The 115,343-nt window shown below is 37.8% G+C and carries 108 protein-coding genes, 1 tRNA gene, 6 pseudogenes and 2 other annotated features (2 of these 117 cut by a window edge); of the genes and pseudogenes, 37 read left to right on the forward strand and 78 right to left on the reverse strand.

All coding sequences use genetic code 11. The annotated features are described in order from the left end of the window. Both PYW32_RS12070 and PYW32_RS12075 read right to left on the reverse strand, forming a co-directional pair. Positions 1-2,446: the 5' portion of a YhgE/Pip domain-containing protein gene (locus PYW32_RS12070; RefSeq protein WP_245558505.1), read on the reverse strand. The gene continues 284 nt to the left of window position 1, outside the view; the window shows 2,446 of its 2,730 coding nt (coding positions 1-2,446); it begins with the start codon at positions 2,444-2,446; its stop codon lies off the left edge, out of view. Positions 2,447-2,592: 146 nt separating this feature from the next. Next, on the reverse strand, positions 2,593-2,910 hold the full coding sequence (locus tag PYW32_RS12075) for a hypothetical protein (protein WP_016174028.1): 318 nt from the start codon (positions 2,908-2,910) through the stop codon (positions 2,593-2,595). Between the two features lie 138 nt (positions 2,911-3,048). On the opposite strand from PYW32_RS12075, the gene PYW32_RS12080 reads away from it, so the two are divergent. Together PYW32_RS12080 and PYW32_RS12085 are read left to right on the forward strand one after the other, a co-directional pair. Continuing rightward, positions 3,049-3,840 carry an ABC transporter ATP-binding protein gene (locus PYW32_RS12080; protein WP_016174027.1) on the forward strand — a complete coding sequence of 264 codons (792 nt, stop codon included), beginning with the start codon at positions 3,049-3,051 and terminating at the stop codon, positions 3,838-3,840. A 9-nt stretch (positions 3,841-3,849) separates the two neighbouring features. Further along, entirely contained in the window at positions 3,850-4,140 is a 291-nt protein-coding gene (locus PYW32_RS12085) for a chorismate mutase (RefSeq protein WP_016174026.1), read from the forward strand. Between the two features lie 68 nt (positions 4,141-4,208). Here PYW32_RS12085 and proC read toward each other — a convergent pair whose 3' ends face one another. Genes proC through PYW32_RS12105 form a run of 4 tightly spaced genes read right to left on the reverse strand, consistent with a single transcriptional unit; the run spans position 4,209 to position 5,683 of the window. After that, positions 4,209-4,931 carry a pyrroline-5-carboxylate reductase gene (gene proC, locus PYW32_RS12090; protein WP_338070865.1) on the reverse strand — a complete coding sequence of 241 codons (723 nt, stop codon included), beginning with the start codon at positions 4,929-4,931 and terminating at the stop codon, positions 4,209-4,211. After that, complete coding sequence (locus PYW32_RS12095) at positions 4,868-5,002, reverse strand: pyrroline-5-carboxylate reductase family protein (protein ID WP_016174024.1); 135 nt, start codon at positions 5,000-5,002, stop codon at positions 4,868-4,870. The genes proC and PYW32_RS12095 overlap by 64 nt, the downstream gene beginning before the upstream one ends. A 12-nt stretch (positions 5,003-5,014) precedes the next feature. Continuing rightward, on the reverse strand, positions 5,015-5,293 hold the full coding sequence (locus tag PYW32_RS12100; RefSeq protein WP_016174023.1) for a hypothetical protein: 279 nt from the start codon (positions 5,291-5,293) through the stop codon (positions 5,015-5,017). 12 nt (positions 5,294-5,305) lie between these two features. Beyond that, positions 5,306-5,683, reverse strand: coding sequence for a type II toxin-antitoxin system PemK/MazF family toxin (locus PYW32_RS12105; RefSeq protein WP_016174022.1), 378 nt, complete (start codon positions 5,681-5,683; stop codon positions 5,306-5,308). Positions 5,684-5,997: 314 nt separating this feature from the next. Between PYW32_RS12105 and PYW32_RS12110 the strand changes: the two genes are divergently transcribed. Beyond that, positions 5,998-7,182 carry an IS110 family RNA-guided transposase gene (locus PYW32_RS12110; protein ID WP_016174021.1) on the forward strand — a complete coding sequence of 395 codons (1,185 nt, stop codon included), beginning with the start codon at positions 5,998-6,000 and terminating at the stop codon, positions 7,180-7,182. A gap of 105 nt (positions 7,183-7,287) precedes the next feature. Here PYW32_RS12110 and alr read toward each other — a convergent pair whose 3' ends face one another. The 11 genes and pseudogenes from alr to PYW32_RS12165 form a co-directional block, all read right to left on the reverse strand. After that, positions 7,288-8,394 carry an alanine racemase gene (gene alr, locus PYW32_RS12115; protein ID WP_016174020.1) on the reverse strand — a complete coding sequence of 369 codons (1,107 nt, stop codon included), beginning with the start codon at positions 8,392-8,394 and terminating at the stop codon, positions 7,288-7,290. Between the two features lie 15 nt (positions 8,395-8,409). Further along, a complete protein-coding gene (gene acpS, locus PYW32_RS12120) occupies positions 8,410-8,763 on the reverse strand; it encodes a holo-ACP synthase (protein ID WP_016174019.1) in 354 nt (117 codons plus the stop codon). Positions 8,764-8,945: 182 nt separating this feature from the next. Further along, the gene (cshA, locus tag PYW32_RS12125) at positions 8,946-10,520 is read right to left on the reverse strand and encodes a degradosome RNA helicase CshA (protein WP_016174018.1); all 1,575 of its coding nucleotides are present in this window, start codon (positions 10,518-10,520) and stop codon (positions 8,946-8,948) included. A 391-nt stretch (positions 10,521-10,911) separates the two neighbouring features. Then, positions 10,912-12,243 carry a UDP-N-acetylmuramoyl-tripeptide--D-alanyl-D-alanine ligase gene (locus PYW32_RS12130; RefSeq protein WP_016174017.1) on the reverse strand — a complete coding sequence of 444 codons (1,332 nt, stop codon included), beginning with the start codon at positions 12,241-12,243 and terminating at the stop codon, positions 10,912-10,914. Positions 12,244-12,304: 61 nt separating this feature from the next. Then, complete coding sequence (locus tag PYW32_RS12135; RefSeq protein ID WP_016174016.1) at positions 12,305-13,378, reverse strand: D-alanine--D-alanine ligase; 1,074 nt, start codon at positions 13,376-13,378, stop codon at positions 12,305-12,307. A 140-nt stretch (positions 13,379-13,518) separates the two neighbouring features. Next, positions 13,519-13,968, reverse strand: a complete 450-nt coding sequence (locus PYW32_RS12140; protein ID WP_016174015.1) for a YaiI/YqxD family protein — start codon at positions 13,966-13,968, stop codon at positions 13,519-13,521. Between the two features lie 316 nt (positions 13,969-14,284). Next, positions 14,285-14,743, reverse strand: a pseudogene (locus PYW32_RS12145) (PLP-dependent aminotransferase family protein); the annotation flags it as partial. Next, a pseudogene (locus tag PYW32_RS12150) lies at positions 14,727-15,550 on the reverse strand (amidohydrolase family protein); the annotation flags it as partial. The pseudogenes PYW32_RS12145 and PYW32_RS12150, both read right to left, overlap by 17 nt. Positions 15,551-15,891: 341 nt before the next feature. After that, complete coding sequence (gene udk, locus PYW32_RS12155; RefSeq protein ID WP_016174011.1) at positions 15,892-16,518, reverse strand: uridine kinase; 627 nt, start codon at positions 16,516-16,518, stop codon at positions 15,892-15,894. 77 nt (positions 16,519-16,595) lie between these two features. Beyond that, positions 16,596-17,279: a YjjG family noncanonical pyrimidine nucleotidase gene (locus PYW32_RS12160; protein WP_016174010.1), complete on the reverse strand. Its 684-nt coding sequence runs from the start codon at positions 17,277-17,279 to the stop codon at positions 16,596-16,598. Positions 17,280-17,291: 12 nt separating this feature from the next. Next, the gene (locus tag PYW32_RS12165; protein ID WP_016174009.1) at positions 17,292-18,002 is read right to left on the reverse strand and encodes a pseudouridine synthase; all 711 of its coding nucleotides are present in this window, start codon (positions 18,000-18,002) and stop codon (positions 17,292-17,294) included. A gap of 304 nt (positions 18,003-18,306) precedes the next feature. Here PYW32_RS12165 and PYW32_RS12170 point away from each other — a divergent pair, with 304 nt between their 5' ends. Then, entirely contained in the window at positions 18,307-18,918 is a 612-nt protein-coding gene (locus tag PYW32_RS12170) for a 50S ribosomal protein L25/general stress protein Ctc (RefSeq protein WP_016174008.1), read from the forward strand. A 41-nt stretch (positions 18,919-18,959) separates the two neighbouring features. Here PYW32_RS12170 and PYW32_RS12175 read toward each other — a convergent pair whose 3' ends face one another. From PYW32_RS12175 to PYW32_RS12190, 4 genes are all read right to left on the reverse strand, one after another. Further along, positions 18,960-19,298, reverse strand: a complete 339-nt coding sequence (locus PYW32_RS12175) for a glycine cleavage system H family protein (protein WP_016174007.1) — start codon at positions 19,296-19,298, stop codon at positions 18,960-18,962. A gap of 1 nt (position 19,299) precedes the next feature. Then, positions 19,300-19,653: an arsenate reductase family protein gene (locus tag PYW32_RS12180; protein WP_016174006.1), complete on the reverse strand. Its 354-nt coding sequence runs from the start codon at positions 19,651-19,653 to the stop codon at positions 19,300-19,302. Next, positions 19,654-20,874, reverse strand: a complete 1,221-nt coding sequence (locus tag PYW32_RS12185; RefSeq protein WP_016174005.1) for an FtsW/RodA/SpoVE family cell cycle protein — start codon at positions 20,872-20,874, stop codon at positions 19,654-19,656. Between the two features lie 240 nt (positions 20,875-21,114). Next, a tRNA-Thr gene (locus PYW32_RS12190) sits at positions 21,115-21,187 on the reverse strand. Between the two features lie 126 nt (positions 21,188-21,313). Here PYW32_RS12190 and PYW32_RS12195 point away from each other — a divergent pair. After that, complete coding sequence (locus PYW32_RS12195) at positions 21,314-21,550, forward strand: hypothetical protein (protein ID WP_016174004.1); 237 nt, start codon at positions 21,314-21,316, stop codon at positions 21,548-21,550. A gap of 72 nt (positions 21,551-21,622) precedes the next feature. Here PYW32_RS12195 and upp read toward each other — a convergent pair whose 3' ends face one another. The 6 genes from upp to PYW32_RS12225 form a co-directional block, all read right to left on the reverse strand. After that, entirely contained in the window at positions 21,623-22,252 is a 630-nt protein-coding gene (upp, locus tag PYW32_RS12200; RefSeq protein WP_016174003.1) for a uracil phosphoribosyltransferase, read from the reverse strand. A 248-nt stretch (positions 22,253-22,500) separates the two neighbouring features. After that, positions 22,501-23,742, reverse strand: a complete 1,242-nt coding sequence (gene glyA, locus PYW32_RS12205) for a serine hydroxymethyltransferase (protein ID WP_035009993.1) — start codon at positions 23,740-23,742, stop codon at positions 22,501-22,503. 181 nt (positions 23,743-23,923) lie between these two features. Further along, positions 23,924-24,943: an L-threonylcarbamoyladenylate synthase gene (locus PYW32_RS12210; protein ID WP_016174001.1), complete on the reverse strand. Its 1,020-nt coding sequence runs from the start codon at positions 24,941-24,943 to the stop codon at positions 23,924-23,926. A gap of 197 nt (positions 24,944-25,140) precedes the next feature. Continuing rightward, positions 25,141-25,971, reverse strand: coding sequence for a peptide chain release factor N(5)-glutamine methyltransferase (gene prmC, locus PYW32_RS12215; protein WP_016174000.1), 831 nt, complete (start codon positions 25,969-25,971; stop codon positions 25,141-25,143). Beyond that, complete coding sequence (prfA, locus tag PYW32_RS12220; RefSeq protein WP_016173999.1) at positions 25,964-27,037, reverse strand: peptide chain release factor 1; 1,074 nt, start codon at positions 27,035-27,037, stop codon at positions 25,964-25,966. The genes prmC and prfA overlap by 8 nt, the downstream gene beginning before the upstream one ends. Positions 27,038-27,055: 18 nt before the next feature. Beyond that, on the reverse strand, positions 27,056-27,625 hold the full coding sequence (locus PYW32_RS12225) for a thymidine kinase (protein WP_016173998.1): 570 nt from the start codon (positions 27,623-27,625) through the stop codon (positions 27,056-27,058). 258 nt (positions 27,626-27,883) lie between these two features. Between PYW32_RS12225 and PYW32_RS12230 the strand changes: the two genes are divergently transcribed. Beyond that, positions 27,884-29,032, forward strand: a complete 1,149-nt coding sequence (locus PYW32_RS12230) for a hypothetical protein (RefSeq protein ID WP_016173997.1) — start codon at positions 27,884-27,886, stop codon at positions 29,030-29,032. A 158-nt stretch (positions 29,033-29,190) separates the two neighbouring features. On the opposite strand, the gene PYW32_RS12235 is transcribed toward PYW32_RS12230, so the two are convergent. From PYW32_RS12235 to PYW32_RS12255, 5 genes are all read right to left on the reverse strand, one after another. Then, the gene (locus tag PYW32_RS12235; RefSeq protein WP_016173996.1) at positions 29,191-29,646 is read right to left on the reverse strand and encodes an ASCH domain-containing protein; all 456 of its coding nucleotides are present in this window, start codon (positions 29,644-29,646) and stop codon (positions 29,191-29,193) included. Between the two features lie 60 nt (positions 29,647-29,706). Next, the gene (locus PYW32_RS12240) at positions 29,707-30,429 is read right to left on the reverse strand and encodes a TraX family protein (protein WP_338070866.1); all 723 of its coding nucleotides are present in this window, start codon (positions 30,427-30,429) and stop codon (positions 29,707-29,709) included. A gap of 143 nt (positions 30,430-30,572) precedes the next feature. Beyond that, positions 30,573-32,054: a CHAP domain-containing protein gene (locus tag PYW32_RS12245; RefSeq protein WP_016173994.1), complete on the reverse strand. Its 1,482-nt coding sequence runs from the start codon at positions 32,052-32,054 to the stop codon at positions 30,573-30,575. 254 nt (positions 32,055-32,308) lie between these two features. Next, the gene (gene recQ, locus PYW32_RS12250) at positions 32,309-34,063 is read right to left on the reverse strand and encodes a DNA helicase RecQ (RefSeq protein WP_016173993.1); all 1,755 of its coding nucleotides are present in this window, start codon (positions 34,061-34,063) and stop codon (positions 32,309-32,311) included. Between the two features lie 33 nt (positions 34,064-34,096). Then, entirely contained in the window at positions 34,097-34,990 is an 894-nt protein-coding gene (locus PYW32_RS12255) for a helix-turn-helix transcriptional regulator (protein ID WP_016173992.1), read from the reverse strand. 77 nt (positions 34,991-35,067) lie between these two features. Between PYW32_RS12255 and PYW32_RS12260 the strand changes: the two genes are divergently transcribed. Beyond that, positions 35,068-35,526, forward strand: a complete 459-nt coding sequence (locus tag PYW32_RS12260) for a VOC family protein (protein WP_016173991.1) — start codon at positions 35,068-35,070, stop codon at positions 35,524-35,526. Positions 35,527-35,562: 36 nt separating this feature from the next. Here the strand turns inward: PYW32_RS12260 and PYW32_RS12265 are convergent, their stop codons facing one another. The 8 genes from PYW32_RS12265 to lepB all read right to left on the reverse strand — a co-directional run bounded on the left by PYW32_RS12265 (position 35,563) and on the right by lepB (position 43,303). Next, complete coding sequence (locus tag PYW32_RS12265) at positions 35,563-35,955, reverse strand: OsmC family protein (protein WP_016173990.1); 393 nt, start codon at positions 35,953-35,955, stop codon at positions 35,563-35,565. After that, the gene (locus PYW32_RS12270) at positions 35,952-36,842 is read right to left on the reverse strand and encodes an ATP-binding cassette domain-containing protein (RefSeq protein WP_016173989.1); all 891 of its coding nucleotides are present in this window, start codon (positions 36,840-36,842) and stop codon (positions 35,952-35,954) included. Before PYW32_RS12270 ends, PYW32_RS12265 begins: the two co-directional genes overlap by 4 nt. Continuing rightward, positions 36,839-37,717, reverse strand: a complete 879-nt coding sequence (locus PYW32_RS12275) for an ABC transporter ATP-binding protein (RefSeq protein WP_016173988.1) — start codon at positions 37,715-37,717, stop codon at positions 36,839-36,841. The genes PYW32_RS12270 and PYW32_RS12275 overlap by 4 nt, the downstream gene beginning before the upstream one ends. Positions 37,718-37,721: 4 nt before the next feature. Next, the gene (locus PYW32_RS12280; RefSeq protein WP_016173987.1) at positions 37,722-38,552 is read right to left on the reverse strand and encodes an ABC transporter permease; all 831 of its coding nucleotides are present in this window, start codon (positions 38,550-38,552) and stop codon (positions 37,722-37,724) included. Continuing rightward, the gene (locus PYW32_RS12285; protein WP_016173986.1) at positions 38,552-39,511 is read right to left on the reverse strand and encodes an ABC transporter permease; all 960 of its coding nucleotides are present in this window, start codon (positions 39,509-39,511) and stop codon (positions 38,552-38,554) included. The genes PYW32_RS12280 and PYW32_RS12285 overlap by 1 nt, the downstream gene beginning before the upstream one ends. Positions 39,512-39,711: 200 nt before the next feature. Continuing rightward, the gene (locus PYW32_RS12290) at positions 39,712-41,295 is read right to left on the reverse strand and encodes an ABC transporter substrate-binding protein (protein WP_016173985.1); all 1,584 of its coding nucleotides are present in this window, start codon (positions 41,293-41,295) and stop codon (positions 39,712-39,714) included. 254 nt (positions 41,296-41,549) lie between these two features. Beyond that, on the reverse strand, positions 41,550-42,395 hold the full coding sequence (locus tag PYW32_RS12295) for a MetQ/NlpA family ABC transporter substrate-binding protein (RefSeq protein WP_016173984.1): 846 nt from the start codon (positions 42,393-42,395) through the stop codon (positions 41,550-41,552). A gap of 335 nt (positions 42,396-42,730) precedes the next feature. Then, the gene (gene lepB / locus PYW32_RS12300; RefSeq protein ID WP_016173983.1) at positions 42,731-43,303 is read right to left on the reverse strand and encodes a signal peptidase I; all 573 of its coding nucleotides are present in this window, start codon (positions 43,301-43,303) and stop codon (positions 42,731-42,733) included. 200 nt (positions 43,304-43,503) lie between these two features. On the opposite strand from lepB, the gene PYW32_RS12305 reads away from it, so the two are divergent. Continuing rightward, positions 43,504-44,910, forward strand: a complete 1,407-nt coding sequence (locus PYW32_RS12305; RefSeq protein ID WP_016173982.1) for a TrkH family potassium uptake protein — start codon at positions 43,504-43,506, stop codon at positions 44,908-44,910. A 54-nt stretch (positions 44,911-44,964) separates the two neighbouring features. On the opposite strand, the gene PYW32_RS12310 is transcribed toward PYW32_RS12305, so the two are convergent. Next, positions 44,965-45,339, reverse strand: a complete 375-nt coding sequence (locus tag PYW32_RS12310; RefSeq protein WP_016173981.1) for an MmcQ/YjbR family DNA-binding protein — start codon at positions 45,337-45,339, stop codon at positions 44,965-44,967. A gap of 165 nt (positions 45,340-45,504) precedes the next feature. Between PYW32_RS12310 and PYW32_RS12315 the strand changes: the two genes are divergently transcribed. The 3 genes and pseudogenes from PYW32_RS12315 to PYW32_RS12325 all read left to right on the forward strand — a co-directional run bounded on the left by PYW32_RS12315 (position 45,505) and on the right by PYW32_RS12325 (position 49,275). After that, positions 45,505-46,854, forward strand: a complete 1,350-nt coding sequence (locus tag PYW32_RS12315) for a Mur ligase family protein (RefSeq protein ID WP_016173980.1) — start codon at positions 45,505-45,507, stop codon at positions 46,852-46,854. Beyond that, positions 46,847-47,509 carry a type 1 glutamine amidotransferase gene (locus tag PYW32_RS12320; protein ID WP_016173979.1) on the forward strand — a complete coding sequence of 221 codons (663 nt, stop codon included), beginning with the start codon at positions 46,847-46,849 and terminating at the stop codon, positions 47,507-47,509. Before PYW32_RS12315 ends, PYW32_RS12320 begins: the two co-directional genes overlap by 8 nt. Positions 47,510-47,956: 447 nt before the next feature. Next, a pseudogene (locus tag PYW32_RS12325) lies at positions 47,957-49,275 on the forward strand (IS1380 family transposase). A gap of 415 nt (positions 49,276-49,690) precedes the next feature. Here the strand turns inward: PYW32_RS12325 and PYW32_RS12330 are convergent. Beyond that, positions 49,691-49,840: pseudogene (locus PYW32_RS12330) on the reverse strand (family 1 glycosylhydrolase); the annotation flags it as partial. Between the two features lie 272 nt (positions 49,841-50,112). Between PYW32_RS12330 and PYW32_RS12335 the strand changes: the two are divergent. Then, positions 50,113-50,892 carry a DeoR/GlpR family DNA-binding transcription regulator gene (locus PYW32_RS12335; protein ID WP_016173977.1) on the forward strand — a complete coding sequence of 260 codons (780 nt, stop codon included), beginning with the start codon at positions 50,113-50,115 and terminating at the stop codon, positions 50,890-50,892. Positions 50,893-50,894: 2 nt separating this feature from the next. Continuing rightward, entirely contained in the window at positions 50,895-51,581 is a 687-nt protein-coding gene (locus PYW32_RS12340) for an HAD family hydrolase (RefSeq protein ID WP_211210785.1), read from the forward strand. Positions 51,582-51,859: 278 nt separating this feature from the next. Here PYW32_RS12340 and lacG read toward each other — a convergent pair whose 3' ends face one another. From lacG to PYW32_RS12355, 3 genes are read right to left on the reverse strand one after another with little or no spacing between them, the layout of a single operon-like run. Next, positions 51,860-53,263, reverse strand: a complete 1,404-nt coding sequence (gene lacG, locus PYW32_RS12345; protein WP_016173975.1) for a 6-phospho-beta-galactosidase — start codon at positions 53,261-53,263, stop codon at positions 51,860-51,862. Between the two features lie 15 nt (positions 53,264-53,278). Further along, on the reverse strand, positions 53,279-54,994 hold the full coding sequence (locus PYW32_RS12350; protein WP_211210784.1) for a lactose-specific PTS transporter subunit EIIC: 1,716 nt from the start codon (positions 54,992-54,994) through the stop codon (positions 53,279-53,281). Positions 54,995-54,999: 5 nt separating this feature from the next. Next, positions 55,000-55,317 carry a PTS lactose/cellobiose transporter subunit IIA gene (locus PYW32_RS12355; RefSeq protein ID WP_016173973.1) on the reverse strand — a complete coding sequence of 106 codons (318 nt, stop codon included), beginning with the start codon at positions 55,315-55,317 and terminating at the stop codon, positions 55,000-55,002. Between the two features lie 539 nt (positions 55,318-55,856). Between PYW32_RS12355 and PYW32_RS12360 the strand changes: the two are divergent. The 6 genes and pseudogenes from PYW32_RS12360 to PYW32_RS12385 all read left to right on the forward strand — a co-directional run. Then, positions 55,857-57,398: pseudogene (locus PYW32_RS12360) on the forward strand (IS1182 family transposase); the annotation flags it as partial. 260 nt (positions 57,399-57,658) lie between these two features. Next, complete coding sequence (locus PYW32_RS12365; RefSeq protein ID WP_016173971.1) at positions 57,659-59,254, forward strand: alpha-glucoside-specific PTS transporter subunit IIBC; 1,596 nt, start codon at positions 57,659-57,661, stop codon at positions 59,252-59,254. A 16-nt stretch (positions 59,255-59,270) separates the two neighbouring features. Continuing rightward, entirely contained in the window at positions 59,271-60,602 is a 1,332-nt protein-coding gene (locus PYW32_RS12370) for a 6-phospho-alpha-glucosidase (protein WP_016173970.1), read from the forward strand. 66 nt (positions 60,603-60,668) lie between these two features. Continuing rightward, a complete protein-coding gene (locus PYW32_RS12375) occupies positions 60,669-61,433 on the forward strand; it encodes a MurR/RpiR family transcriptional regulator (RefSeq protein WP_016173969.1) in 765 nt (254 codons plus the stop codon). Between the two features lie 2 nt (positions 61,434-61,435). Next, on the forward strand, positions 61,436-61,891 hold the full coding sequence (locus tag PYW32_RS12380; protein ID WP_016173968.1) for a hypothetical protein: 456 nt from the start codon (positions 61,436-61,438) through the stop codon (positions 61,889-61,891). 3 nt (positions 61,892-61,894) lie between these two features. Continuing rightward, complete coding sequence (locus PYW32_RS12385) at positions 61,895-62,359, forward strand: PTS sugar transporter subunit IIA (protein ID WP_016173967.1); 465 nt, start codon at positions 61,895-61,897, stop codon at positions 62,357-62,359. A 35-nt stretch (positions 62,360-62,394) separates the two neighbouring features. Here the strand turns inward: PYW32_RS12385 and PYW32_RS12390 are convergent, their stop codons facing one another. Next, on the reverse strand, positions 62,395-63,204 hold the full coding sequence (locus tag PYW32_RS12390) for an endonuclease/exonuclease/phosphatase family protein (RefSeq protein WP_016173966.1): 810 nt from the start codon (positions 63,202-63,204) through the stop codon (positions 62,395-62,397). 251 nt (positions 63,205-63,455) lie between these two features. Between PYW32_RS12390 and PYW32_RS12395 the strand changes: the two genes are divergently transcribed. Next, entirely contained in the window at positions 63,456-65,726 is a 2,271-nt protein-coding gene (locus tag PYW32_RS12395; RefSeq protein ID WP_016173965.1) for a glycoside hydrolase family 65 protein, read from the forward strand. 105 nt (positions 65,727-65,831) lie between these two features. Further along, positions 65,832-66,842, forward strand: coding sequence for a LacI family DNA-binding transcriptional regulator (locus PYW32_RS12400; protein WP_016173964.1), 1,011 nt, complete (start codon positions 65,832-65,834; stop codon positions 66,840-66,842). 53 nt (positions 66,843-66,895) lie between these two features. Here PYW32_RS12400 and manA read toward each other — a convergent pair whose 3' ends face one another. From manA to PYW32_RS12425, 5 genes are all read right to left on the reverse strand, one after another. Next, positions 66,896-67,846 carry a mannose-6-phosphate isomerase, class I gene (gene manA / locus PYW32_RS12405; protein ID WP_016173963.1) on the reverse strand — a complete coding sequence of 317 codons (951 nt, stop codon included), beginning with the start codon at positions 67,844-67,846 and terminating at the stop codon, positions 66,896-66,898. 34 nt (positions 67,847-67,880) lie between these two features. Next, entirely contained in the window at positions 67,881-68,873 is a 993-nt protein-coding gene (locus PYW32_RS12410) for a serine hydrolase domain-containing protein (RefSeq protein ID WP_016173962.1), read from the reverse strand. Positions 68,874-68,913: 40 nt separating this feature from the next. Next, complete coding sequence (locus tag PYW32_RS12415; protein ID WP_016173961.1) at positions 68,914-69,420, reverse strand: P-loop NTPase family protein; 507 nt, start codon at positions 69,418-69,420, stop codon at positions 68,914-68,916. Positions 69,421-69,494: 74 nt separating this feature from the next. Beyond that, on the reverse strand, positions 69,495-70,292 hold the full coding sequence (locus PYW32_RS12420) for a VOC family protein (protein WP_016173960.1): 798 nt from the start codon (positions 70,290-70,292) through the stop codon (positions 69,495-69,497). A gap of 103 nt (positions 70,293-70,395) precedes the next feature. Next, positions 70,396-71,331, reverse strand: coding sequence for an ROK family protein (locus tag PYW32_RS12425; RefSeq protein WP_016173959.1), 936 nt, complete (start codon positions 71,329-71,331; stop codon positions 70,396-70,398). 143 nt (positions 71,332-71,474) lie between these two features. On the opposite strand from PYW32_RS12425, the gene PYW32_RS12430 reads away from it, so the two are divergent. From PYW32_RS12430 to PYW32_RS12440, 3 genes are all read left to right on the forward strand, one after another. Then, on the forward strand, positions 71,475-71,906 hold the full coding sequence (locus PYW32_RS12430; protein WP_338070867.1) for an HIT family protein: 432 nt from the start codon (positions 71,475-71,477) through the stop codon (positions 71,904-71,906). Beyond that, positions 71,907-72,260: a YtxH domain-containing protein gene (locus PYW32_RS12435; RefSeq protein ID WP_016173957.1), complete on the forward strand. Its 354-nt coding sequence runs from the start codon at positions 71,907-71,909 to the stop codon at positions 72,258-72,260. Between the two features lie 125 nt (positions 72,261-72,385). Continuing rightward, positions 72,386-73,357 carry a peptidylprolyl isomerase gene (locus PYW32_RS12440; protein ID WP_016173956.1) on the forward strand — a complete coding sequence of 324 codons (972 nt, stop codon included), beginning with the start codon at positions 72,386-72,388 and terminating at the stop codon, positions 73,355-73,357. 45 nt (positions 73,358-73,402) lie between these two features. Here PYW32_RS12440 and PYW32_RS12445 read toward each other — a convergent pair whose 3' ends face one another. The 3 genes from PYW32_RS12445 to PYW32_RS12455 are packed head-to-tail and all read right to left on the reverse strand — an operon-like array spanning position 73,403 to position 78,238. Further along, entirely contained in the window at positions 73,403-74,347 is a 945-nt protein-coding gene (locus tag PYW32_RS12445) for a 3'-5' exoribonuclease YhaM family protein (protein ID WP_016173955.1), read from the reverse strand. Positions 74,348-74,387: 40 nt separating this feature from the next. Further along, on the reverse strand, positions 74,388-77,054 hold the full coding sequence (locus tag PYW32_RS12450; RefSeq protein WP_016173954.1) for an ATP-binding protein: 2,667 nt from the start codon (positions 77,052-77,054) through the stop codon (positions 74,388-74,390). After that, positions 77,051-78,238 (reverse strand): metallophosphoesterase family protein, encoded by a 1,188-nt coding sequence (locus PYW32_RS12455; RefSeq protein WP_016173953.1) that lies wholly within the window; start codon positions 78,236-78,238, stop codon positions 77,051-77,053. Before PYW32_RS12455 ends, PYW32_RS12450 begins: the two co-directional genes overlap by 4 nt. A 258-nt stretch (positions 78,239-78,496) precedes the next feature. On the opposite strand from PYW32_RS12455, the gene PYW32_RS12460 reads away from it, so the two are divergent. Next, positions 78,497-79,054 (forward strand): DUF536 domain-containing protein, encoded by a 558-nt coding sequence (locus PYW32_RS12460; RefSeq protein WP_016173952.1) that lies wholly within the window; start codon positions 78,497-78,499, stop codon positions 79,052-79,054. A gap of 41 nt (positions 79,055-79,095) precedes the next feature. Here the strand turns inward: PYW32_RS12460 and PYW32_RS12465 are convergent, their stop codons facing one another. Both PYW32_RS12465 and PYW32_RS12470 read right to left on the reverse strand, forming a co-directional pair. Next, on the reverse strand, positions 79,096-79,437 hold the full coding sequence (locus PYW32_RS12465; protein WP_016173951.1) for a YlbF/YmcA family competence regulator: 342 nt from the start codon (positions 79,435-79,437) through the stop codon (positions 79,096-79,098). Between the two features lie 66 nt (positions 79,438-79,503). Continuing rightward, positions 79,504-81,681 carry a PBP1A family penicillin-binding protein gene (locus PYW32_RS12470; protein WP_016173950.1) on the reverse strand — a complete coding sequence of 726 codons (2,178 nt, stop codon included), beginning with the start codon at positions 81,679-81,681 and terminating at the stop codon, positions 79,504-79,506. Between the two features lie 189 nt (positions 81,682-81,870). On the opposite strand from PYW32_RS12470, the gene PYW32_RS12475 reads away from it, so the two are divergent. Continuing rightward, positions 81,871-82,728, forward strand: coding sequence for an RluA family pseudouridine synthase (locus PYW32_RS12475; RefSeq protein WP_016173949.1), 858 nt, complete (start codon positions 81,871-81,873; stop codon positions 82,726-82,728). A gap of 35 nt (positions 82,729-82,763) precedes the next feature. Here the strand turns inward: PYW32_RS12475 and PYW32_RS12480 are convergent, their stop codons facing one another. Next, a complete protein-coding gene (locus PYW32_RS12480; RefSeq protein ID WP_016173948.1) occupies positions 82,764-83,486 on the reverse strand; it encodes a pseudouridine synthase in 723 nt (240 codons plus the stop codon). Positions 83,487-83,537: 51 nt separating this feature from the next. Beyond that, entirely contained in the window at positions 83,538-85,184 is a 1,647-nt protein-coding gene (locus tag PYW32_RS12485; protein ID WP_016173947.1) for a putative polysaccharide biosynthesis protein, read from the reverse strand. 177 nt (positions 85,185-85,361) lie between these two features. Between PYW32_RS12485 and murE the strand changes: the two genes are divergently transcribed. From murE to PYW32_RS12500, 3 genes are all read left to right on the forward strand, one after another. Next, on the forward strand, positions 85,362-86,876 hold the full coding sequence (murE, locus tag PYW32_RS12490; protein ID WP_016173946.1) for a UDP-N-acetylmuramyl-tripeptide synthetase: 1,515 nt from the start codon (positions 85,362-85,364) through the stop codon (positions 86,874-86,876). Positions 86,877-86,981: 105 nt separating this feature from the next. Further along, on the forward strand, positions 86,982-87,209 hold the full coding sequence (locus PYW32_RS12495) for a hypothetical protein (protein ID WP_016173945.1): 228 nt from the start codon (positions 86,982-86,984) through the stop codon (positions 87,207-87,209). A gap of 117 nt (positions 87,210-87,326) precedes the next feature. Then, entirely contained in the window at positions 87,327-87,737 is a 411-nt protein-coding gene (locus PYW32_RS12500) for an Ohr family peroxiredoxin (protein ID WP_016173944.1), read from the forward strand. 34 nt (positions 87,738-87,771) lie between these two features. Here the strand turns inward: PYW32_RS12500 and PYW32_RS12505 are convergent, their stop codons facing one another. The 4 genes from PYW32_RS12505 to PYW32_RS12520 all read right to left on the reverse strand — a co-directional run bounded on the left by PYW32_RS12505 (position 87,772) and on the right by PYW32_RS12520 (position 95,214). Next, positions 87,772-88,887, reverse strand: a complete 1,116-nt coding sequence (locus PYW32_RS12505; protein WP_016173943.1) for a glycerate kinase family protein — start codon at positions 88,885-88,887, stop codon at positions 87,772-87,774. 114 nt (positions 88,888-89,001) lie between these two features. After that, positions 89,002-91,416 carry a leucine--tRNA ligase gene (gene leuS, locus PYW32_RS12510; RefSeq protein WP_016173942.1) on the reverse strand — a complete coding sequence of 805 codons (2,415 nt, stop codon included), beginning with the start codon at positions 91,414-91,416 and terminating at the stop codon, positions 89,002-89,004. 57 nt (positions 91,417-91,473) lie between these two features. After that, positions 91,474-91,694, reverse strand: a binding site (T-box leader). 47 nt (positions 91,695-91,741) lie between these two features. Next, positions 91,742-92,668 (reverse strand): LysR family transcriptional regulator, encoded by a 927-nt coding sequence (locus tag PYW32_RS12515; protein WP_016173941.1) that lies wholly within the window; start codon positions 92,666-92,668, stop codon positions 91,742-91,744. A gap of 296 nt (positions 92,669-92,964) precedes the next feature. Next, the gene (locus tag PYW32_RS12520) at positions 92,965-95,214 is read right to left on the reverse strand and encodes a LysM peptidoglycan-binding domain-containing protein (protein WP_016173940.1); all 2,250 of its coding nucleotides are present in this window, start codon (positions 95,212-95,214) and stop codon (positions 92,965-92,967) included. 289 nt (positions 95,215-95,503) lie between these two features. Between PYW32_RS12520 and PYW32_RS12525 the strand changes: the two genes are divergently transcribed. Genes PYW32_RS12525 through mnmM form a run of 3 tightly spaced genes read left to right on the forward strand, consistent with a single transcriptional unit; the run spans position 95,504 to position 97,695 of the window. Further along, a complete protein-coding gene (locus tag PYW32_RS12525) occupies positions 95,504-96,154 on the forward strand; it encodes a phosphatase PAP2 family protein (RefSeq protein WP_016173939.1) in 651 nt (216 codons plus the stop codon). Positions 96,155-96,173: 19 nt separating this feature from the next. Further along, positions 96,174-97,157: a tRNA modification radical SAM protein MnmL/YtqA gene (gene mnmL, locus PYW32_RS12530; protein WP_016173938.1), complete on the forward strand. Its 984-nt coding sequence runs from the start codon at positions 96,174-96,176 to the stop codon at positions 97,155-97,157. Next, complete coding sequence (gene mnmM / locus PYW32_RS12535; protein ID WP_016173937.1) at positions 97,132-97,695, forward strand: tRNA 5-(aminomethyl)-2-thiouridylate-methyltransferase MnmM; 564 nt, start codon at positions 97,132-97,134, stop codon at positions 97,693-97,695. The genes mnmL and mnmM overlap by 26 nt, the downstream gene beginning before the upstream one ends. Positions 97,696-97,768: 73 nt before the next feature. Here mnmM and PYW32_RS12540 read toward each other — a convergent pair whose 3' ends face one another. Beyond that, on the reverse strand, positions 97,769-98,158 hold the full coding sequence (locus PYW32_RS12540) for a DUF4809 family protein (RefSeq protein ID WP_016173936.1): 390 nt from the start codon (positions 98,156-98,158) through the stop codon (positions 97,769-97,771). A gap of 140 nt (positions 98,159-98,298) precedes the next feature. Here PYW32_RS12540 and PYW32_RS12545 point away from each other — a divergent pair, with 140 nt between their 5' ends. Continuing rightward, positions 98,299-98,547: a hypothetical protein gene (locus tag PYW32_RS12545; protein ID WP_016173935.1), complete on the forward strand. Its 249-nt coding sequence runs from the start codon at positions 98,299-98,301 to the stop codon at positions 98,545-98,547. A 175-nt stretch (positions 98,548-98,722) separates the two neighbouring features. Here PYW32_RS12545 and PYW32_RS12550 read toward each other — a convergent pair whose 3' ends face one another. From PYW32_RS12550 to PYW32_RS12575, 6 genes are all read right to left on the reverse strand, one after another. After that, the gene (locus PYW32_RS12550; protein ID WP_016173934.1) at positions 98,723-100,666 is read right to left on the reverse strand and encodes a GTP-binding protein; all 1,944 of its coding nucleotides are present in this window, start codon (positions 100,664-100,666) and stop codon (positions 98,723-98,725) included. 77 nt (positions 100,667-100,743) lie between these two features. Next, entirely contained in the window at positions 100,744-101,769 is a 1,026-nt protein-coding gene (gene ccmA, locus PYW32_RS12555) for a heme ABC exporter ATP-binding protein CcmA (RefSeq protein WP_016173933.1), read from the reverse strand. Then, on the reverse strand, positions 101,744-102,574 hold the full coding sequence (locus tag PYW32_RS12560; protein ID WP_016173932.1) for an ABC transporter permease: 831 nt from the start codon (positions 102,572-102,574) through the stop codon (positions 101,744-101,746). The genes ccmA and PYW32_RS12560 overlap by 26 nt, the downstream gene beginning before the upstream one ends. Then, the gene (locus PYW32_RS12565; protein ID WP_016173931.1) at positions 102,571-103,368 is read right to left on the reverse strand and encodes an ABC transporter permease; all 798 of its coding nucleotides are present in this window, start codon (positions 103,366-103,368) and stop codon (positions 102,571-102,573) included. Before PYW32_RS12565 ends, PYW32_RS12560 begins: the two co-directional genes overlap by 4 nt. Continuing rightward, complete coding sequence (locus PYW32_RS12570) at positions 103,365-104,201, reverse strand: alkaline phosphatase family protein (protein ID WP_016173930.1); 837 nt, start codon at positions 104,199-104,201, stop codon at positions 103,365-103,367. Before PYW32_RS12570 ends, PYW32_RS12565 begins: the two co-directional genes overlap by 4 nt. Then, a complete protein-coding gene (locus PYW32_RS12575) occupies positions 104,191-105,225 on the reverse strand; it encodes an ABC transporter substrate-binding protein (protein WP_420828465.1) in 1,035 nt (344 codons plus the stop codon). Before PYW32_RS12575 ends, PYW32_RS12570 begins: the two co-directional genes overlap by 11 nt. Before the next feature lie 259 nt (positions 105,226-105,484). On the opposite strand from PYW32_RS12575, the gene PYW32_RS12580 reads away from it, so the two are divergent. The 3 genes from PYW32_RS12580 (at position 105,485) to PYW32_RS12590 (ending at position 108,316) form a co-directional block, all read left to right on the forward strand. Next, positions 105,485-106,213 carry a DUF554 domain-containing protein gene (locus PYW32_RS12580; protein ID WP_016173928.1) on the forward strand — a complete coding sequence of 243 codons (729 nt, stop codon included), beginning with the start codon at positions 105,485-105,487 and terminating at the stop codon, positions 106,211-106,213. Between the two features lie 18 nt (positions 106,214-106,231). Then, positions 106,232-106,627 (forward strand): hypothetical protein, encoded by a 396-nt coding sequence (locus PYW32_RS12585; protein WP_016173927.1) that lies wholly within the window; start codon positions 106,232-106,234, stop codon positions 106,625-106,627. Between the two features lie 249 nt (positions 106,628-106,876). Then, positions 106,877-108,316 (forward strand): DUF1958 domain-containing protein, encoded by a 1,440-nt coding sequence (locus tag PYW32_RS12590; RefSeq protein WP_016173926.1) that lies wholly within the window; start codon positions 106,877-106,879, stop codon positions 108,314-108,316. Between the two features lie 131 nt (positions 108,317-108,447). Here the strand turns inward: PYW32_RS12590 and PYW32_RS12595 are convergent, their stop codons facing one another. From PYW32_RS12595 to PYW32_RS12635, 9 genes and pseudogenes are all read right to left on the reverse strand, one after another. Beyond that, positions 108,448-108,744, reverse strand: coding sequence for a hypothetical protein (locus tag PYW32_RS12595; protein WP_016173925.1), 297 nt, complete (start codon positions 108,742-108,744; stop codon positions 108,448-108,450). 6 nt (positions 108,745-108,750) lie between these two features. Further along, the gene (locus PYW32_RS12600; protein WP_016173924.1) at positions 108,751-110,274 is read right to left on the reverse strand and encodes an ABC-F family ATP-binding cassette domain-containing protein; all 1,524 of its coding nucleotides are present in this window, start codon (positions 110,272-110,274) and stop codon (positions 108,751-108,753) included. A gap of 305 nt (positions 110,275-110,579) precedes the next feature. Next, complete coding sequence (locus tag PYW32_RS12605) at positions 110,580-111,263, reverse strand: 5'-methylthioadenosine/adenosylhomocysteine nucleosidase (protein ID WP_016173923.1); 684 nt, start codon at positions 111,261-111,263, stop codon at positions 110,580-110,582. 1 nt (position 111,264) lies between these two features. Next, on the reverse strand, positions 111,265-112,131 hold the full coding sequence (locus PYW32_RS12610) for a MetQ/NlpA family ABC transporter substrate-binding protein (protein WP_016173922.1): 867 nt from the start codon (positions 112,129-112,131) through the stop codon (positions 111,265-111,267). A gap of 14 nt (positions 112,132-112,145) precedes the next feature. Further along, positions 112,146-112,922, reverse strand: a complete 777-nt coding sequence (locus tag PYW32_RS12615) for an SDR family NAD(P)-dependent oxidoreductase (RefSeq protein ID WP_016173921.1) — start codon at positions 112,920-112,922, stop codon at positions 112,146-112,148. A gap of 111 nt (positions 112,923-113,033) precedes the next feature. Continuing rightward, on the reverse strand, positions 113,034-113,510 hold the full coding sequence (locus PYW32_RS12620) for an S-ribosylhomocysteine lyase (RefSeq protein WP_016173920.1): 477 nt from the start codon (positions 113,508-113,510) through the stop codon (positions 113,034-113,036). A gap of 32 nt (positions 113,511-113,542) precedes the next feature. Further along, positions 113,543-113,794, reverse strand: coding sequence for a uroporphyrinogen decarboxylase/cobalamine-independent methonine synthase family protein (locus PYW32_RS12625; protein WP_016173919.1), 252 nt, complete (start codon positions 113,792-113,794; stop codon positions 113,543-113,545). 12 nt (positions 113,795-113,806) lie between these two features. Further along, positions 113,807-114,064 (reverse strand): hypothetical protein, encoded by a 258-nt coding sequence (locus tag PYW32_RS12630; protein ID WP_016173918.1) that lies wholly within the window; start codon positions 114,062-114,064, stop codon positions 113,807-113,809. Positions 114,065-114,084: 20 nt separating this feature from the next. Further along, positions 114,085-114,558: pseudogene (locus tag PYW32_RS12635) on the reverse strand (uroporphyrinogen decarboxylase/cobalamine-independent methonine synthase family protein); the annotation flags it as partial. Positions 114,559-114,696: 138 nt separating this feature from the next. Continuing rightward, positions 114,697-114,938 (reverse strand) — a binding site (T-box leader). Between the two features lie 175 nt (positions 114,939-115,113). Between PYW32_RS12635 and PYW32_RS12640 the strand changes: the two are divergent. After that, positions 115,114-115,343: the 5' portion of a LacI family DNA-binding transcriptional regulator gene (locus tag PYW32_RS12640; RefSeq protein WP_016173916.1), read on the forward strand. Its footprint extends 778 nt past the window's final position; 230 of the gene's 1,008 nt are visible here — the first part of the coding sequence; it begins with the start codon at positions 115,114-115,116; the stop codon falls past the right edge of the window.

Consider the following 115,343-nt stretch of genomic DNA (forward strand, 5'->3'; position numbering starts at 1 on the left):
TAATCCCAATCCCTTTGCCGACATTGCCAAAGAGTCCCACAAAGACATAAATCATCATCATAAAGGCGAGCGCCACAATCAAGCCAAATAACACACTATACACAGGTTCTCGCACATCGACTCCTAACGCATAATAGTTTCCTAGTGTCACAATTAGTGCTTGACCAATCGCAAAGGTTAAGAAAGTCATCATACGCGCCACAAACATTTCACGTTTGCTGAAACGTTTTTTGTCTTTTTCATCTAAATGGAAACCAGTTCCTGCCACACTTGATAGCAACAATGCACCTACCCATAGACACAAAGCGGTATAGAATGGGGTACTAGCAGAACCATTGTTTTCAATTGGGTACATCGTAGTTGTTTTTAATTCTACAGGAGTTGTGAAGAAATCACTTTCGGCTTTGGCATCACTTTTTAGTAATTTGATAATCTCACCTAAATCCGCAATTTCTTCGCCTTTATGAATAGCTGTCGCAGCTTTATGCAGCCCTTGTTTCAATGACGGCCATTCGTTTTCAATTAAGCCCGCTGCCATATCTAAGGCTGACTCCACTGTTGGTAATTTATCATGTACCGTATTTAATGTGGTAGTCACTTCATTTTTTAAACCGGGCCAATCATTGACTACAAAATCAGCGGCTTTATTTAATTTAACCGTTAATTCAGGTAGGTCATTTTGATACAAGTCAACCCCTTTGTTAATCCCATTAACAATGTCATCCATATGACCATTTAACATGATATTCGCATCGTGAATTTCTTTGCCTAATGCAGGCATTTCTTTTTCATATTTTTCTAGCATGTCAATCGCATTGGTCACAGTTTGAGCAGTAGAACTTAATAACCCATCTAAATCAATTTTATTTGCATCGGCTAATAAATCTTGCGCATTGGTTAGTCCTGGAATCAATTTATTTTCCAATAATGCTCGCACGCTTTGGCTAATTTCGCCGACGTTCACATCATTACTTAACGCAGCTAAATTCCCAGATAAACTTTCTAGTTGTTGTAAAAATTGTTGAATTTCGTCTTTACTGATTGTACCGACATTTGCTGCTAAATTAGCAGCTGTCTTTTGTGCAGAAGACATTAAGTCACGAACTTGCGTTAATCGCGCAATTGGACCACTAAAATCACCGTCTAATTGTGATTGTAATTGACTTAACCAATTGATTAAATCTGTCACGATTTGTTGCTGTTGTTCTAAACTCGTTGCAATATCCGTTAATGTTTGTTTTATTGCAGCACGTTCTTCGGGTGTTAAGTCTTCTGCGTTAGTGACAATCGTACCTAATGTATTTGCCCAATTATTAACCGTGGTTGCCAAACCAGTGATCATCTCAAAGTTGGTTTGCACAGCTTGAGTAATTCCATCTAGATTATCATCTAATTTAGAAGCTGCTTCAATTGTTTTATCCGCAAAAAAGCTTGCATCATCACTTAATTGCTGCACTTTTGGTAAGAGTGCTTGTACATCTTGAATGATTTGTAATCCTTGTTTTGCTTCTCCGATACCTTCTGTTAAGGTAGCAGAAATATTATCAAAATCCTCATCAATCATTGCAATTTGACGACCTGCATTTTCAATTTCCGGAATTTTTTCTTGCAACGTTAAAATTACTTTTGCCTGTTTTTCAATTTGTGGCATCTTTTCGTTCATCGCTACCAGTTTTTCACCCATTGCATCGATTTCAGGAATGTGTGCGACAAACTCATCAGCTTTACCAAGTTTTTCTTTTAATTCTGGGAATTTCGCTTGAAATTCAAGTACATCTTTAGTGTAACCATCAATTTTATCAGCATTTTCGTCAACTTCTAAAATCAAGTTTTTAATCTTATTAATCGACACTAGATTTGATTCCACATTATAGCCGATTTCATTCAAAGCTTTCAGCAACGTTTCGCTAGCTGTTCGGATAAAATTTTCTGTAATTTGTTCTTGGAGACTGCTTGCTCCTTTGGCGGTAATTTTGGGAGCAATCGCATTAATTTTTTCATTGAAATAATAATTGATTTCTGGTTTCTTAATTTCACCAGATGTAAAACTCAACAAATCCTTGGAAAAGTTTTTAGGAATGTAAATTCCCGCAAAATATTTCCCTGATTTGACGCCTTCTGTCAATTCTTCTTTGGAATTCACAAAGCGCCACCCCAGTTGATCGTTGTCATGGAGCGTTTCAATCACTTGATCGCCGATTTCAATGTCTTTGTCTTGTAGTTTTGATCCTTCATCATCACTATAAACGGCGATTGGTATTTCGTTGGTATTCCCATAAGGATCCCATAGTGCCTTAATATTAAACCATGCATATAACGACGGTAACGCCATCAATGCAATGACTAGAAAGATTGTAATCGGATTGCTTGCCAATCGTTTCCAATCCAGTTTGTATAATGCCCAAGTATTTTTCAAATGTTGGGGGAATTGTTTGATATGATTCACTTTTTTTCACCATCATTTCTTCAATGTCGTTGGATAATTTATCACGATTTCAAGCTTCTTTCCATCTAATTGCCTATCCTTTATACAAATTTCGGACAAATTATCATTTGTGTCCAAAAATAAAAGAGAAGCCCTTGACTTCTCTCTTATTCTTGCGCTTGTTTCGCTTGTAAAAATGAGTCGAGTAAAGTTACAAAAGCTTGATCCAAAAAGCTTTCATCATCTTCACGCGTCAATTGTTTCACTGGTGTTTCTTCATTATCAAAATACGCAATCGGAACAAACAACTCATTTTGTACAATTACCGTAATTTTAGGGTGATACATAAACTCTCCACATGCTCCCGCAGTTAAACGCGCGAGTTCATAATGCGTATCATTTAATTTACGGAAACGATAATAATGATTTTCCCAAAATAGTTTCTCATCACTACATAATGCAACAGTTTTTCGCCAATTCGCCATGATTCTCGCCACCTTCTTGTTATCATTCTAACAAAAATAACAAAAAAATGAAGGCTTCACGAATTTTTTTGAAAATTCAAAACACTATTGGTAAAACAAAACGCAGACTGGTATGATAAGAGAAAAGGAGGCGCTAGTATGGCAATTTTAACATTCGAAAATGTTTCACTTATCAGACAGCAACAACCACTCTTAAACAACATTAATTGGCAAATCCAAGAAGGTGAAAACTGGGCAATTTTAGGATTGAACGGTGCTGGAAAAACCTTGTTACTCCAGCTAATTACCGGTAGTCTTTGGCCTTCTGCAGGTAAATTAACGGTGCTGGATCAAGTATTTGGTCAAACCTCGATTCCTGAACTTTCAAAACGCATTGGTTGGGTCAGCACAGCGTTACAATATCGTTTGAATGTCAATGATACTGCCGAACGAATTGTATTATCTGGAAAATTTGCTAGTATTGGAATCTATCAAGCCTTTACCGAAGAAGATTTAGAGAGAGCCAAAGAAATTCTGATTTCATTGGATGCCAAAAGTTTAATTGGTAAAAATTATCATTTTCTTTCGCAAGGCGAGCGTCAAATCGTCTTGATTGCGCGTGCTTTGATGGCAGATCCTGAATTATTAATTTTAGATGAACCATGTAATGGTCTTGATTTATTTGCTCGCGAAGAGTTATTAATTAAAATCGACCATTTAGTACGACAACCAGAAGCGCCAAGTTTGTTATTTGTTACGCATCATACCGAAGAAATTTTGCCTTTCATCAGTCACGTGATGATGCTTAAAAACGGTGAAATCTTTGCGAAAGGACAACGTCAGGAGATTTTAACTCCCGACTTGTTGCCAAAATTTTATGATAAACCTGTCACTAGTTATCAATTAACAGAACAACGCCAAATGATCTTACCTGTAAATCATTTGAGTTAGGAGAAACAAATGACTGCTCAAAATTTAGAAGAATTACGGCACGAAATTGATGCTCTCGATACGCAACTCGTTCAACTGCTTGCCAAGCGACAAGCATGTGTCATGCAAGCTGCTCGTTTCAAAAAAGATACGCAAGGAGTAAAAGACCATGCCCGTGTCGAAGCGGTCATTCAAAAAGTCCGCGAAAAAGCCATCACATATGAGGTAAATCCAGATTTAGTCGAACACCTTTATCGTGAAATGATTGGTTCCTTCATTACGATGGAATTAGCTGAATTTAGTGAACAAAAAGACACCTAAACAGATAGGTTGGCATCAGTAAAGAATCCGCCCTCATTTTCGCAATGGGGCGGATTGTTTGTTCTGTCTTATTCTCGATTTTTTTGAATAGCTGCTTGTACGGCATTCATCACAGCTGCTCGAAAACCATCTTTTTCTAAAGACGCCACAGCAGCAATCGTGGTTCCTCCTGGCGAGCAGACAGCATCTTTTAATTCAGCAGGGTGTTTGCCTGTCTCTAACACCATTTTAGCAGCGCCTAACACCGCTTGTGCCGCAAACTCATACGCATCTTTGCGACTCATCCCTTCTGCAACTGCACCATCTACCAAAGCTTCGATAAACAAATAGACATACGCTGGTGACGAACCACTCACTCCGATAACCGCATCAATTTGTTGTTCGGGAAGAATTTTTGCCCGACCAAAGCTTTCAAAGATTTGGACGACCGTTTGACGATCCTCATCAGTAAATTGATGATTCACCGAAATAGAAGACATCCCTTCACCAATGGTAACTGGTGTGTTTGGCATTGCCCGAGCAATTTTATGTTTGCCTATCCCTGCTTCAATTTCTTCAAGTGACACCCCAGCTGCGACCGAAACTAAAACCTGATTGTCTTGAATATAGTCACGGATTGTCGGCAATACCTGTAACAAGATTTTTGGTTGGACGGCTAAAATAATCACTTCTGCAGCAACAAATAAAGCTTTTTCATCCAAAAGGGGTTGAATGTGATAGTGTTCTGCTATTTTTTTAATGTTGGTTCGTATCGATGATTGTACACATATATATCTTCTGGTTGATACAATCCTGATTCAATCAAACCATGGATCATTGACTCTGCCATATGACCTGCGCCATAAAAACCAATTTTACTCATGTTCTTCACTCCTTATTCAAATGACTGCACGCGCTGATTCGCTACTTTTAAATACCCTCGCATAGGAACTTGCACGCGGACATAGAGACTTGCGGACATTGCGATGACTACTTCTTCTTCACCTTGTTGAAAGACCCCAAAATAGTTGCCAGAGGCGTCTTCATATTTTTTCACCAATAAATAATAACCGGCTTTTTCAACGGGTGGACGAAACAAAAATGATTGGTGTAAGCGCTGAAAACTAAACCAACCGCATAAAATCAATGTGAGCCCGACAACGATATACCCCATTTATTCACCAACTTATTTTTTATGTACTAAACCCTTCTCGTCTATTGTAATGTTTAAACCGACACTGATTTTCAGTGCAATATCAACAGACTGCATGACATCGTTTTGTAGACGACAAATTTTTTCTTTTAATCGTGATTTATCAATCGTGCGTATTTGTTCCATTAAAATAACAGAATCGCGACCTAAACCAGTTCCCGCTGCTGTAATCCCAATATGTGTTGGTAACTTGGGTTTTGCCATCTTGGCGGTTATCGCTGCAATAATCACAGTGGGACTAAAATGATTCCCTAAATCATTTTGAATCACTAAAACCGGACGTAAACCACCTTGTTCTGAACCTATCACGGGGGATAAGTCAGCAAAGTAGATTTCACCACGTTTGACCATAGACATCTTCCTTGTATATTATATTTAAGGTTTTAATCTTCCGATTTTAGAGGAGAACCTTAGGAACCTTTTGTTATTTTTTATTTGGTATTTACTCAATTATTTGAGAAAATATACTTAATGGATTGAGAGGTAGATTGTTTCTTCCTTGAGTTTTCAAACTCGTAATCGAAAGACTAATCCCTCTCTCTGTTAAGCTGTTTACGAATGAGTTAGATGTTGAAGGCAAATGCCTTACTCCGTATCTAGAACAAGGTAGTGACGCTTTTCAGTTGAGTGGTAATCAATCCAAATTTTGTAAAGAAGGTGTGCTTATGTTTTATCTAGGTATTGATATTGGCAAACGAACACACGTCGCTTCCGTCATGAATGACGAAGGAAAAGTCCTACTTAAAGGTTTCTCTTTTGTGAATTCTTTGGACGGTACTCACGCTCTTTTAGAACGACTTACTTCTTTCTCTGATTCCACAGAGGACTTTCTTGTTGGTATGGAAGCCACCGGTCACTATTGGTTAGCCCTTTTCTCATTTCTTGATGAACAACAGTTTCTTGTTTACGTCATCAATCCCATTCAAACAGATGGCTGGAGAAAAGGAACTGAAATTCGTAAACGAAAAAATGATAGTATCGACTCAGTATTAATTGCTGACTTAATTCGCTACGGTTCATTCAACGAAACAGCTTTAGCGGACGAAACCATGTTCTCCTTACGTCAATTGACTCGTTATCGTTCATATCTTGTTGGCACAGCTGGCGACTTTAAACGAAAAGTCATTGCCATACTAGACCAAATCTTTCCTGAGTACGAAAAGGTGTTTTCAAAAGTTGGCATTTTTGGCAAAGCCTCCAAAGCCGTCCTATCTGAGTTTTCGTCTCCTGATGAATTCAATCAAGTTTCTGCCGAAACATTAGCTGAAACACTCCGTGTAGCGAGTCGAAGTCGTGTTGGACAAAGCAAGGCAGAGGCACTGAAAACAGCCGCCGCTCATTCTTTTGGTGTTCGTTTTGCTCAAGATGCCTTTGTTTTTCAATTACGTTCTATGATTGATCAACTCAGCTTTTTAGAAGAACAAATTAAACGAACAGAAGAAGAAATTGCACAATTAATGGCTTCTCTTCATTCGGTCATAGAAACCGTTCCTGGTATTGGAACTGTCCTTGGTGCGACGATTTTAGGTGAAATTGGCGATATTCAGAAATTTTCTACGCCTAAAAAATTAGTAGCCTACGCAGGAATCGATGCGTCTGTCTCAAAATCTGGTGAATATGAAGCCACTCACAACGTGATGAGTAAACGTGGCTCTCCCTACTTAAGAAAAGCACTGTTTCAAGCGGCACTCATTGCGTCCAGATGTGATCCAGTTTTCAAAGCCTTTTATGATAAGAAACGAGCAGAAGGAAAACACCATCTTACAGCGATTGGCGCTGTTTCAAGAAAGCTATGCTATATTATTCATGCCATTCTAACAAAGAATGAACCGTATGAAATTCGTCAGTAGTGAAAAAAATAATCTTTCTGAGGTTTATTTGTGATGCACTTATTCGTTATTTTTCAATCAGAAGATTTTAGTTATTTTCACTTGACTTTATATAGTTAGTCTTTCTTATATATATTCTCGTGGAATGCGCTCAGAAAATAAACAACTCACTTCATAATGAATAGTACCTACATGCTCTGCTACCTCTTGTAAAGTAATTTCGTTTCCACAATCTTTCCCAATCAAGGTTACACGTGTGCCAATTGCGACTTCTTTTGGTAAACGAATCATTAATTGATCCATACACACACGACCAACAATTTCACACACTTGCCCTTCCACTAAAACGTGAAATCCTTGCATTTTACGTATATAACCATCGGCATAACCAATCGGCACGGTGCCAATCCATTCTTCCTCACTGGTTTCATACGTTTTACCATAACCAATCCCTTCTCCTTGGGGTACTTGTTTAACTTGAACAAGCTCTGAGACCAACGAAAGCGCAGGATATAATGGGTAACTTTCAACTAAGGCTGTTCCCGAAGGATTTAACCCATACATTGCAATGCCAAAGCGAACCATATTTCCTAAATCGTCATGCCAGATAGAAGTGGCACTATTACTGACATGTACATAGCGTGGTAAACGTGGCAATTGCGTTAAAACTTCTTGAAAACGTTGGTTTTGTTTTTGCCAGTACATATCTTCTTCTTGGTCAGCAGTTGAAAAATGCGTAAAAATCCCTTCCCAGGTCATGGTCTCTACGCTATCCAAAAATAACGCGGCTGTTTGAACATCTTCTGGATGAACAAAACCTATTCTACCCATTCCTGTATCAACTGCAATATGTATATTTAGCGGTTTTGTTGCCGTTTTTAATGCTTCATCCGCTGCATATAGCCAATCAAGAGTGGCTACTGGGATAGTAATATCATATGTGAGCGCTAGTGGTAACACCGAAATAGCAACAATTCCCAAACAAAGAATAGGCGCATCGATTCCACTTTCTCGTAATTCAATTGCTTCATCAATCGTCGCCACGCATAAACCAGTGACACCACTTTCAAGAGCTGCTTTAGAAACAGGAACGGCACCATGTCCATAACCATTAGCTTTCACAGCCACAAAAACATCTTTTCCTTGATTGTGTGCCAATTCATTTTTAAGATTTTGTTTGATTGCTTGTAAATCGACGATTATTTTGGTTGGGCGATGATAAGAAATTGCCATCGAATGTCCTTCTTTCTACTTCTCTAAAATAATTTGCGCAAATGCGAGTTCCTCGGTATGCGTAATACTAACAAAAACATGCCCTTCTTTAAAAGGTGATTTTGTCATAACGGGTGCACCAAATTCGTTGGCTAAAATTTCCAAATCGTGGAACGTTACTTTGCCAATTCCCGTACCCCATGCTTTTGAAAATGCTTCTTTACAAGCATAACGTCCGCCTAAAAATTCGACTTGTCGTTTTGGAGGTAACGCATCAAATAACAGTTGCTCGTTGGGTGTTAATATTCGTGCGATAAATTTTGGTTTCTCTTGGATGATTTTTTTGATACGTGCTAAATCAACCGCATCAATCCCGATACCTTGAATCATAGGTTCCTACTCTTTCCTTTTAAGTTAGCTTTATTCTACCAAACTTTAAAAGAAATACCACTGAAAATTTTTTCAGAAAGAAAAAAAACACCTGAGAAAATTTCTTTCCTCAGGTGAAAATTGGTGTCTTTTAAAGGCTTATTCCTTCGTCTTTAGCCACTCGTTAAATCATTAATTTTTTCTTAATCTTGATTGTTACGAATTACGAAGCTACGTTTTTTGTCGCTTGGACGACGACTTGGTTTACGAGAACCACCGTCTTTATTGTAACTTCCTTTACTGTTACTACGACGATTGTCTTTGTCATCACGGTTGCGATCGCGATCGCCACGGTTTCTACGATCATCACGTCCACGTCCGCCTTCACGACGTCCGCCACCGCGGTTGTTGTTGTTACTACGACGTCCACCGCCGCCTTTGAACGATTTTTTCCCTTGTGGTAATGGACGTTCTGGTGTGATTTTTACTGGAACTAAATCAGATGGATCTTTTGCTAATGTTTTTAATAACAAAGCAGCAAGATCTTGTGCTGAATATTGTTCTAATAATTGGTCTGCGCCTTGTAGGTATTTTTCTAACCCATTGGCATCCATTTTCTCTTCAACAGTTTCCATTGCCGCTCCGATTTGACCTTTGAATGCTTCTTTTTCGGTTGGTGGGCGTAATGTTGACATACGTTTTTTCGTTAAGTTTTCAATCACGTGTAAGTAGCTCATTTCGTTTGGTGTTACGAAAGTCACTGACATACCGCCTTTACCAGCACGGCCTGTACGACCAATACGGTGAACATAGCTTTCTGGATCTTGAGGAATATCATAATTATATACATGTGTCACGCCTGAAATATCTAAACCACGTGCGGCAACGTCTGTCGCAACTAAAATATCTAGATTTCCAGCTTTAAAGGCACGTAAAACGCTCATACGTTTTTGTTGAGAAAGATCGCCATGAATACCTTCTGCTTTGTATCCACGAGCTTCTAATCCACGTGCTAATTCGTCAACGCGACGTTTGGTACGACCGAAAACGATGGTTAATTCCGGTTTTTGAACATCCAATAAACGTGTCATAATATCGAATTTTTCGAAATCTTTTGCACGAACATAATATTGATCAATCAAATCAGCAGTCATTTCTTTTGCTTTGATTTTTACATGTTCAGGTTCTTTCATGAATTTTACGCCAATGTTTTTAATTGCAGGTGGCATTGTTGCAGAGAATAATAATGTTTGGCGTTGATCAGGGACTTGGGCAATAATTGTTTCAATATCTTCTAAAAAGCCCATATTTAACATTTCATCTGCTTCGTCTAATACTAATGTTTCAACTGTCGCTAATTTTAATGTGTGACGGTTAATATGATCTAACATACGTCCAGGTGTTCCTACCACAATATGTGGACGGTCTTTTAATTGACGAATTTGGCGACCGATATCGGCACCACCGTAAACAGCTTGTACACGGATTTTTTTGTCTTTACCTAAACGGTATAATTCTTCTTGTGTTTGGATAGCCAACTCACGAGTTGGTGCAATTACTAAACCTTGTAATTGTTGTTTTGCTGGGTCAATTTTTTCTAACATTGGTAAACCAAATGCAGCAGTTTTACCTGTACCTGTTTGGGCTTGACCAATTACGTCTTTACCTGCTAATGCTAGAGGAATTGTTGCTTCTTGGATTGGTGTTGCTTCTTCAAAGCCGGCACGCTCAATCGAAGACAATAATTCTGGTGATAGTTCTAATTCTTTAAATTTCAAATGGATCCTCCTAAGTGTGATCGTAGATGATTTGTTCATCTCGTCGGTTTTTAACTAGATACTTTTAAGTATCTGTAAGCTAAAGCGTGTATTTTTTCCACAATTTTTCAAACATGGTCCCTGACATATTTGAATAATCGTTTCTCACCGAAAAACCGCTTCTTGAAGGCATTAGAAAAGGCTAGGACAAAACTATACTTTCTTTTTGTCTAGCCTCATTTTGAGTTTATGATGACATCGTCATTGCTTTTTTTATCTAAACCAAGATGGTCTAGGTTATCAGTTATTCCAATTTTTTCTTCATCTTTCGGCACTTAAACAGTCTAACACAGGTTGAAAGTTTCAGCAAGTTTCCACGCTTGCTTACAATGAATTTCTTCCAGTGCATCGCTTATAGACTTGCGACTACTTCTGCTAAGCCCATACCGTTACTTCCTTTTAAGACAATACTGTCAGTTGGTAATAAATCGGCTTTAATTTGTGCAATCAATTCTGCTTTTTGTGTAGGTGCAAAATAATGGACTGTACCAGCTAAGACATCACGTAAAGCCGCCATTTCTTCCCCATATAAATAGACAATCGCATACTTCTCACCAATGTGATTAGCCATTTGACGATGCATATCTTTTGAATCCGGCCCCAATTCCAACATGTCTGCTAAGACAGCTAAACGACGTCCAGGCAATGCCAATTGTCCAAAACTATCTAAGACTAAGCCCATCGCTGTCGGATTGGCATTGTAAACATCACTTAAAATATCTGCACCATTAGATGCTTTGACCCATTCTGTCCGATTTTTCGTCAATTGAAATTCTGCTAACCCTTTGGCAATTTGTTCCGAAGTTAGACCAAAGTAACGACCAAATCCATAGGCAATTAACGCATTTTTCACATTGTAACCGCCTAAGACAGGAATCTGGTATTTCTTGCCATCAACCATAAAAGTTGTTTGCTCTTTCGTTTCACTTAAAATTTCACCACGGATAGTGCCTTCATGTAAGCCAAATGTTGCTACTTGCTGTGACAACTCTGTCAATAAAGGCGTCAGTAATGGCTCATCTCCCGGTACAATTAATAAGCCATCTTTCTTCAAGCCATCAACAATTTCCATTTTGGCTGCGGCAATTCCGGCACGTGATCCTAAATGTTCAATATGTGCTTCGCCAATCAACGTAATTGCTGCTGCATCTGGTTTAGCTAATTTTGATAAGAAAGAAATTTCACCTGCATGATCCATCCCCATCTCTAAAATCAATAGCTCGGTATCTTCTGGCATATGCAAGATAGTATAAGGCATTCCTAAATCATTGTTATAATTTCCTTGCGTTTTATACGTACGGAATTTTTGGGCTAAAACAGATTCTGTCATATCCTTTGTCGTTGTTTTACCGTTACTTCCAGTAATTGCTGCAATTTTTGGTGCAACCTTTTGTTGGTAATAGACCGCAATTTGTTGAAAAGCATGCGTCACATCCGCCACTGGTAACACTGCAATTTCGCTAGGAGCAGTGGCTAATTCTTTACTCCATAACGTTGCTACGGCTCCGTTAGCTATCGCTTGTTCAATGAACTCATGCCCATCACGTGCTCCGGCTAGAGGTACAAATAAACTACCTGCTTGAATTAAACGACTATCAAATTCGACACTTGTCACAAGGGCTTCTTGATTACCGACAACTGAGATTTGCAACGCATCGGCTAGTTCTTTTACTGTTAGCTTCATTTTTTTCTCCTTCATACTAAAAACAAGGCACGTCGAGTTTGCTCGATGATGCCTTGTCGGTTTATTTCATCTCTGTTAAAAAGCTTTGACGTTGCTCATAACGTTTCAAACCTAATTGAATTAATTCTTCAATTAAATCACCATATTGTAAGCCCGTTTCGCTCCACAATGATGGGTACATACTAAATTGAGTAAAACCAGGCATTGTGTTTAATTCATTTAAGAATAATTCATTTTTATTTGTTAAAAAGAAATCACAACGGCTTAATCCACTTCCACCTAACATCGTATAAGCAAGTTTGGCATATTCTTGTGCTTTTTCTTGCACTTCATCAGGAACTTGTGCTGGAATTTGCATCACAATATTGTTATCGATATATTTTGAATTATAATCATAAAACGCCACATCTTTAACAATTTCGCCCGCCATCGTTGTACGAACATCTTCATTCCCTAAAATCGCTACTTCGATTTCACGTGCTTCAATGCCCTGCTCAATCACTGCACGGTTATCATACTTGTAAGCTTCTTCTAATGCATTTTGCAGCTCGACGCGATTTTCGGCTTTTGAAATGCCTACACTTGATCCCATATTCGCTGGCTTAACAAACATTGGGTAACGTAGAGAGCCTTCACATTGTTCAAAAATTTGTTTTGGATTTTCTTTCCATTGATTTTTCAACACGGGTACATAAGGAACTTGTGGAATTCCAGCTGAATGTAAGATATATTTTGTCATAATCTTATCCATTCCACAGGCACTTGTTAAGACACCGGCACCCACATACGGCATACGAATGGTTTCAAGGAATCCTTGAATCGTCCCATCTTCACCGTTTGGTCCATGTAATAACGGAAAGACAATTGCATTGTCTTCTTTAATATCACCCGGTTGAATAATTGTTCCAGTAAAGTTGCCTGCTTCGCCTGCTGTTGCCCAAGTTAAGTGTAATTCTTCTGGGGATGTCGGTTTATCTGTTAATAAAGGCCCTTTTACCCATTGACCGTCTTTTGAAATAAAGACTAATTGCACTTGATAATAGTTGTAGTAAATGGCATTAAGTACAGAAAAAGCTGATAAAATAGATACATCATGCTCTGCACTTTGTCCGCCGTAAAGTAAAATAATTTTCAACGTTTTTCCTCCTGTATTTAGAGTCACATTTCACGTATGATTCTCACATATTTTAGCATAAAATGAAACTTTGTCACATCATAAACTGTTATTTTGTCCGTCTTCCAAATGATTTTTTAACGAGTTTTCATTTAACGGAATTACTCACAATAGTTTCGAATAATTTGTTCCAAAATTTGATAAAACTGTTGGCGGTCATTTTTGGTAAATGCTTTAGGTCCTTTGGTTCGTTTCCCTGCTTTACGCATCTGTGCGCCAACATAGCGCTGTGCCAACAGTTGATCGATAGATTCTGGCAAATATTCTTTCCCAGAATGATGAAAGACACGAACTTTTTTCGGCAATACTAAAGAAGCCAAACCATAATCTTGAGTAATCAGAAGGTCGTCTGGTTGAATCTCCTTCACAATTTGAAAGTCTGCGCGATCTGCGCCTTTATCCACATAAATAAATTGAACAAAATCTGGGTATTCTTTGGTTGTATAATGATCCACACTAGTGACAATCAAGACTGGTAAATTGAATGTTGCTCCTAACTGAATCACTTCTTCTTTGACCGGTGAACCATCACCATCAATTACTAAACGCATATTTTCACCTACTTTCTTTTATTATAGAAGTTTTTAACGAAAAAAACCACCAGATATTGTCTGATGATTTTGCTTTAGTTCGATACATTATCTAATAAATAAAACAATATTGAAGGTTACTAGTGAGACAGAATCAAAGTAGTTTTGGGACGGCGTTTTTCTCAGAAAACATTTAAACACACCAATATAAACACTTGTCTCATCGAATTAAATCCATCCCTGGATAATCCATCATCTGCTGAATTTGCGCGCGTGTTGTTAACGGCACATCGCCTGGTAATGTGTGGGCAAAGACAGCATTGGTAATGGCAAACGTTGCCGTTTTTTCGGTTACCATCATCGCTAAATGATCAGGCGTGCACATGTTCGCATACCCAGCCTCAACAACTTGCCCGCCACCTTGTTGAACCATCACTTCAACGGGTGTCCCATAATCAACATTATGTCCTTTCGGTAAGATAATCTCTCTTTTGGTTAACTGAGGGTCGTATGGATGATAGACATGATGCAGACTTCCTTGACCAATAACTGCCGCGACTGATTGTGCAATCCCTGCTGAAGCAGAAGAAACAATTTGCGCATCATCGACTTGCAATAAATCGGCAATGTATTTTCCTGTTTGAATGGCTAAATCTTCCATTTCAAAAAAGTGTTCTCCTCCAAAACGTTGGGCTGCTAAAACGCGTTCTGACACTTTTGATACACCCAGAATTGTCATTTTTCCAGAAGTATTAATCACCTCTTTTAAACCGAATATCTCATAATTCATTGTCATAAACTTTTCCTCCAATAATTGTTTGAACAGGTTTAATTTGTACCGGAGTCACACGGGTAAAACCATTAGAATCAACGAGTTCTTTTTCTTCTTCAATAAATTCAAAGATCGTTAAATCAGCGTCAAAGTTTTCTTTCAACTGCCCTTTCGTCGTTAAATGGAAATTTTGCGTAGGCGCAAGTGTCACTTTTTCAATAATTTCTTCCCACGTATAGCCGATGACCGCTAGTTTTTCCATGGTAGTCGCTAAATCATACACAGGTCCATTTTTTCGGTTGCGAATGTAAATATCCGAACTAATCGAATGGGCTTTAATGCCTTCATTCAAAGCGACTTGTGCCACGTTAAATTAAAACTATCTGTCCCGTGACCAATATCGAAAATAATACCTTTGCAATAGGTATCAAACACAAATGGTTTTATCGTCTCATTTGCAGCTAAAATACCATTGACTTTGCTGTTAAAACAATGCGTCAAGACATCCCCCGCTTCCATTACCTCTAAAATATCAGCTAATTCAGGAGGTGCCGATCCGACATGAACCATCAAAGGAACAGCATTTTTTTGCTGAATTTTTTTCGCTAGTTCCAACGGCGTAATGCCATTGGTTCCAATAACAGTTTTACTCATATGTGCTTTGATGCCTACAATAAACTCAGGAAATTGTTGCAAGGCTTGGGTCACTAATTCTTCTTGGATTTTAGATAAATCCGCCAATTCATCTTGTTCAACAATCCCCCATTTAGAAATATTCAACAACGCATAAACATTCGTTTTTGCTGCCTGTGCGAACGCATGGAAACGATGTTGGCGGCACTAATAATGCCGTAACGAATCATAAAACATCTCCTCCTTTATTTTCATTGCATGATACGATGACAGACTCTTTTTTATTTTACACATAAAAGAAAACGTTAACAACTCCAACAAAAAAATGCTGCAACAAACAAATTGTTTGTTGCAGCATTTTTGACAGTACTATTGCTAGTAGATGATTGATTCTCCACAAAACAATCATCCGACACCCTGCAATCCGGCAGGTTGAGTTTCCTCGGTGTGCCTCTGTTTGAGTTGACTAGCATCAGCTAGCCGTCTCGGCTCATCGCATGAAGATTACTTTAGCATAAAACAAGCGTCTTGGCTACTATTTAATCTTCTAAAATCGAACCGACTTTCGTATTAATTAAATCAATCGCTACGTGATTTTCGCCGCCTTCAGGTACAATCACATCTGCATAACGTTTGGTTGGTTCAATAAATTGATTGTACATTGGTTTTACGACAGATAGATATTGTTCAATAATTGAATCTAACGTACGTCCACGCTCTTCCATGTCACGTTTAATACGTCGGATAATTCGAATATCATCGTCTGTATCCACATAAATTTTAATATCCATTAACTCGCGCAATCGTTCATCTTCTAAAATTAAAATACCTTCTAAAATGATGACTTCTTTTGGTTCTTGAATCACTGTTTCTTCACTACGTGTATGTTTGACATAATCGTAAACAGGTTTTTCAATTGTTTCGTAATTCAATAATTTTGATAAATGCTCAATTAATAAATCCGTATCAAAAGCTAGTGGATGATCATAGTTGGTTTTCAAACGATCTTCAAACGCCAAGTGACTTTGGTCTTTGTAATAAGAATCATGTTCCAACATCATAATTGAATGTTCAGGAAAGTGATTTAAAATCGCACGGCTAACACTCGTCTTTCCACTTCCAGATCCTCCAGTAACGCCAATAATAATTGGTTTATGTTTCGTCATCAAATTTTACCTCTTTCGTTTTCAATTCTCTTTAAATTATAACGAAAATAGGCAAAATTACTATCAAAATCCATTGATTAAACTAAAATTCCATAAATTTCTTCCAAAGTTTGAATATGGAAGGTTGGTTGGATACTTAGTTTCTCTTGATTTGCCACAGGATTTAACCAAACGGTATCAATTCCGGCATTTTTGCCACCTTGAATATCAGACGTTAAGGAATCACCAATAATAACTGTATCTTCTTTGTTAAAATCAGGAATTCGTGAGAACGCATAATCAAAAAATTCTCGTTTCGGCTTTTGATAACCCGCCGTTTCAGAGACAAAAATATCTTTGAAATACGGCAATAGTTTTGAATCAGTTAATCGTTGAAACTGTGTCGTTGCTACACCATTTGTCACCACATATAATTCTGCTTTATCGGCTAAATCTTGCACGATTTCTAAACTATTTCCTAGTCGTTTGTGTCCTTGGTTTAAATAATAGCGGTAACGTTTTTCCATAGCAGGGCTATCTACTTTTTGACCAAAGTATTCAAATAATTCACCGAAACGACCATTGACCACTTCTTCTGAGGTCATGTTGCCTTGTTCATACTCTTTCCAGCGGCGATAGTTGAGGGTTTTATAAGTAAGTTCTACTTCTGGGGTCAACTCAAATTCCACTTCTTCAAATAAAGAACGCAACGCTTGGTTTTCAGCATCTTTAAAATCTAATAACGTATCATCTACATCAAATAATAAGGTCTTGTATCGCATAATTGTTCTCCTTTAACGAAAATATGGTTTTAAAGCGAAAAGTTCTTCTTGGGTCAATGCTCGATAAGTACCCGTGGGTAACTCTCCAAGCGTTAAAGGGCCCATCGCTACTCGCTTCAAATAAACAACTTTTTTGCCAGTTGCTAAAAACATTTTTTTCACTTGATGAAATTTTCCTTCGCGAATCGTCAAACGTACCTGACTTTCAGTTGGACTGGCAGAAAGAATGTCTAGAGTTGCCGGTTGGCATGTTTGACCACCAATAAAAGTAATTCCTTGGGCAAAAGCACGGACATCTTGCGCAGTGACTTCTGCATTGATGGTTGCTTCGTACACCTTATCTACTTTTTTCTTTGGTTGAATTAAATCGTAACTCAATTGGCCATTACTCGTCAACAAGAGCAATCCCTCGGTATCTCGGTCTAAACGTCCGACAGCTGTTAACTCTTCTCGGTAATCGTCACGTTTGAGACAGTCAAACACTGTTGGTAAATCGTCTTTCTTTGCTGTTACAACTCCTTGAGGTTTATGCAACAAATAATAGACATCATTTGTGAAAAAAGCTTGTCCATCAATTTCAATTTGATGAATCAAACTATCGACATTTTTATTTTCTTGATAGATGACTTGTCCATCAATCTTCACTTTCCCCATTAAAAAAAGTCGTTTCATCTGTTTTCGAGACGTCTTTAACTGGGTTTCAATTAATTTATCTAAACGCATGCTATCCCTTTCTTTCTGGTCTATTATAGCTCTTTTTCTTTAAGATTGTCTGAACAAAAAAATCGAAATCTTTGACTTCTGTCAAAAATCCACGTATGGTTAAAGGGTAAAGTAAATAAAAGTTCTCACTACACACAGCGTTACAACCTGGTGGAGAAAGATCTAATCAACCTTTCTGGGCAGCTGTGGCATACAACTGCCTTTTTGCGTGTTCTCAATCACGTGCCACTTAAATGTGCATGAGTAACAAAAATTTGCTTAAAAACTACTGTTACAAAACAGGAAATTTAGGAGGAATTGAGTTATGTCAGTATCATTGAAAGTAAGTAAGAGAGAAGTTCGCCCCCGTTCTATTCGGAACAAGTTACGTCACGAAGGAAAAATTCCGGCAATCGTTAATGGGTACAAAGTAGAAAGTACACCAATTGCGATTGATGCCAAAGAATTTGACCGTATTTTACGTGCCCATGGATTAAACACGGTGATTACCTTAACTATTGATAGTAAAAAGGTAAACACATTAGTTCAAGATTATTCATCCGACACGTTTACAGGTCAAGTGACACACGTTGCTTTCCTATCCGTTGACATGAAAGAAGAAACAGAAGTTGAAGCAGAAGTCGTATTAACAGGTGAATCTACTGGTGTCAAAGCTGGTGGTGTTTTAACACAAAACTTATACAGCGTGACTGTTTCCGCTACACCTGATAAATTACCAGAAAATGTTGAAGTTGACGTGACCGCATTAGAAATTGGTCAATCCATTACAGTTGGTGATATTCCAACCTCTGATGAATATACGATTGTCACAAATGCCGAAGAACAAATCGCGGCAGTGAATGAAGCACAAATTGTAGAAGATGAAGAACCTGGTGAAGCAGTAGAACCAGAAGTCATCGGTGAAGAAGAAGAATAAAATCAAAAACCTGTAAAGCTTCGGCTTTACAGGTTTTTTTATTATAATGCATCAAATTGTGTGGCATCGACATCTTTTAAACTAATAATCCAAGCATTTAACTCATCATCGTCGTTTAATACATCGACATCTTCATCAATTTTCTCGTTTACAGAAGAGACAACACCTGTTAATGGGCTGATATATTCATTGACAGCTTTTTCAGCTTCAAGTTCAATCAATGTCTCCCCTTGTGTAAATGTTTGACCTACTTTCGGAACAGAAGCAAAGGTAATTTTTCCTAAATCATCTTGCGCTTCTTTCGTTAAACCTACGACATATTCTGTACCATTGAATAATACCCATAAGTTATCTTTTTTCTTTAAGCATGCTTTTTCCATTTTAAAGGACTCCCTCGTATTCATTTTCCCTGAAACCATTCAATAAAAATTTACCATCTTTCACTAGAATCGGTCGCTTAATCAACATTCCATCAGATGCTAACACCTGACTTGCTTCTTCTAGTGTAAACGTATCAATCTGATCTTTCAAGCCTAATTCACGATACTTCATCCCGCTTGTGTTAAAAAAGCGGCGCATCGGTAAATCACTTTCTTCCATCCACTGTTGCAACAATTTTGGCGCAGGTGGTTGGCTAATCATATCAATGGTTTCTACTTGTTGTCCATGCGCTTCTAACCATTTTTTGGCATCTCTGCACGTGCTACATTTTGGGTACCAATATAACGTAAACATCTATCTTCGGCTCCTTCTACTACTTCTTGTTGTTTCTTGCGGTTGTTCGACTGCATGATAACGCATGGACAAAATCAACCCAATACCTATCATGTTACTTAATAATGATGAACCACCTTGACTAATAAATGGCAACGGAATCCCTGTTAATGGCAGCAAACCAATGTTGGCGCCAATATTTTCAAAAACATGGAACAAAATCATCATGATAATGCCGGTTGCAATATACGTATAAAATTCGTTGTTTGTATCAAAACACACACGAATCATACGATAAATTAAAATAAAGTATAACAAAATGACAAACGTACTACCAACGAAACCAAAATTTTCCCCAATTACAGAGAAAATCATATCTGACTCACGAACTGGCACGTACACATCACTCACATTAAAGCCTTTACCAAACATGCCTCCTGAACCAATCGCCATGATTGATTTGGCTACTTGGCCAGAACTACCTTGAATATCATGGAAAGGATCTAGCCACGAATCAATACGTTTAAACTGATATTCAGAGAATAAGCCAATATTTTCCAAAAATGCTCGACCACCATCTGTGAGCACTAAAAAAATTGTTCCTGCACCGATGACTACAAAGGTTGCAATGACGGGGACAACAATTTTCCACGAAATACCCGACATCAAGAAAATACCACCAAAAATAGCTAAAAAGACTAACATTGTACCAAAGTCTTCTTGTAATAAGACTAAAATAATTACTGGTAACGTAACAGCTAACATTTTACCGATTAACAGTCCATCTGTTTGCAGTGTTCGTTCACGATAGGAGCCATTATGTTTGGTGACCACTAATGCCAACATCATAATCATCGCAATTTTCATTAACTCCGCAGGCTGTACAGTAAACGCTCCGAAACTAAACCAGTTACGTGAGCCGGTTGATGCTGCAATCACTGGATCATAAAATCGAACCAATAATGCCATAACCACCAGTCCTAAACCATAAATATACGGAGTTAATAACCACAACATTTTTGAGCGAATTCGCATAATAATAGCAACAGCAATAATTCCTACCACATACCAAACACCTTGTTTTAACACGCCCCGCATAGGATTAGCAGATTCTGCTAAATTATGACTATGAAACAACGCCACATATAAAGACGCTAGTCCCACTAAGCATAAAAGAAAAACAGGTAAAATTACCCCATAATCAATTTGGTTATCATTTCTAAACACATTCTTTTTTTCCATCGGCTCTCTCTTTCCCTAAAAAATACTCTTCTCATTATAGATGGAAACATTTAGAATTGAAAGCTTTCCGCAAAGACATTCAAAAAAATTTTAGAAATACTGCAAAGAAAACGACCGATACATAATAACTGTCATCAATGAAAAAACATATCTTTTATGTTCATTTCTTGTCAAACAGTTATTCCCAAACAAAAAAACGCTGATAAAAACCTAAAAGGCTTCTATCAACGTCTATAAAAATGCCAGCTGCAGGGATCGAACCTGTGACCTACGCGTTACGAGTGCGTTGCTCTACCAACTGAGCTAAGCTGGCAAAAATACAAAAATATTATAGTGAAAAAACTTTTTTTTGTAAAGCAAAACTCCCTTAGAATCCTATTGTCTGAAAATTTCCAAAAAATGTGTTACAATTTAACACAGAAAGGGAGGTTTTTTAAATATGTCAACATTTGGTAAATTTGAAACAACAGTCGTCCCATCAGAAATCGGTGAGACCTTTACCGTCGACACTCCGGTAGCTTTCACAGTTCACGATCATCTAGAAACAGGTATTGTCACAAAACAGCTAAAAAATTCAGCCGTTATCGAAATCAATGAAACTGCTGATAACAAACAGCTAATGTCTAAAAGTAATGGTGTTATTATTGTTAACTATAAACAAATGAAAAAAATATAGTCGGGTTTAAAATAAATATCCGAGCGATTAAGAGAGGCTTGCCCCCTCTTATCTCGCTCGGATATTTTAGTTTTATTTGGTACCAAACAAACGGTCACCAGCATCGCCTAAACCAGGAACAATATAGCCATGGTCATTTAAGTGATCGTCTAAAGCTGCTGTATAAATGTCTACATCTGGATGTGCTTCTTGTAAGACTTTTACACCTTCTGGAGCAGCAACTAAACAAACAAATTTGATGTTTGAGGCGCCACGTTTTTTCAATGAATCAATCGCCATAATTGCTGAACCACCTGTTGCTAACATAGGGTCAACAACTAACAATTGACGGCTATCGATATCTTCTGGTAATTTTACGAAATACTCATGTGGTTCTAGTGTTTCTTCATCACGGTATAATCCTACGTGACCTACTTTAGCGGCTGGAATTAATTGTAAAATACCATCTACCATACCTAAGCCAGCACGTAGAATTGGAATAATCGCTACTTTTTTACCAGCTAACATTTTTTGTGTAGTTTTTGTAATTGGTGTTTCAATAACTACATCTTCCACTGGCATATCGCGTGAAATTTCGTACGCCATTAACATTGCAATTTCATCAACAACCTCACGAAATACTTTTGTTCCGCAATTTTTGTCACGAATGATTGATACTTTATGTTGGATCAATGGATGATCGATTACTTGAAATTTGCCCATTGTCAGCTCTCCTTTAAAGTTTTCTTTTATTGTAATTCAAATCAAAAATTCGCACAACTTATCTTGCGTCAATTCACGCTAATTTTTAAGAATAGTTGTGAATCATTGGTTTTTGCTAAGAATCATTTCGTATTTCATGCTTATTCTTACTTTTCCTCGCTCATTTTGTACGTTTATCTGTCCGTACAATGTTTCTTCTGTCATACAAAAAAGGAATTCTCCCATCCGAAGAATTCCTTTAGTGACAATTATTTTGTGTATAGTGGATGCGCATCTGTTAATGCACGAACTTCTTCTTTGACTTGTGCATGCACAGCTTCGTCATCTTTATTTTCTAATACTTTCACGATTAATTTAGCAATTGCTGCTGAACCTTCTTCGTCAAAGCCGCGACTTGTAATCGCTGGTGTTCCAACACGAATACCACTTGTTTTGAAAGGACTTAATGTTTCAAATGGAATAGAGTTTTTGTTCACTGTGATATTGACAGTATCTAATAATTTTTCTGCATCTTTTCCTGTCATATCAAAACCAGTAACATCAATTAATAATAAATGATTATCTGTTGAACCAGAAATTAAGCGTGCTTTTGCTGAATCATTGAATACTTCAGCCATCGCTTTTGCATTTTTGATTACTTGACCAGCATATTCCTTGAAGCTAGGATCTAAGGCTTCTTTGAATGAAATTGCTTTACCAGCAATGACATGCTCCAATGGTCCACCTTGGATACCAGGGAAAACATTGCTGTTAATCTTTTTCGCTAAATCTTCGTCGTTTGTTAACACTAAGCCTCCACGAGGACCACGTAATGTTTTATGCGTTGTTGTGGTTGTGATATCTGCATAAGGTACTGGACTTGGATGTAAACCAGCAGCAACTAAACCAGCGATATGTGCCATATCAACCATTAATTTTGCGCCCACTTCATCAGCAATTTCTTTGAACTTAGAAAAATCAATCGTACGAGAATAGGCACTAGCACCAGCAACGATTAATTTTGGTTGATGTTCTTGCGCTAATTGACGAACCATGTCATAATCAAGCAATTCTGTTTCTTTATCCACACCATAACTTACAAAGTTATATGTTTTACCACTAAAGTTAACTGGTGAACCATGTGTTAAATGTCCGCCGGCAGATAAATCCATTCCTAAAACTGTATCGCCTGCTTCAATTAATGCTAAGTAAGCTGCTGTGTTCGCTTGAGAACCTGAGTGAGGTTGTACATTTGCAAATTTCGCCCCAAAGATTTCTTTCGCACGATCAATTGCTAAACTTTCAATGACATCAACAAATTCACAACCGCCATAGTAACGACGACCAGGGTAACCTTCCGCATATTTGTTTGTTAAGATGCTTCCTTGTGCAGCCATTACGCCTTCAGAAACAATATTTTCAGAGGCAATTAACTCTAAGTTATTTTGTTGGCGCTCTGCCTCATTTTCAACCGCTGTCCATAAATCTTTATCAAACTCTTTATAATCCATTCTACACATAACACCCCTTTACTAAGATGTTAGCATTGTAACATAATCACGCAAAGAAATCTCCAAAAAAAATTAAAAAGGCGATTCATTTTCTCTTTTTCAAACAAAAAGCGCTTTATATACGAACAATAAAAAGAAACACTTCCTTTATCGTTAGAAAAAAGAAGTGTTTCTGCTTGTATTATTCAAAAAATTGTTGCCCAGCAGCTTTTTTTAAGCGATTCATATATGCAACGCCTAACTCTTGTTCCGGAAAAGTCGCCACATAAATCACATCTAATTCCTCTGACTCATCCAACGCTCGCAAACCGGCGAACAATCCTTTTGTCGCAGCTTCTACACTATCATCAGCAAAGCAAAAAACTGCGGTAACCTCTGATTGGACTTGATTTACAATACCTGGACCTGCCATTACGCCAACATGTAAGTGTTGTTTTTTAGCAACCGTGATCGCTTTTTTCCAATCATTGTCGCGAATCATTACCACGTTAGTATCTGGTGAATAGTGTTTGTATTTCATACCTGGTGATTTTGGCGCTTCTGATTCTTTGATTAGATGCTTATCAACTGCAATCACTATCCCTAAATCTTGTTCCAATTGTTCCTTGGTAATTGCTCCGGGACGCAAAATCATAGGTGGTTGTGTCGGATCACTAATATCCAACACAGTGGATTCAACGCCTATTGCTGTTGATCCATCTTCTAAAATACCTTCAATTTTCCCCTTCAAATCATGGTACACATGTTCACTAGTTGTGGGACTTGGTTTTCCCGAGGTATTTGCACTTGGACCCACTAAAGGTAAACCTGATTTTTCTAGCAAAGCTAAGGTTTTGTCATTGTTTGGCATTCGAAAAGAAACGGTAGGTAATCCTGCAGAAACAACTGAAGGAAAAGCATTTTCTTTCGTTTGACAAACTAAGGTAAGAGGACCTGGCCAGTAAGTTTTCGCTAGTTTCTCTGCTAAAGGATGCACATGAACTATATAATTCTTCACTTGGTCAAAACCAGTAACATGTACAATCAAAGGATTATCACTGGGTCTTCCTTTTACTGCAAACACGCGTTTCACCGCATTTTCCGATAAGGCATTCGCACCTAACCCATACACCGTTTCAGTAGGAAAAGCCACTAACCCATCAGCAGTTAACATTGCCACTGCCAAATCTAATTCTTCTTCATTCAATCGTTTGGTTTCCATCGCTTATCCACACCCTTTCTATGATTATTTGTTTAGTTATCAACAATTTTAGATAGTTATCCACAATCTGTGGATAACTCACACAATAAGAACCCTGCCTATTATACCGAGCTTTTATCTCGGTTTTCACCACGGTAATTTTTATCACCTAGGTAAAGACCGAACAAAAAATACCTTTGTCCACAACTTGTGGATAACTAAAAAACAACAATCATCCGATCTTTTCCAGCCATATCTTTTCTAATTTCCACAGTTTTTTCAGGGAAGTTTTTTTGGAATAATTCTTGAACTGCTTTGCCTTGCTGAAAGCCAATCTCTAAAAATATTTTCCCTTGAGGTTTTAGTTTTACCTTGGCTTGCTCAGCTAATTTTTCGTAGATAGCTAACCCATTATTTTCTGCAAACAAGGCTGTCTTAGGCTCAAAGCACCGAACACTCTCATCCATTACATCCCATTCCTCTTGGCTAATATATGGCGGATTGGAAATTAATACATCAATGGCTTCCGAAATCGGTTCTAAGGTATCGCCGAGGTAAAAATCCACGGCGACATCTAATAATTGACTATTCTTTTTAGCTACTTCTAAGGCTTTTTCTGAGATATCTACAGAAGCCACTTGCCATGTCGGGCGTTCTGCTTTTAAGGTAATCGCAATCGCACCTGTTCCAGTGCCCACATCAACAACTGTTAAAGAATCCTGTGACGTAGTTTGCAGACATAATTCGACTAATTCTTCTGTTTCTGGTCTAGGAATCAAGGTATTCTCTGTCACTTGAAATTGACGACCATAAAATTCTTCATGGCCAATCAAATACTGAGGTGGATGATTGGCTAAGAGCGCTGTTAAATCTTTTTGAAGTTGTTCTTCTTCTTTGCTCGTTATTTCATTACGCATGTTTAATAACCAGTCTGTTTTTGACCAGTTTTTTCTTGCAAGAAAAACGTATTGAATCGCATATCCTTCTTTTCCTTGTTCTTCTAAAAAAGAAGAAGCCCATGACAGGACTTCTTGATAAGTTTTAGCCATTTTGTAACTCTTCTAACTTCGATGTTTGATCGTATACAATTAATGCATCGATAATTTCATCCATTTTACCTGCTAGAATTTGATCTAATTTTTGAATCGTTAAACCAATTCGATGATCGGTTACACGGTTTTGTGGGAAGTTATACGTACGGATACGTTCTGAACGGTCACCAGTACCAACTGCTGATTTACGGTTTGCATCGTATTCACTTTGCGCTTCTTGTTGGATTTGATCATACACACGAGCACGTAAAACTTTCATTGCTTTCTCACGGTTTTTCAACTGAGAACGCTCATCTTGCATCGCCACAACAATCCCAGTTGGAAGATGGGTTAAACGAACGGCAGATGCAGTTTTATTGACGTGCTGTCCACCCGCACCAGACGCATGGTAAATATCAGTCCGAATATCTTTATCCGCGATATCGATTTCCACTTCTTCAGCTTCCGGCATAACGACCACTGTTGCTGTTGATGTATGAATACGTCCTTGTGATTCTGTTGAAGGAACACGTTGAACACGGTGTGCGCCACTTTCATATTTCAATTTAGAGAAAACATTGTCGCCAGTAATCATCATGATGACTTCTTTGTACCCACCAATTCCGGTAACATTTGCTTCTAGGACTTCTGTTTTCCATCCTTGAGACTCTGCATAACGTTGATACATACTGAATAAATCACCAGCAAACAACGCCGCTTCATCGCCACCAGCAGCACCACGAATTTCCATGATGATGTTTTTATCATCATTTGGATCTTTTGGTAACAACAAAATTTTGATTCGTTCTTCTAAATCAATTTTTTCTTTTTTCAATTCTGACAGTTCTTCTTTAGCTAATTCTGCCATTTCGTCGTCCAAGTTTTCTCCTAGCATTTCTTCTGCATCAGCGATACCTGAAACAACCTCTTTATAACGACGATAAACTTCTACTGTTTCACGCGTGTTTGCTTCTTCTTTTGATAACTCCATGAAGCGCTTGGTATCAGAAACGATAGCTGGATCACTTAGTAATTCGCCTAGTTCTTCATAACGGTCTTCAATTGATTGTAACTGATCGTACATTTTATTTTGCTCCTTTGCTTAAATTTCTGGATGGAAATAATGGTGCCGACAAACGGGATAATAGGCTTCATTGCCCCCAATTTGTACTTGTGCTCCTTCATAAACAGGTTTTCCATCAATATAATGTAAATTCATAATTGCTTTTTTATGACAAAACCAGCAAATAGTTTTCATTTCTTCAATTTTGTCGGCATATAGCAATAAGTATTTTGATCCTTCAAATAATTCATTACGAAAATCATTTTTCAGACCAAACGCCATGACAGGGATTCCTAGTTCATCAACTACTCGTGTGAAAGAAAGGACGTGCGCCTTCTTTAAAAACTGCGCCTCATCAATCAAAACACAATATGGTGTGTAGTCTAATTCTTGAATGACAGAAAAGACATCCGTCTCATCAAAAATAGGAATAGCTTTTTCTTCCAAACCAATTCGACTAGAGACTTGTCCAATGCCAGAGCGTGTGTCCAATCCACTTGTCATCAAAACAACAGGTTTATTCTGTTCTTCATAGTTGTGGGCAACTTTTAAAATCTCAATCGATTTTCCACTGTTCATTGCGCCATATTTAAAAAATAATTGTGCCATGTGGTCATCCTCCGTTTGTTCCTTTGCTAGTATACTTGAAAATGACGATTTTTTACAGCTTTAAATATCTTCTTTCCATCATTTTTATTCAATTCTTCGTTGTAAAATGAAAGAAATCCGCAAATTGAAATAACATTGATTTATTATTCACAATAAAAAGGTGCATTTTTTTCTATAAATATCAAAATACCATTTGGCAACGTTTTCCTTTTATGATAAAATGTGAATAAATTAACAAATAAATTTTAGGAGGATATTATGAAAAAGTCACGAATTGCCACATTTATTGTTTTTGCAAGTTTAAGCTTAGCTGCTTGTAGTCCAGATAACTCAAATACAGCCAGCTCAAGTACGGAGGATCAAGCACAAACAACTGCATCAAGCGCTACTTCTGAAAGTACCACGAGTGATGCTATTAACATTACCATTGCAGAAGGAACGGATACAGGTACTGAAATTCCGGCTGATACACTAGTCATGCGCCAAATGTATACCGCACCTCATGGCACAAAATCATTCGCTGCTGTAAATGTTTTAATGAACGGAGAAACAATTATTGACGCGCGTGTGGATGAATTCCAATATTTAGACCCAGCAGACTTTAAAGGCGTGCCAAATGCAGATGCAGGATTTGGTGAAGCATTCCCTGAAGGAACTGTCTTAGCAAGTAAAACTGAAAATGACACTGCGTACTCGGCACTAATGAAAGATAAAGCCGGTGCTACACAAACATGGCAAGCAAGTATGGATGCTATTACCGCATTTGTTAAAGGAAAAACCGTGGCTGACCTTGAAACTGCTGTCGGTGAGTTAGACAAACAAGGCGAAGACGGAAATCCTGCCGATGTCGTTTCTGGTGCAACATTCGCTGATACAAAAGGTTACTTGCAAGCAATCGTTGATACTGCGAAAAATGGCATGGTCGCTGTTGGTGCAAAGACAGATGCAACAGATTTGAAACAAGCACAATCATTAGGGGCACCACATGGCGATAAATCCTTTGCTATTACTACTGTCGCGATGGATGGTGACAAAGTAGCTGCTGTTTTTGTCGATGAGTTCCAATATGTCGACGCTGCTGCGTTTGGTGGCGTGCCTAATTCTGATACAGATTTTGGACAAGGCGTCGCTGCAGGACAAGTCCTAGCTTCTAAAGTAGCCAACAATGAAGCTTACTCCGCTTTGATGAAAGATAAAGCTGGAGCAACCCAAGAATATGCTGTAAATATGCAAGCTGTCGAAGATTTTGCAATTGGGAAAACTGTTGCTGAAATCGAAGTTGCTGTCGGCGAATTAGACAAACAAGGCGAAGACGGAAATCCTGCTGATGTCGTTTCTGGCGCAACGTTTGCCGATACAAAAGGTTATTTACAAGTCATTGCTGATACCGCGAAAAAAGCAGAATAACTCAAAAAAGGCACTATGATAGCAGTAAAAACAACGTAAAAATATCCGAACGATAGAAAATGAGAGATGCTCTTGCGACAAGGACCCACCTGAGCGCAAAAACAACCTCTATCGTTCGGATATTTTACTAATGTTCAAGTTTCTGTCACAGTCCTTTTTTAGTGATTGATATCAACCACTTGAAACGATTGACAAACCAATTCCATGGTTGGCGAAAAGTTTAAACCGTATTGACTGAGTTCCCAGCGAAAGAATCGTTCATGTTCATTGTACCAATAGGCATAACTCAAATCTCCTTCACCTTCAGAAATCGCAAACTCTGCGGTGACCTCATTCATTGGGATAATCGCAATCTTGGTGTATTGAATAACCGCTAAAGGCTGATTGTGACCATCTAAAACAATCGCATAATCCCCTACATTAGGAAATGGCTCGCCTTCAATATCATAGACACATTTTGCAGCACAGGTTCCCGTTTTGATTCCTTGAACCACCAACTGTCCTAGCTCATTGCCCATTTTTTCTGAACCATCGCCAAACATCCAAGCATCCGGAACTTCTTTTGATAAGCCGTGTTTTTGGCTAAATATCTGCCAATATTCCTTACTATCCATAGACCCATCCTCTCATTTTCGTTATAGAATAACAGTTCCTTTCAATGAATACAAGTCTCATTACATCATTAGCGTCGCCAGTAAAGCAATCAAATATAAATGGACTGGATAAAAAACATAGAAAAAATATTTAAAAAATGGATGATTACTTCTTCTCTCCCCATTATACAACGCTAAAAATGGCAAAACGGAAATAAAGAAGAAATCTGAATTCATTGCCAACATATTGAGGGTTGTTTGCCAATCTCCATAATCCACATAACTCATGAAAAATAACAAGATAGCAAAAACAATCCAACAACTATTACGTAGCCAAATGTTATTTCTACCAAAATATGAAATCAGCATAAACGGAACTAGGATCATTCCGCCTTCAGTCATTGGTGAAACAATAATTAAACCCACGATACATGCACTACATAATAAACGTCCCAATCCATGCGTCTTTTGCCAACGTTGTATCACATATAAAATTGTTGTCCCTAAAGCAAGCGTCAGAAATATATTATTATGTACTGCATATTCTGGAGCAAAGACAAAGGTATTTAGTACTTGATTTCCTAATAACATTCCCACTCCTGCAAGCCACAAACGAACTAAATATTTTTCTTGATTGCGTGTATAAAACAAACCTTCTACGCTCATATACGCAAAAAAAGCACCTACACAGCGAGTCAGCACATGTAAAACCGCCGCTGTTTCAACAGATACAAACGGACTAATATGGTCAAACACCATTAAAACTAGCATAAATAATTTCAGTTGATTTCGATTAAAAATAATTAATTCCTACTTTCTTTTTTTCTTTAATATAACAACGTCTGCTCTACTTTACCAGTTGTTTAAATAACAATGAACGAACATTTTTGTCATATAAAAAAAGGTAGCAGGCTTCCATTGAAGTCTGCTACCTTGGATAGTATCAATTAACGGTGAATATAAGTGTAACCTGATGCGCTCATTGTTGCTGTGTTAGGGCCTCCAGGACTAGAGAATCCCATTCCGCCTTGAGAAATAGTGATTGTATTGCTTGCTGCATCGTAAGATTCTACGTAACCTACGTGTCCATAAACGCCGTCTGCTGTCCAAACGCCACCTACAGATTGACCAGCTGCAAATACAACGACTGCTCCAGCAGCAGGTGTACCATTTACAGTGTAACCATCAGCTGCAGCCGATGCTCCCCACTGTGCGCCATTACCCCAGTATGTTCCAACCCATGGTGCACGGTTTTTAACAAACCAAGTACATTGTCCCCAAGCGTACATGTTGCCTGATGCTGAGTGATCTACAGCACCACTTGATGAATTACCTCCAAATGAGCTGTTATTGGTTGTTTCAACGACTGGCGTTTCAACTTCAACTTTCACTTCTGGTGTTGTTTCAACAACTGGTTCTTCAACAACAGTTGGTTCGCTTGTTTTCACTTCTTGAACAACTTCTTCTTTTACTTCAACTTTTGGAGCAGGTTGCTCTACTGTTTCTTCAGCTTTTGGTTGTTCTACTGTTTCAGATTGTTCTGTTTGTTCTACTGTTTCTTCAGCCTTTGGTTGCTCTTGTGTTTGTTGTGCTTCTTCTTGAACTGCTGGTTGTTCTGCTTGAACTTCAGCTTGAGCTTGTTGTGCTGCTGCTTGTTTCGCTGCTTTTTGTTGAGCAGCTTCAATACGTGCTTGCTCTTCTGCTGCTTTTTTAGCGGCTGCTTGTTGTGCTGCTAAAATACGTGCTTTTTCAGCTTCAGCTTCTTCTTTTTTCTTTTGTAAGTTTGCTTTATCGCCTTCAGCAGTAGCTTGTTGTGCTGCTAAGTCTGCTTTTAAGACATTAATACTTGCTTGTTTTTCAGCAAGAGAATTTTGTTCAGCTTCCAATTGTTGTTGTGTCGCCGCAACTTCTTGGACTTTTCTTTCATTCTCTTTGATATTTTTTTCAACAGCTTCTTTATCTTGTTTTTGCTTCTCAATTAATTCATTGTTCGCTTTAACAATTGTTGAAACTGCTTGAACACGACCAATTGCATCGCTTAAAGAATCAGCTTCTAGTACAGCGTCAATTAAGTTCATGTTATCGCCATTCACTTGTACGTCACGTGCTTGGTTTTGGATAACTTCTTCACGTTGTGCAATGCGTAATTTTAAATCAGCGATTGTTTGTTGTAATTTTTCAGCTTCTTTACCTAATTCAGCTTGTTTTGCTTCTAATTCGCCAACTTTTTCGCTAACTGCTGCAATTTCTGATGATAAAGCATCAATTTGTGCTTGCGCGTCCGCTTGTTGCCCTTTTAAAGAATTGATTTTTTGATCTTGTTGTTCGATTTGATCATCGATTGTATCTGCCAAAGTTGCGCTTGGTGCTGAAACTGCTGTTAACATTAATGAACATACCATTAAAGTGGCTAAGTATTTTTTCTTCAAATTATTGTTCCCCCTGAGATGACTTATAATATAATTATCTAACTTCTTCTAATAAGAAAATTTCATGTTCTAATTTAGCGACAGATAAATCTTAACATATTATTATGCCACTTAGGTAAAAAGAATGTTACAAAATTATTTCAAATGAATATCAAATGCACCTTTTTTCAGAAATAATGATGAATTTTTGCAAAATTCGATGAAAATGTGTTTTTTGACATATATAATAGTAGAAAATATCGAAACACTTCCTACTATTTATTTTCTTTTTGTAAAATTGTTAAGAATTGTTCTCCATATTTATCTAGCTTATTTTGACCAACACCTTTAATTTGTAAAAATTCCAAGGAAGTTTGTGGTTGTTTTTCGGCTAGCTCTTGTAATGTTTTATCAGAAAAAATAATATACGGTGGTAAATTTTGTTCTTGTGCTAATGACAAACGTATTGCTCGTAATTCTTCAAATAGTTCATTATCCATCACTAATTGTTTCACTGCCGCTTGCTTACGATAGACTTTCCGTTTCCCCAGCAACACATCAATGCCTTCTGGAGAAATCGATAATAACGGATACTGCCCTTCTGATGGCGTCAAATATTGTTCCGCAGTTAAATAATCAATCAATTGTATGACTTCTTTTTGCGTCCAATCGTTCATCAAACCATAAGTCGACAGATGGTCAAAACGCCATTGCGTAATTTTTTGGTCTTTAGAACCTGTTAAAACTTTACCTACCAGTGATTTTCCGAATTTTTCCCCCATCCGCTTCACACAAGATAAAACTTTTTGTGTTTCTAAGGTGATATCCACTGATTCACGATCATCCAAGCAATTGCTACACTTTCCACAAGGCGTTCCCTCTTCCCCAAAATAGCGTAAAATATAGCATTGCAAACACATTTGTGTATGTGCATATTGACTCATTTCACGTAATTTCAAATACTCATTTTGTTGATAATCAATAGAAGAGTCTGATTGTTCAATAAAGAATTGTTGAATTTGTAAATCTTGCGCTGCATAAAGTAGAACCGCTTCACTTGGTAATCCATCGCGCCCTGCTCGTCCAGCTTCTTGATAATACGATTCTAAATTGCCAGGAATTTGGGCATGAATGACAAAACGGACATTACTTTTATTAATTCCCATCCCAAATGCGTTCGTGGCAACCATAACCTGAATGCGATCAAATAAGAAATCTTCTTGATTTTTTGAACGGGATTGCTCAGAAAGTCCACCATGATACATTCCAGCAGCTATCTCTTTGTGGCGCAATAAATGATACAAACGTTCCACTTCTTTACGTGTACTTGCATAAATGATCCCTGCTTGTCCTTTATTGGTTTTCAAATATTCCAATAAATACACATCTTTTTGTTCTTTCACAACCTGAAAAGCCAAATTTTCACGTGCAAATCCTGTTTTAATTTGATTTTCTGCCGGAATGGATAACAAATGACAGATATCTTTGGCAACATGGGTTGTTGCCGTAGCTGTGAGTGCGACAATTGTTGGTCGTTGGGCAAAGGAACGTAAGGTTTCAGCTAATTTTAAGTAGCTGGGACGAAAATCATGCCCCCATTGTGAGATACAGTGCGCTTCATCAACGGCTACTAAATCAATATCAACATGGCGTAACAATTCTAGAAAATCTGCTGTTTCTAAACGTTCAGGCGCCAAATATAAGAGCTTTACTTCCCCTCGAGCTGCCATCCCTAGACGCTGTTGAATTTCTGAAAAGTGAAGCGTACTGTTCACATAAGTAGCTGGAATCCCCATTTCATTTAGACTGTCCACTTGATCTTTCATCAAAGAAATCAACGGTGAGACGACGATTGTCAAACCATTAAATAACAGTGCCGGCAATTGATAGCAAATCGACTTCCCTCCACCTGTGGGCATAATACCTAGCACATCTTCGCGATTTAAAATTTTGCGAATGATTTCTTCTTGTCCTGTCCGAAATGTTTGATAGCCAAATTTTTCTTCTAGTAGTTGTGTTAACTCAGTCATCTATTCCCTTCTTTCTTTTTCCATTATACCTAATCAGTAACGAGCTTGTATATCTTGTAGTTTTTGCAAATAGGCTTGTTTTAGTTTACGTGGCTTAAGAATGAGGGCTTCAGTGCCAAACATCAATAAATAATTCACTAAAAAATCAAGTTCTTTTTCGTGATAGGTTCCTTTCAATTGACTATCTACAATAGTCATATTAGGAAATAGTTGCTGCTGAGCCATCTCACATCCTTTGACTGTTAATTGTATTTCAAAACAATATGGGCGTTGCTGTTGAACTAGTTGTTGTTGTATTTCTTGTGTAGTATATTTTTGTCCTTCTGAAAAAAAGTGAATGTTAGACATCTTATCACAACGATACGTTCGCCATTGTTGTTTTTGTACATCTAGGGCAAAACAATACCAAAAACCATGACGATAATTTAAGCGTACAGGTTGAATGATTTTATTTTCTCTTTGTGCTTTTTGATAATCTAAGCGTAGCTGATGCTGCGCTAAAATAGCTTGATACAATATCTCCAACTGAGGAACAGCTATCGGCATTCGGACTCCCTCATAGCTAAGCACAGTTTCCAATTCTTCTAAAGATGTAACTGAAAATTTCTCTGCTAATTTTTCTTTGATTTGTTGATAGGAATGAGGAAAAGGCGTGGGATTTTTCAATAATTGCAAAGCGAAGAAAATACTCAATAATTCCGTTTCTTTAAAATAAATTGGTATTCGTAATTGATGGGGTAACACATGATATCCGCCATTTTTTCCACTTTCAGCATATAGAGGCGCACCCAGTTCTTCTAATTCGATAGTATCACGTAATGCCGTTCGTTTAGAAATACGAAATTCGGTCATTAAATCACGCAAGTTAAATTGTTTTTTTCTGTGAATAAAAATTAATTCTTGATTGAGCCGTTCACTTTTTTTCATGATTTCTCCTTTTGGTGCCATCTTTTGTCACCATTAAAACGTATACTAAGAAAAAAAGCAAAGGAGCACGATTACTCATGACCATTCAATTAGCTACATTTTTAACACTAGACGGTAACGCAACACAAGCAATCATCTTTTACCAAGAAACTTTTCAAGCAAAACTCCTTTTTAAGATTACCAATCAACAATTCAAGGAACGTTTAAATCCCCAGCTAGAAATTCCTGAAGGACAAGAAGATTATATTTCACATTCAATTTTACAAATTGGTACGACCCAGCTACAAATTGCTGATACTTCACTTACTGGCGATAAGCTTATCACTGGTAACAACTTTTCCTTGAGCTTTACGTTTAATGATTTAGAAACTATTAAACAAATTTACCAAAAAGTTATTCAACATAAAGAAACGCAGATTCTCCTACCACCTTGCGAAAATGAATTTGCAGATTTTTATACGATTGTGCGCGACCCATTTGGTATTACCTTACAACTAACAAAAGAAAAACAACCTGATCCTGTTAAAAAAGGATAAAAAAACTCCCTCATCTGGTTGAATGAGGGAGTTTTTTTAAATAAATTCTACCGTTTCTTCCACTTCAATAGCAGGATCTAAACTTTGAATAACCGGACAATTCGGTGACACTAATTTTAGACAACGGTGGGCTTTTTCTTGAAATTCTGCTTCAACTTTTACATAAAAACGTAATTGAATGGATTGAATGGGTTCCGCACGACGAGTGGTATCACGTGTATAATCGGCTTCGATTTTTTCAAATTGATACGGAATATGTGAATTTTCTAAAACAGATTGGTAAACATACCCTCCACAGGCTCCTACAGCACAAACAAGCATTTGCACGGGTGAATAGCCTTGTTCTCTTGCTAAAACCCAATTGCCGGTTTCATGAGGCAACTCGATTTTTTCTTTTCCTTGAATGAGTGTAAATGTCTCGATTGTCATTTGTTCCTCCTTACGAAATGCCCTTGCGCTACTTCAACCCAGTCAAAGGCGTCTGTCACTTCGATTTGTTGTTGGATTTCTTTTTTTGCCAAGGCCGCTCTTGCTAATTTTGGATCAGCAATCGGTGCCGCAGCTAATAATTTTTTTGTATAAGGGTGTTGTGGTGCTTCAAATAAACGTTGCGTTGGCGCTAATTCGACTAATTTCCCTTGATACATCACTGCTATCCGATCAGAAATATGACGAATAACGGATAAATCATGCGAAATAAATAAATACGATAGCCCAAAATCTTTTTGCAATGTTAATAATAATTGAATAATTTGCGCTTGAATCGATACATCCAAGGCCGAAGTTGGTTCATCACACAAAATAAATTCTGGTTGATTGACTACGGCACGCGCAATCCCAATTCGTTGACGTTGCCCACCACTAAAGGCACGTGGTAACTTGTGTAACGCATCTCCAGCAATCCCAACACGAGCAAGAATTTGTTCTGCTTTGTCTTTAGCAGTTGCTTTTGATTCATTTAACAAGGGTTCCATAACTAATTCTAACGCAGTCATCCGCGGATTTAAAGAAGAATAAGGATCTTGAAAAATAATTTGCATTTTTTGATAAATCGATTTTCTTTCAGATTTAGATAAGGTCGTCAAATCTTGCTCTTCAAAAAAAATATTGCCTTGTGTGAGTGTCTCTAAATTTAAAAGGCTACGCCCCAAGGTTGTTTTTCCACTACCAGATTCACCGACTAAACCGAGTGTCTCACCGCGATGGATGGCCAAACTGACGCCATCTAACGCACGTACTTCTGTGACTGAGCCACGCCAGTTTTTGGAGCGAAAAATTTTTGTCGCCTGTTCCACACGAATGAATTCTTTGGTCATCTTTCTTCCTCCTTCAACCAAACATGATGCGTTGGTGATATGTCATGACGAGGCAAATCGTCCGGCAAGACTTCCTGATAATCAAAAACATGCAACTGCGCCTGTTTATCTCCTAAATGCGCAGCTTTTAGCAATTGTTTCGTATACGGGTGTTGTGGTTGATAAAAAATCTCTTCTGTCGTGCCTTCTTCCACAAGAATACCTTGATACATCACTTTGATATAATCACACATGCCTGCAACTACCCCGAAATCATGTGTAACTAAAATAACAGAAAGATTCTCGTCAGCTTGTAGTTCTTTAATCAAAGATAAAATTTGTGCTTGAATCGTCACATCAAGTGCGGTGGTTGGTTCATCGGCAATTAAAAGTTCTGGTTGCGCCAATAAAGCCATCGCAATCATTACCCGTTGGCGCATTCCGCCCGATAATTCGTGAGGAAATTGTTTCATTCGTTTTTCAGCTAATGCAATTCCGACTTTTTCTAGTTCTTGAATAGCCCGTTCATGTGCCGCTTTTTTTGTTATTTTTTGATTGCGCAAAATCACTTCTGTTAAATGGTACCCAATCGTACGTAACGGGTTTAATGAAGTCATCGGATCTTGAAAAATCATTGAAATCGGCAAAGTTTTAGGATTCGTAACCGTTTCGCCATTGAACGTAAACCGATCAGTTGTCATCAGTGCTTGTTCAGGTAAAATGTCCATCATGCTTTTCATCGCCATGCTTTTCCCACTGCCTGATTCTCCAACAATTCCTAGCACTTTGCCTTTAGGAACTGCTAAATCAATTCCTCGAAGAATCGGTGCAGCTACACCACGCTTTGGTTGAATCGTTACACGTAAATTACTTAATTCTACGATATTGTTATTCATTCGACTAGACCTCCCTTTGCAAGACTTGCTTAATCATATCGCCAAGATTGTTAAAGGAATAAATCGTCAAAGCAACAAATAACCCCGGCAATATTGCCATATAAGGCGCACGTTGCAAACTGTTTTGGGCATTTTGCAAGAGACTTCCCCAAGATGCCATGGGTTGTTGAATTCCTAATCCTAAGAAACTTAAAGCTGATTCAGTCATGATAGCACTTGAAATACTGGTCGATGCTGCAACAATTAACATCGGTAACACCGAGGGAAAGATATGTTTAAAAATAATGGTTGCTGGTGATTGCCCAATGAAATTGGCATACAATACATAATCTCTTTCTTTCGCAGACAATGTTTCGCCACGAATTAAGCGGGCAATATTCATCCAAGAAAAACACCCGATAACAATAATAATCGTTCCCAGTCCTGGTTTTAAAAAGACACTCAAAACAATCACTAAGACCAACCATGGAATAGAAGATAAAATATCCACAAGTCGCATTAAAATGTTATCAATCCAACCTCCAAAATACCCTGAAACCAAACCAATTGTTGTCCCGATTGTAGTCGCTGTTAGCATCGCTAAGACACCTACTAATAAAGAGACACGTCCGCCATAAACCACCCGAATAAAATAATCACGTCCAACTTCATCAGTACCAAAAAGATGTTTCAAACTGGGTGGTTGTGACATATTACTTACATCAGTGGCATTTGGGTCTATCGGCAACAATGGTGCGACTAACGACAAGACAATTAATAAGGTTAAAAAAACAAAAGAAAGGGTATAAATCGGAGAAGAAACAATCGCTTGGAATACATTTTTCAAACGTTTCATTACTCTTTTCCTCCCTTACGAATTCGTGGATCAACGACGGAATAAAGCACATCTGAAAGCAGATTTCCTAAAATGACCAGAGTCGCTGAAAGTAGCATAATCGCCATAATGACTGGATAATCTAAACTTCTGGTTGCACTCGTTAAATAAGGACCCACACCTGGCCAGCCAAAAATCGTTTCTGTAATAATCGCCCCCGTCACTAACATTGGCAAAGCTAAGCCTAATTGCGTTACGACTGGAATTAAAACATTCCGACTGATATGGCGACGGAAAATTTGCCCTTTGGTTGCATGAAAGGCTTTTTGCACTGTCACATAATCTTCTGACACTTGTTGGAGTGCAGAAGCTCGAATATACCGGGTCAATTCTGGGAAAAAAGCCACAGTTAAAGTTGTATATGGCATGATGAAATGTGCGAGAAAATCATTAAAATCGCCTGCTTTTCCGACAGTATTCATACCGATAATTGGGAATAGATTCAAACGATATCCTAAAAAATAAATCAAAATCATCGCAAACCAAAATGTCGGAATCGCAATTCCTAATGAAGCAATCCCATCAATTAATTTATCGAAAAATTTTCCTTTGTTTGCTGCAGCAAGTAATCCCAATGTAATTGCTAAAATTAATGCAGTCAAATACGCAGGGACAATTAATTTCATCGTATTGGGAATACGCACTGCTAATTCTCCAGCGATGCTTCGCTGTGATACTAATGAATAGCCAAAATCTCCTTTAAAAATATTCGTCAACCAAGTCACATATTGCACTAGAAAAGGTTCATTTAATCCATATTTTTCTCGTAATGCCTCCACTCGATCGGGTGACATATTTGGTGTTGTCACCGAATCAATCACATCATACGGAGCCAAATGAATCAGTGAAAATACTATAAACGAAATAATTAATAACAATGGAATAGCTTGGAGTATTCGTTTCGCAATATATCGTAGCACACGTAACGCTTCCTTTCTCTTGATAAAAATGAAAAGAGACTGAAGCTATGACATCAGTCTGTTTAACAATAAAATATCCAAACGTAGAGATTGTTCCTACGGGCAGGTCCCCGTCGCCAATTCACAGGAATTAGCACGTTTCAATCTATCTCGTTCGGATATTTTTGTTTTGATTTATGTCACACTCTCAGCTCAATTCACTATTTAATCGTTAATTTAGATACATCTTCAAATGTGTAAATTGGAATTAATCCTGCAGTTTCAACATTTTCAATACGATTATTCACTGCTAGAATTTTTTTGTTATCAACAATTGGGTAGATACGTGCATCTTCCGCAATTGCTTGTTGCAATTCGTTGTATAATTCTTTACGCTTCGTTTCATCTAATTCCACAGCTGCTTTGCTAAACAACTCATCTGTTTTTTGATTGTCTGTTTGGAAGTAATTTGAGCTACCATCTGTTTCAAATAGCGCACCATATAAATCTGGATCATTCCCCATAATATAACCACCTAAGAAAAGGTTGTATTTTGTTGATCCTTCTTTCTTTAGTTCCGCAAAAATTGCTGTGCTATCGCCACCTTCTAAGGTAACTGTAATCCCAGCTTTTTGTAATTGTTGTTGAATCAAGGTTGCTTGAATCGTTTGCGCTGGATCACTTGAAGAAAAACCTAAGTTTAATTTCAAGTCGCTTACATTGGCTTCTTTTAATAGTTCTTTTGATTTTTCAATGTTCGTTTCATATTTTTCAACATCCTCTGTTACATATGGATTGTTTGGTGGTAAGAATGAATAAGGTTGTTCATAATAATCCGTTGTTAAGTAAGCAGCTTGATTTAATTCATCTTTGTTTAAAGCAAATAAGACTGCTTGACGAACTTTTACATCTTGTAATGCTTCTGAATGAGTGTTCAATCCTAGATAGCCCACACGGTTTTCACTATATGGATATGTTGTGATTGTTTTTTCATCTAAATCAGCCACATCAGATGGTAAAACAAATGCTGCATCTACTTCACCTTTTTGTAAAGCAACTTTTGTTGTATCCGCACTTTCAATAATACGTAATGTTAAGTTTTTAATTGAAGCTTCGCCGCCAAAATAGTGTTCATTTGCTTCAAATGTTAAATATTCGCCACGTTTGTATTCAACTAATTTATACGGTCCTGTTCCAACTGGATTCTCTGGCAATTCATTCACTGAAAAATCTTCAACACCTTCAAAGACATGTTTTGGAATGATAAATGTCTCTGTCGCAATATTATTAATCGCTGCTGCACTTGCTTGTGGTAAGACAAATTTGACTGTATAGTCATCCACTTTTTCAACTTTAATTGGTTGGTCGCCTACCCATAATTTATCAGCATTCCCATTTTCTTTTTTCGCTTTTTGTTCATAAGTGAAAACAACATCATCTGCTGTAAATGGTTCACCATCTGACCATTTCACATCCTGTTTTAGATGAACAGTTACTGATAAACCATCAGCAGCAGGTTCCACTGACTCTGCCAAGGCATTTTTCGTTGTCCCATCACCTTCCACAATCACTAATGGTGAATAAATGATATTGGTTACAGTTAGTCCCCAACGATCACTCGTATTAATTGGATTCGTTGACGATGGATCGCCACTAATCGCATAAGTAAATGTTGAATCATCAGCTTTTGTTGTTGAGGCATTCGTAGATTCGTTGGTATTGCTAGTTCCCGATGAGCAAGCCGCTAAAGCCAGCCCTAAAGCAACGATACCAAAACTAAAAAGCCCCTTTTTCCATTTCTTCATTGATTATTCCCCCTGAAATAACTCTTTAACAAGTTGTTGTTTTCCCAAAGAATAGACGGTTCATTTTAAAAAGTCAACGTACACGTGATAGCTTTTTTCTATATAGTAAAATTAATTATTAAAAAAAAATCTACAAAAAAAGAGCACAGATAGGATTATCCATGCTCTTTTGCTGTAACGCTAACCTTTCTAAAAGAAAAGGTCACGTCAAAGTGTCATAAAGGAATTGAATCACTCACAATAAATGATATCTTTTACCAAACTGGCACACTAGATTTTTTCGTTGTTTCTTCAATGATTTGTTTTACTTCATCTGTTTGATAGTATTTCACAATTGTTTTGTAAATGTCTTTGTCTTTTTCTTCTTCACGTGCAGCAATCACGTTATAGTATGGTTTAGAAGAATCTGCGATGGGTTCTAAGAAAATCGCATCTTCAGTTGGAATATAGTTTGCATCCACAGCTACATTGTTGTTTACACAAGCAATATCCACATCATCCAACACACGAATCGTTTGGTTGGCATCTAATAAATCAAATTTTAAATCTTTTGGATTTGATGTAATATCATTCACTGTTGGCATGAAACCTTTTTCTTTATCCAATTCGATTAAACCAGCTGTTTGCAATAGTAACAACGCACGACTTTCATTTGATACGTCATTTGGAATCGCTACAGTCGCACCATCTTTTAAATCTTTAATGTCTTCAATTTTATTTGAGAAAATACCTAATGGATTTAACGTTGTATAAGCGATGGTTGTGTTATGGAAACCACCTTCTTTGTTGACATTATCCATGTAGATTTCAGTTAATGTTGAATGTAAATCAATGGAACCATCTTCTAAAGCAGTGATTGGTCCACGATAGTCAGTGAATTTTACGATTTCTAAAGCAATGTTTTCTTTATCTTTCAATTCTTTTTTGACATGTTCCCATGCTTCGTTGTTTTCCCCAACAACACCTAAACGAACAACTTCCGCTTTTGCTTCCTCTGAAGAACCTGTCTCTTTGGTACTACCTGAACCGCATGCCCCTAATAATGTTAACGCACCGACAGTTAAAATACCTGTCACTAATTTTTTCCAACCTTTTTTCATCACCATTCTCCTTTTGTTTTTTTCTTTCCGTTTTGACTTTACTCCTGAAAATAAAAAATGCCCTTTTATCAACATAAACATGCTGATAAAAGGACGAAATTTCGAGGTACCACCTTTTTCAGAAGTAACACTTCTCTCTTCTGTCGTAACAGAACGTTCAAGGTAACAATTGAACAAGTCGAAACTGCCTATTATCGACAATTTTCCTCAGAGAACTCGTTCTTCTTGCAAAAAATCGCAAACTCGCAAGATGACACTGCTCTTCAACGGATAGATATATAAGTTTTCTTGTACTTTACAGTATCCGTAAACGCGTGTCAATAGTTAAAAACAAATCACTTAACCAGTGAAATTTCATTCAACGGCCAATAACGCATAAAGACTTCACCTTTAATCATCGACTGATCCACAAAACCAAAAATACGGCTATCTTTTGAAATCAAGCGATTATCTCCTAGCACAAAATATTTTCCATCTGGAACAACATAGGAAAAATCATTCGTAAATGTAAGTGCTCGGTCAGCGATATCTTGGAATCGAGTACTATACGCGTACTCTGTTTGCAGCTTATCGTCTCCAAATTTTTCTTTGTATTCTGCCAAATACGTTTCATCAACTTCTTCACCATTTACAGTCAGTACATCATTTTTCATTTGTACTTTATCGCCAGGCATACCGATGACACGTTTGACAGCAAGTTTTTCTAAATCATCTGGTTCTTGGGTGGTCACAATATCAAAGCGTTCAATTTTAGAAAGTTGGAACGTAAATAATTTTTGGCCATCTGCTAAGGTAGGGTCCATCGAATGTCCTTTTACTGACACCGGTGTCACTACAAATAAGCGGATAATTAATAATAGGACGACGAAAAAAATAAACGTACCCCAGTTTTTCATAAATTCTTTCAAAGGTTATGCTCCCCTACTAGTTATTTCGAATATGCCATTATTATAACATAGCTAGCGACTGTTCGTGAAAATTGACGTCTATCTTTTGCGAACAAAGGTTGTTTTATCCTAGTTCTATGGTATATTCTCTGAATATTTGCCATTTTTTGCTCTACTTTTGTTATACTAATGAATAATACTTTTAGATTGGAGATATTCTTATGAACTTTGGGCGTTTTACGCGTCTTACAGTGCGTCGAGGAAAAAACTTTTTCTCAAAAAATATTTCGTCAATTCAACTGATTGTTACCTATTATATTTTAATGACCTTATTTGCGCTTATTTTATTTTACTTGCCGATTTTTCGAAAACCTGATGTTTATGTTTCTTTTATTGATATGTTCTTCATGGCCATCAGCACCATTAGTGTCACAGGATTATCTACTTTTCCAATTGACGAAGTGTTCAACGAACGCGGTGTCATTTTATTAGAAATCCTCTTTCAAATTGGTGGTCTCGGGGTCATGATGATTTCAACTTTTTTCTTCATCGTTTCTCGGCGAAAGATTTCGTTGAAACAACGGCAGTTAATTATGGCCGACATGAATCAGCCTCGTTTGAGCGGGATTGTCCGCATGATTCGTACAACCTTTACCATTATTTTAGTCTGTCAACTTATCGGTGGGACCGTTTTTGGTATTTATTTTAAAACAATGGGATATTATGAACATTGGACCGATGCTATTTTTTATGGACTGTATCAAGCGATTTCTGCCGTAACCAATTCTGGTTTTGATGTCACTGGTGAATCAATTGTACCGTATGCGAATGATACGCTCTTTTTAGTCAGTATTATGTTTTTAATTTTTATTGGCGGAATTGGGTTTCCAGTAATTATGGATTTTCGTGAATGGCTGGTTTATCAAGTGTTCAAAAAGAAACGCCAATTACCTTTTCGTTTTACGCTCTTTACTAAAATCGCCTTTTTAGCTTTTGTCGTGCTATTTATTGGCGGAACCTTAACGATTTTCTTTTTAGAAAAAGACCACCTGTTTAAAAATATGACGGCAGTTGGCCAATGGGTCAATAGTATGTTTTATTCGATGACAACAAGAAATGCCGGGTTACAAATCCATGATTTAAATGAATTCCAAACAACTACGCTTATGATTTTTTCTGTCTTGATGTTTATTGGATGTAGCCCAAGTTCAGTTGGTGGGGGTGTTCGAACAACCACTGTCGCGATTATTGGTTTATATTTGATTTCATTTTTAAAAAGCGAAAGTCATATCAATATCTTTGGTCGTAAAATTGATAATGAGGATGTTCGTAAATCAGTCGTAGTGTTCATGTTGTCCTTGTTAATGTGCTTTGGTTGTGTCATTTTCTTAACAGCAACTGAAGATGTTTCATTGATTGCGATTATTGTTGAAGTGACTTCCGCCTTTGGAACAACTGGTTTATCCCTAGGTATTACCCCAGAACTTTCCGTGATAGGCAAACTGATTATCGCCTTATTGATGTTTATTGGAAGAATTGGTATGCTCTACACATTATTATTATTTATCCCTAAAGAAACAAGAGATTTAGGGTACGAATACCCAACTGAAAAAATTATTATTGGTTAGACAAATCCCCCTTGCTGAGCAAGGGGGATTTCATTTTTCCACCACAGTAATCACCTAGGTAGATTCCTTTTCTAATGCTTTTCGCGTTTTTGCAGGAATTTTTTGCCAAACTAGCTTATATGAAAGCAAGATCATCTGCTCAAGTTCTTCATCACTCAATTCGGTAGTAGTTAAAACAATAGAATTCCAATGTTTTTTATTCATGTGGTAACCTGCTGTAACATCTGAATAGACTTCTCGCCATTCTTCATTTTTTTCTGGCGGACCTTTTAAAGTGAGGATGGTTGATTCATTTGCTTCGGGACTCATCGTACCAAACATTTTTCCAGCTACTTCAAAATAGATGGTACCCCAATCTTCACGATAATAAACTTTTGCAAAAGGCAATTGATTGCCAAATCTTCGGAGACGTTCTTGGCGTTTTTTCATTTTCTCCACTCCTTTTTTATCTTATTATAAGAGAGATCTGTTTTTTCTCGTTAAATTTTTTCTTAATTTTAAAGAAAAAGGGTAGCTGATTAATCTTTTGCCAAAGATATGGTATGATAAGTTGAATTTGTAATGAATATTTCATTTTACGTATGGAGGTTTTTTATGGGAATCCGAAGTTATTTTGCTGCATTTGTCGGCAAGACCTCACAATGGATACTAAAGAATTTTTTTAAGGGAGGATCAAGTCTTCCTGGAAAACTAGCATTATCAATTGATCCGCACATTCTAGATTACCTAGCAAAAGACTATCAAGTTGTAGTGGTTACTGGAACAAACGGCAAAACATTAACGACTGCCTTAACTGTGAATATTTTGCGTCAAGAATTTGATAATGTGTTGACAAATCCAACTGGTGCAAATATGGTGCAAGGAATTGTCTCTACTTTTCTTTCTGCGAAAAAAACAAGTGGGAAAAAATTTGCTGTCCTTGAAATTGATGAAGCCAGTCTAAGTAAAGTTACAGAGTACATCAAACCAGAATTATTTGTTTTTACAAATATTTTCCGCGATCAAATGGATCGTTATGGTGAAATTTATACAACGTATCAACTAATTGTTGATGGTGCAGCTAAATCGCCGAATGCAACCATTTTAACGAATGGTGATTCACCTATCTTCAATTCAATCGATACAGTGAATCCTCGTAAATATTATGGGTTTGACCATGAAGAAGATCATGAGCAAATGGCGCATTACAATACTGATGGAGTGTTGTGTCCAAAATGCCAACATATTTTACACTATAAAATGATTACTTACGCAAATCTTGGCAAATATTACTGTCCAAACTGCGATTTCCATCGTCCAGAATTAGATTATAAATTGACAGAATTAAAAAATATGACGAATACATCGGCTGAGTTTATCATTGATGGCAATGAGTACAAACTAGAAGTTGGTGGCATGTACAATATTTACAACGCACTCGCTGCCACAGCAGTTGCCGAATACTATACAGTGAGTCCGGAAAAAATTCGTGCTGGTTTAGGCTATGATGAAAAAGTCTTTGGTCGTCAAGAAGTCATTGAAATTGATGGCAAACAATGTACGTTAGTCTTAGTTAAAAATCCCGTGGGACTCAATCAAGTCATTGATATGATTGGACTATCTCCTTATCAATTTTCATTGGTTTGCTTGTTAAATGCCAACTATGCAGATGGGATTGATGTGAGCTGGATTTGGGATGGTAATCATGAGTCATTTGCTGAAATGGACATTCCACAAGTCATTGCAGGTGGCGATCGTCATAAAGATATGGCATTACGCTTAAAAGTCGCTGGCATTGATGAAAACAAAATTACCGAAACACAAAATCTTGATGAAGTCATCGATAACATCAAAGATTTACCAACAGAGCATGTCTACATCCTAGCAACCTATACTGCTGTTTTACAATTACGTAAGAAGTTAGCAGATAAAGGTTACATGGAAGGAGGAATGTCACGTGGCTAAACGACAATTACGACTAGCCCATCTTTATGGGAATCTGTTAAACACTTATGGCGATAATGGCAACATTTTGATGTTAAATTACGTTGCCCAAAAAATGGATATTGCGTTGGAGATTGAAATTGTCAGTATCCACGAGCCTTTCGATCCAACACGCTATGATTTGATTTTCTTTGGCGGTGGACAAGACTATGAACAAGTTATTGTCTCAAAAGATATCCAATCAAAAAAAGAAAGCTTAACTGAATTTATCGAAAATGACGGTGTAATTTTAGCCATTTGTGGTGGTTATCAACTATTAGGGCACTACTACATCGGTGCTGATGGTGAAAAAATCCATGGTATTGGCGCATTAGATCACTATACTCTAAGCCAAGACAACAATCGTTTTATCGGGGATGTTAAAATCTACAATGAAGAATTTGACGAAACTTACGAAGGCTTTGAAAACCATAATGGCCGTACTTTCTTAGGAAAAGGCGAACGACCACTTGGAAAAGTAGTCGAAGGTTTTGGAAACAATGGTGAAGACCAAACAGAAGGCGCCATTTATCGCAATGTATTCTGTTCATATTTCCATGGTCCAATTTTGGCTCGTAACGAAGTATTAGCAAAGCGTTTAATTGATTTAGCATACAACCGTAAATATCAAGCATAATTTGCAAACGAGACTTATAAAGGAGTCTCGTTTCAGACTGTAGACAAAGTCCATATTAGGGATGCAATCTACAGTCTTTTCTTTTACATTACTAATTGAAAACGAATACATTTGATATATAAGGAACGCTCTCTTTGATTGCCCCTATGTAAACGAATGGTTTCTAGTGTAAATAGAAAAAATATGGGATAGTTAATTCATAAAAAAAGAAGGGGGAATATTAATGCCATCTGTAGCTATGGGAGCTATACTCATTCCTTCTACACTTGCTTTTGCTTAAGAAACTTCTATTGACCTGAATTATTCATAGATTTTCAGAAAACACCTTGAAACGTTAGTCTGCCAATATATTTTGTCTTTCCAGTTTACACCCAAAAGGTGTGAAAAAAGAACCCCTTTCTGTTATGGTTAATGTACCACCAACAACCATAGAAAGGAGTTTTCTCAATGGCAACTTTACACGAAAACACTCTAAAATTCAATGCAAAAATGACCGTTACAATACTGGAGGTAATCTTTCCACCGATGCAGGCTTAGTTCTGGTGAAGGAATTCCTCCACTCCATCGGCTTTGAACAGCTAATGGAAGGGACGCTTGATTTTCAGGATGACCGTCTTGCACCTACCCATTTGAATGAATCGATTCTTGAACAACTGATCTTTCAATTAACTGCAGGCTATGATACCGATTCCTCTGCCAACATCTTACGTCATGATCCTTTCTTCCAGCAGATGCTTGAAAAAAGTGCATTGGCTTCACAACCCACAATATCGCGTTTCTGGGATCGAATCAGTGAAAGCCCTAATGCGCTTATGCAACTCCAAGCCCTCAACCAAGCGATGCTGGATAAGGTACGCATACAACGCAATACAACAGAAATGGTGTTGGATTTGGATTCAACCTATTGTGACACCTACGGCGACCAAGAGGAAACGGCCTTCAACACCCATTACCAAACAACCGGTTATCATCCTCTCGTGGCATTCGACGGGCTCACCAAGGACTTTCTCAAGGCGGAACTGCGTTCCGGAAATACATACTGCTCAACCGGAGTAGCCAATTTTTTGAATCCCCTTCTTGAGCACTATAATCAGACGGTTCCGATTAGCGCAATCCTTGTTCGCGCTGATAGTGGCTTTGCAGCGCCGGAACTGTATGACCTCTGTGAAGAAAAAGAGCATCAGTACGTCATTCGACTCAAGCGAAATCGCCGCTTATTCAAAATGGCAGAGGAGTTTGTTCAAGTTGGGGATGAGACCGAATGGAGTAAGCGGGAAGAACATTTCTACTCGATCCGCTATCAAGCCGGCACTTGGAAGCATGACCGTAGGGTTTGTATTCGTTCCGTCAGGGAAGCGGATGAGCTGGTTTTCAATCACGAATTCATCATCACCAATCTATCCGATGCTACCTCGGCTGAACGCGTCTACCAAACGTATTGGAAGAGAGGTACGATGGAGAACTTCATCAAGGAAGCGAAAAATGGTTTTTTCTTCGACAAGACCGACAGTTCTCATTTCTTGGAGAATGCCGTTCGCATGATGGTCAGCGTGCTTTCCTACAATATCAACAATTTTATGCGTACGCTAACGTTCCCCGAAAAGGCCAAAGGTCTGCAGATACAGAGTATCCGTCTTCGGTTTTTCAAGATTGCAGGGAAACTGATTCACACCGGGAGACGGATGATACTGAAACTCAGCACCCATCATGTGTACCAAGAAGAATTTTTTCACATTCTGCGAGAAATTCAATCCTTGTCCTGGTGAATTCCCCTATTTAAAAAAATCTCGTTCGGACAAAGGGGTTACTCTGCCTAAAAACACGATAACCATAGCATACCGTGCCAATTATCACCTTTAAGGAGCTACTCGAGATAGAAAAAACTTCAAAATCACAAAAAATCCACCATCAAAACCTAAATAGAATGGTTCATGCCAACTTTTTGGGTAGTATGAATAATTCAGGATTCATTATATCACTGTACCCAGGGAACTTATTATTTCATTTTCATTACAAGCGCTTACGAAAGATATGAGAGAGCCGTTTCACTGATTCATCGACGGAGCACCTGATGCTGTGCTCCGGTGAACGACAGCTTCGCCGGAGGTGAGTGCCGCTTTTCGGTATCCTCCTCCGACTAACATCGCCTCGCCGGAGGTGGCGACCCATTTTATTTCCGACGACAAAGGCATCCATCGTATCGCGGTTCAGGAAATTGCCTTGGTCGAAGAGTCGTTTCGGCGTATCGAAATGATGCAGCGTCACGAAAGGAAGCACGCCTTCTTTTTCGCATTCCGCAAAGACTTTATGGTAGAAGTCCACACCCTCTTGATATGCAGCAGTGGCCCCACCAAAAATAAGATCTTCAGGTGATCGAAACAGCTACCTCTCCCCTATCCATGTTCATTAATGATTGTTTGTGTTACTTTACGTATTTTCGGAAACCGCATCCAAACGATTAAAAAGCAATTAATTGCATTAAAAAACATATTTTTGTTCGAACCCCACTACTTTGTTGAATTTTTGTTTATTTTTGTTCGTTTTAAGTTGACCAAACTGTGAAATTGTGCTAAATTATGGATAATATAAAGAGGTGAATGAAAATGTTAAAAAAAGAACGCCTGTTGATACTCACTGAAATCGTCAACCAGGAAGGCATCATCACCGTAGCCGATATCGTCAAGCAACTGAATGTTTCCGACATGACCGTGCGCAGGGATCTGGACGAACTCGATAAGGCCGGAAAAATCCTGCGCATCCACGGCGGAGCACAAAGCATCAGCTACGCATTGGACCAGGAGCTTTCGCATACGGAAAAACAAGAAGTCCAAAAAGAAGAAAAGAAAGCGATTGCCAAGTTGGCGGCAAGCTACGTCGAGGATGGGGACACCATTTTCCTCGGGCCGGGAACGACGATCGAAATACTGGCTAGCTATCTCGGCGGCAAAAAAATCCGCATCATCACAAACAGCTATCCGGTTTTCGAAAATCTGCGCCAATACGACACCGCGGATATCATTATGATTGGCGGCGATTACCGGAAAAATACAGGTGCTTTCTTCGGCCCGATCGCGAACGACAACCTGAAAAAGTTGAAGTTTTCCAAATGCTTCATCAGCGCCAACGGCATCCACAATGAAGCGATCTCTACCTATAGCATGGCGGAAGGCGAAACCCAGAACATCGCCCTGAACAACTCCCGCACAAAATACTTGCTTGCGGACAACAAGAAATTCAACCGGGACGATTTCTACAATTTCTACAACCTGCACGACATCGATCACTTGGTCACCGATGACCATATCAGCGCGGATTTGGTCACGCATTACTCGCAGTACGTCACCCTTACCCAAGCCCAAACAGAAGAAGGAGCTAACTTATGAAACTGAACGGCATCATTTTTGACTTCAACGGTACAATGTTCCAGGATTCGCATCTGCACGAACAGGCCTGGATCGACATGATCCAAAAGTACAGTCCAGGCAACGGGCTTACAGAAACAGAGATTCTGACAAACGTACACGGCCGCACGAACGACAAAATCCTGCGTCATTTTGTTTCCTCTGAACTGACGGACGAGGAAGTGCAGAAACTTTCTTTGGAGAAGGAAGAACATTACCGCAAACTCTGCCTGAACAAACCGGAACAACTCGTGTTGACGGACGGCTTGATCGAAGTGCTGGACGATCTGAAGGAGCGCAAGTTGCCGCTGACGATTGCCACCGCGACCATCAAAGAAAATGTCGACTTCTATTTCGACACCTTCGCGCTTGATCGTTGGTTCGATCCGGACAAAGTCGTCTTCGATGACGGTTCCTTCCCCGGAAAACCGGAGCCGGATATTTTCCTGCATGCCGCCAGAAAACTCGGGGTCCCCCCCGAAGAATGTCTGGTCATCGAGGACGCCTATTCCGGACTCCGCGCGGCCAACACCGCGAACATCGGTATGATCATCGCAATCGACCCGTTCTTCAAGAACCGGGAAACCTTCCAGAAGGAAAATCTCTGCAAGGATGGCGTCATCACAGACTTCCATGGCTTCACGCAACGCCTTTTCGCGGAGCAAGCCTAAAAATAAAGAGAACGCACAATCGGCCAACCGATTGTGCGTTCTCTTTTTGTGGAGTTGCGGGGTTGCTCAAGGTTACCGAATCACCGGGAGCTGTGCTCCGGTGAAAGACGGCTTCCGCGATTGAAGCAATATATCGGTCCGCAGCGATTGGCTCGCTGGCGTTTGTAGGTGATCCCATTACCACTGTGAAACCAAAATAAAAACTGTGGAACATGTGCTATCATCACATTCCACAGCTGAATAATTTTATACTTTCCTGCTCCATAAGAATAAACCTGCTATTCGATTATCTGAGTTTCTGCCAACTTTTTGTACCAGTAAGCACTTTTCTTCGGATAACGTTCCTGCGTTTCAAAATCCACGTAGAATAATCCGTAGCGTTTCTCATAGCCATTTGACCATGAAAAGACATCCATCAATGACCATATGAAATAACCTTTCACGTTCACACCTGCTGTTATTGCATCTGAAATGATCTCTAAATGCTTTTTAACATAATCGATACGTGCATCATCCTTGACTGTACCATCTACAAATTCATCTTTATAGCCTAAGCCATTTTCAGTAATATAGATTTTTTTATAATTAGGATAATCATTTTTGACCCGCATCATTTGATCATATAAGCCTTGTGGATAGATCATCCAATCCCAATCAGTTCGTGGAACATCTACGTCAAACTCTCTTCTTCCGACACCTTTCAGCTGATATTTAGATCCGCCTTTAGCCCCGGTTGAATTATGCGTAATTTCTGATTCACCATCAAACGCACGCATCCAATCGCTCATGTAATAATTAATGCCCAGAAAGTCATTTAAATCCTTAGCTGATTCAAGAATTTCAAAATCTTCTTCACGAAGATCCAAATTGCCACCATTTATGGAGAGAATATGATTAACACCCTCCATCGTTTTTTGAGAGTACCTCCCCAAGTAAGTGGCATCCAGAATAAATTTGTTATGAATGATGTCTTCCAATTCTGCTGCTCGCACGTCACCTGGATTAGATGGATCATAAGGATACTTTGTTGGGAGCGCATGAACGACACCTATTTCTCCTGAATATCCATTATCCTTATAGACCCTAACAGCTCTTGCATGTGCAAGCATCATGTTGTGATGAGATTGGAATAATTTTTCAAAATCATACTTAATCCCTGGTGGGAATTTACCGACTAAGTACTGACCATCACCTATCGGGCCTATTTCATTGAACGTAGTCCAATAGTTAACCTCTGAAAATTCTTTAAAACAGTACGCAGCGTAATCTACAAAATGGTCAATGTTTTTACGATTTAAGAAGTCTCCATCTGAATGCAACACTTCAGGAGTATCAAAATGATGCAGCGTGACAAAAGGCTCCACATGACGTTTATGGCATTCTGAAAAGAGCTTATGATAGTATGCAACGCCTTTAGGATTTACTTCACCAAAACCAGTCGGAAAAATGCGTGACCATGCAATGGAAATGCGAATGCCGTTTACACCGAATTTTTCACTAAGCTCCAGGTCCACAGGATAACGATGATAAAAATCACTGGCTGGCTCTGCTGTATACCAATAGTTTTCTTCAAGATAAGTATCCCAAGCTACACGGCCTTTGCCATCTGTTTGCGTCGCCCCTTCAGCTTGATAGGCTGCTGTTGCGCCCCCGAAAATAAAATCTTTTGGTAGATTTTTCATAGTATATTCTCCTATCTAGTCTTCAAATTGTTCCTGAACAAATGCAAGAGCTCCTTGGCCATCACGGGTCAATTTAATGTATTGACCTCCTTGCGTTTTAGCAAGTTTAACGCCCAATCTATCAGTATCCTGTTTGATATCTTCGTAATTCGAAGCTACTTGAGGTGCCAGGATGACTAAATCATAGTCTTTCATGATATCCATGTGCGCCCCATAGCTACCTGCTGCTGCTTTTACAGGAGCCCCATATTCAGCCGCAGCTTTATTTAAAGCATTAGCAAGAAGGCCACTTGTTCCACCGCCGGCACAAAGGACAAGAACATTTTTAGCTTCTATTATTTTATTTTCAAAAACTTTCGGATCATTCTCGTTCGCATCAACACTTGCAAGGACCGCTTTGGCTTTTTTAGTATCAAAGCTGCCTTCAACTTTTTCTTTCAAACTATCCGTAGATGATACTCCAGCTTTTTCTTCTTCAAGAATTTGTGCATCGTAGACTTTAAAGAATGGGTAGTAAATCACTACGTCCACTACAATCAATGTAAGAGCAAGAACAAGTGACATCAGCCCGAATCCTGTTCCGATAACGATCCCTAAAGGACCTGGTGTTGTCCAAGGCAAATTCACGCTAAAGCTGTTCATCCCAAGAACATCAACGAAGAATTTGAAAATCCAGACGTTGGCAATCGGTGCAAAAATAAAAGGCACAAAAAATACTGGATTTAAAACGATAGGTGCTCCAAATAAGATGGGTTCATTAACCCCAAAGAAAGTTGGTACAACTGACGCTCTGCCGATCGCCTTATTCCGTTTTGATTTTGATAACCACATGAACATGAATGGAACAACTAGCGTTGCACCGGTACCACCCATTGTAACGACAAACATCTGGGTTCCGGACGTCAGAATCTTATCGGCATGCTGTCCAGCCTGTAAAAGTTGGAAATTAGTTTCAATATTCGCATACGTAATCGCTGCAATAGCAGGTTCAACGATAGACGGTCCGTGTATACCAACAAACCAGAACAGTGCATATGCACCAAATATGATTGTAATGCCCAAGTAACCATCAGCCGCTGTGAACAGGGGCTCGAATAACTTAATGATAGACTCAGCCACATTCGTGCCCATAATGTTCCTGGTCACTATATCCAAACCATAAAGAACGACTATCACTAAGGTAAAAGGAATGATATCTTTAAATACTTGTGAAATGTTTGGTGGTACTTCTTCCGGCATCCTGATTGTCACATTATTTTTCACAGTGATATTATAGATGTTCACAGTAATGAACGCTGCAAGAAACGCTGTCAATAGTCCTTTTGTTCCTAAGAATCCGTTTGCAAATCCACCGCCCTCAACTGCATCCGCAGCAAGGAGTAAGAAACCGGATATGGAAGCCAACATAGTGGAAAGGAAATTAATTTGATTGGTGTTTTCCAGCTTTCTGTTAAAGGAATCCGTTAAAGATTTTGCTGTTGTGCCGGCAACCAAAACTCCTAAGATCCCCATTGTATATCCGTATGGTTTCATAATCAAAGCTTCAGTCGATGCACTCCATGAGAAACCGAAGATATTAGGAACATATGCAATCAATAAGAAAATACTTGAAAACAGAACAACAGGCATCGCTGAGATAAAGCCATCACGTATTGCGCGTAGATAGATATTACGGGACACTTTCTCAAAGAAAGGTTTAGCTTTTTCAATTTGTGCAATCAATGCATTCATCATAATTAGTTACTCCCTCTTTTATACAATTCAATCATATGTTTCATCAAATCCCTAAGCAGCAATGTTGTCATCAAGTGATCCTGTCCATGCATCATCGTAACGCTGTACGCAATATCATCACCTGAAGCTTCCATAGTAAGCAAACTTGTCTGAGCTTTATGAGCTTCTTTGATGCTGGTATTTGCTTCTTCACATAATGCTTCGGCTTTATCATAATCACCTTTTTCCGCTGCTTTTAAAGCATCCAAAAGGTACGATCGCGCTTCACCTGCATAGGCAACAATTTCAAACCCTAATAAAGTAGCTTCTTCCCTGTTCATTTTCATTTCCTCCAATTTTTTCAGATATTTTCTTTCCAAGATGTTGCTGTCGTTCCAAGAACTTTGCTTAGTGTCTCGATAGTATTAAAGCCCGTCTTACGCTACCATTTACGTGCAGCTTGCTCACCTTCTTGGATTTGTAATGATTGATTTCAATTCCTTACCCGCTAAATCCGTCCCCAGTACAATAGCCATATTAATTTCTCCTTACTAAAAATATTTTAATGATCTTACGAAGACAGTCTGGAAAATCACAATTCATTTTCCCGGAAGCGTTTTTATTTCCTTATGCCCTCATTATAAACAGAACCAAACACAAAATCAATCTTTTTGTTCGTTTTTTTGTTTTATTTTTTTGTTTTTTTAAAATAATTGTTTTTTTTTGTTTTTTAGTATAGTGAAACAGCTTTTTTATTGTGTCTTATTATTTTGGGTCAGTTCAGAAAAACTGTTCATTTCATGCGCTTTTTTAGTTAAAATAAAAGAAGCACAGATTGCACCCTGTGCTTCAAACATTTAATCCTGAAAGGACTAAAAATATGCATACCTATTATAACATGGATCAACTCACTTTGGACTTATCAACTTCATTTTCTCCCAAAGAAAATCATGTCGCTGTTTTCATCAACGAATTAGTTGAATCTCTTCAAATCAATGAGCCGTATCTTTTTGGACGCCCTAGAGAATATGACCTAGGTGCGATGATGAAGCTGGTTCTGTTTGCCTATACGAGAGAAACCTTCACCAGTCGCAAGATTGAGCGCTTGGCTGAAGAAAATTTATATGCCCGTTGGTTGACCCAAGAACGTGTCCCTTCTTATCGAACGATTGCCCGTTTCTGCGTGTCCAATGATGTGCAGGAACTGACGAATAAAGGATTAACACATCTGACCGAGTATCTTCGCGCGCGCAATCTGATTGATGATGCGTTGTTTATCGATGGCACGAAAATTCTAGCCGATGCCAATAAATATAGCTTTGTCTGGAAGAAAAACACGATCCGTTTTGATCAGATGAATCGTGAAAAACTCCTTTTATTGATGACGGAATTAAAAGAAGCGTATGCAGTAAAAGAGATTCCCGAAGGGACTTCCCTTACACTAGACATGGTAGATGAGCTGTTGACACGAATGGAACTGAGATTGGAAGAAATTGAAAAAGAAGTCCAGTCAACGAAACGAATTTCACCTAATCCTGCAAAAAAACAGCGCAGAACGCTAAAAAGTCAAGTACGCAAATTAACTGTAAAACGAGAGAAGCTGATTGAACACCAAGATCAGTTTTCTATTTATGGTGCCAGAAATAGTTACTCAAAGACCGATCATGACGCTACTTTCATGCGCGTGAAAGAAGATCATATGATGAATGGTCAATTAAAGCCAGCCTACAATTTACAAATCGCTACTTGTAATCAATTTGTTTTAGGATATGATGTTTTTCAAAACCCAACTGACACTAGAACCTTACAACCATTACTTGAAAAAATGAATGTGACTAACCAATCACATCGATATATTGTCGCAGACGCAGGGTATGGCTCTGAAAGTAATTATCGATATCTAGAAGATGAACTCCCTCAACATACCGCGCTTATTCCCTACGGGACTTTTTTAAAAGAGAAAAGTAAAAAGTGGAAAACCGATGAGCAAAAAATAATGAACTGGACTTACAGTGAACAGGAAGATTACTATATCGATCCTAAAGGTGTGCGATTTAATTTTCATGTCTATCGCAAAAGAACCGATAAAGATGGATTTATTCGAGATTTTAAAGAATATCAAGCAGAAAAAATCGATCTAAATCAAGAAGTGATTCCCGCAGCTTTAACACCGAAGGGGTATATTAGAAAAATTACTGTAAACCCTGCTTGGGAATATCATAAAGCCAAACAAAATGAGCTTCTTTCTACCCCTGAAACCGGAAAGGTTTATAGTCGCAGGAAGATCGATGTAGAAACAGTCTTCGGATTTATGAAGGCTTGTTTAGGCTTCACTCGATTCACAGTTCGAGGGTTAGATAATGTAAGAAAGCAATCAGGGTTATTGATTACGGCAATCAATATGATGAAACTGGCAAAAATAAGTAATTAAACCAACCAATTATACTAAAAAAACAAAATGCACGCGAAAATAAAAATATTTTCGCGTGCATTTTGTTTTTATCGAGGACGTAACTAACTAACTTATGTCACAGCCCCTTTTTTGTGGGAATTTTCCCGCCGTCTGATACCTAGTACCAGCTTCTACTCTTTTGTCCCATAAGTAACTCCATCTATTGTAAACGCTCACAATTTAACTTAAAGTAATCACGTAAGTTATTTTAGAAGGGAGTTTTCTCAATTATGATGGAAAAAGTTCAGCGCTTTGGTGGCGCAATGTTTACACCAGTTCTACTTTTCTCATTTTCGGGTTTAATGGTTTCATTAGCAATTATTTGTAAAAATCCGATGTTAGTAGGAAGTATCGCAACTGAAGGAACCGCATGGTACGGAGTTTGGTCAATTATCGAAGACGGTGCATGGACAGTCTTTAATCAAATGGAATTATTATTTGTTATTGGATTGCCAATTGGTTTAGCAAAAAAAGCCAATGCTCGTGCAGTCATGGAAGCCTTTGTCGTCTACTTGACTTTCCAATACTTCGTTGGTGGCATGTTAAAAAACTTCAGTAATTTCTTTGGTGTTGATTACGCAATGGATGCTGGTGGTACAAGTGGTTTGAAATTAATTGCAAATATCAAAACACTAGATACAGGGATTGTTGGTGCAATTGTTATCTCTGCAATTGTTGTTTGGATTCACAATCGTTATTTCGATACAAAATTACCTGACTGGTTAGGTATTTTCCAAGGTTCATCATTTGTTGTTATTATCGGTTTCTTCTTAATGTTACCAATCGCTTTCCTTGTAGCGCTTGTATGGCCAAAAATTCAAGGTGGCATTAACTCTATGCAAGGTTTCTTAGCAAGTTCAGGCGTACTCGGGGTTTGGATATATACTTTCCTAGAACGGATTTTAATTCCAACTGGGTTACATCACTTTATCTATTCTCCATTTGTCTTTGGTCCAGCCGTAACACCAGATGGTATTACACGTGCTTGGATGGCAAACTTAAATGACTTTGCAGCATCTACAAAACCATTGAAACAATTGTTCCCAGAAGGTGGTTTTGCTATGCATGGAAATTCTAAAATGTTTGGTTCTATCGGGATTGCTTCTGCTTTTTATCTTACTGCAAAACCAGAAAACAAAAAGAAAGTTATTTCTATTTTAATTCCTGTAACATTGACTGCTTTCTTAGCAGGTATCACTGAGCCGTTAGAGTTCACTTTCTTATTCATCTCTCCTCCATTGTTTGCGATCCATGCTGTCTTAGCCGCTTCCATGACAGCAACAATGTACGCATTTGGTGTTTCTGGAGACATGGGTGGTGGTTTCCTAGATTTATTGGCGAAAAACTGGATTCCAATGTTTGCTAACCATAAAACAGAAATCTTCACACAATTAGCGATTGGTTTAGCATTTACTGTTTTATATATCTTAATTTTCCGTTTCTTAATTCTAAAATGGGATTTACCAACACCAGGACGTGAAGCTGTTTCAGATGATATTAAACTATTTACGAAAAAAGATTACAAAGCGAAAAAAGCTGGAGGCGCTAGTGATGCTGGTGAACCAGAAGGCAACCGTTACCGCGAATCGGCAGCTACTTATTTAGAAGCCTTTGGTGGTGCCGATAATATCGAAAAAGTAAATAACTGTGCCACTCGTTTACGTATTACGGTAAATGACCCTGCAATTGTAGCAGCGGATGATGCCTTCCGTGCTGGTGGTGCACATGGTGTGGTGCGTAACGGAAAAGCGTTCCAAGTAATCGTAGGACTAGATGTTCCGCAAGTACGTGAACAATTCGAACAATTATTAGACATTAAAGATTAAGGAGTGTTTTAAAATTATGAAGAAATTTTCAATCGTCGTTGCCGGTGGAGGAAGTACATTTACTCCAGGGATTGTGCTAATGTTATTAGACAATTTAGACCGTTTCCCAATTCGTCAAATTAAATTTTATGACAATAACGAAGAACGTCAAAAACAAGTGGCCGATGCCTGTGAAATCTTATTAAAAGAAAAAGCCCCAGAAATCAACTTTGTTGCGACAACTGATCCAGAAACAGCCTTTACAGATGTTGATTTCGTCATGGCACACATCCGCGTTGGTTTATATGCAATGCGTGAAAAAGATGAAAAAATCCCATTAAAATATGGCGTTGTTGGTCAAGAAACATGTGGCCCTGGTGGAATTGCTTATGGTATGCGCTCCATTGGTGGTGTTTTAGAAATCTTAGACTATATGGAAAAATACTCACCAGATGCTTGGATGTTGAACTACTCTAATCCAGCAGCTATTGTTGCAGAAGCAACACGTAAATTACGTCCAAACTCAAAAATCATCAATATTTGCGATATGCCAGTGGGGATTGAAGAACGTATGGCACGTGCAGTTGGCTTAAACTCACGCAAAGATATGGTTGTGCGTTACTACGGATTAAATCATTTTGGCTGGTGGACAGACATTCGTGATAAAGAGGGCAATGACTTAATGCCAAAGATTAAAGAACATGTAGCACAATATGGTTATTCTCTACAAAATGAAATCGAAGAATCACAACATTTAGATGAAAGCTGGATGCACACCTTTGCCAAAGCACGTGAAGTCTATGCTGTTGATCCAGATACTTTGCCAAATACGTATTTGAAATATTATTTCTACCCTCAAGATGAAGTGGCTCATTCAAACCCTGATTACACACGTGCCAATGAAGTAATGGCTGGCCGTGAAAAACATGTCTTTGGGGAATGTAATGCAATTGCTGCACGTGGCAATACAGAAGGAACAACACTTGAAATCGATGAACACGCAAGTTATATTGTCGATTTAGCCCGTGCGATTGCTTATAACACACATGAAAGAATGTTATTGATTGTACCGAATAATGGTGCCATCGTAAACTTTGATGAAACGGCTATGGTTGAAGTACCTTGTATCGTTGGTTCAAACGGTCCTGAACCATTGACACAAGGAAAAATTCCACAGTTCCAAAAAGGTTTGATGGAACAACAAGTATCCGTTGAAAAATTAGTAGTGGAAGCTTGGGTAGAAGGTTCTTACCAAAAACTATGGCAAGCCTTAACCTTATCACGAATCGTGCCAAATGCGCGAGTTGCTAAACAATTATTAGACGATTTAATCGAAGCTAATCAAGAGTTTTGGCCTGAATTAAACTAATTATTAGTAGTTACTTATCCCTCTTTCTTCTTTTTCAGTTATAATAACAGAAGAAGGAGGGATTTGATGAAATTACAACGTTTGATTCATCACTATGTCAAAGACTTAAGTGAGCTAGATTTAGAAATTTTGCATTACATTGTAGAACACACAGATGAAGTTGTTAGCTTAAGCATTCTTGATTTAGCCGAAAGAGTCCATTCATCCAAGTCATCGATTTTACGTTTGACGAAAAAAATGGGCTTTTCCGGTTATTCTGAATTCAAATATTTTTTGCGACAAGAACAACAACATTTAATAGTTGAAGAAAGTGAAAAACAAATCTACGACAAACAATTGGATGATATCCAACAAACATTGGATTATATCCGCTCCGTTGATTTGCAACCAATTAACGAACTACTTAGTAAAAGTAAAACGATCTATTGTTACTCAACTGGATTCTCTCAGAAAAAGCCCTTAGAAGAATTTTCAAAAATGATGTTATCACTAGAAAAAAGAGCCATTATCTTACCCAATAAAACAGAATTAGATATGGCTATGCCTATGATTACTAGTGATGATTGCTTTATGGTGACTTCTGTCAGTGGAGAAACAGCAGATGTAAAAGAAAATCTGACGACATTTCATATGCGTCAAATCCCTGTAATTGCGATTACAGCATCTGGCAATAACTATTTTGCTCGTAATAGTACGCATCACTTAAACTACTATTGCTCCCCTTTTACTATCGGGAAAAAACATAGTGAAGTCATTTCATTAATAACTTTGCATTGTTTAATTGATTACTTGTATCGTTCTTACGGGATTTACCAACTAACGGAGGGATAACTATGCTGCGATGGACAACGAATTCCAAGCGACTACAACAAATCTTATTAACTTATTGGGTCCTCTTCCCTATTTTATTTTATGTTTATTTGCTAATTTCTAGTATAATGAAAGACGTAGCAATACAAGACTTAATTCAATATGTTCCTGGGATAGCATTGGGGAATCTTATTGCTTGTTTGACCCTTTTTCAAGCAGCTGTTCTCTTTTTTGTTAGTCGCGTTTCACAAAGTAGAGAGGGTTTATTAGGACAGTTTGTCTTTATTTCAATTTTTCAACAAGCGATGACAGGGAATATTATTGGTGCTCTGTTAACCTTCTTCTTACGACGTGCCTTATTACCAGTAAAAGAAAATACATCATCTCAAATTAAATTAATTTTTTACTTTGCAATTGGATTTATTTTATTATTAAGTTTTCTAACGCTATTTATTGCTTGGCGTTTGAGAGGAGCGTAAAAAATGTTTTCACTATTTAAAAAGAAAAAAGCAGCCCTACACAGCCCTACTACAGGAACCTTAATCCCACTATCAAAAGTCAGCGATCCAGTATTTGCCGAAGGAATGATGGGCCCTGGTGTAGCAATTGAACCTTCAATTGCCGAAATCTATTCTCCTGTCGAAGGAACAATTACGACTGTTTTTCCTACGAAACATGCGATTGGCATAAAATCAAAAAATGGCAAAGAAATTTTATTGCATATCGGCATTGATACCGTAGAATTAAACGGTGAAGGATTTGATATTCAGGTAAAAGAAGGCGATAAAGTGTCACCTGACACCTTGTTAGTACGTGTCGACCATTCGCTATTAAAAGCCAAAGGAAAAGCGTCAACGTTGATGGTCTTATTCCCAGAGGAAAAAGATTTACCTAGCGTCCAAGAGCGCAGTGTTTCTGCTAAAGAAGAAATTTTTTCACTAGATTAAAAAAAGTTGTGAGGGTTTTTCCTCACAACTTTTTTTTAGTTGAATACTACTGCAACACCAAAGTGATCACTAACCACTGGTCCGCTAATTCCATCAAACATCACTTGATAGGTTTCTGGAACAAATTCTTCTGTGGCAAAAATATAATCAATGCGTAATTGCCCTTTATTATCTTTCCAACCATCAATAGCCTTTGAAACGGTGTATGAGCCGATTTGTTGCTTCGATGATACAAATGTATCATGCAAGCCTAATTCGCTTGTCGTGACCAATTGATAGCCTTCTGTGTCCGCTGGGTTATTAAAGTCCCCCATCACAATTAAGGGATACTCACTATCTTTTAATGCCTCCACTGTCTTTTGCCATTCGACCACAAAGCCCTCTTGTGACCACCAAGAATAGTGTCCGCTACATACACGAACCATTTGTCCGTCAATTTCAGTAAGACCTGTTAATAACTGACGACGGCGATGATCTTCAGCATCTTCAAATTGTGCAACCAAATAATCTTTTGGCAAAATCGGATTTTTAGATAATAATGCCAAGCCTTCATGAAATTTCTTATAGCCAATATGACAAAATGTCCATGTCCAATAATACTCTGCGTCATTTGCCGCTAAATAATCGACTAAACGTAACACAAAATTATCTTCATGAATCGTCATATCCGTTGTTGGACAATACAAGTCCCCTGTAATTCCTGGTTCTGAATTGATTTGTTGATTCACTTCTTGCAAAGCAATCACGTCGTAATTTTCTTTTAAAATCATTTCTGCTAATTGTTCAAATTTCTCTTCTGGATTTTCTTCCATCCAACTGTGTGTATTTAACGTTAATACTTTCATTACTTTTTACGTTCCTCACTCTCAAACCTACGACCAACAGCAACATCTTCAAGTATTGTAGTACACTTCGGATAGCGAAACAACCATCTTTTTTGAGTCGTATTACCCCCTATTCAAATAAAACGCAATCGGTTTCTCTATTGTTTCGTTTAAAAAAGAAAATAAACCAATCTATAAAATTACCCTTGACTAACGCAATCGTTTGCGTTTAATATAGACTTATAAAATAAACGAGCTGGAGGAAATAAATTATGCAACATATTCAACGTCTTTTTGATATTCATCCATGGAAAATCGCTACAACGAAACTAGATGTCGAAAATCGTCGTTTGCAAGAATCTTTAACAAGTATTGGAAACGGCTACATGGGGATGCGTGGAAATTTTGAAGAAAAATATAGCGCAGACCATCATTTAGGAACTTATTTGGCAGGCGTTTGGTTCCCCGATAAAACGCGAGTTGGTTGGTGGAAAAATGGGTATCCAGAATATTTCGGTAAAGTGATCAATGCAGTGAACTTTATTGCCATGGATATTTTTGTGAATGGCGAAGCAGTTGACCTTTCCGTCATTGAACCAAAAGATTTCTATATGGAATTAGATATGGAAACAGGGATTTTGGCCCGTCGTTTTACGGTGACTGTTGGCGGTGCAACGATTGCTTTCTCTTTTGAGCGTTTTTTAAGTATCGTCAAAAAAGAACTCGCGATGATTCGAATGGACGCAGAAGTCTTAGCAGGACATGCAGATATTCATATTGTTTCAAAATTAGATAACAATGTTCAAAATGAAGACAGTAACTACGATGAAATGTTCTGGGAAGAGTTAGCAAAAGGAACAACGAATGATATCAATCATTTAACAACTCGTACTGTCCCGAATCCATTTGGTATCGAACAATTTACCGTTACTTCTGCCATGACGCATAATGTGTTACCGACAACGATTGAGACAAGTGACTTAGCGATTGCTGCTACGTTTGATTTCCAAGCAAATGCGGGAGAAAAAGTTCATTTAGAAAAAGAAGTCGTGGTTCTAACTAGTCGTGACGTTGCAGAAGAACAGCAAGTTGCAACAGCGATTGATTATGTGACGAAGTTTGGTTCAAATTATGATTCTTTACGTCAAGAACAAGCCGATGCTTGGCGCAAACGTTGGGATTTAGCAGATGTGACCATCCAAGGCGATGATGCCGCACAACAAGGGATTCGCTTTAACTTGTTCCAACTTTTCTCTACTTACTATGGGGAAGATGAACGATTAAACATTGGACCAAAAGGCTTTACTGGTGAAAAATATGGGGGCGCTACTTATTGGGATACCGAAGCATATGCCGTACCATTATATCTCGCATTAGCAGATTCTAACGTGACTAAAAATCTCTTGAAATACCGTCACAACCAATTACCACAAGCACAACATAACGCACGTCAACAAGGTCTTAAAGGTGCACTTTACCCAATGGTTACTTTTACAGGAGTTGAGTGCCATAATGAATGGGAAATTACCTTTGAAGAAATTCATCGTAATGGTGCGATTGCCTATGCAATCTATAATTACACAAACTACACAGGTGACACAGAATACCTAAAAACAAATGGTTTAGAAGTGTTAGTCGAAATTGCACGCTTCTGGGCAGATCGTGTCCACTACTCAAAACGCAATGATGCGTACATGATTCACGGGGTAACTGGACCAAATGAATACGAAAACAATATTAACAACAACTGGTACACAAATACAATTGCTGCCTGGGTCTTAAATTATACTTTGGAAAATTACCTACGTTACCAAGAAGAAACAACCATTACGATTACAGAGGAAGAACAAGCAAAATGGCGAAAAATCATCGAAAAAATGTACTTCCCTGTGGATGAAGAATTAGGTGTATTCGTTCAACATGATACATTTTTAGATAAAGATTTAATGCACGTTACGGAATTAGATCCAAAACATTTACCATTAAATCAAAACTGGTCATGGGATCGTATTTTACGTTCTTGCTTCATCAAACAAGCTGATGTATTACAAGGTATTTATTTCCTAAATAATCAATTTACAGAAGAAGAAAAACGTCGCAACTTTGAATTTTATGAACCAATGACTGTTCACGAGTCTTCTCTATCACCTTCTATTCATGCTATTTTAGCAGCTGAATTAGGCATGGAAGACAAAGCGTTAGAAATGTATGAACGTACAGCACGGTTAGATTTAGATAACTACAACAATGACACAGAAGATGGGCTACACATTACTTCAATGACAGGTAGCTGGCTGGGAATTGTTCAAGGCTTTGCTCAAATGAAAACGTTCGATGAAACATTAAGCTTTGCCCCATTTGTACCAAAAACTTGGGATTCTTATGCGTTCCATATCAACTACCGCGGCCGCTTATTGGCAGTGTCTGTTACACAAGAACAAGTGACCTTGAAACTACTGGAAGGTGATGCGTTAACACTAACAGTTTATAAAGATAGTTATACACTCGAAGATACGCTCGAAATTCCTGTGAAGAAAAACTAAGTCTGCTTGTAAACGTTCATTTGTCAGTGACAAATGAACGTTTTTTCAAATCAAGCTAGCGGGTGCTTGTTCCCTGTGATACTATATTCGAGAGGTGAGAAAAACATGAGTATTACGGTAAAAGATGTAGCAAAAAAAGCGGGTGTGGCGACATCGACCGTCTCCCGTGTCATCAATGACCATCCGAGTATTTCGGAAGAGACAAAGAAAAAAGTACGCAAAGTAATGGCTGAATTAGGATATACACCCAATTTAGCAGCGCGCAATTTAGGAAAACAAATTTCTAGTGCAATTGGGGTAGTATTACCTCCGTTAGATTCAAAAGAACGGATTGGCAATCCTTTCCATTTAGAAACCATTGAAACAATTAATGATGAAGCACGCAACTACGACATGTCGGTTGCCATTGCTTCTGCGAGAGATTTCGATACGCTTTTAGAAAACGTCCAACGCATGCACCGCCAGAAACAAGTAGACGGCTTTATTTTAACTTATTCAGATAAAGATGATCCGGTTATTCGCTATCTCTTAGAAAAAGAAGTACCCTTTACTTTGATTGGCCAACCGTATATTTCAGAAGAAAAAACGATTTATGTGGACAATGACAATCAACTTCTAGGCAAACAAGCAACGGAATATCTCATTGCAGAAGGACATGAACAAATCCTTTTTGCCAGCAATATCACACATGAAAATTTGTATTATGAACGCTTTTTTGGTTATCAAAAAGCATTAATGATGGCCAATTTACCAGTTTATCCCGCCGCAACGTTTGAAACGCCTGATGATTATGTGGCATTTGAAGAAACGTTATTGCATACCAAGGCAACGGCTATTGTGGTATTGGATGATTTATTTGCTGTAAGAATGATGCAGTTGGTTAATTTATATGGCTATCGCGTGCCAGAGGATATTTCCATTATTAGCTTTAACAACTCCATTTTTGCCACATTGATTCATCCCTATTTAACAAGCATTGATATTGATGTTCCTTCCCTAGGTAAAATCGCTACTCAACGATTAATGGACCAATTAAATAATAAACAACAACGTAGTGTACGTGTCGTTGTGCCTCATCGTTTGATTAAACGTGAATCAGTGATGAAGCGACAATAAAAAACGAGTTGAAACCAATTGTTACTGGTTTCAGCTCGTTTTTTTGAGGTTAATTATTTCTCTCCTGGTTCTGAAGCAATAATTTTTACATCGCCTTGAATTTCCCAGTTTGTAATTTGATCTGGCAAAATAAAACTAGTTCCTAATGCCAATTCATAAGTTTCACTAGCAACTACTAATTTTCCAACCCCTTCAATAACCGTAGCTAAGGTATACGGTGCTTGCTTTTTAAAGCCTAAAACGCCTTTTACTTGCCACTCATAAACATTGAAAAAGTCTGTTTTTAAATAAGTAACCACTGCAGATTCACCATGCCTTACCTCGGTAATACTTAGTTCTGGTGTACGAGCAGGAATAGTTGTCACATCCACTGATTGTTGGATGTGTAGCTCACGCGTTTTCCCTTGATCGTCTGTTCGATCGTAATCATAAACACGATACGTGGTATCAGAGCTTTGTTGTGTTTCTAAAATTAAAATGCCTTTACCAATCGCATGAATAGTCCCACTAGGAACATAGAAGAAGTCACCTTTTTTAACTGGTACCCGAACAAATAAATCATCCCAACGTTCTTCTTCAATCATTTGGGCAAGCTCTTCACGGGTAGTTGCTGAATGACCATAGATAATTTCTGCTCCAGGTGCCGCATCAATAATATACCAACATTCTGTTTTGCCAAGTTCGCCTTCATGCTTCAATCCATACGTATCATCTGGATGAACTTGTACGGATAAATCATCTTCCGCGTCCAAAATTTTGATTAGTAATGGGAAAACATCTTCACTTGGTTGACCAAACAACTCTTTATGCTCCGCCCATAACGTATCTAATGTTTGTCCTTGGTAAGGGCCATTTTTTACCACACTCACGCCATGTGGATGGGCACTAATCGCCCAGTCTTCTCCAATATGATCATTGGGAATATCAAAACCAAAGACTGTTTTTAAACGACTTCCTCCCCAAATTTTTTCTTGAAATACAGGTTCCATAAATAATGGTTGCATTGTTGATCTCCTCTCATTTCTTTTTCTTCGGCTATTATAACACGTTTTGTAATCGTTTTTCGGACAAATACATGGCGATAATTTCATCTCTATGTTGGATATACGCTTCACGTTCATCTTTTAAATGGACACGATTGGATAAAAAGGCGAAAGCTTGCCGTTTGCTTGGATCCATCAAAAGAAAGGTACCCGTATAACCGGTATGAAAAAACATATCGCCTCTTAAATCCCAACCTAATGACCGTTTCCCTTTTTTAGTAGGTGTATGGTCTTGTAATAACCAAGTAATGGTTGCTGGTGTTAAGTAACTGCCTTCAAAATAAGCTTGAATAAAACGTGACAAATCATCAATGGTCGTAAACAAACCGGCATTTCCAGCGTGCTTTCCTAACACCCGTGCTTTCGGGTCATGCGTCACGCCTTTTAAGATTTCACCGTTTGCTAATTGCTGTGTGGGAACAACTAATCCTTGGGTAATGGGTGGAAATTGGCTATGAATCATCCCAATTGGTTGCAACACTTCTTCTTGAAAAATAGTTGTGACTGGTTTATGCAACAATTCTTCTAACATGAAGCCTAATAAAATCGTGCCCGCATCGGTATATTTCATTGTAATCCCAAGATTTTCTCCCGATTGTAAGGTCAAATAGGCAGCACGTAATTCACTAGCCGATAATTGGTCACGGTTAGGAATCCATGTTTGGATATCCGAGGTATGGGTTAATAAATGACGCAACGTAATTTTTTCATCCTCAAAAGCAGGTAAATAAGCTTTTAAAGGAGTATCAATCGCTACTTTTCCTTGTTCCCATAATCGTAAGACCACACTTGTCGTACAAATCACTTTGGTTAAAGAAGCCACATCAAATACGTGCTGACGTGTCATTGGTTCCCGATATGGTAAAATAGCTGCTTCACCTAAGAGTTGTGTCTCAGTTTTCTGTGGTTCAATGAATTGATAGACAGCACCTGGAAACACGCCTTGTGCGTGTTTTTGTGCAATTAATGCTTGTGTTTGAGGATACATGATGGTGACTCCTTTTCTGGTAATTACCTAGGTATTTCTCTTAACCAAATGTGCGGTATAATTTTTCTAAAGATTTTTGATTGCGAACAATTATTGTTTTCTTTGGATATTTTTCTTGAATTTCTTGGTAATGCTGTCGAATAGGTTTTGTTCGTCCCTGATACAAAACCCACCAAAAAAATGCCCAATCAATTTTTTCTTCGCATCCTGCGGCCATATCAGGACGGGTTTTTCCTCGATACGTGAAATATCTTTTTACCACACGAAAAAGTGCTTGCCTACGAGGAAACAATAACAAAATAATTTGGTTGGCATCTGCTAAGCGCTCGGCTTGATAATAACGTGTATAATTCCCATCAATCACCCAATTTTTTTGTTTTAAATATTCTTTAACAACAGCTTTAGCGTCCTCATCAGAACGAATCTGCCAATTTTCCATAAATTGGACAGTATCCAAATGCAAGCAAGGAATCTGTTGCTTTTCAGAAATGTATTTTGCTAGCGTCGATTTTCCACTACCTGAATACCCTAAAATTGCTACTTTCATTATGTTCTCCTTTCTAAGAAAACGCAAAAACAAAGTCATAAGCTCATGCATGGCGCAATAACTTATGACTTTTTTTAATGACGAACGAACCACCATTCAATGCCTATTGCATCGTAAATCGTTAAAATAGATTTCTTTTTATCAATAAAGAATTCTTTTTGCAAATCAATTAAATGTTTTTCTAATGCCAAAATCGTTTCCTCACTGATAAAGAATTTTAAAAATTCTAAACCAAGAATTTCATGACTCTCGACATCAATTGCGTCACTTTCTGCTAGATTTAAGCCAACATGAAACGACTGCGCATTTAAGTGATATGTTTGTTTTTTGTTTTCAAGCCCCAATACTTCATGCAAAAATGTTGCTTCTTCTGTCATGTCCGACACGTTTAAGTGAATGTGTTCAAAGTGAGTATCCGCTGAGAGATGCAAATATTCGCCAGTGCTTGTTGCTAATAACGCTGCTTCTTGAGTGATTGCTTCGTTTGTTTGTGTATAGATTTCTAATTGATTTTCTTCTGGGTCCATTAAACCAATCCGGACCTCCGTCTCATGAAAAGAAACCGTTAATGGATAATCTGCTTTTTTTAAGCGTGCATACATATCGCCTAATTCTGCTACATGACCAACACGCAAAACGAGGTGTTGTAATTTTTTGACTGCTCCAAAGTAATCTTGCGCACGTGGACTTTCTTCTAACCACAACGCTTCACTTTTATCTTCAATCGTTCCCATAATCGCTAAGGCATTTTCTTCCCCTTTTAAGACAAAACCAATCAAATCACGATAAAAATCAATCATTTTATCACGATCTTTGACACGAATCGCTACCGTTGCTAGTTCAGTAGTTGTGCCTAAATTAAAACCTGACATTTTTTCACGGCCTCCTTGTTTCTTCTCAAACTATTGTACTGATAAAAAAACATTCTCGCAACCAAAACTCTGGATATTTTCAGAATTTTTCAACAGGTAGTTTTCATAACTTTTGTGATTTTTTATACAATGGATAGACGGCACCAATAATGCCCGCATCGTTTTTTAATTTGGTTGGTAAAATAGGCGCCCAACCGTATTGCTTGATAAAGGTGATACTTTCATGTCGTGATTCTAACGTGTTCATCGCTTCTTGGAGTCCTTCAATAAATTGCTCATTGGCGCTAATTCCACCACCAATTAAAATTGCTTCCGGATCAAATTGACTAATTAAGTTCATCAATCCAATTGCTAAATCTTGATAAAAACGGGTCACTACTTTATGGGCAATCGGGTCATTTTCGCTGTAACGTTGAAAGATTTCCCGCGCATCCCAAGTAGGTGTTGCCTCTGGTTGAGTTTCTTTCAACGCTTCATTATAAAGACGACACAATCCACCAATGACTGCCGAACGCAGATTTAAGCTCGCAAATTCCACATTGCCTTCTTCAGGTAATTCGTTAATGATTGCCCAACCAAACTCGCCAGCCATCCCCCGTGCCCCACGGAAGACTTCGCCATTGATTACAATCCCGCCACCAACACCTGTTCCTAAAACAATACATAAATACGTATCGAAATCACGCGCATTGCCAACCCATTTTTCTGCAATTGCCGCAGCATTCGCATCGTTTTCAATGACCGCTGATAAACCAGTTCGTGCTTCGATTTCTTCTTTTAAGTTGGTACCGTATAAGGAACGAATCGCACCTGCAGTTGTCATCATCCCGTCTTTTTGAATTACTCCGGGTGCGCTAATACCAACCCCCTCAATGTCAGTATGCTGGTCTTGATACGTTTGAATAATCGTTGCAACTTGGGTCAAAAAAGCTTCTTTTTCCTTAGGTGTATCGACAGCTCCTTTTTCAAAGACTTGCGCTGTCTCATCAACTAAACCATATTTAATTTGGGTACCACCTATATCAATCCCTACATACATCGTGAAGACTCCTTCAATTAACTTTTCTTTCTATAGTATAGAAGAAAAAAAACGCTTTAACAAGCAAGGTCCTGTGCAAAGGAAAAATAATTACAGCTAAACTCGAGAATATGGTAAAGTAACTATAAAAGAAAGAGGAGGAAATTTTTATGGAAAACTGTATTTTCTGCAAAATTATCAATCAAGAAATTCCAAGTTATAAAGTGTATGAGGATGAAAAAGTCTATGCTTTCTTAGACATTACGCAAGTAACCAAAGGGCATACCTTAGTTATTCCTAAAAAACATGTTTCTGATGTTTTCGAATACGATGAAGAATTAGCCACAGATGTCTTTACACGCATTCCTAAAATTGCTCGCGCACTGGAAGCCGCCTTTCCCGAAATGCAAGGGTTAAATATTGTTAACAACAATCGTGAAGTCGCATATCAAACGGTCTTTCATTCACATGTCCACTTAATTCCTCGTTATGGTAAAGAAGATGATTTCTCGATGCACTTTGGCAAACATATGGACGATTATACTCCTGAAGAAATGGTTGCTATCGCAGATCAAATCAAAGCGCAGGTGAACTAAATGAGTTTTATAAAAGGATTGCTATTTGGTGCAACAGTTGGTGGTGTAGGTGGCCTATTAATGGCACCGCGCAGTGGTAAAGAAACCCAACAAATGGTCGAAACATATATTGATGACGTAACAGAATCAACCAAAGAGTTTAATGAAAGTCTACAAAATTTCCAACAAGCCTTGGCACAAACTCAACAAACGGTGGAAGAAACAATTCCTTATTTTATCAAATCATTACAAAAAGATATTGAAGCCTTTAAGTTTCAAGCTGAGCCGAGACTGGCACGAATCAATGAACAAGTAGAAGAAATGAACCAACATATTGCTTCTCTTCCTGTTCAAAACGAGACTAAGAAAAAGTAAAGAAAAAGATAATTGTATGAATTTTGTTCGAAAGTTTTTGCCAACACTTTCCTTTCTAAAAAAGAGTATGGTATAGTTAGGGCTATGAACATATTGAAATCTAACTAACAGGAGTGCTTAACACAATGAAGAAAAAAATTCTTTTAGCAGTTGTCGGCGCGATGAGCGTTTTCACATTGGCTGCTTGCTCAGGTAACACAAATTCAGAAATCGCAAGTATGAAAGGCGGTAAATTAACCGTTGAGGATTTCTATGAAAAAGCAAAAACAGATCAAAACAGCCAACAAGTTGTTTTTGATATGATTTTATCAAAAGTGTTCACAACGAAATACGGTGATAAAGTAACCGACAAAGATGTTGAAAAAGAAATCAAAAACGTTTTTGGTGACTCTTTCGAAGATCAATTAAAAGCATCCGGTTTAACACGTAAAGATGTCGAAAAAAGTGTTCGTGATAGCTTAGCCTTTAAAGAAGGATTAAAAGCACACGTGAAATTAACAGATGCGGACTTAAAAGCTGCTTGGGATTCTTTCCATCCAGAAGTTGAAGCACAATTAATTGCAGTGATGACCGAAGATGAAGCAAAAGAAGTCAAAAAAGAAGTGAGCAAAAAAGATGCAGACTTTGGTAAAGTTGCCAAAGAAAAATCTGTCGATGCTTCAAAAGAAGATAGCGGTAAAGTGAAATTCGATTCATCAACACCTGCAACAACAGTTCCAGAAGAAGTAAAAGCTGCTGCTTGGGAATTAAAAGACGGTGAAGTTTCTGAACCAATCGCTGTGAACTCAGCTTATGGTACAAGCTATTACGTTGTTAAAATGGTTAAAAACCAATCAAAAGGAAACGACATGTCTAAATTTGAAGACAAAATTAAAGAAATCGCTACAGATACCAAATTAAACGATAGCGAATTTACAACAAAAGCTATTGGTGAAGAATTAGTTGATGCGAATGTTAAAATCAAAGATGAAGCATTCTCAAACATCTTAACTAACTTTATTGATGCTGCTGAAACGAAAAAATCATCTGACTCTGATGCAAAATCTTCTGATACAAAAGAATCAGAAACAAAAGCGTCAACTGAAGAAAGTAAATAAGACAAAATCCCCATCACAATTTTTTGAAATTGTGATGGGGATTTTTTAAATGTTTTTCGGAACATAAAAACTACGATTATCCAAACCAAAAATACGATCCGTGTATTCACCAGGTTCTGTTTGGCGAATCGATGTTAAGAGCATTTGCATCGTAGCATCCAAATTGTCAATTTGATGAAGAATTTCCGCTTCCATAATTCGAGGACGAACCGGAGAACCATATTCTAATAGGCCATGATGTGACAAGACCATATGACGCAAGATAACCACATCTTCTTCTCGTTCATCAATCTTTAATGCTAAACATGCCTTCGTAATTTCTTCATCCACTAAAATCAAATGCCCCACCAAATTGCCAGTTAACGTGTATTCTGTCGACATAGGTCCACTTAACTCAATGACTTTACCTAGGTCATGTAAAATAATGCCTGCATAAAGCAACGAAGCATTTAATTCTGGATATTCGCGAACAATTGCTTTTCCTAAACGTAACATCGTAGTTGTATGATACGCTAAACCACCCGCAAACGCATGATGGTTTCGTTTTGCTGCAGGATATTCAAAAAACTCTTTTGTGTACTGGTTTAACAAGAAACGAACAATTCGATTCCAATGAGGATTGGTAATTTCAAAGAGCGTTTGACTAATTTCTTCTTCCATCGCTTCTCTTTGCATAGGTGCACGTTCCATATACAAACTTGCATCATTGGGTTCTTCTGCTTTGGCAGGACGGAGTTGTAAAATTTTCACCTGGGGATTCCCTTGATAGACTTCCCGTTTCCCTGTTAAATAAACCACCCGACCAGTTTCAAAGCGTTTAATTTCATCATCTGATGCATCCCAAAATTTACCATCTAATGTGCCAGAAGTATCTTGAAAAGTAAAGGCAATAAATTTTTTGCCATTTTTTGCGACCCGTACATCCGCATTTTTAATTAATACAAATGCTTGAAAATCCTCGTCTACTGCTAATTCTCGTAATTTTTTCATTTGCTTTAACGTTTTTTTTACCTAGGTAAAAAAACGTCTCTCACATCCTTTGCTTAATTTCAATTACTGGTTGTTGCAGCCTTTGATAATAGCTTACCATTTCTCGGTCAGAAGACAAACAAATGACTTGATGTTTTTCGCCAAATTCTGCAAATAATTTTGCTAGTTGTTCTTTACGTGAACTATCGTAATGTAACCAACCATCATCAATAATAACTGGACTAACCATCGCTTGTCCTTGTAAAGATAAATACGCAAAGCGAACCGCCATAATCAATTGATCTTTGGTTCCAGTTGAAAGTGTATAGATGTCTAAGAATGACTGTTCGGTTGCTACATGCAAGATACCATCAGACAATAAGACTTGATTGTATCGGCCATTAGTCAATAGATTGAAGTAATGTGACGCTTGGTGTAGCAACTGTGGCAATTGTTGTTCGGATAACTCTGTTGCCAAATCACTTAAACTGGCACTTAACACTTGATTCGTACTCCATGTGACAGCTAAATCTTCAATTTCAGACAGCAAACGACTTTCTTCTTGGTACAATTCATCCAACACCCCGTCAATTTGCAAGTGTTCAATTTGTAATTGTACCCGTTGTTTTTCCTCTAATAATTTTGACAGTTCTTGTTGCAAGTTCTCCTGTTTCTCTTGCATCGCTTGTAACTGTGTCGTTAATTCATCAAAACGAATTTTTTTGGGAAAAAGAGGGGTTAAAAGTTGCGTCAACTCATCTTTACGCTCTGTTTGCTTTTGTTGTTGTTCCCATTGTTTCATCCATAATGGAATCTCTGTTGGATGCTCTAACCCAAATTTCTCTAGTAAATGTTGATACTTTGCAAATAGTGCATCGCGTTCTTCTTTGGTTCGTTTTAGCTGTTGTGCAATTAAAGTACTCGGTTGTTGGAGACGCGTTAATTTAATATCTTGCATTTTATCCGCAAATTCTTCTAAAACCGTTAATTTGTCTTGAATCTCTTTGTTCTCTAATGGTAACCACTCAACAAAGGCTTGAAATTCTGCTTCCACTTCGCCTAATTCATGAATAAGATGTTCTTGTTGTTGTCTACTTTCCGTTAATAGTGTCGTGTATTCATGGAAATTTGTGACTGCTTGTTCGTATTCTTCTAACACTTGGTGCCAAGTATGATAGTTTGTATTGTTGCCAAATGACGGTTGCAAATACGTCAACAACTGATTTTTTTCTTGTTGTGTCTGTGTCAAAGCAGCTTTTTCAGCTTCAATTTCTGCAGCATACGCATCTAATTGCAGAAGCTTTTCTTGCCAAAGTGGTTTAATCTGTGAAGCAGGATTGACTTTCTTATAAACATACAATCCTCCACCAAAAACTAATGCAGCACCACCTAAGAGCATCCCCACATAGTTTAACGGCGTAGGTAACAAGAAACTGACAAGAAAAAGACCCCCACCAATTGCTGGCAAAAGATAAGGTTGAGTAGTCGTTTTTGTCAATAATTCAGGATATTTGTTCTCAATTTTGGTGATTTCCTCTTCAACCGGTTGGCTTTTTTCCGTTAACCATTGGACCCGTAATTCATGCTGTGCAAGTGCTTCATCCAATTCTTCTAAACGATGCAACAACGAAAATATTTGTTCGTCTAACTCTGGTGGCGCAATTTCTTGCTTCCAGCCCCATCGTTCTACCAATTGCGCGAATGCTTGATGAATTTTTTCATACTCGTCATTTAAGCGCTCATATTCATCGACCATTCGAATAATGGGAACTTTTTGACGCAATAACTCTTGAATTTTGCTTTCTTTATCCAGATAAAAGAAATAATGACTCGACTCTTGTCCATGTTCTAAACGAGATAACTCTGCTTGTTTTTTAGCCATTTCATCCGATAATTGTTGGTACTCTTGATAAAAAAGCCGCAACTGCTGATGCTCTTTTTCTGACATGCTACTTTCTTTTAATCGTTGTAGCTGTTGCCATTCTTCATATAATGGCCAATTCATTTTTTGTTGATTCAACGTTTGTTCATACTGTTGTAATTGTTGCAATTGTTGGCGTAATTCTTTTTGTTGCTCGGTATACGCTGACACCTGTTGATAGGCTTGTTTCATATCGTTTTCTTGGGCTTCTTTTTGTTGAATCGTTTCTCTTAGACGTTGCCATTCGTTCAACCGTTTATTTAATGGTAAACGTTGCCCACGTGGTTTAAATAATTGTTGGTTGGTTTTATGATAATTTTGAATTTTTTCCATTAATTGCTTACTGCCACTAATTCCTAAAGAAATCAGTGCGGCATGCAACTCTTTTTCTTGCATCCGTTCAATTTGTGACAATTGTTCTTGCTGAAAGGTAAAAACTTCTTGAAAAACATCTTGGCTTAAAGGCGCCAATAAACGTAACAACAACTGCTCATCGCCTTCTTCAGAACCTAGCCAAACTTTTGCTTGTCCGCGATTGACTTGGCGGTAACGTTCAACCATAATTTCACCATACGGCTCGATTTCTAACCATAATTTCCCACCATATGCTGCCCCATCTTGTGGTGTATAGTCGCGTTTACGCAAGTTCTTTTTAGGAAAACCAAATAAAATCGCTTGAATAAATTGATATAACGTTGATTTCCCTACTTCGTTTTGACCAAAGAATAACTGATTTCCGGGTAAAAATTCAAACGTTTGTTGCCGATAATGCCCAAATCCTACAATTTCTGCTTTTGTTATCTTCATTTTTCTTCCTCACTCCAACAAAACTCTTGTGCGAGTGTTGTTTTCACTTTTTCTAAAGTTTCTTCTTTCAGTGCTTGAGGAGAAATCGTTCGTTTAATTAGCGGATGGGTCACCAATTCTTCAATGATGGTTTCAAAAACTTCTTCTGTTTGATAGCTCATCAATAATTGTGCCATCACATCTTTACCTGTCAGCACTAATTTTTCATTTTCAGGAACCTGATTAATTTCTAATTGATACACAATTTGTTCAAAATGTTTGCTTGCTAAATACGCATTAAGATACGCAATTAATTCGGGTTTTTCTCGATTATTGAGCCAATCTATTGGTAAGTGTTCTGTCTCTGTTAACGAAAACTTGATTAGTTGTCGTTCTGATGTTTGAAAGAAATCTTTCATCGCTTGTAACGCTTCTTTTCGAGTCTTGATACCCGCCAATGATAACTCATATTCCTGCCATACTACTGCCGCTACGTCTTTTGCTTCATATTGCACCGTTACACCATCTAGCGTAACTAATTGAATGCCCGTTTCTTTCTCTTTTTGCGTATGCCCTTGTGGCGTTCCTGGATAAATAATTGGTGGATTATCAGATACGACTGTCGGCACATGAATATGCCCTAATGCCCAGTAGTCATAGTTTTTTTGGCGCATTTCTTGCACTTGAAACGGTGCATAACGCTCTCCATTGCTATCCCCATGATACATACCGATATGATACGGTGCTTGTTTTTGAGGAAATTCATTCACTTTAGATGTTGTAATCCAAGGGTGTTGATAGCTAAACCCGCTAATAGCATATTGTTCACCCGTTTTTGTCTCACCGTGAATGGTTGTTACTTGTTCTTCTGTAAACAGATGAATATTCTCTGGAAAGTCAAACCAGTAGCGTTCATTTTCAAAATAATCATGATTGCCAAAAATCATATACACAGGAATATCCTGTTCTTTCAATCGATTCATTTGTTTAAAAAACTGATGTTGTGTTTTTAAACTCGGACGATTTTGATGGAAAATATCTCCTGCAAATAACAAAAAATCGACCTGTTCTTCTAAAGCAAGGGTGACGATTTTTTCCAATACTTGGTTATTTACAAGAGGTAACGCTTTGACTTGCGCAATTAAATGTAGCCCTTCAAACGAGCGATCAAAATGTAAATCTGCACAATGAATAAATCGCAACATAATTCAAAACCCTCCTCTTTTTCCTATTATTTTACCATTTTTTCACTTTCTAGTCAGCAAAACACGAAAATTCGTTCGCCTCTACTGTTTTTTTGACCTCCCCATCATCATTACCTCGGTAAAACAATGCGCTTACGCAGAAAAAAATAAAAATATAGAGATTATTCAAGCTTTCTTGTGAAATTTATGATAGAATCTACCTATTGAAATACTTAGATAATCCCTAAGTAATTACTAGGTAAAGGAGAAATAAAAATTATGGCAGAACAAACAGGCAAAACACTGACTCAATTAGCGAATGAATTAGGCGTATCTCGCGATAAAATAATCTATCGTTACAAGAAATTACCTGAAGATCATTACTATAAAGAAAACAACACTATTTACATTAAAGAAAATGGGGTTCAACGCATTATTGATGAACTAGGGGAAGACATCAATGAGGAAACACCTCAACAGGAAGTAAGTAGCCCAATTAATGATTATTTAATTGAGCAATTAGCGAAAAAAGATGAGCAAATTGAGCAATTACAAAAACTAATCGATCAACAACAACAATTAAATGCCGAAGATAAAAAATTAATCAAAGAATTGCATCAATATTTCGCTTTAGAAGCACCGAAAGAATCAAATGAAGAAGAAGACAAACGTTCAGCAGAGCTAGAAGCACAAGTTGCTAAATTAGAAGAACAAATGAAAAAAGCAGAAGCTCTATCAACTGAAAAAGAGCAATTAGAAAAAGAATTAGCGGACTTGAAAGCTGATTTAGAAGCCAAACAAAAGAAATGGTACCAATTCTGGAAAAAGAAAAATTAAAAAAAAGGAGTAGCATGCTGTTGCATGCCGCTCCTTTTTAATTAGTCTTGGTATAATTCTCTTAAAGGTGTCATGATGATACGATTTAAATCGTTAATCACAGTACTAAATGATTGTTCCACACGCATTAAATCAGCAATCAATGCTTCTTTTTGAATTTCTTCAGCTAATGCTTGTGCTTGTTGTGCATCCTCATCAGTCATTTCTTCACCAGCAGCCATTTTTTGTTGTAGTGACATTTGGAATTCTTGGAATTGTTTGAACAGACCAAACGCTTGTTCATCTGCTTTTAGTTTAGCAAATGTATCGCTTAATTCTTGGAATTGCTCCATTTCACGAATTTCACGTTCTAATTGATTGGCTGTATCATAAATGTTAGACATAATTGTCCCTCGCTTTTCTTTAAAGATATCCATATTGTAACATGTTCTATTTCATGTGGCTAATGCTTATCTTAGTCTATCCCGAATTCCCCGGAATAGGTCTTTAGCACCTTCTGTGACTTTTTCGCCGAATTTTTGCATGCCTTCTTTGGCATCTTCGGTAAATTTATCTAAGTCGTCTTGCCATGGTTGTTTTTCTTCTGGCGTTGTCTGTTCTTCTGGTGCTTCGTCTGGTGACATTACTTGACCATCTGTCCAATAAGCGTCAGCAACAGCAAAATTAGTACCCGTTGTATAAGGTAAAATCCCTTCTGCCTGAGCTTTGAAAATTGGCCCCACTGTTTCACCACTGGTTCCGACTAAATAATGGTCTTTACTGGTTTTTTCAAATCCCAACCAAGTAGAAATGACCACATCTGGTGTATAACCTACAATCCATTGGTCATTATTTTTTGAAGCATCAAAATTCGTTTCAGTTGTTCCTGTTTTACCAGCAACAGTATAGTTATAAGGTGCAGCTTCCATCGCTGTTCCATTTGAGAAGGTCCCTAATAACATACTTGTCATTTCATCGGCTGTCTCTTTAGAGATGACTTTCTTGCCTTTTGGTTGGGTGTTATCGACAATCACCGCACCGGTTGAGTCGATAATTTTCGTGATCAAATGCGGTGTATATAAAGTTCCACCATTGGCAAAAACACCATACGCGCCAGCCATCGTCATTGGAGAAACACCGTATTCTAATCCTCCTAATGCGACACCCCAATACTTATCAGATTCGGTCAAATTCAAACCAAATGCTTTCGCTTTATTGTATCCTTTGTCCAGCCCAATTTCATGTAACAACCACACTGCTGGCAAGTTTAAACTACGCGCAACAGCTTGATACATTGGCACTTCATTTTCATAGGTTCCACTGTAGTTTTTTGCCTCATAATAACTTTGTGGTTCATCTTTTAAAATACTATCTGGTTTGTAGCCAGCTTCTAGTGCAGGAGCATACACACTCAATGGTTTAATGGTTGAACCTGGTGAACGTTTCATGTCTGTCGCAAAGTTAAATCCTCTAAAGGTGTAGTCCCCACGACGACCAATTAATCCACGAACCCCACCTGTCGCAGGATCTAACGCTACAGAAGCAGATTGTACCATCGTACCGTCTTCAGCATTCGGTGGGAAATACCCATTTTCTGCATACGTGTCCTGCATCGCATTTTGGTAATTTTGGTCTAATGAAGTATAAATTTTATACCCGCGATTCATTAAATCATCGTCTTCAATCCCATATTCACGTTCTGCTTCATTAATCACCGCGTCAAAGTAATATGGATATTGATAGCCAGCATCCGTTTGGTCATACGTATCATATAATAAATCAGTAATGGCGACTTGGCTTTCTTGATCAGCTAATGCTTGGTCTAATTTGCCATTTTCAACCATCAACTGCAAAATAGTATCCCGACGATTCGTTGCTGCTTCTGGTTCGTCAATGGGATTATAAATCGATGGCCCTTTTAACATTCCGATTAAAGTTGCTGCTTCACCAATAGTTAGATCTGTCGCATTCACACCAAAATATTTTTGAGACGCATCTTGAATCCCCCAAACCCCATTGCCGAAATAAGATGTATTTAAATACATTGCCAAAATTTCATCTTTCGAATATTTTTTTTCAATTTCGATAGCTAAAAAGATTTCTTTGGCTTTTCGATTAAATGTTTGGTCTATCGTTAAATAGGCATTTTTGGCCAATTGCTGTGTGATGGTACTCCCACCACCACCGCTAGTACTGCGATTAATCACCATTCGGACGGCTGCACGCCCAATCCCTTTAATGTCAAACCCATGGTGACTATAAAAACTACGGTCCTCCGTAGAAATAACTGCGTCTACCACATAAGGCGAGACATGCTCTAAATCCACATAGGTTCCTTTTTGTGCCGACATTCGTCCAGCCTCTTGATTATCTTTGTCATAAATAATCGTGGATTCTCGCAAGCCAGATTCCAATTCTGAGACCTTAGTTGTTTTTGCAATATAAAATAAGTAGATACTCATGACTAAAGCGCCAACTAATGCGAATAAAATAATAATTTTATTGACATGATATTTTTTCCATACCCGTTTGCGCCATTGATGAAATTGAATCAAATACGGTTTCACCCACTGCCAAAAACGAATCAAATATTCTTTTATAATGCCTAAATATTTTTTAATTGTAGCTAAAAAGCGCTGAAAATCCATCGCTTCCCCTCCTCTATCAAAGTGTAGCACATTTTTCTCATAAAAAAATACGACTAAAGACGTAAGTTCCGTCATTTTAACACAGACTTCGACTTTGCCTAGTTTACCATTGAAATGTCACAATTTCGTTGTTTTTTTCTTAAAAAAGCGTTAAAGATGATATAATGACAGGCGAAAGGAGCATTGACTGTGGAATATTCAATTACTTTACCTGCTTCACAACAACCAATGACAATTCGCGACTTACTTGAAAAGGAATGGTTGGTTCCTCGAAAAGTCCGACACTTTTTACGCGTTCGAAAAAATGTCTTATTAAATCATGAAACAGCGATGTTTCATCAAGAAATTAAAGCGGGCGATGTTATCACGTTACGCTTAGAAGAAACCGATTATCAGTATCAAGATATCCACCTTGGTAATAAAAAAACCATTCAACCGCTGTTTGAAGACGAGCATATTATTCTCGTTAATAAACCCGCTGGTGTCAAAACACATCCCAACCAACCAGATGAAACCGATACGTTATTAAATGATTTAGCTGCTTATCTCGCTGAAAAACAACAACGTGCGTATGTTGTTCATCGTTTAGACAAAGAAACCAGTGGCGTGATTTTATTTGCTAAAAACCCGCTCGTTTTGCCTATTTTAGGTCGATTATTGGAACAAAAAACCATTTATCGACGCTATCAAGCAGTTGTTTGGGGAAAATTGACTAAAAATAGCACGATTACCAAAAAAATCGGTCGTGACCGTCATGACCGACGCAAACGTGTCATCGACGAACGAAAAGGAAAAACGGCGATTACGCATCTCGAAGTCCATGCCGTGCAACAAAAAACTAGTGAAGTCTACTGTGTCCTAGACACTGGTCGCACCCATCAAATTCGCGTTCATTTGGCAAGTATTGGTCATCCGATTGTCGGCGATCCTTTGTATCAAAATAAAAAAGGCAAGCGACTCTTACTCCATGCTTCGGAAATGTTTTTAGTGCATCCGTTTACGAAAGAACAAATGCACGTAACCGCCAAACCCGGATTGTGGGAATAAAAAAGCTTTGATTCGAGGGCGAATCAAAGCTTTTTTTACGACTTTTGCTCTAATAATACCAATTCTGCTTCGGTTAACCCCCGATGTTCCCCGTAATCAAGTGTTTCATCTAAAGACAAGCCACCCATCCGAATCCGTTTTAAATAGGTCACTTCTTTCCCCACCGCTTGAACCATTCGCTTCACTTGATGAAATTTCCCTTCATGCAAAATCAAACGAATCTCAGAGGTTTCTTCAACCTCATTCACAGTATCAATCATTAATTTAGCAGGCAAACATTCTTCGCCGCCATCAATCGTTAGGCCTTTTTCAAAAGCAACAACATCGGCTGGCGTCATCATACCTGCCACTTGCGCATAGTATTCTTTTTCAACATGACGTTTTGGTGACAACAAGCGATGAGCTAATGCACCATCATTGGTAATAACCAACAAGCCTTCTGTATCTTTATCTAAACGCCCCACTGGAAATAAATCATCCCGATAATCCTCATCATCAAATAAATCCATGACCGTTTCATCATAATCATCAATAGTTGCTGAAATAACGCCGGCTGGTTTGTTTAACAAATAATAAAAATATTTTTGATAGACAACGGGTTCACCATCAAATACTACGTTGTCTTCGTTTTCATTGACTTGAAATTTATCTGATTTCACAACGGTACCGTTGACTGAAACCAATCCTTTTTTGATAAACTGTTTCACTTCTTTTCGTGAGCCGAAATCCATATCGGCTAAATATTTATCTAAACGCATTTTTTCTCCTTTTCAATAGAAAAGTTCGGAAGAGAATGCCTTCCGAACCTGTTATTTAATGTGTAATTTTCTTCTAAAACGAGCCATCCCTGAGCCAAGTAATTTATCTGCTAAGCGTAGTTTCAAGGCAATATAGACATAGACTAGCACACCCACACCTGCAACAATCAAAATAATCAGGAAGGATTGGACTTTGCTATCGGGATTTAAGAACATTTCTAAACCAAACTTTGTTACTCCAGCAAATGCCACCATAATCGCTGTCATCACAGTAATCAATGCGGTGCGTTTCCACGTAAGACTCATATTGAAACGGGTTTTTTTATGGATTTTCCATAAATTTAAGTAACAGGTAACGCCCATTCCTAGAGTGGTTGAAACAATCGGTCCATATGCTTCTAACGTGTGAATACACACAGATTGTGTCGCTAGTTTAACAGCTAAACCAATGACAAAGAACAACACAGCAGAACCATTTTCATAGATTCCTTGTAACATCATAGACGTAACCATAAATAGCCCTTGAATCAAACCAGACACACAGACTGCTATCAATAGATTCGCACCTAATTGATCTGGTTTATAAAACATCGTATTTAAGGGATACGCTAAAATCATCATACCGAGCGTTGCAGGTAACATCACAAATGCATATAACTGTAAGTTATTGCTCACTAATTTTGCCATTCCCGCATAATCTTGTTTGGCATAAGATTCTGTTAACAATGGCATACCCACAATCGCCATTGAAGTTGCTAGACCAATGACTACCATTGATAATTTGTCAGGATTCCCACCAAATAAAGCCATCAAAGCGATTAATTGATTTTGAGAATATTCCGTAAAACTACTCATCGTGTGAACAAATGTATATTGGTCAACTAATTTAAAAATTGTTAATCCTGCTCCTAAAATAATAAACGGAATAGCTTCTTTTACTGTTGAAACCAATAATTTAATGGTATCAACTTCACCAGTTTCTTTACTATGTTCTGCTAAAATATCCATTTTAATTTTCTCTTTACGGAAATAATAAATTAAAATAGCTGTACCTGCTAACGCACCAATAAACGCGCCAAACGTTGATTGTGTGACAGCCGCAACATAATCGCCATCCCCTAATTCCATAATCATAAAGGTCGCTATCAACATATACACAACGCGTGCCACTTGTTCCACTAATTGCGAAATCGCAAACGGCGCAATGTTTTGAATCCCTTGGAAGTATCCGCGAATGACACTCATCACTGGAATAACTAAAATTGCGACACTTAACGAACGCATCGAAGGAATTAAATCAACACCACCACCCGCAGCTTGTGACAACATCGGCGCGGCAAAATACATAATTAACGCACTGACCAATCCTAAAATCGCCATTGCTTGCAAGGAACGATGGAATAAGCGCTGACTTATGCGATATTCTTGTCTGGAATTGTGGTATGCGACCTGTTTAGCTATCGCTGCAGGAATTCCTGCTGTTGACACCATAATGAACAAGGCATAAACATTGTACCCCATATTAAATAAAGCATTCCCTACATCGCCGTACTCACCCATCCAATAATACCAAGGCAAAATATAAATAACGCCCATCAAACGAGAGCCAATATTGCCAATGGTCATCCAAGCAGAACCACGCGCCATTTTGTCTTCATTTGTCAATTCAGATGAAGTCTGTTTTGTATTATCTGTCATTGAGTTCTTCTCCACTTTCTTTCATACATATCTCTTATTCTAATGCGAAATGCTGTTTGTCGCAATCTATTTTTCTATTCGTTACACCCTTTTAATATTTCAACTTGCGAAAATGCCCGTTTCTGATATCCTATGCTATAATTAGCTAGAACTTTAGGACAAGGAGTAAACTTATTTATGTATTCCATGACAATGAATGAACTATGTAACCTTTTAATCAAACACAATTTACTTCAAGAAAACGAAGATACAAAAAAATGGGTTCAACTGGCACAAGAAACAGCCGGCCCTAGCTTTACGTATATTTCTTATGATTCACGTGATCTAAAAGAGCAGACGCTATTCTTTTGTAAAGGTCTTAATTTTAAAGCCGAACTTTTAGAAGCTGCTGTGCGTGATGGGGTCACCTATTATCTTTCTGAAGTCGCTTATGCAGTCGATGCACAAGGGATTCTGGTCACAGATATTCGCGAAACAATGGCCATTGTTGCCCAAGCATTTTATCAACAACCACAAGATAAACTGTACAAAATCGGAATCACAGGTACAAAAGGAAAAACAACCGCTGCGTATTTCATCAAAAAAGTGTTTGATGAAGCATTCCAACAAAAAGTTGCGCTGTTTTCTTCCGAAGAAACAACATTAGATGGGAAAAATTTTTATGCCTCAAAATTAACCACCCCCGAAGCCTTAGACTTATATCGTCAAATGGCCTTAGCTGTGGAAAGTGGCACGACACATTTAGTAATGGAAGTTTCTTCACAAGCTTATAAAACCAAACGTGTCTTTCATTTAACTTTTGAAACAGGGATATTTTTAAATATCAGTCCCGATCATATCAGTCCCATTGAACATGCTACGTTTGAAGAATATTTCGAATGCAAACGTCAATTGCTGTTGAACAGTAAACAAATGGTGATAAATCATGATAGCGATCATTTTGATGTTTTAGAAGACATTTGCCAAAAAGAACAGATTCCTTATTACACGTTTGGACAAAAAACTGGTACTTACCGTATTCAAGCGTTAGAAAATCCACGCTGTTTCCATTTAGAAGCATCCGAAGATACCTTAGAAGCAAACGGCGATTATCAACTTGCTTTGTTTGGTACCTTTAATCATGACAATGCTGCAGCAACTATTTTAACCGCTCGTTTAGCTGGCGTGTCAAAAACAATCATTCAAAACGGTCTGCCACAAAGTCATGTCCCTGGTCGAATGAACTTATTGGAAAAACCAAATGGAACCTATGTCTTCATCGATTATGCACATAACTATTTAAGCATTAAAGCAATTGGCGAATTCGCCAAAGAATTAAGACCCAATGGACGTGTCATTATCGTGACTGGTAGTGCAGGTGACAAAGCGCTCTCTCGTCGCCCTGATATCGGACGCGCACTAAGCGAATGTGCGGATGTTGCGATTTTAACCAGCGATGATCCAGGATTTGAAGATGCTGCAGCAATTACCGAGGAAATTTATCAAGCCATTACTAATCCGAATTTACCTGTAGAGATTGAATTAGATCGTGCCAAAGCTGTGACAAAAGCTGTTGAAATGGCACAACCCGAAGATACGGTCATTTTAGCTGGTAAAGGAACCGAACAAATGATGAAAGTTCGTGGTGTGCAAGAACCTTACGAGGGAGATTTCCATATTACCCAACGATTAATTCGCGAAAACCAAGCCTAATTATTGCAAAAAGATTACAATAGAAAATTTATAAAAAATTTTCTGTCATTTCTTTTAATTTCTTGTATAATAATTGTGAATGTAAAATTAAAGGGGATACGCTTCATGGGCAAACAAAGAAAATTTCTTTATTATGCAGTTATTGCATTGGTCGTTGTTATCGCTAGTTTCTTAGGTTGGAAAATGTTAACAGCAATGGGTGTGATAGGTTTACCAGATGTCACTCATCTGCACACTCGCTCAGCACTTCCGCATGGGTTAATTTTGGTATTGTTCTTACCAATTATTGCTACAGGTGCACTATTTTATGGAATTGCTTATACAAAAAAATAAACGAGAGCGTAATGATTGCGCTCTTTTTTTGTGCACAATAATAAGGCACTTCGGTTTTCATTCTGCACGTTTTATACTATAGTTAAGATAGATTAAAAACGAAAGGGTGTTTCTTGTATGAGTAAAAAATTAGGCGTTTCAACAGTAATTAACGAAGGCGGTCGTGAAGGCGTAAGTAAGTCGTTAAATGGTGATTTTGAAGTAAAAACATCTGGAACGAAAAAAGAAGGTTATACAAACCCTGAAGAGTTGTTTGCTGCAGGTTTTGCTGCTTGTTTCAACGGCGCACTTATTTTCCCATTAGAACGTGATGGACATGGTGATTTACCTCGTTCCGTTCGTGCCGAAGTAACATTATTAGGTGATTTACCAGATTACCACACATTACATTTAGCAGTCCATCTAATTGGTAAAATCGAAGGTCTTTCAAAAGAAGAAACATTGAAATATATGGAAGAAACACACAACATTTGCCCATATTCTAAAGCCGTTAACGGCAATGTCAAAGTAACATACGAAGCAGAATAATACCATCAATGAAGAGGCTACTATCTTAGCCTCTTCATTTTTTATACATAAAAACCTGACTTAACTCTTGGGCGATATGTTGAATATTTGTTAGGGTACGCTCTTTTTCCATCGCTAATTCTAAAGAAATCGGCCCTTGTTGAATACTAAAAACACCGAGGGTTCCCTCGGTCATTTTACCGATGTCTACCGTACGACTCCCACACAACCCAATCACTGGTATTTCAAGCTTTTGAGCAAGTTTCATCACACCATATGGAACTTTCCCCTGGTCTGTTTGCTCATCTATTTTCCCTTCACCTGTAAAAATCAAATCTGCTTGCTGTAATTTTTCTTCTAAACGCAACAGTTGCTGCAATGTCAAAAAACCTGGTGCTATTTTTCCACCTAGTAGCATAACCGCTCCACCCAAACCACCAGCAGCTCCAGCACCAGAAATAGAAGATAAATCCAAATTAGTGAAGTGTAGAATTTCTTTGGCTACAATTTGTGCGTGTTCTTCCATTTCAACAACTGTTTTTTCAGAGGCTCCTTTTTGTGGTGCAAAGGTTTGTGCAAAGCCATTTTTACCTAGGTAAGGATTCGTCACATCCGCTAATGCAATGAATTCAACATCTTTAAACACATCTTGAATCCCTGTTAAATCAAGCGATTGGACGCTTAATAAAGGATTCCCTAAAGACGCATCGATAGTTGCACCAATGGACTGTAACAATCCTAACCCACCATCTGATGTTGCACTACCACCTAAAGTGAAATAAATTTTTGTAACACGGTGCGTGAGGGCATCTTGAATGACTTTACCTAAACCATAAGAAGATGCTTGGCGAATTACAGCATCAGACGGTTCATGTAGATGAATGCCAATAAACACCGCTGATTCAATCACAGCAATCGTCTGACCATCCAATGAGCTTAACAAATAACTTCCCTCAATTGGCTCTCCTATAGGATCAGATGTGCTTACTTTTTGCCAAGTACCACCTATTTCTGCATAAATAGCTGCCATTGTCCCTTCCCCACCATCGGCAATCGGAATATTGCATTTTTCTGTCCAAATTTCATCGGACAAACCTGCTAAAACAGCAGCATTTAATTCTTCCGATGTTGCACATCCTTTAAATGAATCAATCATCGCTACGACTTTCATTGGCTCACGTCCTTTTTGTTTAGTACTATTTTAACGTATCACATTTATTCCAACAAATTATTATCAAAAGAAAAAACGCTCCTCCTGCAAAATACAGAAGGAGCGAAAGTGGTATTAATTTGCCACGATATTAACTAATTTTCCAGGTACTGCAATCACTTTACGGATTGTTTTTCCGGCAATTTGTTCTTGAATAGTTGCGTCAGCTTTCGCAATTGCTTCTAACTCTTCACGACTAGCTTCAGCTGGTACATTTACTTTAGCGCGAACTTTCCCATTCACTTGTAAGACAATTTCAACTTCATCTTCCACAAGCGCTGATTCATCATAAATTGGCCAGCCAACGTATGAAATATCTTGCTCGTTTCCTAAGATTGACCATAATTCTTCGCCCAAGTGTGGCGCAATTGGTGCAAGTAATTGAACAAACCCTTCAACATATTCATAAGGAAGTGCATCTGCTTTGTACGCTTCATTAACAAAGACCATCATTTGAGAAATAGCGGTATTGAAATGCAGATTTTCAAAGTCTTCAGTTACTTTTTTAACTGTTTGATTGTAAACTTTTGTTAAGTTACCATCATTGAATGTGGTAATACGGTCACGCATTTTACCATTTTCATCCACAATTAAACGCCATACACGATCAAGGAATTTACGACTTCCTTCTAATCCATTTTCACTCCAAGCAATGGACGCATCCAATGGACCCATGAACATTTCATACATGCGCAAAGTGTCTGCCCCATATTGTGCTACTACATCATCTGGATTCACGACATTGCCACGTGATTTAGACATTTTCTCGTTGTTTGAGCCTAGAATCATTCCTTGATTGTATAATTTTTGGAATGGTTCTTTAGTTGGGACTACACCCAAATCATACAAGAATTTATGCCAGAAACGTGCATACAATAAATGCAATACAGCATGTTCGGCACCACCGATATAAATATCCACTGGTAACCAACGCTCTAATTTTTCATAACTTGCTAGTTCATTTTTATTATGTGGATCAACGAAACGTAAGAAATACCATGAGCTACCTGCCCATTGTGGCATGGTATTCGTTTCACGACGGCCTTTTTTACCTGTTTCTGGGTCAACGACATTTACCCACTCATCAATATTGGCTAATGGTGACTCACCTGTTCCACTTGGACGAATATCATCTGTTTTTGGCAAACGCAATGGTAATTCTGATTCAGGAACAGTTGTAGTTGTCCCATCTTCCCAATGAATAACAGGAATTGGTTCACCCCAATAACGTTGGCGAGAAAATAACCAATCACGTAGACGATAGCTCACTTCTTGTTTTCCAACACCATTTTCTTCTAACCAAGCAATCATTTTAGCAATCGCATCTTCTTTGTTCATACCATCTAAGAAATCAGAATTAATGTGCGTGCCGTCTTCTGTGAACGCCGCTTCTTCTACATTGCCACCTTCAAGAACGGGAATAATTTCCAAATTAAATGTTTTAGCAAATTCATAGTCGCGTTCATCATGAGCTGGAACCGCCATAATTGCGCCCGTTCCATAAGTTGCTAGCACATAATCAGCAATCCAAATTGGAATTTCTTTGCCATTGACTGGGTTAATTGCGTATGCGCCTGTGAAGACGCCCGTTTTTTCTTTGGCTAAATCTGTACGGTTTAAATCTGATTTTTTTGAAGCTTCATCAATATAAGCATCAATTGCCGCTTTTTGTTCTGGTGTCGTAATTTCCTTCACTAAGTCTAATTCTGGAGCTAATACTGCATAAGTTGCACCAAATAAGGTATCTGGACGTGTAGTAAAAACGGTGAAATCTTTATCCGTCCCAGCGACTTTAAATGTCACATTCGCACCTACTGAACGACCAATCCAGTTGCGTTGCATATCTTTAATGCTTTCTGGCCAATCTAGCTCTTCTAAATCTTCCAATAAACGATCTGCATAAGCAGTAATTTTTAACATCCATTGACGCATTGGTTTACGAACAACATCGTAGCCGCCACGTTCACTTTTGCCATCAATTACTTCTTCATTCGCAATAACTGTTCCTAATTCTGGTACCCAGTTTACAGCTACTTCTGCTTCATAGGCTAACCCTTTTTCATACAATTTTGTAAAAATCCATTGTGTCCATTTGTAGTATTCTGGATCAGTGGTATTAATTTCACGATTCCAGTCATAACTAAAACCTAAAGAATTGATTTGACGACGGAAAGTTTCAATATTTTTCTTTGTAAATTCTGCTGGATCATTTCCTGTATCTAACGCATATTGTTCTGCAGGTAAACCAAACGCATCCCACCCCATTGGATGTAACACATTATAACCTTGGCTACGTTTAAAACGTGCTAAAATATCCGTTGCTGTATACCCTTCAGGATGCCCTACGTGTAACCCTTGACCAGATGGATAAGGAAACATGTCTAAAGCATAAAACTTTGGTTTGCCTTCTTCATCATGCGTATTAAATGTATTGTTTTTTGCCCAATACTTTTGCCATTTTTTTTCAACTTCTTTGTGATTGTAATTCACTACTTGACTCCTCCTTAATAAAATAAAAAAGTCCTATAAGAAGCACAAAAAAGCCTCTTATAGGACGTAATTGACGTGGTACCACCTATATTCGTTGGACATGCTCCAACCTCAATCGTTGTAACGGCCGACACCGTGTCTTCTCTACACACTTTTGATTAAAGCTTTAAGAAAACAATACACTCAAAGGCGAGTTCAACAGGTCTTTTGTACATTTTCACCAACCATGTACTCTCTAAAAAAAGAACGCTACTTACTACTCCTTTTCAAACATGCATAAGTCATTATTGCCTTCATACTATCAAAAAAGCAGGTTAAATTCAATTTATTTCTTTTTATTTTTCTGTGTTTCTTGAAAATCAATGAAATATTTTTTCAAATTTGTCAAAAAGGCTTCCCCAATTGCTGAAATCTTTCTGGTTTTCTTTTTAATCATCACCATTTTGTTTTCTGGTGAGTTGGCTAAAGGAATTAATACAATCCCTTGACCGCGCGGATCTTCCACTAATCCAGAACCTGATCCATAAGCATCCGTTCGTTGTAAAATCCCTGTCAAAGTCGCTCGATCACTTGTATGGATCACTTGTGTAATCCCCGGAAAATCAATTAAATCTTCTGCAAAGTACGTATAATTATTGGTTTCTTGTGTAAAGCGAACTTGCGAATAATCATGTAAATCTGATAATTCAATCACTGATTTCGTCGCTAAAGGATGTCCTTCACGCATAAAGATATGTGTTTGGAAAGTGGTTAAAATTTCATAGTCCAATTCCCCATTTTCCAATAGACGACTTAATCCTGCTTGATTGGAGTCATTGAATAATAAAATACCAAATTCACTGCGATATTGTTCGACATCTTTAATTACATTTAAAGTGGTACTTTCGAAAATTCGAAAATCATTGTAATCGGGAAAATCTTTCACTAATTGACTAATCATGATTGATAGAAAATCATAATGCTGACTAGAAATCGAAAAATGTTTCTCATTTTCTTCATTCGCTAAATAACGATTTTCTAATAATTCAACTTGTGCCAAAATCGGTTGTGTATATTGAAAAAAGTCCATTCCTTCAGAAGTTAACGATGCCCCTTGTCTCGTACGTTCAAATAGTTGCACATCTAACTCTTTTTCCAACTCTTTAATTGCGTGCGAAAGACTTGGTTGCGAGATATATAATTTTTTAGCGGCTTCGCGAAAACTACCATTATTGGCAATTGCTGCGACATAACGCATTTGTTGGATATTCACTCATTTCCCCTCCTGATTCGTTTTATTTTCTATAGTAACGAACCAATTGATTGTTGGTCAATCTTTTTTTCTTTTGTCTTTTTCAAATCTTTTTTCAATATAACGAACATTATTATTAATTTTTCATAATTTTAATGTTAAAATAGGATGAGAAACTTATAAAAAAGGCACCTTCTTAGAAGAAAGTGCCTTAAATCAATCATTTATCGGTTTCCAAAACCTGAAAATGATTTTGTTTTATTCTTGAAAATTTGTGAAAAAACGAACTTTATCAAACTATTCGCTGAAATTCACGATTAAGCAACTTTTAAAGTTAGCCCTGGATAAATAAAATTATTCTCTATGTTGTTCCAACTGCATAATTCATCAATTGAGATTCCAAACTTATCTGACACTAACCAAACGGAGTCTCCTGATTTTACTGTGTAAGTTGTAACATTCGCATTATCTGCATTATTGTTTGTACTAACGTTGGTAGTTGGTGTTGACGGCGTGATTGATTGATTTGACTGATTGGCAGCAGTCGAATTACCTTTTACAATCAATGATTGACCTGGATAGATAAAGTTGTTTTGAATTCCATTCAAACTACATAACTCATCTATCGTAAGACCAAATTTATCAGCGATCAACCAAACCGAATCTCCTGATTGAACTGTATAACTACCAGTGTTGCTATTGGCTTGTGGCGCTGATGGTTCTGGAGTTGTTGGTGTGGTTGATTGACTAGGTTGACTCGGCTTATTGGCAGAAGTCGAGTTACCTTTTACAACTAATGATTGACCTGGATAGATAAAGTTATTTTGAATCCCATTCCAACTACATAATTCATCCATTGTCATGCCGTATTTATCAGCAACTAACCAAACCGAATCTCCTGATTGAACCGTATAGGTCGCTTGACTTCCAGTATTTGGCGCTTGGGTGGTCGGTGTACTTGGTGTCGTTTGTTGACTTGGTGTGCTTGTGTTTGCAGAACCACCTTTAGCAACTACTAATGTCTGACCTGGGTAAATAAAATTATTTTGAATCCCATTTAAACTAGATAATTCGTCCATTGTTAAACCAAATTTATTAGCAACGAACCAAACTGAATCCCCTGATTTCACTGTGTAAGTTGTTTGACTTCCACTATTTGCATTGGGCGTAGATGGTGTACTTGGTTGACTTGGCTTATTGGCAGAAGCCGCATCACCTTTAACCTTTAATGTTTGACCTGGATAGATAAAGTTATCTTGGATACCATTCAAGCGACATAATTCATCCATTGTCATGCCGTATTTATCAGCAATGAACCAAACTGAATCTCCTGATTGAACCGTATAAGTTGCTCCAGTATTTGTGGATGGTGTACTTGGTTTGTTTGGCGTACTTGGTTGACTTGGCTTATTGGCAGAAGCTGCGTCACCTTTAACCTTTAATGTTTGACCTGGATAGATAAAATTATTTTGAATCCCATTCAAGCTACATAGCTCATCCATTGTCATGCTGTATTTATTAGCAACTAACCAAACTGAATCTCCTGATTGGACCGTGTATGTCGCCCCATTATTCGTTGTTGGTGTGGATGGTATACTTGGTTTATTTTGTTGTGTGGTTGGTTGACTTGGCTTGTTAGTAGAAGTTGCGTCACCTTTTGATACGATTAATTTTTGACCTGGGTAGATGAAATTATTTTGAATCCCATTTAGGCTGCACAACTCATCCATTGTCATTCCATAGCGATCAGCAATTAACCAAACCGAATCTCCTGATTGAACCGTATAATTTTGACCATTGGCAGTTGGCTTCGACGGTGTAGACGGAGTTGGTGGTGTAGACGGTTTATTTTGTGTACTTGTATTTGTATTCGTCGCTTCATTAGTAGTGTTTCCTGAAGCTGGCGTATCATATCGTGTTAAGTTGTAGCTTTCAATAACATTATTTAGAGCACTCGCATAGTTTGGTGCAGTAGCGTAACGACCTGTTAACCACGCAGTAGCATCACGATAAGAAGAAGTATTGCTCTTCCATGCACCTGAATAATAGTAGACACCTGGTTGCAAAGAAACATTTTTTAATGTATTTGCATTGTCTTGGAATGATTCTGAGAATGAAGGATATTTTTTAAATGGTTCTTTCATGGTTACCCATTGTCCATTCAAATATTCTTGTGTATTCATATACACAGTCTCTCCATTATAACTACCTTTAATACCAAATAAATTGTGGTATGGTGATTGAGAAAGGCCACTTTGACCCCAACCACTTTCAATAACTGCTTGTGCAATCATGACAGATGCATACAAGTTATTAGGACCAGCAATTGTCTGTGCATGACCAGCTAATTGCTCAATATATGCGTTAGAATTTGTCGAAGAATAGACAGTGCTTTGTTGAGACTCATTTTCAGCAGCTTCTACTTCAACGCTTGGTAAAAGTGGTGTCGCAACAGAAATAGCTGTGACAGTACTTCCCAAAACTGCAGCACTTTTTCTCATCTTACGATATAAGAGAGGATGCTGTTCTATTTTTTTCAGTTCTTTTCTCGATAAAGCCTTCTCCATTTTTTGACCTCCATTTTTTTAAATTACCTTTTTTTACTACATTTTTTAGTATACAGGTTATTTTTTCTTAATAAAAGTTTAAATATCTCAAAATGTAAATTGTAAAATATTTGTAATATGTACATTTCTACACATCCTTAAAAAAACCTTATTAAACCAACGTTTCAGCATGTTTTTCCGCAGAATATTTTATTAATTTTTTATGGGAAAATTACCATGGATTTTTTATCATCGAAAAAGTCTATGCTATAATGTATTCGTTAAATTGAATAAATATAGAGGAGTTTTTATGAATAACAAACTATACACACAATTTGTGGGCAGTTGCTCACTCGTTCTTTTTGCTTTTTTGGGCTACGTTGTCAAATTTTATCCAGTTTGGATTCAGCCCTTCGATCAAGTGATTACCAATGGTGTACGCTCGTTGTATCCGACATGGAATCCTTTTTTCTTATGGATTACTAAATTTGCCAATCCAAGTACAATTGTCGTTTTGTTTCTAGCACTTTTATTTGTTTTGATCTATGGCAAACGTTATGCAGAAGCAGCTTGGTTTTCTCTAGGGGTTATTGGAATTGCTGGAATTTTTAATCCCTTGATTAAATTACTCTTTATGCGAGAACGTCCAACTCTTGAGCATCTAGTCACAGAGCATAGTTATAGTTTTCCTAGTGGGCATTCGACAGCAAGTATGGTACTTTACGGAACATTAATTTTCTTTGTTGCTTTATTTATCCAAAACACCTATTTAAAACGTGGTGTTCAAGTTCTTTTAGGTATCTGGATTGTCTTAATTGGTATGAGTCGTATTTATTTAGGCGTACATTTTCCTAGTGATATTGTTGGAGGTTTTTCACTAGGTCTAGGGTGGTTATTGTTAACTTACCCGTATTATCAAAAACAACGCTTTGTTTGGCGCTTTAAAAATAAGCAACTTTAACAGAAGGTGAGCATTACTTATGAATCCATTTATCTATGCAGAAGATAAAAATAAACGGTATCACTCTTGGAATTATGCATTGCGCCAAGAATTTGGTTGTAAGATTTTTAAAGTAGTGATTGATGGCGGTTTTGATTGTCCGAATCGTGACGGAACTGTCGCCCATGGTGGTTGTACGTTTTGTAGTGTTTCTGGTTCAGGCGACATGATTTTAGCGCCTGAAGACCCATTACCAGTCCAATTCAATAAAGAAATCAAACGGATGCATCAAAAATGGCCCCATGTTGATCAATATATCGTCTACTTTCAAAATTTCACAAATACGCATGCACCCCTTGCAGAAATTAAAGAACGCTTTGAACAAGTAATTAATCTACCGGGTGTTGTGGGATTATCAATCGGGACACGCCCCGACTGTTTACCAGATGATGTCGTGGATTACTTAGCAGAATTAAATGAGCGTTTGTATCTTTGGGTAGAACTTGGTTTACAAACAACTTTTGAAGAAACGAGTCATCTAATCAATCGTGCCCACGATTATCAAACTTATCTTGATGGTGTGGCTAAATTGCGTAAACATCAGATTCGTGTCTGCACCCATTTAATTAACGGTTTGCCACAAGAGACCCCCGAAATGATGCTGGAAAATGTACGACGAACAATTTTAGATTCAGATATTCAAGGGATTAAGTTACATCTGCTTCATTTGATGCGTAATACACGTATGTTGCGTGATTATCATGAAGGTCGCTTACAGTTGCTTTCACGAGAACAATATATAGAACTCACTTGTGACCAGTTGGAAATGATTCCAGCAGAAATAATCATTCACCGTTTAACAGGTGATGCTCCTCGGGATATGTTGGTAGGTCCAATGTGGAGTTTAAAAAAATGGGAAACATTGAATGCAATTGATGAAGAATTACTGCGAAGAAATTCGTACCAAGGAAAATTCAATGTACGAAAGGAACCTTTACATGCTACAAACCGCCTTGCATTTTAGTCATACTTTGTTAAAAGAAGTGGTACAACCTGGGAATTATGTTGTTGATGCTACTATGGGAAATGGCAATGACACCTTATTATTAGCTGAATTAGTAGGTAAAACCGGAAAAGTTTACGCATTTGATGTACAAGAACAAGCACTGATTTCTACACATAAACGTTTAATTGACAATGATTTAGAACATCGAGTGCAGTTAATTCATGATGGGCATCAACATCTTGATGATTACCTAGGTAAAGATCAAGAAATTCACGCAGCTATTTTTAATCTAGGCTATTTACCCCAAAGTGATAAACAAGTGATTACTTTGCCTGAAACAACTCGGAAAGCCTTGGACAGTTGTTTAAATCACCTTGTGCGCAAAGGACGGATTATCATTGTTTCTTATTATGGGCATGAAGGCGGGCAAGAAGAATTAGAAACAGTGTCTACTTACTGTCGAACACTTCCACAAAAATTATTTAATGTACTAACTTATCAATTTATCAATCAACAAAACCAACCACCTATTTTATTTTGTATTGAGAAAAAATAAACAGGCTAGCTGACATGCGTGCTTCATTGTCAGCTAGCCTGTTTTATATTTTTCTTTCAATAAAACACATGTCCTAAACAACTACAAATGCTACTGCTTCTATCTCAAATAGCTCCGTCAAAATCTGGTTAACCTGCTGAAAAAGTAGTTCTGTACTTTGGTGTTGCGTAGAAATTATTTCCTGTTCATCGGTTTTATAGATTTGTTTGCCAAATTGTTCCACAAATCGAACTCGCTTCTCTTCATATTGGAACTCGATACATTCATCCATAAAATCCATGACTAATGTTTGCCGAAATCCAGCTTGTAAAACAATTGCCATAACTAAGGAAGGTACATCCAATTCTTCAAGAGGAGTGGTGACTTGACCTAACGTAAGAGTGTATGACATTGTTTTGATTGTTGGACATGCATTACATCCTCCATTTATTAAATCGGTTGAATGGGAAATCGTTGCTTGCATGTTGCCACCTCCTTTTGTGATTATATTAACATAAAAATCAATCATTGTACGATGCAACTAACTAGAAAGTGCGTTGTCTTTTCTTGTTACGCCCTACAGAAATCGCTATAATTATTATATATAAAGGAGGGTTTTTAGTTATGAAAAAATGGTTAGCTGTAGAACTAAGTTTACTTACATTATTAATAGGTTCAAAACTTTTAGGTTATACACTACTTACAGAATGGCTTTGGTTTTTCGTCTTTGCGACTTTTCTTCGAATAGTGGTGGCTTTGCTTTTAACTAAACAAACAAGATATACATCTTTTCTTCGTTACAGCGTTCAATTCTCGTCAAAAGACAACCTAGTAAACACCAGCGAATTACTTGGTAAACCTAAAGGGATTTAAATTATAGAAATTAATAAATATACAAACGAATGGCTTATTATCAGCAAACTAACTAAAGAAGAGATCCAAAAATCACTCGATGATTACCTATATAAAAACCAAGTAACTACCAAAGTAACACCCAAAATCACTCTTTCACCTTATATCCATGCTGTTTTTGATGGTTTTTCTTGTTTCATTTCAACTGGATGTGACATTTTGCGTCCACTTCATGCCACACAACATCATATCCTTTTCCTTTTGAAAAGAAAATCGAGTTGGGGGTATTGTTCAATTCACTAGTTGGGTCATATGAATAATCCGTAATGATTTCGGCTTCATTATGACAAGGATAATAACCTTTTACAGTAGTAGTTAAGCGTCCTTTATTTTTAGTAAAAGAAGCAAATTCTATCGGATAATCTAAAAATGTTGCTACTGGAACCATACCTTCAATCGTGGTTGTTTCTTCATCGGCTTCTTCAATTGGCGCAATTTCGCCTTTATATTTTTGTAAATCAGTAACTACTTTGCCGACTAAATCTGTAGGTACCACAATTTTAACTTGATACCACGGTTCTAATAATTGACTGGTCGCTTTCATTAATCCTTGGCGTACAGCTCGATAAGTTGCTTCACGAAAATCGCCACCTTTTGTTTCTGGATGATGCGCAATTCCTGCAAGCAAAGTGATTGTTACATCGGTTAAAGGTGCCCCAATTAGCACACCGCGATGCACTTTTTCCGTTAGATGCTGCAGGATGCCTTTTTGATAATTTGTCGTTAATTGTTCCAATGAACATTGATTTTTCAAGAGAATTCCTTGTCCTTGTTCCCCAGGCTCCATCCAAAGCGCAACTTCAGCATAATGACGTAGAGGCTCATAATGACCATTGCCACGTACTGGTTCAACTAACGTCTCTTTGTACAATACACTTGGTCTTGAAAATGTAATGGCTTCATTGAAGCGTAAAGCAAAACTTTCTTGGATATAATCCATTTGAATCTGTCCAATCACCTGAATAAATACTTCTTTGTTCGCTTCCTCATATCGTACTTGTAGAGAAGGATCTTCTTCCTCCAATTGTGCGAAATGTTGTAACAACGCATCACTCGATAATTCCGATAAAACTTGGACTTCTAACGCTGGTTCGCGAGTTAATGTGCGAACTTGGGGAAGTTTATCAAAGAAAACATCCGTAGTTGCCAAAATATCGCCTATTTTCAATTCCGTAATACCGGCAATACCAACAATTTCGCCAGCATGTGCTTCTTGAATAGCTACTAATTTTTCATGTTGCGCAAAGAGTTGATTGATCTTCATCTCACTAGTTGGTAATTGTGGACTATGTAGACGGTCTTTGACAGCAAAACGTCCCGATAATACTTTAACAAAATGAATTCGTTGCCCTTTTTCTGTCAAAACTTTATACACTTGACCGATGTTGTCCGTTTGATTCGCTTCATAACGTACAGACATCACTAATTCAAGCAACATGTCCACTCCTTCCAATTGTGCGGCAGAACCCTTAATAACAGGAAACAATTTTCGTTGTTGGACCGCTTGACTAAATGCTTGGTTGAACTGCTCACTTGTTGCTTTATCGATTTGCGCCAACCACTTTTCATCAAGCAATGCCCAGTTTTCTTGGAATGCTTGCGAATGAATTGATTCTTCAACTAGGACAAAACGCTCGTCTATTTTTTCTAATCCTGCGAAAGCTTTTGACACATCACTAGTTGGTAAGTCACATTTATTAATGAATACTATAACGGGTACTTGATAAGTCGCACATAAATCAATGATGGTTTCTGTATATCCTGTCACACCTTCTGTGGCACTTAATAACACAATCGCTAAATCAGTGACTTGCAAACTACGCTCCATTTCAAACGTTAAATCCATGTGCCCTGGCGTATCAATTAACGTAAAGCCTTCTTGATAATCAACCGAAACAGGTTTACTCAAAAAGGTAATCCCACGTTTTCTTTCAAGCGGATGCTGATCAAAAAAAGTCGTTCCTTTATTGACATTTCCTAGTTGCGTAATTTGTCCACTTTTATAGAGCAATGCCTCCGTTAAGGTCGTTTTTCCAGCATCTACATGAGAAAAAATCCCAATAACTTTCTTCCTATCCATTTCCTTCGCCTCATCTCTCAAATCTTCCAATCTATTGTAACAAAAAAACACCTACCAACAATGGTAAGTGCTTCAAGTTATTCGTTTATCACACGCGGAACATCGACCACAATCATATCTTCCGCATCGATATACAAGTAATTGGTTTCTGGAATCTCATGCCAATCGTTTAAACGATCCACAAAGATTTCTTTGCCACGATTTGTTTCAAAGCGATAACGACGAATATTTCCTAGTGTAATAACATTTTTTAATTTGACAGGAATGCGAAACGTGCCTTTGATGGCTTTAGTTGAAATTAGTTCCGGACGGATATAATACAAATGGCGATTGCCCATTCCTGAAAAAACAGGCGTGTATTCATCCAACTCTTCCCAATCAAAACAAATATTATTACCAATAAATTCTGCGACAAAGGGACTTTCTGGGGAAGTGTACAATTCGAATGGTGACGAAGCTTGCACAATTTCGCCCGCTTCCAAAACAAACACGCGATCGCTAATCAACATTGCTTCTTCTTGGTCATGCGTCACAAAAATCATGGTCATATTTAATTCTTTTTGAATATGGCGTAAATCTTTTTGCAATTGTTTACGAATTTTGGCATCCAATGCACTTAATGGTTCATCTAGCAATAAAATTTTTGGTTCTGTCGCAAGAGCACGGGCTAAAGCAACACGCTGCTTTTGGCCACCTGAAAGTCGTTGTACATAGGTATCTGCAAAATCGGTTAATTGGACTAAATCTAATAATTTAAAGACTCGTTGATTCATCGTTCCTTTGTCCATTTTTCGTGCTTTTAAACCAAAAGAGACATTTTCAAAAACTGTCATAGTTGGAAATAACGCATAATGTTGGAACACAAAACCGATGTCACGTTCTTTTGTCGGTCGTTGTTGAATCGCTTGCCCATCTAATTCAAGCGCGCCTTGTTGCGGTTGTTCCAAACCTGCAATACAACGTAGTAAAGTTGATTTCCCACAACCGCTTGGACCTAACAGCGTCACAAATTCACCTTTTTGAACATCAAAAGAAATTTCTTTCAAAATTTTCTTTTCACCAAAAGATAGCGACAAATCACGAATGCTCAAGTAGTTTTTCATAAACAGGTTCCTCCACTTTTTCCTTTACGACAACTTTTTTCGTTTGTTTTTTATTGAAATAGAAAATACTAAATGCCGTTGCTAATAAAAACAAGAAATACAAAATCATTACCGCACTGGCAACATGACCATTTTCATTCATTCGACGCAACATATAGATACGCAAGGTTTCAAAACGGCCACCGATTAATAAATTGGTTAACATGTATTCACCAAACACAGAAGAAAAGACCATTAATGAAACTAGCGTTGTCCCTACTTTTAAATTAGGAATCAATACGCTACGAATAATAGGAAACATTGGAACCCCTAACGTTTCGGCTGCTTCAACAAGTTCTTTCATATTTACCAATTTCATTTGATTACTAATACCTAGGTAAACAATAGGTAACATCGAAATAAATAACGCACCTAACAGCACAAAAAACATTGGTATATTAGAATTTGAATAGGTTCGAAGCAATGCCGTAACTAAAATTACCCCAGGAATTGCGTAAGGTAATAACACAATTTTTTGCAATGTTTGATCCCAACGTGGAAAGTATAAATGAATCCAAATCATCGTTGGAACTAATATAACGAATACAACTAGACTCATCAAACTTGCCAATAACAACGAACGTCCTACTGCAAATAAAAAGGCAGAATCACTTAATAATTGAACAAACCATTGCAAGGTAAAATCATCAGGTAAAATGCTTTTTTCCCAAGAAGTAGAACTTGCATAGAAAAAAGTAGCCAGTAACGGACTGAGATAATAAAGCGCAAATAAACTTAAAATAAGCGTCACAACAACTTTTTTCATTTTTTCTCCCTTCTTCCTACAACGGTCATCAATGTCACCATCATCAAACCAAATAACACAGCTAACGCACTCCCCATATTGGGTTTTGCAAACACATCCCCTGATACCAGTGAGGCAATCCGTACCGTCAATAAATTCACATTGCTTCCTGTTAACGCATAGGCAGTTTCATAGGTACCCATTCCGTTGGCAAATAGAATAATGAACGTGGTTAAAAGAGAGGGACGTAAAAATGGCAAGGCAACTTTGCGCCAATAATAAAACGAATCTGTTCCTAAAGTCGCAGCTGCTTCGGCCCATTCTTTTTTTAATTCACGCATACTTGGATAGAGGAATAACACGCCTAAAGGAATTTGAAAATAAACATAAGTTAAACCCAATCCCCACCATGAATAGAGATCAAAAGCCTGTAAAGACGGCATCATTAACTTTAGTACCCCGGCATTACCTAGTAAAATAATAAAAGAAAATGCCAAGGGAATACCAGCAAAATTCGCTGCTAAATTGGAGACAAAGGTAATTTTTTCTTGTGTTTTTTCAGACAGTTGTAACAAACAAATACATAACACAATAGCACCAAGCAATCCTAAAACACATGAAACCAAAGTAATCAACAAACTATTAAAAAATGCTTGATAATAATAAGAATTACTAAAAAATTCTGTGTAATTCGTAATCGTCCATGCACCTGTTTGATCGTTTTGAAAACTACCAATCAGCATGAAAAGCAGCGGCACAATTAAAAATGCCGCTAGCAAACTGATTAAGGGGAGTAATCCTACATACTTTTTCATGAAATTTGCCCCCTTGTCGTCCCGATTTGCATATTTCCAGAAGCGTCAATTTCTAGTAAATTACAAATTAACGGTGCTAATTCCAACTGATTCATTTGTTGTATGCCGCTATTTTCTGGGAATTTTGATGAAAAGATAAACAAAGGAACCTCACGATGCGCTGCTAAACTTCCTCCATGCAACCCTTTGTCATCCATGCCATGATCGGCGGTCACTAGGATTTGATAGCCTTGTTCTAACCATGTGGGCAAACACATACCTAAGATAGCATCGGCTTGATTCACTGTTGCCGCATACTCTCGAGACGCAGCGGTAAATTTATGCCCCACATCATCAATGTTCATTGAATGAATCAACATAAAATGAGGTGCATACGTCTGGATAATATAGTTCGCATCCGCAAATACATGCGAATCTGGATAGTGATCTTCACTATAAAAAATTCCGTGTTGAATGGCATTTTTTTCATCGTGTTGGATGCGATGACGCGCAATATCATAAGGTGCTTCATTAAACAATTCACTTTGCCAATAGTAGGCAGCTGCTCCTGTAATCCCACCTGCTTCTTTGACTAAATCAAATATTGAGACTTCTTTTGAACGACGAACATGTCCGTTCGTTAAAATCCCATTACGATAACTCGGAACTCCGGTCGCTAGCACTTCATAAAGAGGACGTGAATTACTCGGCATTTCAGCAATCAATTTAATTAGGGTTGCTTGATGATGTGCCACAAAATGATTTAGTACACCCATTTGTTCAAGTGCCGTATCATACCGGCAACCATCTAATACAATCAGAATTAACTTTTCATCCATTGCCTTATTTGGCATGGCTGAGAACCTCCTTTTGCCACAATTCAGGAAGTGTCATCGCTGTTTCATCCCATTTAGCGTTATCTTTGACTGGTTGTGCTGCTTCGTATTCTGCTGCTGGCAATAATTTATCCGCCACTTCTTTTGGTAATTCGACGTTTTCACGAATTGGACGAGCATAACCTTTCGCTAAATTAATTTGTCCTTCATCTGACAAAATATATTCACGCGCTAATTTTGCTGCATTTGGATGTGGGGCATTTTTATTGATAATTGTTGTGTATCCGCTAATCACAGAACCATCTGTGGGAATCGTCACTTCAAAACGGTCCGCATTTATTTGATCGCGGTAATTTAACCCATTGAAATCCCACACAATCGTTACATCAATTTCGCCTTTTTCTAAGTTCGCCACACTTGCATCTACTGACGACAAGCGGCCATTTTTCGCAAACTCTTGGAAATAATCCAATCCTGGTTGAATATTTTCTTCATCGCCACCTTTGGCAATAGCTGCGGCTAAAACAGCAAATTGTGCTTGATTGGCTTTGGTAACGTCACCGACAGCGACTTGATAGTCTCCTTTTGCCAATTCTTCCCATGATTTTGGTGCTTCTTTAACATTGTTTTTATCGGTTAAAAAGGCAATTGTTCCGGTATAACTTAACAACCAATGCCCGTCTTGATCTTTGGCCCACTCAGGAATTTCATCCCAGTAACTCGTTTTGTAAGGTAAGGTTAGCTCTTTGCCGGCAGCCAATGGTCCAAAACTAATCCCAACATCCCCAATATCAGCAGTTCCTTTTGCGCCTTCTGATTCAAATTTTGCTAATTCTTCCGCACTCGACATGTCTGTATCTGTGTGTGATAATCCATATTTTTCATTTAAATCGTTCCAAGTATCCACCCAGTTTGCCCAAGTATCAGGCATACCCAAACTGGCAATAGCGCCTTCTTCTTTCGCTTTTTCAGTAATTGTTTCTAATGAATCATCTTCAGAGACATTGCTTTCTTTCGTTTCAGATGAACAAGCACCTAACATTGGTAATAAGAGTGCACTTGTTAATGTTAAAAGTGTAAATTTTTTTGAAAGTTTCATTTTTTCACCTCATCGTTTGATGAAATCATCGTAACAAAGCTCTTTTAATTTCTGACCAAATTTACGCAAAGAGTCTATGAAGTTTGTTGACATCTTGTTAGAAAAGTTAAAATTCTGTAAATGCGAAAAAACAACTTGCTATTGATAATATTAGGTAGCATTTGCTAGACTAAATGAAGAGTGATAGAAAGAAGGAGTAGAAATGCCAACAGGTGTGTTAATAAATACAGGAGCGATTTTGTTTGGAGGGCTTTTAGGCGGCTTACTCGGCAATCGTCTTAGTGAAGAATTTAAGAACAATTTAACAATGATTTTTGGGGTTTGTTCCATGGGAATGGGGATCTATGCTATTGCGCCCATGCAATATATGCCCGCTGTCATTTTTGCATTAGTGATTGGGACTGGTCTTGGTTTAGCTTTTCGTCTTGGTGATAAAATCAATCGCGGCGCAATACTCATGCAACGACCGATTGCCAAGCTTTTCCCTTCAGAACATCTAACGATTGATGAAGATGAATTTGTCCGTTCATTGGTCACAATTATCGTCTTATTTTGCGCCAGTGGTACTGGAATTTACGGTAGTTTGGATGCTGGGATGACAGGCGATCATTCGATTTTAATTTCAAAATCGATTTTGGATTTTTTTACCGCAGCGATTTTTGCCTGTAATTTAGGCTTTGTGGTTTCCGTGATTGCTGTACCGCAACTACTGATTTTTGGTACGTTATTCTATACAGCAACCGTCATCTTTCCTTTAACGACCCCAGAAATGATTTTAGATTTCAAAGCATGTGGAGGCTTTTTAATGTTAGCAACAGGCTTTCGGATGATTCAAGTTAAGATGTTTCCAACGGCGGACATGATTCCAGCAATGATTTTAGTCATGCCTTTTAGTTGGCTTTGGGTTAACTGGATTACACCATTTTTGTAGAGAATAGAAGAGCGTCAAATGAATAATCATCAAAAGAAACGTTATATAGGATTAATTGGGCTGTATGTCCTTTTATTAGTTACTTCTTCTCTTATTCAACAAATAACGTATTATGGGATGTCAGCAGTTATTTTGATTGTCCTAACAATTGTATTATTAGTTATTTTGTGGAAATATTTACGGCGGAATCATATGATTCACATAACATGGACCAGTATGCCCTATGAACCAACCGCTCATAAAAGTGAACGACTATTTTTGTTTAGTCTCGTGAATCTGGTTGCACCCATCCTTCGATTCCACGATATAACTACGTATGATTTGATTGTTTCTGCTATTGCACTGTTGGTCGGTATCATTGGTTATACAATCAATGAACGTCGTCTTTCTAGCAAGAAAAATAAGCACACATAAATATCACGTCAGAAGCGATGCGTATGATGAAACCCAAAATAGCAGTTTTCTCTTGTTACAATTCTCAGTAAAAGCTGTGACTGTAAACCTAACGTTACCAACCAAAAAAATACTCGCTTTTGCTGAGTATTTTTTTGGTTATTTTCCGTTCGTGAAAATGTTATTCATTGCGGACGCGGTCTCGTTGACTCACTTTTTCTGAAATTATGCTAAAATAATAGCTGACACTACATTCAAAGGAGAGTTATTTTGAAAACAAAAAAAATCGGATTTCTACTTAGTCTCTTGGCTTTTTTCTATATATTGACAACAACAAAGCCGGTGGTAGCAGATACGTTGCTGGAACAAGTAAACAAAGACTACAATGTTCCTAAATCAGATTTACCAGAAACAGGGATTGTCATTGAAGCAGAAAATGGTCAAATTTTTTGGGAGCAAGATGCCACCAAAAGTATCAATGCCGCAGAACTTTCCAATTTAATGACCACTTATTTGGTTCTTGAAGCCATTCATAATGGTACGTTAAGCTTAGAAACAAAAGTCATCGCCACTCAAAATGACGAAGCGATTGGGCAAATAAAATCACTCAACAACAATAATATCATCGCAGGAATTGAATATACTGTTAGAGATTTACTTAAATTGGCGGTCACTCCCTCATCAAATGTCGCTACTTTAATGCTCGCTAACTTATTAGAAGAGCAAGATGGTCGCTTTGTGACAAAAATGAATAATAAAGCGGTCGAATTAGGGATGACACAGACCACTTTTAATACTGCTACCGGTATTCCGGCAGTTCAATTTGAGGGCTATTACCAACCAGAAGGCTATGACAGTAATGCCGAGAATATCACCACCGCAAAAGATTTAGCCAGTTTAGCTTATCATTTGCTACGTGACTTTCCTTCTGTTTTAGATACAACCAAAGAAACTTCTTTTACGATTTTACCGGATTCATTGTATGAAGAAACATTTCAAACAGATAATGACACCTTATATGGTCGCCCCTTTGCATTTAAAGGAGCAGACGGTCTCAAGACTAGCCACTCCGAAGCAGGATTTAATGCCATTACTACAGCACGTCGCAATGGATTACGTCTTATAACTGTGTTGACAGGCGTTGGGGACTCAGCTCAGCCGGAAAGTGAACGATCCCTTTATCCGATTAGTAATACCTTAATGGAGCAAATTTTTGATACTTATGAATACAAGGAAATTGTTTCCGCTGGTCAACAAGAAATCAATGACAAAACCGTCCTAGTCGAAAATGATTGGTACGCAGTGGTCAAAAAAGGCAGTCAACCGACGTTCACCTTGCAAGGCGAAACACTTACCTTAACAGATGCCTTGCCAATTATCTCTGATACAGCCTTGCCTTTATCGGTATCTTATCGTGAGATTACTTCAAACATTGAAAAAAATATTGATCAACACACTTTTTTAGCACAACTTATTAATGTTATTGAGATTACTAAATTAACAATTCTCGCTTTGGGCACGACATTCTTAGGGCTTATTTTCTTACTAATGTCCATTTTCATCCCAATTGTCCCCGAAGACAAAGAGAAACTAGCCAATCGCAAACGTCCACATACACCGCCATTACCAATGAAAAAAATCATGCGTTGGGCAGGCTTAGCTATCTTTTTAGTAGGCATAGGCATTTTACTTGTACAATATATTTTGTAATATTCACATAAAAAAGGGGCCGTAACTAACTAACTTATGTCACAGCCCCAACATTTTCTATTTGTTTTGATAAATGGCTCCCATATAACGCTAGCATCCAATTAACTATTTATCATTCAATTTCCACGTACTTATTTGTCCAAATCTATTTCAAAACCATCAAATACTTCACCATCATAATATTTTAACAGTTGGTCAACACTAAGTAATGACGAGGTTATTTCCTCGGTAGACTCTTCTATCTGTTGTCTTTCAACATACTCTTGATACTGTTCCATCAACATCCGATACATTTCCACACGAGAATTACCTTCCCCAGTAACAAAAGGTAATTCCCTAAGAAAACCCGAATAAATAGGTTTATCTTCAATAACTTCTACAGGTAGTTCCATCACTGTTAAGTTTAAGTCTTTAAATTGTTCAAACATTGTCTTTTACCCCTCAATTTCAATCACACGCTCAACAAATGCTTCATAGAAATCTTGTTCATGAGAAACCACAATAACAGTTCCTTCATATTCTGCTAAGCTTTGTTGCAAACTCTCTTTTGTTTCTTGGTCGATATGGTTGGTTGGTTCATCTAAAATCAATAGATTGCCATCTGTCATTGTCATTTGAGCAAGTTTTACTTTTGTTTGTTCGCCACCACTTAACATTTTCAAAGGTTCTTGTGCCAGCTGATTTACTAATCCTGCTCGTGAAAGTTGGCGGCGCAAATCCTTAATTGTCGCCTTTTCGTATAGATTACCTAGGTATTGCAGAGGTGTTTCCAAAGGTGATTCCCACACTAATTCTTGAGAGAAATAGTTGATTTTTGTATTTGCTGGGAAGTGGAATTCACCAGAAATAGCAGGAATTTCACCAATTAATGTCTTTAATAGCGTTGATTTCCCAATTCCGTTAAAACCACGAATGGCAATTTTCTCGCCGTAACGGATAGTTAGATTGATAGGATTTAATAAAGGTTTATCATAGCCCACTACTAAAGCATCGGTAGTTAAAGCAAGTGTACTAACAATCGGTTTGTAGGGAAATTGGAAATTAGGTTTCGCCGTATCACTTGGTGGTGTTAAACGCTCAATTTTATCTAATTGTTTCTCACGGCTTTTCGCCATTGTCGAACGTGAACCTGCTTTATATTTACGAATATATGCTTCAGTTTTTTCAATATGGCGTTTTTGGGCTTCATATTGACGTAAATAACTTTCACGATTCGCTTCTTTTTGTTTTAAAGCTTTTGTCAAATTCCCCGTATATTTGGTTAATTGACCAAATTCAATATCCGCAATATGTGTTGTAATCTCATTTAAAAAAGCACGGTCATGCGAAATAACCAAAAATGTACCATTAAATCCTTTTAGAAATTCCGTTAACCATTGTACGTGCGTATCATCCAAATGGTTGGTTGGTTCATCAAGCACCAACATATCAGGTTTTTCTAACAATAATTTCGCTAAAATGACTTTAGAACGTTGTCCACCACTCAAATTCTTCAATAAACTATCTAGTCCTAAAACATCAATTCCTAATCCTGTAGCCATTTCTTGAATTAAGGTATTCATTTGATAGAATTCCCCTTGATCCAGTTGAGTCTGTAAACGACCTGCACGTTCTAAAAGCTTATCTTCGAATGTTTCACTATATCTCGTGTATAACTCGGTAATCTCTTGTTCAATGTCTAATTCTTTTTGGAAGGCTGTTTTTAAGAACTCTTCAATGGTCAACGTCTCATTCACACGAACATATTGGTCTAAATACCCCATGTGACAGTTTTTCGCAATTTCGACACGTCCTTCATCGGGCAATTGCTCGCCGGTAATAATCTTGATTAACGTCGATTTTCCAGCACCATTTTGTCCAATTAAACCGACATGTTCTCCTTTGTTGACTTGTAGATTCAACTCCTCATATAAAATTTTATCTCCAAATTGTTGGGTAATGTTTATTAAACTTAGCATTTTTTCTCTCCATTTCTTTATCTGTACAAACAAACAGCCGTAGACGCATTGTCCACGGCTTTATCTATCACTTCTCAAAAAAGACACCACAAATAAACCTCGTCTTTTTTGATGAAGTATCTATAGCGGGCTCTTAACAATGCTTCATCCTCAATTGTTAAGAGCTGCTTTTCTGATGAATTTTAAATAGGATTTATAAAACACGACAATCATCCTTTCTAATCACACGTAAGTCTAACATGCGTGAGAAAAATTGTCCACTTGACGACATTAAAAAAACCTGGTGCCCACTGACACCAGTTTTTTTATACCCATTGATTTAAAAGAAGATTCACTGCTTGAAATGCTTGTTCGGCAGCATGATCCAAGGTATTGTCAAATGTATCGGGCGCGGCATCGCCTACATGATCAGAAATTCCACGAACATTGACAATTGGAATATCATAGAAACTTGCCACTTGTGCCAACGAACAGCTTTCCATATCAGAAGCAGCGATTGTTGGAAATACTTGACGAATCGCAGCAATGGATTGTGTATCACTCATGAAAGAATCTGATGTGACAATCGTTCCCAAATGTGCTGTCACAGAGCTATCTTTCAAAGCAAACTCAATCTTTTCCAACCACTTTTGAGCAACCGGATAATCCGCGGGCATTTGTGGTACTTGACCAAACGCATAATCAAACCCCGTTGCATCCACATCACTATACACAAATTTGTCGGTATAAACGACATCACCTAACGCAAAATCGGTACGAAAAGAACCGGTTGTACCAGTGTTAATAATCAAATCAGGTTGCACTTTTTCACACAACCAAGCGGCTGTAGCAGCCGCATTGGTTTTACCAATGCCTGATTCTACTAAATATAAGGTATCGTTGACTTCTTCAATAATCGTTTTTCCTTTACGCCACACGACAGTTGCAGGAAAATTCGCTCGAAACGGGGCTAATTCTTCCGCCATTGCGGCAACAATTGCAATTTTCACTTTATTCCCATACCTCACTCACTGGTTCATCAACCTCTACTTTGGTACCATCAAATTGTTCCGTCACAAACTCTTGAACTTTAGGATCATGATACAGTTCCCCTAATTTTTGGAGCGCTTCTTCATTTGCACGGTCTTCTTTCACAGCAATGATGTTAATGCTTTTACGTGTCGATGCATCAGCTTCTTCACGATAAATCGAATCTTTCAATACGTTTAAACCACCTTCAAACGCAATTGTGTTACTAATTAAAACTAAATCCACATCCGGTAATACACGAGGTCCAGTCAAATCATCAATTAATGTGAACTGTAAATTTTTAGGATTTTCAACAACATCATCAGGGGTGCCGATACCATCATCAAAATCAGCTTTTAATTTAATCAAACCTGCTGATTCTAAGACACGTAAACCACGCGCAGTATTTGATGGATTATCCGCTAAAGCAACGTTAGCTCCGTCAGTAATCTCTTCAATTGATTTGAATTTATTTGAATATACACCCATTGGTTCAATATATGTCGTTGCGACAGGAACTAACTTGACAGGACTTTCTGCATTAAAACTTTCAAGATAACCAATCGATTGAAAAGCATTCGCATCTGCGTCACCATCTGCCACTGCGTTATTAGTAATCGCACCGCCCGTAATGTCTTGCACTTCTAATTTAATGCCTGCTTCTTTGGCTGCATCCGATTTTGCGATAAAACGCCAAATCTCTGCATCTGGTCCCACTGAAGCAATGCGAATTGTTTCTTCTTTAGCTGCATTCGTTGTTTCTTTTGTGTCTTCGGTCTTTGCTTGATTGCCACAAGCACCTAACAAAAGAACGCCTGCTATTAATAAACCACTTACCCATTTTTTCATTTGATTCTCTCCTTTTAGTTCATTGTCATACCGCCTGTTACATTAATCGCTTGTCCCGTCATGTAGCTTGCTAAAGGACTCGCTAAAAATAAAACGACATTTGCAACATCTTGAGGGGTTCCTGTTCGCCCTAAAGGTACTTGGCTATTATCTTCTTCAAGCACTTCTTGCGCTGTCATCCCACGAATTGCGCCACCTTCAATCCGTTCACGATGTTTCATTGGTGTTTCAATAATTCCTGGACACACCGCATTTACTAAAATGCCTTGTGCTGCTACTTCTAAAGCTAATGTTTTGCATAACCCTAAAACAGCATGTTTGGATGCCACATAGGCTGACATGCCACGATACCCATTTTTCCCCGCTTGCGAAGCGAGAAAAAGAATGCGACCTTGTATTTGGTGTTTTTGCATCAATTTTGCAATATGTTTACTGCTTAAATACGCACCACGAGTATTGACTGCATAAACTTTATCAAAATCAGTGGTTTGACTCTCCGTTAAAAAGTCCATAGTTGATATTCCAGCCACATCTACAAACACCTCGGGAATTACTCGGTAATTTTCTAGCTGTTCCACAAGAGATTCGATTGCAGTTTCTTGACTAATATCTAATTTAATTTGATAAAGTTGCTCATTGATTGCTGTTAGGTTTTCTTCTGAAAAACCAATATCAGCTGCAACAACAATGGCTCCTTCCTTTAAAAAGGTTGCTACAATTGATTCCCCAATTCCTTGCTTACTACCAATAACCAAAACAACCTTGTTCACTAGCTCAGGAAAATATCCCACTTGCCATCCTCCTTCATCCTTTGTATAAATAGCTGGTGATTTGAACAAAAAGCAATTACCTCGGCATCACTTTGGTACAACTTAGATATACCGAGGTAATGGAAACTAACCTTATTTCACTACATTACGTTCAAAAGCGTTATCACTAATTCCTTGTTCAATTACTAGTTTGGCGTATTCTTTCGCACCAAACAATGAATGATCGCGATAATTCCCACATTCTTTTTCAGATACACCTTGAATATCTTTAAATTGAATATCATTCACCACAATTGTTAAAACTTCGGTCAATGCTTTCGCTACTTCTGTTGCGCTAGGTACTCCCCAAGTAATTAAATGGAACCCAGTACGGCAACCAAAAGGTGAAATATCAATAATGCCATCTAAACGATCACGCATTAAATCTGCTAACAAATGTTCTAACGTATGAATGGTTCCTGTTGGCATTTCTTTTTCATTTGGTTGTAAGAAACGCAAATCATAATTGGCAATAACGTCACCTTTTTTTCCATGTTCTTCTGCAATTAAACGCACATAAGGAGCTTTAACCTTTGTGTGATCTAGTGTAAAACTTTCTACTTCTGCCATAATCTTTTCCTCCTAAATTTCACTGGGTACGACTATTGGTCGCCCCAGACTTCTTTGGCTGTTTCAATAATTAATGCGAATTTTTTCCATTGATCTTCTTCGCTGACTTTATTACCTTCATGCGTAGAAGAGAAGCCACATTGCGGACTTAAACATAATTGTCCTAATGGCACATATTGACTTGCTTCTTTAATTCGAGCTTTTAACGCTGCTTTTTCTTCTAATTCTGGCGTTTTTGTTGTCACTAAGCCTAAAACAATGCGTTGATCTTTAATATGTTGCAAAGGTTCAAAACTTCATGAACGTTCATCCTCGAATTCCAAGAAGAAGCCAGCAAATTCTTCAATGGATAATAGTCGCTTAGCAAGCTTATCATAAGAACCATTATACAACCAATGAGACTGGAAGTTCCCCTTACAAAAATGGAATGTCACAGCCAAATCAGCGGGTTTTCCTTCTAAAACGGCTTCGGTAATATCACCAAATTCTTGAATGAGTTCATCTGGATCATAGCCATTACTAGCAATCAATCCACGAAAACGATCATCAAACAAGCCACCCCAACTAGTATCATCTAATTGTAAATAACGACAACCAGCAGCATAAAACCTTGAATCACCTCACGATAGGTCGCGATTAAATCTTTAACGAAAGCTTCTTTCGTCTCATAAACAGGATTTTCATTGTATTGTTTCGATAAAATAAATGAATCAATGAAAATCATATTTGGCCCAGGAATGGTTTGTTTTGCCACAGCCTCTCCTACATGCTCTTTCGTAAAACGAAAATGATCTAAAAATGGATGGTTTGAATCAAATGATACCTTGCCACTAACATAAGTTCCTTGTGCTTCGGTATTAATCCCAAATGCGGTCGTTTCAAAATCATATACCGTAATGCCATTTAAACCAGCAATGAAGTCCAAATGCCACCAACGACGGCGAAATTCTCCATCAGTTACGGCTTTTAGTCCAACTTCTTTTTGTTTTTCAATCAAAGCAATAATTGCCTTATCTTCTACTGCTGTGAGTTCTGCTTGCGTGATAGTGCCTGTTTTAAACGCTGCACGTGCTGCTTTTAATTCTTCTGGACGTAGGAAACTTCCTACTTAATCCCAACGAAATGGAATAGTCATCATCATATCTCTCCTTTTTTATAAAAAAAAGCCCTTAGATATCCTAAGACATCTAAGGGCATTACTCTGCGTTACCACCTTATCATGTAGTATTCTCACAAATACTACCTCAACCAGTACCCACTACTTGTGGAGACCGTTGCTTGTTAACGGCGCAAACCGTATCTTCTTAATTATTCAGAAGATCCACTCAAAAGCCATTTTCGTTGAACGTATTTTTTTATCTCTTTTCAGCTACCGAGACTCTCTGACTAAAAAAACGAATTCACTACTTTCTTTTTCACAGTGTTTATTTATGAAGTTGTAATAAATATATCAGAATTGTTTTCCAAAAGTCAATAGTAAAATTAAATTCTCGAATAATTATAGAAATTTAAATTTGTTTTCAAAAAAGGGTTTTCATTTAATTTTATTTGTGATAACCTATTTTTGAATCGATTCAAAAATAGAAAAGAATGGAGCTTAGATATGGCGACAATTCAAGAAGTAGCAGCACATGCTGGCGTTTCAGTGGGGAGTGTTTCACGTTATTTAAATGGCCATCAATTAAAACCTACAAATATGGAAAGAATTGCAAACGCTATCAAAGATTTAAATTACCAAGAAAATTTTTTGGCACGTGGTCTTAAAAATAAACAAACACGTTCCATTGGGTTATTGATGAACCACTTACAAAACCAATTTTCTGCAACCTTTAT

Origin of the sequence: Enterococcus saccharolyticus subsp. saccharolyticus (assembly GCF_029023825.1) — a bacterium.
In the GTDB taxonomy this organism is placed as follows: domain Bacteria; phylum Bacillota; class Bacilli; order Lactobacillales; family Enterococcaceae; genus Enterococcus_F; species Enterococcus_F saccharolyticus.

Coding starts and splice junctions, on each gene's coding strand:
- PYW32_RS12075 (WP_016174028.1), bottom strand. CDS start 2,910: ATGGCGAATTGGCGAAAAACTGTTGCATTATGTAGTGATGAGAAACTA.
- PYW32_RS12080 (WP_016174027.1), top strand. CDS start 3,049: ATGGCAATTTTAACATTCGAAAATGTTTCACTTATCAGACAGCAACAA.
- PYW32_RS12085 (WP_016174026.1), top strand. CDS start 3,850: ATGACTGCTCAAAATTTAGAAGAATTACGGCACGAAATTGATGCTCTC.
- PYW32_RS12095 (WP_016174024.1), bottom strand. CDS start 5,002: ATGAGTAAAATTGGTTTTTATGGCGCAGGTCATATGGCAGAGTCAATG.
- PYW32_RS12100 (WP_016174023.1), bottom strand. CDS start 5,293: ATGGGGTATATCGTTGTCGGGCTCACATTGATTTTATGCGGTTGGTTT.
- PYW32_RS12105 (WP_016174022.1), bottom strand. CDS start 5,683: ATGGTCAAACGTGGTGAAATCTACTTTGCTGACTTATCCCCCGTGATA.
- PYW32_RS12110 (WP_016174021.1), top strand. CDS start 5,998: ATGTTTTATCTAGGTATTGATATTGGCAAACGAACACACGTCGCTTCC.
- alr (WP_016174020.1), bottom strand. CDS start 8,394: ATGGCAATTTCTTATCATCGCCCAACCAAAATAATCGTCGATTTACAA.
- acpS (WP_016174019.1), bottom strand. CDS start 8,763: ATGATTCAAGGTATCGGGATTGATGCGGTTGATTTAGCACGTATCAAA.
- PYW32_RS12130 (WP_016174017.1), bottom strand. CDS start 12,243: ATGAAGCTAACAGTAAAAGAACTAGCCGATGCGTTGCAAATCTCAGTT.
- PYW32_RS12140 (WP_016174015.1), bottom strand. CDS start 13,968: ATGCGTTTAGTAATTGATGGTGATGGTTCACCGGTCAAAGAAGAAGTG.
- udk (WP_016174011.1), bottom strand. CDS start 16,518: ATGACGAAACATAAACCAATTATTATTGGCGTTACTGGAGGATCTGGA.
- PYW32_RS12160 (WP_016174010.1), bottom strand. CDS start 17,279: ATGCGATACAAGACCTTATTATTTGATGTAGATGATACGTTATTAGAT.
- PYW32_RS12165 (WP_016174009.1), bottom strand. CDS start 18,002: ATGCGTTTAGATAAATTAATTGAAACCCAGTTAAAGACGTCTCGAAAA.
- PYW32_RS12170 (WP_016174008.1), top strand. CDS start 18,307: ATGTCAGTATCATTGAAAGTAAGTAAGAGAGAAGTTCGCCCCCGTTCT.
- PYW32_RS12175 (WP_016174007.1), bottom strand. CDS start 19,298: ATGGAAAAAGCATGCTTAAAGAAAAAAGATAACTTATGGGTATTATTC.
- PYW32_RS12180 (WP_016174006.1), bottom strand. CDS start 19,653: ATGTTTACGTTATATTGGTACCCAAAATGTAGCACGTGCAGAGATGCC.
- PYW32_RS12185 (WP_016174005.1), bottom strand. CDS start 20,874: ATGGAAAAAAAGAATGTGTTTAGAAATGATAACCAAATTGATTATGGG.
- PYW32_RS12195 (WP_016174004.1), top strand. CDS start 21,314: ATGTCAACATTTGGTAAATTTGAAACAACAGTCGTCCCATCAGAAATC.
- upp (WP_016174003.1), bottom strand. CDS start 22,252: ATGGGCAAATTTCAAGTAATCGATCATCCATTGATCCAACATAAAGTA.
- glyA (WP_035009993.1), bottom strand. CDS start 23,742: ATGGATTATAAAGAGTTTGATAAAGATTTATGGACAGCGGTTGAAAAT.
- PYW32_RS12210 (WP_016174001.1), bottom strand. CDS start 24,943: ATGGAAACCAAACGATTGAATGAAGAAGAATTAGATTTGGCAGTGGCA.
- prmC (WP_016174000.1), bottom strand. CDS start 25,971: ATGGCTAAAACTTATCAAGAAGTCCTGTCATGGGCTTCTTCTTTTTTA.
- prfA (WP_016173999.1), bottom strand. CDS start 27,037: ATGTACGATCAGTTACAATCAATTGAAGACCGTTATGAAGAACTAGGC.
- PYW32_RS12225 (WP_016173998.1), bottom strand. CDS start 27,625: ATGGCACAATTATTTTTTAAATATGGCGCAATGAACAGTGGAAAATCG.
- PYW32_RS12230 (WP_016173997.1), top strand. CDS start 27,884: ATGAAAAAGTCACGAATTGCCACATTTATTGTTTTTGCAAGTTTAAGC.
- PYW32_RS12235 (WP_016173996.1), bottom strand. CDS start 29,646: ATGGATAGTAAGGAATATTGGCAGATATTTAGCCAAAAACACGGCTTA.
- recQ (WP_016173993.1), bottom strand. CDS start 34,063: ATGACTGAGTTAACACAACTACTAGAAGAAAAATTTGGCTATCAAACA.
- PYW32_RS12255 (WP_016173992.1), bottom strand. CDS start 34,990: ATGAAAAAAAGTGAACGGCTCAATCAAGAATTAATTTTTATTCACAGA.
- PYW32_RS12260 (WP_016173991.1), top strand. CDS start 35,068: ATGACCATTCAATTAGCTACATTTTTAACACTAGACGGTAACGCAACA.
- PYW32_RS12265 (WP_016173990.1), bottom strand. CDS start 35,955: ATGACAATCGAGACATTTACACTCATTCAAGGAAAAGAAAAAATCGAG.
- PYW32_RS12270 (WP_016173989.1), bottom strand. CDS start 36,842: ATGACCAAAGAATTCATTCGTGTGGAACAGGCGACAAAAATTTTTCGC.
- PYW32_RS12275 (WP_016173988.1), bottom strand. CDS start 37,717: ATGAATAACAATATCGTAGAATTAAGTAATTTACGTGTAACGATTCAA.
- PYW32_RS12280 (WP_016173987.1), bottom strand. CDS start 38,552: ATGAAACGTTTGAAAAATGTATTCCAAGCGATTGTTTCTTCTCCGATT.
- PYW32_RS12290 (WP_016173985.1), bottom strand. CDS start 41,295: ATGAAGAAATGGAAAAAGGGGCTTTTTAGTTTTGGTATCGTTGCTTTA.
- PYW32_RS12295 (WP_016173984.1), bottom strand. CDS start 42,395: ATGAAAAAAGGTTGGAAAAAATTAGTGACAGGTATTTTAACTGTCGGT.
- PYW32_RS12305 (WP_016173982.1), top strand. CDS start 43,504: ATGAACTTTGGGCGTTTTACGCGTCTTACAGTGCGTCGAGGAAAAAAC.
- PYW32_RS12310 (WP_016173981.1), bottom strand. CDS start 45,339: ATGAAAAAACGCCAAGAACGTCTCCGAAGATTTGGCAATCAATTGCCT.
- PYW32_RS12315 (WP_016173980.1), top strand. CDS start 45,505: ATGGGAATCCGAAGTTATTTTGCTGCATTTGTCGGCAAGACCTCACAA.
- PYW32_RS12335 (WP_016173977.1), top strand. CDS start 50,113: ATGTTAAAAAAAGAACGCCTGTTGATACTCACTGAAATCGTCAACCAG.
- lacG (WP_016173975.1), bottom strand. CDS start 53,263: ATGAAAAATCTACCAAAAGATTTTATTTTCGGGGGCGCAACAGCAGCC.
- PYW32_RS12350 (WP_211210784.1), bottom strand. CDS start 54,994: ATGAATGCATTGATTGCACAAATTGAAAAAGCTAAACCTTTCTTTGAG.
- PYW32_RS12355 (WP_016173973.1), bottom strand. CDS start 55,317: ATGAACAGGGAAGAAGCTACTTTATTAGGGTTTGAAATTGTTGCCTAT.
- PYW32_RS12365 (WP_016173971.1), top strand. CDS start 57,659: ATGATGGAAAAAGTTCAGCGCTTTGGTGGCGCAATGTTTACACCAGTT.
- PYW32_RS12370 (WP_016173970.1), top strand. CDS start 59,271: ATGAAGAAATTTTCAATCGTCGTTGCCGGTGGAGGAAGTACATTTACT.
- PYW32_RS12375 (WP_016173969.1), top strand. CDS start 60,669: ATGAAATTACAACGTTTGATTCATCACTATGTCAAAGACTTAAGTGAG.
- PYW32_RS12380 (WP_016173968.1), top strand. CDS start 61,436: ATGCTGCGATGGACAACGAATTCCAAGCGACTACAACAAATCTTATTA.
- PYW32_RS12385 (WP_016173967.1), top strand. CDS start 61,895: ATGTTTTCACTATTTAAAAAGAAAAAAGCAGCCCTACACAGCCCTACT.
- PYW32_RS12390 (WP_016173966.1), bottom strand. CDS start 63,204: ATGAAAGTATTAACGTTAAATACACACAGTTGGATGGAAGAAAATCCA.
- PYW32_RS12395 (WP_016173965.1), top strand. CDS start 63,456: ATGCAACATATTCAACGTCTTTTTGATATTCATCCATGGAAAATCGCT.
- PYW32_RS12400 (WP_016173964.1), top strand. CDS start 65,832: ATGAGTATTACGGTAAAAGATGTAGCAAAAAAAGCGGGTGTGGCGACA.
- manA (WP_016173963.1), bottom strand. CDS start 67,846: ATGCAACCATTATTTATGGAACCTGTATTTCAAGAAAAAATTTGGGGA.
- PYW32_RS12410 (WP_016173962.1), bottom strand. CDS start 68,873: ATGTATCCTCAAACACAAGCATTAATTGCACAAAAACACGCACAAGGC.
- PYW32_RS12415 (WP_016173961.1), bottom strand. CDS start 69,420: ATGAAAGTAGCAATTTTAGGGTATTCAGGTAGTGGAAAATCGACGCTA.
- PYW32_RS12420 (WP_016173960.1), bottom strand. CDS start 70,292: ATGTCAGGTTTTAATTTAGGCACAACTACTGAACTAGCAACGGTAGCG.
- PYW32_RS12425 (WP_016173959.1), bottom strand. CDS start 71,331: ATGTATGTAGGGATTGATATAGGTGGTACCCAAATTAAATATGGTTTA.
- PYW32_RS12435 (WP_016173957.1), top strand. CDS start 71,907: ATGAGTTTTATAAAAGGATTGCTATTTGGTGCAACAGTTGGTGGTGTA.
- PYW32_RS12440 (WP_016173956.1), top strand. CDS start 72,386: ATGAAGAAAAAAATTCTTTTAGCAGTTGTCGGCGCGATGAGCGTTTTC.
- PYW32_RS12445 (WP_016173955.1), bottom strand. CDS start 74,347: ATGAAAAAATTACGAGAATTAGCAGTAGACGAGGATTTTCAAGCATTT.
- PYW32_RS12450 (WP_016173954.1), bottom strand. CDS start 77,054: ATGAAGATAACAAAAGCAGAAATTGTAGGATTTGGGCATTATCGGCAA.
- PYW32_RS12455 (WP_016173953.1), bottom strand. CDS start 78,238: ATGTTGCGATTTATTCATTGTGCAGATTTACATTTTGATCGCTCGTTT.
- PYW32_RS12460 (WP_016173952.1), top strand. CDS start 78,497: ATGGCAGAACAAACAGGCAAAACACTGACTCAATTAGCGAATGAATTA.
- PYW32_RS12465 (WP_016173951.1), bottom strand. CDS start 79,437: ATGTCTAACATTTATGATACAGCCAATCAATTAGAACGTGAAATTCGT.
- PYW32_RS12470 (WP_016173950.1), bottom strand. CDS start 81,681: ATGGATTTTCAGCGCTTTTTAGCTACAATTAAAAAATATTTAGGCATT.
- PYW32_RS12480 (WP_016173948.1), bottom strand. CDS start 83,486: ATGCGTTTAGATAAATATTTAGCCGATATGGATTTCGGCTCACGAAAA.
- PYW32_RS12485 (WP_016173947.1), bottom strand. CDS start 85,184: ATGACAGATAATACAAAACAGACTTCATCTGAATTGACAAATGAAGAC.
- murE (WP_016173946.1), top strand. CDS start 85,362: ATGTATTCCATGACAATGAATGAACTATGTAACCTTTTAATCAAACAC.
- PYW32_RS12495 (WP_016173945.1), top strand. CDS start 86,982: ATGGGCAAACAAAGAAAATTTCTTTATTATGCAGTTATTGCATTGGTC.
- PYW32_RS12500 (WP_016173944.1), top strand. CDS start 87,327: ATGAGTAAAAAATTAGGCGTTTCAACAGTAATTAACGAAGGCGGTCGT.
- PYW32_RS12505 (WP_016173943.1), bottom strand. CDS start 88,887: ATGAAAGTCGTAGCGATGATTGATTCATTTAAAGGATGTGCAACATCG.
- PYW32_RS12520 (WP_016173940.1), bottom strand. CDS start 95,214: ATGGAGAAGGCTTTATCGAGAAAAGAACTGAAAAAAATAGAACAGCAT.
- PYW32_RS12525 (WP_016173939.1), top strand. CDS start 95,504: ATGAATAACAAACTATACACACAATTTGTGGGCAGTTGCTCACTCGTT.
- mnmL (WP_016173938.1), top strand. CDS start 96,174: ATGAATCCATTTATCTATGCAGAAGATAAAAATAAACGGTATCACTCT.
- mnmM (WP_016173937.1), top strand. CDS start 97,132: ATGCTACAAACCGCCTTGCATTTTAGTCATACTTTGTTAAAAGAAGTG.
- PYW32_RS12540 (WP_016173936.1), bottom strand. CDS start 98,158: ATGCAAGCAACGATTTCCCATTCAACCGATTTAATAAATGGAGGATGT.
- PYW32_RS12545 (WP_016173935.1), top strand. CDS start 98,299: ATGAAAAAATGGTTAGCTGTAGAACTAAGTTTACTTACATTATTAATA.
- PYW32_RS12550 (WP_016173934.1), bottom strand. CDS start 100,666: ATGGATAGGAAGAAAGTTATTGGGATTTTTTCTCATGTAGATGCTGGA.
- ccmA (WP_016173933.1), bottom strand. CDS start 101,769: ATGAAAAACTACTTGAGCATTCGTGATTTGTCGCTATCTTTTGGTGAA.
- PYW32_RS12560 (WP_016173932.1), bottom strand. CDS start 102,574: ATGAAAAAAGTTGTTGTGACGCTTATTTTAAGTTTATTTGCGCTTTAT.
- PYW32_RS12565 (WP_016173931.1), bottom strand. CDS start 103,368: ATGAAAAAGTATGTAGGATTACTCCCCTTAATCAGTTTGCTAGCGGCA.
- PYW32_RS12570 (WP_016173930.1), bottom strand. CDS start 104,201: ATGCCAAATAAGGCAATGGATGAAAAGTTAATTCTGATTGTATTAGAT.
- PYW32_RS12575 (WP_420828465.1), bottom strand. CDS start 105,225: ATGTTAGGTGCTTGTTCATCTGAAACGAAAGAAAGCAATGTCTCTGAA.
- PYW32_RS12580 (WP_016173928.1), top strand. CDS start 105,485: ATGCCAACAGGTGTGTTAATAAATACAGGAGCGATTTTGTTTGGAGGG.
- PYW32_RS12585 (WP_016173927.1), top strand. CDS start 106,232: ATGAATAATCATCAAAAGAAACGTTATATAGGATTAATTGGGCTGTAT.
- PYW32_RS12595 (WP_016173925.1), bottom strand. CDS start 108,744: ATGTTTGAACAATTTAAAGACTTAAACTTAACAGTGATGGAACTACCT.
- PYW32_RS12600 (WP_016173924.1), bottom strand. CDS start 110,274: ATGCTAAGTTTAATAAACATTACCCAACAATTTGGAGATAAAATTTTA.
- PYW32_RS12610 (WP_016173922.1), bottom strand. CDS start 112,131: ATGAAAAAATGGGTAAGTGGTTTATTAATAGCAGGCGTTCTTTTGTTA.
- PYW32_RS12620 (WP_016173920.1), bottom strand. CDS start 113,510: ATGGCAGAAGTAGAAAGTTTTACACTAGATCACACAAAGGTTAAAGCT.